The sequence below is a fragment of the Sphingomonas sp. PvP018 genome (assembly GCF_017876865.1).
Lineage (GTDB): Bacteria > Pseudomonadota > Alphaproteobacteria > Sphingomonadales > Sphingomonadaceae > Sphingomonas > Sphingomonas aerolata.
Window position 1 is genome coordinate 920,431 of sequence record NZ_JAGIOU010000001.1, and the last position, 115,343, is coordinate 1,035,773.

The window sequence follows — 115,343 nt, forward strand, 5'->3', positions numbered from 1 at the left end:
CCGTTCTTATACAGCATCGGCTGCGCCTTGTACGCGCGCTGGTAGTAATTGTGGCCGAGCTCGTGGTGGATCGTGACGAAGTCGTCCGCATTCACCTTGGTGCACATCTTGATCCGGATATCGTCCTGGTTGTCGATATCCCAGGCCGAGGCATGGCAGATCACGTCGCGGTCCGCAGGCTTGGTGATCTGCGAACGCTTCCAGAAGGTCTCGGGCAGCGGCGCAAAGCCCAGCGATGAGTAGAACCCCTCGCCTTGCTTCACCATCTTCACCGCGTCATAGCCCTTGGCCTTCAACAGCTCGCCGGTGTCGAAGCCGAGATCGCCAGATCCCTTGGGGGCGACGATGTCGTAAATGTTGCCCCATTCCTGCGCCCACATATTGCCAAGCAGGTCGCTGCGGATCGGCCCGGTCTTCGCCTGGATCGCATCGCCATATTTCTCGTTGAGCTTCCACCGCGTATAGGTGTGCAGCGCCATGTAGAGCGGCTCGACCTCTTTCCAGATCTTGTCGGTCAGCGCGGCGAACTGCTCGGGGCTCATGTCGTAGCCCGACCGCCATAGCGCACCGACATCCTTGTAGCCGAGCTCGCGTGCGCCCTCGTTCGAGATCGCGGTCATCTTGGCATAGTCGCCGCGCATCGGTGCGCCGACCGCGTCGTTCCAGCTCGTCCACATCTCCTGCAGCTTCGCGGGATCACGGCTCTCGCCCATCGCCGCCTCGATGTCCGAGCCGTTGATCGGCTTGCCGTCGAGCGTCCCCATGCCCTTGCCGTAGGAGGACGACATCTTCGTCGTCAGCATCGACAGCTCGTCCGATGCGCCCGGCCGCGTCGGCGCGGGCAGCGTCAGCCCCCCGCGGAGCAGGTCGAGCTTGCGCTTGGTGTCGACCGACAGGCCCGGGACATTGGCGTATTTCGCCGCGCCCAGCGCATATTTCACGCCGAGATCGGTCATCTCCGCGCCCGACTTCGCCGCCAGCGCATCGGTATCGTCGGTGATGTAGGTCGCGTTCACCCACGCCACGCGCGAGGCGTCGACCGACTTGGCGGAAAAGACCTTTTCCGCCTCGGCGACGAACGCATCTGCCTGCGCAGCGGTCGGGCTGGACGCGGCAGCGGTGGCCTGAGCACCGGCCACCGACGGCGCGGCGCACAGCGCGCCGGCGAGAGCAAACATCGAAACGCTGAACCGAACCATCATCATCCCCTTATCGTGAGGCCCTGATGGATGATCCGCCGCCGGGAGGTCAACCCGCGACCCGCCAACCCACTCGTCATCCTGACGAAAGTCAGGATCCAGGGTCGCGGGGGGCGGCGCTGCCTGGCTCCGGGTCCTGACGTTCGTCAGGATGACCGGGGGGCTATTCAGCAAGAAAGTCCGCAATCGCCTGGCCAAGCTCGGGCTTTACCACCGCGCTCATATGCCCGCCCGGCGTCGCGACATAACGACCGTGCGGCAGGACTGCGGCGAGGTCCGGTGCCGACCCGTTATCCTCGTCCTCCGCACCGCAGACGACAAGCGCCGGCTGCTCGATCGCCCTGACCGCCGCGATCGGCGTATCCGCAAATGTCTCGAGGATCCCGAGCAATGCGACCGGATCGCCGCCCGTGGTCTTCAGGAACGCCTCGGCGAGCCACTCGGGCGTGCCCTGAACATGCTTGCCCAGATTGGTGAGGATATTGCGGAAATGCCCCGCGCGCCGCGACGTCTCGGTCAGTCCGGCGAGGCCCATCCCGGAAAAGACCACGCGCCCGGGGGTCGCGCCTGTCGCCAGCATCCGCGACGTCGTCCGCGCGCCGAGCGAATAGCCGCCGAGATCATAATCGGTCAGCCCGAGATGATCGACCAGCGCATGGCCGTCGAGCGTCAGCGCATCCGCGGGGTAGAATTCCAGCCCATGCGGCTTGCCGCTCTCGCCGTGCGCGCGCAGGTCGGGCATGATCACGCGGAACCCCTTGGCCGCGATCTTGGCGGCATGGCCATAGCGGATCCAGTTGGTCTTCGCGTCGGAGAAATAGCCGTGGATCAGCACCACCGGCCGCCCCTCGCCGACCTCGCGCCACGCAATCCGCGTGCCGTCGAAGCTCTCGAAATACTGCGTCTCGGTCGGGGAATGTGCCACGGATCCAGATCCCTATAATCTTAGGATGTTGCTGCCCCCGTCCGACACACGACACCGTGCTGTCAACCGGCACGAAGAGACGCGCTCCGAGGAGTATCCGCGACCCACCGTTACGTCATCCTGACGAAAGTCAGGATCCAGAGCCACGGATGCGGCGCTTGGTATCCTGGATCCTGACTTTCGTCAGGATGACGAGCGCCCATCGTTATGGCCCCGCCGCACGACGCCATCACAAAAAGGGGTAGTGTGGCACGCAAACTCCTTTAGCTATGGCGCAAGGATCGCGTCGGACGATCCATTGAGGATGCGCGAAGGGCCCGACCAAGGACCCGCAATGCCGCCATCTGCCGACGCCACCTTCCCCTCAGCCACCCTTCCCCTGGGACGGCCGCACAGTATCGCGGAGGATTTCTACGCGCTCGTCATCGGCTGCATCCTGCTGGTGATCGGGCTGGTCTTCCTGAAGGCGGCAGGGCTCGTCACCGGCGGGATCGCCGGGATCGCGCTGCTCTTGTCCTATCTGGTGCCCTTGCCGACCGGCGTGCTGTTCACGCTGATCAACCTGCCCTTCTTCCTGTTCGCGCATTACGCGATGGGCCGCCGCTTCGCGATCAAGACGATGCTGGTGAATGCCGGGATTGCCGCCTTCTCGACCTTCGCGGGCGGATCGATGCACGTCGACCAGATGCACCCGTTCTTCGCCGCGATCGTCGGCGGCACGGTGATCGGGCTCGGCATCCTCGTCCTCGCGCGGCATCAGGCCGGGGTCGGCGGCACCGGGGTCGTGACGCTGTGGCTGCAGCGCACGCGTGGCTGGAATGCGGGCCGCACGCAAATCGCGCTCGACGTGGTAATCCTAGCCGCCGCGATCCCTGTCGTCAGCGCGGGTCAGTTCGGCTGGTCGGTCCTAAGCGCAGCCGCGATCAGCCTTATCCTGATCGCTTGGCACCGCCCGGGACGGTATATTGGGCACTGATCGCAGCCATAAGACGATCCAGCGAAGCAGGATCGCATAGGGCAAGATCGGCCGACGGCGCACTCAGCGCCGGTCGACGACACGGGCTTTGCCCGTGTCCGCCCACGCAGGATGACGCCCGCGATACGTCATCCCGCGCTCGACGTCGGATAAGCGGAAGGAGGCTCCCCCTCCCGCTCCCCCGCTTACGCGTCCTTCTTCAGATGCCGACGACCCAGAAGCTCGGCGATCTGCACCGCGTTCAGCGCCGCGCCCTTGCGCAGATTATCCGACACGCACCACAGGTTGATCCCGTTCTCGACGGTCGAATCTTCGCGCACGCGACTGATGAAGGTCGCGAACTCGCCGACGCATTCGATCGGCGTGATATAGCCGCCATCCTCGCGCTTATCGATCAGCATGACCCCGGGCGCCTCGCGCAGGATGTTCTGCGCCTCCTCGGCCGAAATCTCGTTCTCGAACTCGATGTTGATCGCTTCCGAATGGCCGACGAACACCGGCACGCGGACGCAGGTCGCGGTGACCTTGATCTTCGGGTCGAGGATCTTCTTGGTCTCGACCACCATCTTCCACTCTTCCTTGGTCGACCCGTCGTCGAGGAAGCTGTCGATGTGCGGGATCACGTTGAACGCGATCTGCTTGGTGAACTTCTTGGCCTCGGCCGGGTCGCCGACGAAGATGTTGCGGCTCTGCTCGAACAGCTCGTCCATGCCCTGCTTGCCCGCGCCCGACACCGACTGATAGGTCGCGACGACGACGCGCTTGATCTTGGCGGCGTCATGCAGCGGCTTGAGCGCGACGACCATCTGCGCGGTCGAGCAGTTCGGGTTGGCGATGATGTTGCGCACCTTGTACCCGTCGATCGCGTCGGCATTCACTTCGGGCACGATCAGCGGCACGTCCGGATCCATCCGGTACAGCGACGAATTGTCGATCACGGTGCAGCCCGCCGCGGCGAACTTCGGCGCATAGACCGCGGTCGCCTCCGACCCGATCGCGAACAGCGCCATGTCCCAGCCGGTGGGGTCGAAATTCTCGATATTCTGGCATTTGATCTGCTTGCCGGTGTCACCGAAATCGACCATCTCGCCCTGGCTGCGCGACGATGCGACGCAGGCGATCTCGTCCGCCGGAAATTCACGCTCCGCCAGGATGTTGAGCATTTCGCGCCCGACATTGCCGGTCGCCCCTGCAACCACGATCCGATAACCCATTGTGTCGTCCCTTGATGCCGCCGCGAAGCGATCGCGACATTGCTGATTTTCATCCGGGCGCGTCCGTATACGTCTCCGGCGCGCCCTGCCAGATAACTTTATTTCGTCGGGGGCAAGCTCGTCCCTTCGCCGGGAACCGGTTTGTCCTTCACCGTCCGGTCGAGGAAGTTCAGGATCGTCCCCCAGACATGCTCGCTGATCCCCGGCCCCGCGACGCGGTGCGTATAGCCCGGGTAGAACATCATCTCGAACGGCGTCGCAGTCGCCTGCATTTTGGCGGCCACCTTGGTCGAATTGTCGAGGAACACGTTATCGTCCGCCATGCCGTGGATCAGCAGAAGCGGATCCTTGATCAGCGCCGCATCCTCGACCGCGGCCGACGTCGCATAGCTCGCCGGATCGGTCTTCGGGTCGCCCAGATACCGCTCGGTATAATGCGTGTCATAGAGCTGCCAGTCGGTGACCGGCGCGCCCGACACCGCGGCAGCATAAACCCCCGGCGTCTTCTCCAGCATCTTCAGCGACATGTACCCGCCATAGGACCAGCCATAGGTCGCGATCTTGCTCGGCTCGACGAACGGCAGCGTCTTCAGATACTCCGCCCCGGCCAGCTGGTCCTCGACCTCGACCGTGCCCATCGCGTGATAGATCGCGTCCTCGAACTTCTTGCCGCGGTTGTAGGAGCCGCGATTGTCGATCTGGAAGAAGATCCAGCCCTGATCGACCAGATATTGCGGCAGCGGCCCCTGCCAGCCGCGCGTGACCTGCTGGCCGGTGCCCGGGCCGCCATAATGCTGGAAGAAGACGGGATATTTCTTGCCCGGCTCGATCGGCGGGGTGATCATCTCGTAATAGAGCGTCGTGCCGTCCTTGGCCTTCAGCGTGCCGAACTTGGTCTGCTGATGGCTGGCGGCATAGGGATGATAGGGATGCCCCTCCTTCACCGCATTCTCGTTGATCCACGAAATCCGCTTGCCGGTCGCATCCGCCAGATAGACCTGGGTCGGCTGTGACGGGTTCGAGCGCGAGACGATGAACCGCGTGCCGGCACCGTCCATCGACGCGCTGTTCCACCAGCCGCTCTCGGTCAGCTTGGTGATCGCGTTCGGCTTGGCGATATCGACCGAATAGAGCTGCTGCTCCAGCACGTCGTCCTTGTTGCCCGTGAAGAACAGCCGCCCCTTGGCCTGGTCGACGCCGACCAGCCCGGTCACGACCCAGTCGCCCTTGGTCAGCTGCGTCCAGCGGCCTGCCGCGAACCGGTAGAGATGGCCATAGCCGCTGCGCTCCGACCGCCAGATCAGGCTGCCGTCCTTCAGCACGCGGTAGGCGTCCGACAGGTTCAGCCAGCTCTTCACCCCCGACTTTTCGGTGAACAGGATCGTCGACTTGCCCGTTGCCGGATCAACGCGCAGCATCTCGAGCAGCTTCTGGTCGCGGCTCTGGCGCTGGACGAGCAGCATCGTCCCGTCGGGCGTCCAGTCGACCCGCGCGAGATAGATGTCGGGATTGGTGCCCAGATCCACCTTCACCTGGCCCGACCCGTCGGGCTTCATCACGTACAGGTCGACCAGCGCGTTGGGCGTGCCCGCGGCGGGATAGCGCTGATCATAGACCTTGGTCCCGGTCGCGCCGATCGAGGCACGCGTGAAGATGCGCACCGGTGCCTCGTCGAACCGCTCGACCGCGACATAGCGCTCGTCGGGCGACCACCAATAGCCCGTGCGGCGATCCATTTCCTCCTGCGCGACGAACTCCGCCTCGCCGAAATGGACGGTGCCGCCGCCGCCCTTGGTGACCGCGCGCGCCTCGCCGCCCGCGAGCGGCTGGACGACGAGATTCTGGTCGCGGACATAGGATACGAACCCGCCCTTCGGGCTGATCACGGGGTTCAGCTGGCCACCCGGTGTATCGGTCAGCCGACGGACCTTGCCGTCGAGCGTCGCGATGTAAAGGTCGCCGTCGAGCGGCACGAGGATCGACTTGCCATCGGGCGCCCAGTCATAGGCGACGATACCCTTCGACCCGGCGATCCGCGCGCGCTCGCGCTGCATCTTCTCGGCTTCGCTCAGCTCGGCGCCGCTGCCGACGCTCTTCGAATCGACGAGCATCCGCTCCTGGCCCGTGGCGGTGTCGACCGCCCACAGGTCGAACCGCTCCTTCTCGTCCGCCCGGTTACGCAGCGAGGTCAACAGCGCACCGTCGGGCGACAGCCGTACCGCGCGCGGCTGCGGGCCCGACAGGTCGGGATTGCCGAACACCCGCGCCAGCGTCAGATCGCCGGCCGGGGCTACAGCTGCCATGGGAGCCGCTGTCGGATCGCTCGGCTTGGCAACGCCGTCGGCGGCGCCTGCCGTTTGCGCGGACGCGCCGTCAGCAGCCATCGCGGCGGTTCCGACCGAAGCAAGTGCAAGCCCAAGCAACCATGTACGCATCCTATAGTCTCCGATGGACGGGCTCCAGCGCGGTGCCGGTGCCGCGCGCGTTATCGCGGCGCGTCCCGCCCCCGTAAAGCCGTAAACCCCGCGTGATGCGCTCGCCCGCGGCCAAGCCGTCAAGCCCAGGCCGACCGGACCCGCCGGCGGATGGTTAGCAGCCGGTTAACGTCATGTGCACGCGGTCTTTACACGTGACGTGCAAGGACCTGCGATCGGACGTCCGCACGCATATGGCGCGCGGGCATCCCAGACATGACCGGGGACTAATGGCTTCGACGACGGCATCCATTGACGAAACACGGCCCGGCGCCTGGGACGTCGTCGCGCGCCTTGGCGCCGTCGACGGTGCTGTCGCGCACCCTCACGCGACGCGACTGATCCAATCCGCCCCCGCCCAGCGCAACCTGTCGGATGCGGTGCACGCGTTCTGCGACGTCTATGGACGGCATCCCGGGATGATCGACGACGCCTTGCTGCGTGGCGCACAGTTGGGTTCGCTGCCCTGGCTCGAAACCGCAGCGACCGGGTTCGCGATCGAACGCGGCTATCTCGCCCAGCTGACCGCGGCCGTAGGGCCGTTGCCCTCGACACCGGGTCAGGCGGCGACCGAGGCCGCCCTCGCCGGCGTGCGCAACGCGCTGGAGATCCTGTCCGGTTCGGAGCGCGCCGGTTGCGCCACGGGGGCGGTGGCCGCGCTGCTCCACGACTGGGCGGTGACGCGCGATGTGCTCGACCTTGCCGCGACCCGCTTCGGCATCGTCGCGCCGCCGCGCGCGCTCCCGCCCGCTGACGTCAGCGCCAAGGCGCTGGCGACGCTGGGTGCGACGCCTGGTACACGGCGCGCCATCACCTTCGGGGCGCAGCAGCTCTACGCCCAGCATCGCGGCCTCTGGTCGCTGCTCGAAGCCCGCGCCAGCGCGCGCGGCGATCTCTGAACGGATTGCACTCGCAGCCTAGGCCAGTATCGTAGCAACTCCCCGGGCAACCTCTGAAAACAACGTCTTGAACTGCGCCTCGGTCGGCGTGCCGCCCCGCGTGTAGACACTGATCATAATCGGCGTGTCGGGATCGCGCCACAACAGCCCGATGTCGCCGGCCGCGTCCTTGCCGTTGTTCCCCGTCTTGTTGCCGATTGCCCATCCGCGCGGCAGACCGGCCCGCAACCGCGCGGCGCCGGTCCGGCATTGCCGGAGCCACAGCATGAGCAGCGCGCGTGACGAGGGCGACAATACCGGACCACGCGTCATCCGTCCGATCGTCGCCGCCATCGCCCTCGGCGTCGTCGTGTTGCGCAACCCACCCGGCGGCGTACGGTTCAGGAACGGCTCGATATCGTCGAGCCGGCTGACATCGTCGCCGAGACCCCGCCAATAGGCGGTGAGCGCGGCGGGTCCGCCGATCCGCTGCAACAAGATGTTGGCGCAGCTATTGTCGCTCTGCTCGACTGCCGCTTGGCACATCTCGCCAAGCGACATCTCGCCGCGCGCCAGATTCTGACGGGCAACGGGTGCGTGCCAGTCCTGCAGGTCTGCGGGCGATAGCGCGATCCTGTCCGCAAGCCGGGCCCGGCCGCGATCGACCCGGTTCAACACGCACGCGGCGAGCGACGCCTTGAACGTGCTGCACATGACGAACCGCTCATCGGCACGCCAGGCGATCGCCCTCCCCGTCGTCAGGTTGCGCGCGTAGAGCCCGACATGGCCGCCACTCGCGGTCTCATAGTCGGCGACGCCGGGCGGAGGAGCCTTGCTGCGTGCGAAGGCCGGACGCGTAACGAGCGTTGCGGAAACGCCTGACAGGAGAGCCCGCCTGTTCAGCATGATGATCGTGATGCCTCCTCCAGCCGCGTCGTTTCGCCGCGCGGATGCTCGGTACACCGTCCAGGCCTTGCAACGAAACCCGATCGCTGTCGGTGTCGCCATCGTCCGGGTTGCGTCGGATGCCCAACAGCTTCTATCCGTACCGGGAATTCGATTCTGACGGGAATGGGCATGAAGCGCTTCGAAGGCACGCAGAGCTATGTCGCGACCGACGACCTCAAGGTCGCGGTGAATGCCGCGGTGACGTTACGCCGCCCGCTGCTGATCAAGGGTGAACCCGGCACCGGCAAGACCGTGCTCGCCTATGAGATCGCCAAGGCACTCGGCGCGCCGCTGATCGAATGGAACATCAAGTCGACGACCAAGGCGCAGCAGGGGCTGTACGAATATGACGCGGTCGCCCGCCTGCGCGACGGCCAGCTCGGCGACGAGCGCGTCCACGACATCGGCAACTACATTCGCAAGGGCAAGCTCTGGGAGGCGTTCACCCAGCCCGCGCCGCCCGTCCTGCTGATCGACGAGATCGACAAGGCCGATATCGAATTCCCCAACGACCTGTTGCAGGAACTCGATCGGATGGAATTCCACGTCTACGAGACCAAGGAGACCGTTCGCGCGGTCGAGCGCCCGATCGTCATCATCACCAGCAACAACGAGAAGGAACTGCCCGACGCGTTCCTGCGCCGCTGCTTCTTCCACTATATCAAGTTTCCCGACCGCGACACGATGCAGGCGATCGTCGACGTCCATTTCCCCGGAATCCAGCGCATGCTCGTCTCGCGCGCGATGGACCTGTTCTACGACGTCCGCGACGTCCCCGGCCTCAAGAAAAAGCCCTCGACCTCCGAACTGCTCGACTGGCTCAAGCTGCTGCTGCACGAGGACATGCCGCTCGAGACGCTGCAGAACCGTGATCCGACCAAGGCGATCCCGCCGCTGCACGGCGCACTGCTCAAGAACGAACAGGACGTGATGCTGTTCGAACGCCTCGCCTTCATGGCGAAGCGGCAGAAGAACCAGGGGTAGCTTCGGGAGCGACGAGACAGCCGCGGCCGGAACGGTCCGCCTGAGCGACGCTGAAAACGCGGTTTTAATCAGTTGCGCGCTAATGCTCCGGGGGTGCGTCACAACCTGTCCCTCCCCGCGGCATACGCTCTGCTTGCGATCCTGGGCGTCGCGGTCTGGGTCCGGATCCTATCGGCCCATGGCGGGCTGTGGGTCGACGAGGCGTGGTCTGCGGTGCTGGTGGCGAGGGCGGACACACCCTGGGCCGTGTTCACCTCGATCAATCACGACAACAACCACCATCTGAACAGCCTGTGGATGCAGGCGGTCGGCTATGCCGCGCCGCCGCTGGCCCTGCGCGCGCTATCGATCGTCACCGGTGCCGCCACGGTGCTGGTCGTCGCCGCGATCGGTGCGCGGCGCTCCACGGCGCATGCGCTGGTCGGCGCAGCGCTGTTCGCGCTGTCGCCGATCCTGGTCAATTATGGCAGCGAAGCGCGCGGCTATGCGCCAATGCTGCTGTGCGCGGTGGGTGCGATCCTGGTCGCCGCACGCTGGCTCAACGCCCCTGGCCCTGCGCCCCGCCATGCGCCGGGGCTGCTTGCGCTGCTGACCATTCTCGGACTCCTGTCGCAATTGACGATGCTGTTCTTCCTGGTTGCGATCGCCGGCTGGGTCGCGCTGACGCTGCGCCAGAAATTTGCCACAGCGACGGCCGCCGCGATCACCGCGCGGCTGATGCTGCCGAGCGTCGTTGCCGTCATGCTTGTCTTCACCCTGGTCTTCGGCGCTGCCGCTGCAAGCCCTGGCGGCATGCAGGTCGGCGATTATGTGCCCTTCTCGTTCGCCAGCTTGGTCGATGCGCTGCAGGTCATGCTGGCGACGACGCTCGGCGCATCCGCCTTGCCCCGTTGCTGGATCGCGGTGCTCGCGCTCACACTATGCGTCGCGGCAATGGCCGCCGTGGCGCAACGACGACCCATGGCGTGGCTGGCAATGCTCTCCATCGCCGGACTGCCGATCGCCCTCGCCACGCTTCACATCGCCAATACGGGAATGCCGCGCTACTTCCTGCTCTCAAGCGTGGCTGTACTGCTGCTCCTGACCGACCTGATCGCCACCGCGCTGACGAAAGGCCCGCGGTCAAGGATGCTGGCCGCGCTCGCCCTCACCCTCCTCGCGATCGGCATGGTCCACGACATCGCGCAGGACATTAAGCGACGACGCGGCGATATCGATGCCGCCATCGCCAGCGTCCGCATCGAAGCACCGGGCGGCGCACGCGTTCATGTCGATCACCTCCAGCCCGTTGCCCCGCTTCGGGTCGCAGCCGCGACGGCGCGCTATCCGCTCGTGCTGACAAGCGACTGCCGACCTGTGCAATTCGTCTTTGTCGATCTCGACGACGGCGGCGCGGCGATGGCCACGACGCGACGCTGCGGACGCGTCTATACGCTTCGGACCATGCGCCGCCGGGGAATGCTGTCGGGAACCGACTGGGCACTTTACGGACTACCCCGCGCGCGCAACGCCTTGTCGTCTAATCCATATTGAGGCTGGCGCATCGTCATGCCATTAACCACAGGCGGCAACATGGCGGTCATGGGACGGCCTTTAGGATCACGGGATGAATCGCTTCAGTCGCGCCCTTCTCTCCGCTGTCCTCACGATCGGCGCGGGGTCCGCTGCACAGGCATCGCTGCTCGACTATGTCGGGCAGTGCGTTCCGTTTGCGCGAGCGGCCTCGGGGATCGAGATCTATGGCGATGCCTGGACCTGGTGGCGTCAGGCCGATGGCCGCTACGAGCGCACGCATCGGCCGAAGACGGGCTCGGTCATCGTCTTCGCCAAGACGGCCCGCCTGCCGATGGGGCATGTCGCGGTCATCAGCCGCGTCGTGGAGAAGCGCGTCGTGATGCTGACCCATGCCAATTGGTCGCGCCAGAACGGCGAACGCGGTCATGCCGAACAGGACGTCACGCTGTTCGACGTCTCGCCCGCCAATGACTGGAGCCGCGTGAAGGTCTGGTACAAGGATGTCGACGGCCTCGGCGGCGGCATCTACCCCGTCTACGGCTTCATCCACGGCGATGCGCGACCCGCGGCCGAGCTGACCAGTCGCAATCCCGATTATGTCGGTGCGCTGATCGACGCATACGTCCCGGGTAGCTGACCGCGCATACCCGATCCTCGACTCGCCCCTCGACTTCGCGGGGCTGGAGAGGCAGGATAGGGCGATGTTTCTCAATTTTCTCGACGAGCTGCGTAGCGCGGGCATCCCGGCCAGCCTCAAGGAGCATCTGCTCCTGCTCGAGGCGCTCGACGCCGAGGTGATCGAGCGCACACCCGAGGAATTCTATTACCTCTCCCGCGCGGTCTATGTGAAGGACGAGGGGCTGCTCGACCGCTTCGACCAGGTCTTCGCCAAGGTCTTCCGCGGGCTCGCCACAAGCTATGGCACGACGCCGACCGACATCCCCGAGGATTGGCTGAAGGCGGTCGCCGAGAAATTTCTCACCCCCGACGAGATGGCCGCGATCCAGTCACTGGGCTCGTGGGACGAGATCATGGAGACGCTCAAGAAGCGGCTCGAGGAACAGCAGGGACGCCATCAGGGCGGCAACAAATGGGTCGGTACCGGCGGCACCTCCCCGTACGGCAATGGCGGCTACAACCCCGAAGGCGTGCGCATTGGCGGCGAGAGCCGGCACAAGCGCGCGCTCAAGGTCTGGGACCAGCGCGAGTTCCGCAATCTCGACAACACCCGCGAACTCGGCACGCGCAACATCAAGATCGCGCTGCGACGCCTGCGCCGGTTCGCGCGCGACGGGGCCGCGGACGAACTCGACATCGACGGCACGATCGCCGGTACCGCACGTCAGGGCTATCTCGACATCGTCATGCGCGCCGAACGCCGCAATGCGATCAAGATGCTGCTGTTCCTCGATGTCGGGGGATCGATGGATCCCTTCGTCAAGCTTTGCGAAGAACTCTTCTCGGCCGCGACCACCGAGTTCAAAAATCTCGAATTCTATTATTTCCACAATTGCCCCTACGAGGGCGTGTGGAAGGACAACGCGCGCCGCTTCGCCGAGCGTACGCCCTTGTGGGACGTGCTCCACAAGTTCGGCCATGATTACAAACTCGTGCTGGTGGGTGACGCATCGATGAGCCCGTACGAGATCACCCATCCCGGCGGCTCGGTCGAGCATTTCAACGAGGAGCCGGGCGCGGTGTGGATGCAGCGCCTGACGACCACCTATCCGTCTGCGGCATGGCTCAACCCCGTGCCCGAGGCGCAATGGGGCTATTCGCAATCGGTCCGCATCATGCGCGAACTGATGACCGACCGCATGTACCCGCTGACACTCGCCGGTCTCGACGACGCGATGCGTGAACTGACCCGCAAGCGCTAAGGCCCCGCCTGCGCGATCCCGTAACGGAACCGTCATGGACCCGGTCGGTTTAGCGTGCATCATCCCTGTGCGAGGAATAGCTTATGTCGTCGATCCCGAATTCTGCCATGCCGCATGCCAAGGTCAAGCATGACGACGACGCCGCGCCGGCCCCCGCCGCGAAGGGCGACTGGATGGACGATGCGACGGATGCCGCCAAGGCCGGCATCGCCACCGCCACCGACGCGGTGAAATCGCACCCGAAGACCGCGATCGCGGTCGGCGCCACGCTGGTCGCCGGGATCGCTGCTGCGATTGCCGCACCTGCGCTCCGCGCAAAGGACGCACCGGAAAAGAAGACCCCGCCAAAGCCCGCGCCCAAGAAGCCCGGCAAGCCGAAGAAGACCCACTGATCGAAATGCATGGCCCGCCGACAAAGGCGGGCCATCACCTCTGGCATGTTCAGTGGCCTCAAACCGCGTGGACGACCCCGCCAGCCATCGCCGCCGGCACCCCCGTCGTCCCCGGAAAACTGATCGGTAGCCCGCGGAGCGTCCGCACCGCCATATAGGCGAAGCCTTCCGCCTCCAGCGCATCGCCGTTCCACCCGAGCGCGTCAGTCGCTTCAACGCCCAGCCCGGTCGCCGCGGCGATCATGGCCAGCATCGTCGGATTGTGACGTCCACCGCCCGCGACCAGCAGCCGCTTGGGTCGCGCGGGCAGATGCCGGACCGCATCCGCAACCGTCTGCGCGGTGAATGCGGTCAGCGTCGCCGCACCGTCCGCCGCCGACAGCCCGCGCGCCGGCTGTATGGTAAAATCATTGCGATCGAGCGACTTGGGCGGCGGTGCATCGAAGAACGGGTGATCGAGCATCGCCGTGAGCACCGTCTCGTCGACGCGCCCCGCCGCCGCCAGCGCGCCCCCCTTGTCGTAGCGCGCGCCCGTCTCCGCCTCGACCCAGCTGTCGATCAGGCCGTTCGCCGGCCCCGTATCGAACGCGACCAGCGAGTCGTTGCCATTTGTCGCGCCGGGAATGAAGGTGATGTTGCCGACCCCGCCCAGGTTCAACACCGCGACCGGCCCGTCGAGCGTGGACGCCAGCGCCGCATGATAGACCGGCAGCAGCGGCGCGCCCTGCCCCCCCGCCGCCACATCGGCCGACCGGAAATCGGATACCGTCGTGATCCCCGTCGCGCGCGCCATCGCCGCGCCGTCGCCGATCTGCCAGGTCCAGCCGCGATCGGGACGATGCGCGATCGTCTGGCCGTGAAACCCGATCACGTCGACATCCGCCGCGGCGGCACCGGCATCCGCCAGCAGCTTGTGTACCGCGAAGACATGCGTACGCGTGATGAGATCGCCCGCCGCGACGATCGGCGGACTGGCGCGCGGCCGATCGAACGTCAGCGCCATCCGTGTCGCGTCGGACAGTTCCGCGCGCGCCGCATCCGAATAGGGCTCCCCACGGAACGCGATGGGGCGGACCATCGCCTCGCCATCGGTCTCGATCAGCGCGGCGTCGATCCCGTCGAGCGACGTCCCCGACATCAATCCAATCGCCAGCATTTTGGGTCCCTTTCCCTGTCCTCAGACCCGGCCATGACGGATCGAATCTCGACCGCCTAGAAAAAACCGAACTTTGCGCCTATGTGCGCGGCTCCCATGGCAACCATACTCCCCACTCCGCCCAAGATCGGCATGGTCTCGCTCGGCTGTCCGAAGAACCTCGTCGACAGCGAGCGGATCCTCACGCAGCTGCGCGGCGACGGCTATCAGATGTCGCCCGACTATGCCGGTGCCGACGTTGTCCTCGTCAACACCTGCGGCTTTCTTGATTCGGCGAAGGAAGAAAGCCTCGAGGCGATCGGTGAAGCCATTGCCGAGAACGGCCGCGTCATCGTCACCGGCTGCATGGGCAAGGAAGCCGAGGCGATCCGCGCGCGCTTCCCGCAGGTGCTCGCGATCACCGGTGCGCATGAATATGAGCAGGTCGTCGGCGCGGTCCACGAAGCCGCCCCGATGCCGCCCTCCGCATTCCTCAACCTGATCCCCGACGCCGGACTCAAGCTGACGCCGCGCCACTACAGCTATCTGAAGATCTCGGAAGGCTGCAACCATCGCTGCTCCTTCTGCATCATTCCGAGCCTGCGCGGCGATCTCGTCAGCCGTCGTCCCGACGCGATCCTGCGCGAAGCCGAAAAGCTCGTCGCCGCGGGCACGAAGGAGTTGCTGGTCATCAGCCAGGACACGTCGGCCTACGGCGTCGACCTGCGCCACTCGGTCTGGCCGCTGAAGGGTGGTGGCGAGGTTCGTGCGCACATGACCGATCTCGCGCGCGAACTCGGCAAGATCGCGCCGTGGGTGCGGCTGCATTACGTTTACCCCTATCCGCACGTCGACCACGTCATCCCGCTGATGGCGGAGGGCCTGGTGCTGCCCTATCTCGACATCCCGTTCCAGCATGCCGCGCCAGCGGTGCTGCGCCGGATGAAACGCCCCGGCAACGACGCCAAGGTGCTCCAGCGCATTCACAAATGGCGTGAGATCGCGCCCGACATCACGATCCGCTCGACCTTCGTCGTCGGCTTCCCCGGCGAGACCGAGGAGGATTTCCAATATCTGCTCGACTGGCTCGACGAGGCGCAGCTCGACCGCGTCGGCGCGTTCCGGTTCGAACCGGTCGAGGGCGCGGCGGCCAACCTGCTGCCGGACCATGTGCCCGAGGAGCTCAAGGAAGAGCGCTACGCCCGGATCATGGAAAAGACCGCGGCGATTTCCGCGGCCAAGTTGCAGGCCAAGATCGGCCGGACCCTCGACGTGATCATCGACGTGGTCGACGACGAGGGGGCGACGGGTCGCTCACAGGCGGATGCGCCCGAGATCGACGGCGAGGTCTTCCTGCGCGACGCAGGTCACCTGACGGTCGGCGATATCGTACCCGTGACGATCGAAGATGCGGACGAACATGATCTGTACGGCGTGCCGGTCTGACGCGCCTGCGTCGGTCCTGACGCAACGATACTACCCCAAGGTGCAGGCGAAAATACCTGCACCTTGGGGCACACGCGTTCAGACGACGTTGCGACCGGTGAACAGCTTCACGAGCACCACGATCACTGCAATAACGAGCAGGATGTGGATCAACCCGCCCGCGACGTGAAAGGCGAAACCGGCAAGCCAGAGGACGAGCAAGATGACGGCGATGGTCCAGAGCATGGCAGTTCCCAATCTGTTGTGATGACGTGATCGATGCCGCTGAAACGTCCCCGCGCTCGAGCGTGTTCCGCCGTTTAACCTGATATGGGTTAAGCTCCTCAGCTGGCTCGACATTAAGTTGCGGCGTTGCACCGCCACCCGCCTTCTGCTTCGATGTCGCCATGCTGTTTCGCCTGTTCACGCTCGCCGCGCTCGCGCTTCCCCTCCCAGCCATCGCCCAGTCGCTCACGCCTGCGGAAACCTCGCAGATCGATACGCTCGTTGCCGGTTCGCTCCGCGATACGGGCGTCCCGTCCGCATCGATCGCGATCGTGCGCGGCGGGCGGATCATATTCGCCAAGGCCTATGGCAAGCCGTCGGAAACGATCGCCGTGGCGGATCCGGCGTTGCCCTACCAGATCGCGTCGATTTCGAAGCAATTCACCGCCGCCGCGATCCTGCTGCTCGAGGATGAGGGCCGGCTGAGCCTCGACGATACGGTGGCAAAATATGTCCCCGGCGTGACCGGCGGCGACCGCATCACGATCCGCCAGTTGCTCAGCCACACCTCGGGCCTGCAGGACTATTGGCCGCAGGATTACAGCTTTGCGGCAATGGCGACCCCCGTCACGCCGCAGCAGATCGTCGATCGCTGGGGGAAGAAGCCGCTCGATTTCGAGCCGGGCACGCAGTGGCAATATTCCAACACCGGCTATGTCGTCGCGGGCCTGATCGTCGAGAAGATCGCGAAACAACCGCTGCTCGACTTCCTGCAGCAGCGCATCTTTAAGCCGCTCGACATTCGCGCGCTCGATCAGGACAAGGCGATCGGCAAGGGCTTTCCGCAAGGCTATGGCCGTTTCGCGCTCGGGCCCGTCCGTCCCGAGACGCCGAGTGCGCCCGGCTGGCTCTACGCCGCGGGCGAGCTGTCGATGAGTGCGCGGGACCTCGCCAAATGGGACGTCGCGCGCCTTACCCGAACCACATTGCCCGCGGACGACTGGGCGGCGCAGGAGACCCCGGTCAGGCTCGTCGACGGATCGACCAATGGCTATGGCCTCGGCGTCTCGACCGGCACCGCCAACGGCCGCCGCTATGTCGAGCATAGCGGCGAGGCGGTCGGGTTCCTTTCCGAGAACATCGTGTATCCCGACGATCAGGCGGCGATCGTCGTGCTGACCAACAGCTGGTTCAGCGATGCGGTCGGGCGGATCTCGAGCGGGATCGCGAACATCGTCCTGCCACCCCCCGCGGCGAGCGCAGAGGATGCCGCCGCCCTGCCCAGGGCACGCGCGGTCTATGATCAGCTCCGCACCGGAACGCTCGACCGCAGCCGGCTGACCGAGGACGCCAATTTCTATTTCAAGCCGGTCGCGCTCGCGGACTATAAGTCGAGCCTCGGCGCGCTTGGCGAACCGACCGGTTTTGCGCAAACCGGCCGCGCCCGCTTGCGCGGCGGCTTCGTCAACCGCACCTATCGCATCACCTATCCCGACCGCACGCTGTCGCTCAGCACCTATGCCGAACCCGGCGCGAACGGCCGGTACGAACAATTCCTCGTGGCTCCCTCTCAGTAACTGGCACGCAATGACCGATTTCGCTTCCCTGCTTCAGCCCGACCGCGGCCAGCCCGCCACGCCGATCCACGTCGTCCGTCCGGAGGAGTTTGCGAGCTGGCTCGGTGCTCAGCCGCCGCGCATTCGCACCGCGGTCGCGGCGCATGGCCTGACCGGCAAGCCCGGCGACCGCGCCGTGCTGCCCGGCGACACCCCTGACACATGGTCGATGCTGCTCGTCTGTGACGAGGCGATGTCGTCGCCGTGGCGGATCGCTTCGCTCGGCGCCTCGCTCCCCGCTGGCACCTACCGCCTTGCGCAGGGTGACGTCGGGGGTGCGGGCCTTGGCTGGATGCTCGCACAGCATCAGTTCGATCGCTATCGCAAACCCGCCGGCAAGCCCGCGCGCGTATTGCTGACGAGCGATGCCGCGTCGATCGAGCCGACGATCCGTCTTGCCGAGGCGACCGCTATGGTCCGCGACCTCGTCAACACCGGCGCATCGGATCTCGGCCCCGCCGAGCTCGAGGCGGCGGTCGAGACGCTCGCCGCCCGGCATGGCGCAACCGTGACGACGACGCGCGGCGACGCGCTCGCCAGCGGCTATCCGATGATCCACGCGGTCGGCCAGGCGGCGTCGGAGGCACGCGCGCCCCGGCTGATCGAGCTCGAATGGGGCGACCCCACGCACCCGCGCGTCGCGCTGGTCGGCAAGGGGGTCTGCTTCGACTCGGGCGGCCTCGACATCAAGCCGTCGGCCGGCATGCGACTGATGAAGAAGGACATGGGCGGCGCAGCGCACACGCTTGCACTGGCCGGGCTGGTAATGGGGGCGAAGCTCCCCGTCCGCCTCCACCTGCTCATTCCTGCGGTCGAGAACGCGATAGCCGGCAATGCCTTCCGCCCGGGCGACGTGCTCGACACGCGACAGGGCATGACGGTCGAAAATACCAATACCGATGCCGAGGGGCGGCTCGTCCTCGGCGACGCGCTAACCCGCGCGGTCGAGCATCGGCCCGCGCTGATCCTCGACTTCGCGACGCTGACGGGCGCGGCGCGGGTCGCGCTCGGCCCTGATCTTCCGCCGTTGTTCACCGACGACGAAGCGCTCGCGGCCGAGCTGGTCGCCGCCAGCCACGCACAAGCCGACCCGCTCTGGCGGATGCCGTTGTGGAACGGGTATGACGACATGCTCAAGTCGGACATCGCCGATCTGGTCAACGCGCCTGATGGCGGTTTTGCCGGCGCGATCACCGCGGCGCTGTTCCTGCGCCGCTTCGTGCGGCCCGGCATCGCCTGGGCGCATCTCGACGTGTTCGCGTGGCGCCCGACTGCGAAGCCCGGCCGGCCCAAGGGGGGCGAGGCCTATGCGCTGCGCGCCGCCTTCGCGATGCTGAGCACGCGGTACGGCGCCCCCTGACCAAAGGCCTGACGCGGCACGCCCGACGATAAGGCGTGCCGCGCTCCCGACGGATCAGCCGACGCCGTCGATGCTCGCCGCGGCCTCGATGATCGGGACGAACTTGTCCGCAGTCAGGCTGGCGCCACCGACCAGCGCACCGTCGACATTCGCGGTCGCCAGGATGGCGGCTGCGTTGCTGCCGGTCACCGACCCGCCATAGAGGATCCGCACCCCCGCTGCCGCATCGCCGATCAGCATGCGCAGCTTCGCCCGCGCGATCGCATGGATCGCGGCGATCTCGTCGAGCGTCGGGGTGCGCCCGGTACCGATCGCCCAGCGCGGCTCATAGGCCAAGGTGAACCAGCTCCCGTCCGCATTGTCGGGCACCGACTTCTCGATCTGCGCCTGCACGACCCGTTCGGCCCGGTCGGCATCGCGTTCCGCCTCGGTCTCGCCGCAGCACAGGATGACGCGCAGCCCCTGCCGCCGCGCCGCCGCCGCCTTCGCCCAGGCGTCGTGGCTGGTTTCGTGCTGGTCAGCACGGCGTTCCGAATGACCGACGATCGTGAAGCGCGCACCCGCTTCCTTCACCATCCCCGCTGACACGCAACCCGTGTGCGCGCCCGAATCGGCCTCATGCACATCCTCGGCACCGATCGCGAGCGCCGGCGCGCGATCGGCCGCTGCGGCGATCAGCGTGAAGGGCACCGCAATCTCCACATCGACGTCCGGCGCGGCCGCCGCCGCCGCCGCAATCGCGTCGAGTTCGGCCAGCGCCGCGCGCGACCCGTTCATCTTCCAGTTTCCCGCTACCAACTTGCGCCGCATCGCACTCTCCCGATCATCATCGGTCCCGGATAGCGCCGACACCGAACGGCACAAGCTTGAAGCGCGCCGATGCGCACCGTAAAGCGGAAGGAACTCAGTCCCTGTCGATCGGCCATTCATGCTCAGTTTCTTCCGCCGCCTCACCCAGTCGAGGTTCGGCGTGATCATCACCTTCGGCATCCTCGGCGTCATCGCACTCGCCTTCGCGGCGGGTGACATGACCGGGTTGGGCGGCGGAGCAAGCGGCATCGCTGCGGACGACGTTGCCACGGTCGGCAAGGCGGACGTGACGGCGAACGAGCTTCGCACGCGTGTCCAGACCGAGATGGAAGGTTTCCGCCAGCAGCAGCCGACGCTCGACATGGCAAGCTATGTCCAGCAGGGCGGCTTCGACGGTACGCTGGACCGCATCACGGCGAGCCTCGCGCTCGAGCAGTTCGGCCGGCAGCAGGGCATGGTCGTCAGCAAGCGCGCGGTCGACGGGCAGATTGCCAGCATCCCCGCACTGCAGGGCCCGACCGGCAAATTTGATCCGTCCCTGTATCAGCGCGTGCTGGTCGAACGAAAGCTGACCGACGCGCAGATTCGCGCCGATATCGTCCGCGACACCTATGCGCAGCAGCTGATCCTGCCGACGCGCGGCGCGTCGCAGGTCCCGAGCCAGCTCGCCCTCCCCTTCGCCTCGTTGCTGCTCGAGAAGCGCAGCGGTCTGGTCGGCTTCATCCCGACCGCGGCGGTGCCCACCGGCCCAGCGCCGACCGACGCCGAACTGAACGCCTTCTATCGTCGCAACGTCGCGCGCTACACGATCCCCGAACGCCGCGTCATCCGCTACGCCGTCGTCGACGCGGCGCAGGTGAAGGCGCAGGCCGTCCCGACCGACGCCGAAATCGCCGCGCAATATAAGCAGGATCGCGCCCGCTATGCCCCGACGGAGAAGCGTACGATCACGCAGGTCGTCGTCGCCGATCAGGCGGGTGCAGCCGCGATCGCTGCCAAGGTGAAGGCCGGAACCGCGATCGCCGACGCCGCCCGCGCCGCCGGTCTCGAAGCATCGACCCAGACGGCTGTCGAAAAGGCCGCCTATGCCGGCACGACCAGCCCGCAGGTCGCGGATGCCGTGTTCGCGGCAGCGAATGCCGCGGTCGTCGGCCCTGTCCGTACGCCGCTCGGCTGGACGATCGCTCGCATCGATTCGATCCAGAACGTCCCCGCCAAGACCCTCGACCAGGCACGCGGCGAGATCGCCACAGCGCTCAGCGCGCAAAAGGCGCAGGCAGCGCTCGGCAAGATCCATGACGCGATCGACGACGGCCTGTCGGACAATGCGACGTTCGACGAGATCATCGCGGACCGCAAGCTGACCGCCACCACCACGCCCGGCCTCGTCGCCAACGGCACCAACCCCGACGCGCCCGGCACCCAGCCCGACGCCGCGCTCGCGCCGATCGTGAGCGCCGCGTTCCAAGCCGCGGAAGGCGATGCACCGCAGATGGTCCAGACCGGGTCGGACGGCAGCTTTGCGGTCGTCGCGCTCGGCCGCGTCGTTCGTGCCGCACCCCGTCCACTCGCACAGGTCCGTCCTGCCGTGATGCGCGACCTGATGGCCGACCGCGCCAGTCAGGCTGCCCGCAAATATGCCAATGCCGCGCTTGCACGGATCAACAAGGGTATGCCGCTGCAGCAGGCGCTCGGGCAGTCGGGCTTCCCGGTCCCGCCCGCGCGTCCCGTCACGGCGTCGCGCGCGCAGATCATGCAGAACCCCGAAAACACCCCACCCGTGCTGCGCCTGATGTTCAGCATGGCGCAGGGTACCGCCAAGACGATCGCCGGCCCCGATGGCTGGTTCGTGGTCAAGCTCGACAAGATCGATCGCGGCAATGCGACCGGCAACCAGGCGGCGATCCAGGCCGCTCGCGGTTCGATCGCGCGCAGCGTCGGCCGCGAATATGTCGACCAGTTCGTCAAGGCCGTCCGCGCGCAGGTCGGCGTGAAGACCGATCCGAAGGCCGTCGCCCGCGTCCGGGCCGAACTGCTGGCACAGGGTGGTTCCAATAACTGAGCTCGCACGCGCGGCGCTCGCCGCCGGACGCCCCGCCCTCGTCTGGCGGCGGCAGGTCGCCGACACGGAGACGCCGGTCGCCGCCGCCCTCAAGCTCATCGAGCCGGGGCGTGGCGACTTCCTGCTCGAGTCGGTCGAGGGCGGCGCAACACGCGGACGGCACAGTCTGATCGGCCTTGCGCCCGACCTGCTGTTCCGTGCCGCGGGTCATCGTGCCGAGATCAACCGTCACTGGTCGACGGATCGCGAGGCGTTCGAGCCCTGTGCGCTGCCCACACTCGATGCCCTGCGCGCTCTGGTCGCCGAATGCCGCAGCGACGTCCCGGAGGAGCTGCCACGCGCGCTCGCCAGTCTGGTCGGCTATTTCGGCTATGAGACGGTCGGTCTGGTCGAGACCCTGCCGCAACCCGACAGCGATCCGCTCGGCCTGCCCGACATGATCTTCGTGCGTCCCTCGGTGGTTCTCGTCTTCGACCGGCTCGCCGACGCGCTATTTCTCGTCGCCCCCGCCTGGCCGGATCCCGCGATGGATCCCGACACGATCGTCGCGCGTGCCGAAGAAAGGCTCGACGCCGTCGCCGCGAAGCTCATGACCACGCCGGTACCGGCGCCGGTCCGGGCGGTCTCACCCGAGCCGTCCTACACGCCGGCGCTGTCGCCGGATCGCTACGGCGCGATGGTCGCGCGTGCGAAGGACTATATCGTGGCCGGGGACATCTTCCAGGTCGTCCTGGCCCAGCGCTTCAGCACGCCGTTCACGCTCCCGCCGTTCGAGCTCTATCGTTCGCTCCGGCGGATTAATCCGTCGCCTTTCCTCTATCACCTCGATCTTCCCGGCTTCGCGCTGATCGGATCCTCACCCGAGATCCTCGTCCGCGTGCGCGACGACGAGGTGACGATCCGCCCGATCGCCGGGACCCGCCCGCGGGGCCGCAGTGCTGCGGAAGACGAGGCGAACCGGACCAGCCTGCTGGCCGATCCGAAGGAACGCGCGGAGCATCTGATGCTGCTCGATCTCGGCCGCAACGATGTCGGGCGGGCATCGGCGCCGGGATCGGTCCGCGTCACGGCGAGCTACGGCGTCGAATTCTACAGTCATGTCATGCACATTGTCTCGAACGTCGTCGGGTCGCTCGCGCCCGGCAGCGACGCGCTCGACGCGCTGTTCGCGGGGTTCCCCGCCGGCACGGTCAGCGGCGCACCCAAAGTCCGGGCGTGCCAGATCATTGCCGAACTCGAACCCGAACGGCGGGGCGCCTATGCCGGCGGCGTCGGCTATTTCTCCCCCGACGGATCGATGGACTCGTGCATCGTGTTGCGGACCGCCGTCGTGAAGGACGGGATGATCCATGCACAGGCCGGGGCGGGAATCGTCGCCGACAGCGATCCCGTGTCCGAACAGCGCGAATGCGAGGCCAAGGCCGGGGCGATCCTCGCCGCCGCCCGCGAAGCGGTCGCGCGCGCCGGCGGGACGTCCTACGGGCAGTAATCCCGCCATCGTACACCAAACACAGTAAAAGGCCGCGGGCGTCAGGTGACGACCGCGGCCTAGGATCCGGATAACGCTCGCTGTGGCGTCAGGGATCGATAGCCTGCCCGGCAGCCTGCGCACGACGCTCGGCCGAATAGGCGCGGGCACGCGCGAGCGCACATCCCGACTGTCCGCCTGTACCGACCGGCGAACAGGTATCCGGCAACCCGCCCGCGACGCGGCCAACCTGGTCGACGGTCGCAGCCCGGTTGACCCAGCTCTGGTTCTGCGCGGCGATCGGTGCGGTATCGCGCAGTTCCTTGGGGATACGATAGGGTTGGTCGAGTGTCGAGCAGACGACGATCTCGCCATTGGTCGATGTCGGGCACTTCTGCCCAGCCCCGAGCGTGACGCTGCGGATCCGCTGCGGGGGCTGGCCTTGTTCGGCCGTCTGCTCCTGCGCCGAAGCGAGGGCGGGAAGCGCGATCAGCGCGGCGAGGACGGTGAGACGGAACATTGGTGGAAAACTCCTTGCATACGCACAACGTCTGCCGCCGCAGGTTGCTCCGTGCTGAATAGCATGCCCCGCGCTTTGCCCTGCACCGATTATGGCCGACATAATGTGCAGCGTCGCCCGATGCGCATCCCCGTTGCACCGGCTTCGACTTCGTCTATGGCGAACGCATGATCCTGGTCGTCGACAATTACGACAGCTTCACCTGGAACCTCGTCCATTATCTGATGGAACTGGGTGTCGAGGTGGAGGTCGTCCGCAACGATGCGATCTCCGCTGGACAGGCCCTGTCGTCCGGCGCGGAGGCGTTTCTCATTTCCCCCGGCCCCTGCACGCCGACCGAAGCGGGCGTCAGCCTCGACCTCGTCGCCGCCTGCGCAGATGCCGGCAGGCCGCTGCTCGGCGTCTGCCTCGGCCATCAGGCGATCGGGCAGCATTTCGGCGGCAAGGTCGAACGTGGCGGGCTGATGCACGGCAAGACGTCGCCGGTCGTCCATGACGACACCGGCCTCTACGCCGGCCTCCCTTCGCCGTTTATCGCGACGCGCTATCATTCGCTGATCGTCAACGCGGTTCCCGACACGCTGGTCGTCAACGCGACCGCGCAGGATGGCAGCGTGATGGGGTTCCGCCACGCGACGCTGCCGATCCACGGGGTGCAGTTCCACCCCGAGAGCATCGCGACCGAACACGGCCACGCGATGCTTGCCAATTTCCTGACGCTGGCGGGGATTGCGCATCAGCTGCCCGACCGCCTGCGCGAGGGGCTCGATCAATGACGACCACCGTGCTCCTGCCAGATCCGACGACGCCGCTGTCGCGCGAGACCGCGCGTGCGGCGTTTGCCGACATCCTCGACGCGCGCGCCAGCGAAGACGCGATCGCCGCATTCCTGATCGCCATGTCCGAGCGTGGCGAGACCAGTATCGAGATCGCCGAGGCCGCGCGTGCGCTGCGTGAGCGGATGATCCCGATCGATGCGCCGCCGGGCGCGATCGACGTCTGCGGCACCGGCGGCGATGGCCACCATACGCTCAACGTCTCGACCGCGGTCGCGCTCGTCGTCGCGGCCTGCGGCGTGCCGGTTGCCAAGCATGGCAACCGCGCCGCCTCGAGCAAGGCCGGCGCCGCCGACACGCTCGAAGTCCTCGGCCTCGACATGGACCGGGCGGGCGCGACGGCCGAGGCCAGCCTGCGCGACATCGGCATCGCCTTCCTGTTCGCCGCCAATCACCATCCGGCGATGAAGCGGATCACCCCGATCCGTCAGCGTATCGCCAGGCGGACGATCTTCAACCTGATGGGACCGCTCGCCAATCCCGCGCGAACGACGCGTCAGCTGATCGGCATCGCGCGGCCCGATTATGTCCCGCTCTACGCCGATGCACTCGGCCAGCTCGGTACCCAGGCCGCACTCGTCGTCTCCGGCGAGGAAGGGCTCGACGAACTGTCCGGCGCGGGCCCCAGCGTCGTTGCGTCCATCGGCAACGTCGTGCTTCCCGCGCGCGTCACGCCCGACGATGCAGCGTTGCCGCGGCATGCGATCACGGCAATTCGCGGCGGTGATGCCGCCTATAATGCAGGGGCGCTCCGCCGCCTGCTGAAGGGCGAGGCGGGTGCCTATCGTGACGCCGTCCTGCTCAACGCCGCCGCGGCCTTGATGGTCGCCGGGACAGTCCCCACCCTTGTCGCTGGCGCGGCGTTCGCCGCCACCGCCCTGGACACCGGCAGCGCCGACGCGCTGCTCGACCGCTGGATCGCCTACTGACATGACCATGCTCGACCGTATTCTCGAGACCAAGCGCGCCGAAGTCGCCGCGCGCAAGGCCACCACCTCGCTGTCGGACATCGATGCCGGCATCGCCCGCATGTCCGCGCCACGCGGCTTCCGCGCCGCGCTCGATGCGAAGTCCGGCTATGCGCTGGTCGCCGAGGTCAAGAAGGCCAGCCCGTCCAAGGGGCTGATCCGCGCCGATTTCGATCCCCCCGCGCATGCACGCGCCTATGAGGCGGGCGGTGCCGCCTGCCTCTCGGTGCTGACCGACGAGAAATGGTTCCAGGGCGCGGACGCGTATCTGTCCGCCGCGCGTGACGCCGTGTCGATCCCGGTCCTGCGCAAGGACTTCATGGTCGACCCGTGGCAGGCGACCGAGGCGCGCGCGATCGGCGCCGATGCTATCCTGATCATCGTCGCCGCACTCGACGATATCCAGATGGCGGAGATCGAGGCCTCAGCGCTCGAATGCGGCATGGACGTACTCGTCGAGATCCACGACGCGCACGAACTCGATCGCGCGCTCAAGCTCAAATCGCGGCTGATCGGGGTCAACAACCGCGACCTGCGCGACTTCACGGTCGATTTCCAACGGACCTACGATCTGGTCGACAAGGCCCCGCGCGACTGTACCTTTGTTGCCGAAAGCGGGCTGACGACGCGCGCCGACCTCGACGCGATGGCCGAGCGCGGGATCCGGTGCTTCCTGATCGGGGAAGCGCTGATGCGCCAGGACGATGTCGAGGCCGCGACCCGGGCACTGGTCGGATGAGCCAGCTGACGCATGTCGATGCGGCGGGTGCCGCGCGGATGGTCGATGTCGGCGGCAAGACGCCGACCGCACGCGAGGCGGTCGCGACCGGCCGGATCACCATGTCGGCCGAGGCCGCGCGCGCGATCGCCGAGGGATCGGCAAAGAAGGGCGACGTCATCGCGGTCGCGCGCGTCGCGGGGATCATGGCCGCCAAGCGCACCAGCGACCTGATTCCGCTCTGCCATCCATTGCCGCTGACCAAGATCACGCTCGACCTCGACGTCGACGACAGCGGCGTCACCGCGACCGCGACCGTCGCGACCGACGGCAAGACCGGCGTCGAGATGGAGGCGCTCACCGCGGTCGGTGTTGCACTGCTGACGGTCTACGACATGGCCAAGGCGATCGACAAAGCGATGGAAATCGACGGGATCCGCCTGCTCGAAAAGCGCGGCGGCAAGTCCGGGGACTGGTCCGCACCGCGCTGACGCGGGCAGACCAGTCTTCCGTCGTTACAACCCGATCTGCAGGCTTGCGCGTAGCGACAATGCGGCACGTCCCTGCTGCTCCTCGGCGTTGAATTCGCCGCCGAAGCGGAACGCCGCATTGCCGCCGACCGCGCGCAGCTTGCCAACCCAGCCGCTTGTGCGCTCCTCGGGTGTCAGCGTGAACGCGGTCCCGCCGGCAAAGGCCGCGGTCGTCGCACCCAGCCCCCCGCCAACGAGCTCGCGTCGTCCGCCCTCAAGCTCGAAGCGGAACCAGCCTGCGTCCTGGTTCTGCCCCCCGAGATCGAGACCCAGCGCCGCGCTGCCGGTGACCGCCAGTTCGTCGCTGCTGCGTGACTGGACGACCAGATCGATCGCGGTGCCGCCCCCGGTTTCGCTATAGCCGTCCTCCTTCAGCTTGTAATAATCGACCGCGATGATCGGCCGGAACGAGATATTGCCCAGATCGGCATCATAGGACAGGCCGCCCGACGCCGAGTAGAGCGTGCCGTTCCAGTCCGCGCTCGAGACGCGTTGCACCGCCTCGGTCCCCGCGGTGCCGGCGAAGCGCCGCACGCCGTCGAACCCGATCCGTGCGCCCGAGGCGCGGGCATTGGCGTTCAGCCCACCCCAGTGCCCACGCCAATAGGCCGCGAGCTCATACTGGTTGGAGCTGACTTCATTGCTGGTCCCCTCATCGGCATCGCGGCCGCTGAGATAGGCGAGCGACGCACCGATATTGCCCAGCCCGGTCTTGTATTCGGCCCCGCCGGAGACGCCCCAGCCGGTCACGTCATAGCCGCCGGTATTGCCGATGCTCTTCGACGTGCCCCAGCCGACCTGGCTGACCCAATAGCCCCACTGCCCCTCGTCCTTGAACGGGCCGTGCGGGTCGGCGATCACCCGGGCGGTCGCACGCGAGCCCATCGTCACGGTCTCGAACGTCCCGCCGGCATGATCCGGAAGCATCTGGCGCAGCGATCCGCGAAATGCGTCGCCGTCATTGATGTTCAGGAACGCCTGGCCGACCTTGGCGTCGGTGCCGAGCGCCGCATAGACTGCGTTGTAGGCGGAGGTCTGCGAGCGGTTGAGGCCGAGTTCGACCGTGGTCTTGCGGACGATGTCGATCGCAACGTCGTTGCCCGTGCCCGTCGCGACGTTCCCCTTATACAGGAACGGCAACAGCGTGGTCGAGGCGGTCAGGTTTGCAGCACCGGTCAGGCTCCCCGCGCGCAGGACGGTGTACCGTCCTTCCGCACCGGTGATGCTGGCCAGCTTGAGCGCGAGCTTGGTGTCCTTCTCGAACGACGCTACCCCGGCGACGGTGATCGACGTCCCCGTCCCCCCGGTCTTGTCCAGCGTCACCGCCAGCACGCTGCCCGAGCCCATCGCCAGCGACGCGATCGTTGCCGCCTTGGTCAGGTCGAGCGTACCGCCCGCGACCGTCACCGCCAGCCCGCCGCTGTTTGCGAGCGTGCCCGAAAAGCGCGAGGTCCCGCCGATGGTCAGCGTGTCTGCCCCGCCACCGAAATCCGCCGCGCCGCTGAACACCGCCGTCCCGGCAAGTGCCATCGTGTCGTTGCCGGTGCCGAAGAGCGCCGTCCCCGCATAGGCTGCGTCGCCCGACAGCGCGAGACGGTTCGCGCCGCCGCCGAACCGGGTCGTCCCCGACGCGGTGCCATCGGCGATCTCGAAAACGTCGTTCCCCGTACCGAAGCGGACGTCACCGACGATGCTCGGCGCCGTGACGCCCGCCGCGACCGCGGTCTGGCGGACGGTGGCGCCCGCCGTCGCTGCGGACAGGTCGATCGCGACGTTGCGCTCCGACGTTGCCAGTGCGCCGCTGGCGGTGATCGCCCCGCTATTCTCCACCAGCGTGACCCGGCCGGACCGGTCGAGGATCGCGGTGGCGCTGCCATCGGCTGCCTGTGCGCTCGCCTTGATCGTCCCGCTGTTGCGGATCGTGCCGACCGTCGCGCCCGCCTCGACGAGGACCGCGCTCGACAGCGACGCGGTCGTGCCGCCGCCCGCCGCCGCGATCGTCCCGGCATTGCGCAGTTCGGGGGTCGTCGTGCCGCTGCCGATCCGGATCGCGGTCGCACTCGCCCCATTGGCCTGCGCCTGGACCGTGCCGTTGACCGCGATCCCGTTGGCGATCGACACGGCGCCACCCAGGCCGCCGATCGACAGCCCGGTCGCGGTGACACCCGCATAGACACCGCTGCCACCGATGCCGCCATCGACGATCAGCCCGAAATTCGTGCCGCTACCCGCGACTGCGCCGATCGCGACCGCATTGGTCGCCGACCCGATCTGGACCGCTGGTGCCGCACCATAGGCGGTGACCATGGCCGATCCCTCCTTGCTGTCGTCGATCCCGTCCTTGTCCTCGTCATTGTCGGTCGTGCTGGCATCCTTTGGCGGCACCGCGAAGATGATCCCGCCAGATACGTTGCCCGCGACGACCAGCGCCGAGCCGACCTGCAACAGGTCGTCGGCATCGAGCTTCGACGGATCCGCCGGCGCGGTCGTGGTACGGTAGCCAGTCGCGCCGAGCGAACCCTGCACCACCAGCGCACCGGTGATCGCGCCATCGAGCCGGACCGCCACGGCCCCCTGCCCGATCGCCGCGACCGTTCCGGCGAGCCGGACGTTGCCGGTAATGTCGCCCGCCCGTACGCCGACGACGTTCGTCCCCGTCACCGCAATCGTGCCCTCGGTCTTGAGCGCACCGGACAGCGGGCCGCCGAGCCAGATCCCTGCGGACTCGTTCCCTTCGACCGTGATCGCGCCCGTATTGGCGATGGCGCCGCTATAGGCGCCCGCGGTGCGGATGCCGGTACGGCCGCTGCCCGCAGCGAAGGGGCCGTCGAGATCGCCATCCTTGTCGACATCGGTCGCTTCATAGGTCTCGTCGACGATGATCTTGCCGCTGTTCGTGATACCGCCGCCGGTCCCCGCAACCGCAAGAATGCCCGTCGCATTGTCCGCGTTGGTGATCTGGACGGTGCCTTCGTTGGTGACGGCATGCACGCTGTCGATCGTCACCGCCGTGCCGCCGGCAGGGGTCACCGATCCCGCGGCCGTGATCCGGATCGCATCCGGCGCCCCGGCCTTCACGGTCGAGGTCCGCACCGCATCGGTGCGCTTGGTCTCGATCGTGGTCTGCGCATGGGCCGGAACGACCGCCATCAGGCAGGTAGAGGCAAGCAGGATACGACGCATGAACCAGGTCCCTTTTCGAATATGTTTCGAACACAGGACGGAACCATTGCCGCGCAGCCTTGCTGGCCTGCGCAGCTTTTCAGAATGCCGCGTCTATCCCCAGGCGCAAGGTGCGGGGCCGCAATGGCGTGATCTGGCCGCTGCCGATCTGGAACGGCGTGCCAAGCGCGAAGCGATTGCCGGTGCCATCCGTCAGATTGGTTACGCCGAGCGTCAGACCCAGTGTCGGCCGGCCGACCCGCATTGTCAGCGCGGTGTCGAGATAATCGCCCTGCTCCTCCCCGAGCACCGGGCCGATACCGAGCCGGGAGCGGCCGACATAGCGCGCCCAGCCATAGACCCGCAGATCGAGTTCACCGTGGAGCGGCCGGCTATAGTCGAGCCCCAGCCGCCCTGCGAACCGGGCAATATTGGGAACCTGGCTCATCCGCGCGAACGCCAGTGCATAGGCCTGGCTGGGTTCGGTCACCCGGCTGTCGTTATAGGTCAGCCCGGCGTCGATCGTGAGCCCGGCGACCGGTCGCCAGGCGGCTGCCGCGCTTGCCGACCAGATCCGGCCGTTGCCGATATTGGCAGTGCTCGGCAGCCCCGACCCGTCGATGAAGTCCGCCTGGATATCGTCCCACAGCGTATGTGACAGCCCGGCCGACACGGATACCGGATCAATCCCGCTCTGCCCGAACCGTATGCCGCTTTCGATCGTGCGGACCCGGTCGTTGCGGAACCGCCGGACGAAGTCGCTCTCGATCGCGAGCCCGCCGGGCCGGAACCCCTGCTGGTACCGGGCATAGAGCGACAGCCGCGGCAGCACGGTTGCGATCAGCGATCCGGACGGCAACAGGCTCGTTTCACGACGACTGGCGGTCACCTGCGCACGCGCGAGCGCGACCGGAGCGAGGGCCTCCGCCAGATCCTGGCCCGTTCCCGACAGCGCGGCCCGTGTCACGCGCGCGCCGCCGGTCGCGATCAATCCGGGGAACAGCGCGACGCTGGCCTCGCCATAGAGCGTCGCCTCGTCGATCCGGTTGGTAACGCCCGTCACGGGCACCGGTGCCTCGACTGCGCCGAGTGCGCGCGACAGCCGCGTCCGGTTGTGCGTGAAGCTGCCGCCCACCACCCAGCCGAAGCCGGCGCGCATCGGCCGCCACAGCCGGGTCTCGTTGGTCAGCATCGCGGTCGCGTTGCGCTGCACGAACAGCCGCGGATCGCCGTTCACCATGGTGGCGTCATAGCGTTCCGTCAGCGTCTGCCCGACGATCGCCGTCGACGATCGCAGCATCAGGCCGCCAAGCGTGCCCGACACGACCAGATCGCCCATCCGGTAGTCCGCACCGAAGCCCTGTACGACGGCACTGTTCCGCGTGCGGGGCGGCGCGTCGCGATCGGTATATTGGCTGTCGTCGCCGCGGGTCCGCTGGTACACGCCGCCCAGATCGAGCGTCCAGTTGCGCCCCAGATCGACACGCAGCGTACCCCGCCCTCCGGCGATGCTGGTGCGGTTCACGTCGCTCTGCCCAAGTGTCGGGTTGTCGATATACCCGCCCTCCGTCACCGCATAGCCCACGATACGCAGCGCCATCCGGCCCTCCATCACAGGCAGGTTGAGCGTCGCGCCGATGTCGCCGCCGGGGTCGCCATGCGTCGTCGCGGACACGCCCGTCGCGATGGCGGCCGTCGTGTCGTCGATCACCGGCGCGTTGGGGACCGTGCGGATGATGCCGCCAAGCGACCCTGCGCCGTAGAGGGTGCCCTGTGGCCCCTCGAGCACCTCGACCGACGCGATATCGTAGAGCCGCAGGTCGGGATCGGGCGCGTTGTAGCTGAGCCGGATGTCGCCGAGATACTGGCCGACGGTCGTCTGCGTCGGGCCGGTGAAGCTCGAATCCGCAATGCCGCGAATGAACAGCTTGTTGCGCCCCGCACCGAGATGCGTCGACGACACGCTCGCCAGCCGCGCCAGCACCGCGTCGCTGCCCCCCGCGCCGCCAAGCGCCAGGTCGATTCCGTCGAGATGCGCGACCTGCCCGGCGAAATCGCGCAGCCGGGTGTCCCGCTTGCTGGCGGCGACGATGATATCGGCCCCTGCGATGGTCGGTACTGCCGGCGCGGCATTCGCGGTCGCCCCCGGCAGACGGCGCTGCGCCGCAGGTGGCGGCGCGGCACGCGCGACCAGACGCCACCCCCCGGCCCCTGCGGACCGTATCGTCGACCCCGTCGACCGTGCGAGCTTTGCGAGCGCCTGCCGCGCCGTGAAGCGTCCCCGGATCGCGGGGACGGGTCGTGCCCACAGGACCGGGTCGTCGACGGCGATGCTGACCCCCGCCTGCCGCCCCAGTGCCAGGACGGAGTCGCCCAGGCGGCCCGCGCGAAGGTCGAGCGACACCGGCCCCGCCGCCGCGGACGCAGCGGTCAGCCCGGCGATCGCCACCATAACGACAAAGACCCCGCCCCGCCGGATCACCGTGCCGACATCGTCCAACCCTGTGCGGACCGCCGCATCGTCACGTCGAGCAGTGCGGCGAGCGGCATGGGGTCCCGCGCGAGCCCTGCCGTGGCGATCGTCGCACGGACGCGGCGGTCTGCGATCTCCGGTTCCACCGCGATCGTGATGCCCAGCGTTCGCGACAGATCGTCCGCGACTTCGGTCATTGGCGCATTTTCGAACGCCAGCCGCCCCTCGCGCCACAATCCGACCGCCGTGGCATCGACCGTGATCCGCATCACACCGCCGCGCGTGGCCACGACGCCCTGCCCCGCCGTCATCCGGATCGCGTTCGGACCTGGATCATAGTCGACCGCACCTTCGGACACGGCGACCCGCATGCCATCGCTGGTCCGCTTGACGTCAAAGGCTGTGCCGACATCCACCAGCCGCGTCTCGCCGACCCGGACCTCGAACGGATCCGCCGCATCATGCGCGACGACGAACATCGCCTCGCCACGATCGAGCGTCGCGATGCGCGCATCACGTCGATCGATCGTCACACGCGAACCGCCCGCGAGCATGATCCGGCTTCCCTCAGCGAGGAGGATCGTCCGCGCGGCCCCCGGCGCCGCCTCGACGGCATAGGGTTGGGGGCGGCGCTCATAGACCGAAAGGCCGGCGACGACCGCCAGCGATGCGGCGATCGCCCCGCCGGCCCACCGTCCTATCCGTTGCGGCGCACGTCGTGACGGGCCGGCCATCGGCGGCGCCACCGCCCCCGCCTGCGGCGCGCGCAGCGATGCGACGCCATCATCGATCGCGGCGTTCAGCGCGTGATAGCGCGTGGCATGCGTCGGGTCCGCCTCCATCCACGCCATGAAGCCGGGCCAGTCGTCGAATGCGGGATCGCCCGTCCGCACGATCCAGTCGAGCGCCTGTGCGTCCAATGCGGTGTCGTCCTGCGCCATCATGGCCTCCTGACTGGCTTGACGGAGACGTTCGCCTCAAACCTCATCGAGCCGCCCTTTCAACGCGATCATCGCACGATAGGCCTGCCGCAGGTCGCTTTCGACGGTGCTGAGGCTCACGCCCATCTCGTCCGCGATCGCACGTTGCGCGACCCCGTCGATCCGGTGGCGGCGAAACACCGCCGCGGCGCGTTCGCCGACCGCCTCCAGCGCGCGCGCCGCCATCCGCGCCTCTTCGCGCGCGATCAGCACGCGCTCACCCGACGGCGCATCGGACTGGCCCGCGACCGTGGCGCCGACCGCGTCGCTCCAGTCATTGTCGCGTCGGGCGGCCTGCCGGACCGCGCGATGACGGTCGAGCATGAGATTGTGCGCCGCGCGGTACAGATAGGCCAGCGGCGCGGCGATCGGTCCGCCGCGCGGCGTCCGCACACGGATCCAGAGCTCGTGCAAAAGGTCTTCCGCCGCATCCCCCGCGCCATGCGCCGACAGAAAGCGGAGCAGCGTATCGCGGTTGGCGAGGAAGACGGCCTCCAGACCCTGCGTGTCCATCCGTCGCCTATACCGTAAGAGAAAACGTCACGACCATGGCGGTTGCTCGGCCGCAGACGGCGCGCGTCAGCCCCTCACGGATGCGCGCGCCCTTGCCGCGGTGCTGCCTCAGCCTGCAACGTCGACCGGATGCGTCGCGATGATCGTCGGTCGCGCAGCGGCGAGATCGCGCGAGGCCACGCCCAGCGCCTTGAAATGGTCGGACGCCATGTGCGCCTGAACCGCGGCATCGTCGACATACAGCTCGTTGAACACGAAACGCCGGTCGCCATCGGCCTCGCGCCACAGATCGTAGTGGAGCACCCCCGGTTCATTCCGCGACGCCGCGGCGCAGATGCGGGCGGCGTCGATGAACGCCTCCTCATGGCCGGGCTTGACGGAAACGAACGCAATGACCTTCACGGGCATATCGACCTCCTGGGCGTGATTTCGCCACAGCCTGTGCGCGCCCGGCGGATGGCGCGCAACCCCGCCAAAGGGTCAGACGCCCAGTTCCGCCATCGTCACGACCCGGTGCTCGCGCGCGCTGATCTCCGCCGCGGTACCGATCGCGACCGCGCGCAGGCCATCCTCCGCGGTGACCTGTACCGGTCCCTCGCCGCGCACCGTCGCGGCAAAAGCGGCGTGCTGATAATAGGTTGCGCCTTCGTGCGAGCCTGCGGCCCGGGCCGCCGGATCGACCGAGACATGACTGCGCTCGACCGCCTTGGGGTTGAGGAATCCGACCCGTGGCGAATAGACGAGTTCGCCTGCAGGAATCAGCACGTCGAGCCGCGCCGCATCGCCCGTCGCCGACATCTCCTCCTGATTCTCCGCACCATCGGCGAACATGCTGAGATCGAGCATCGCCCGCACGCCGTTCGCGAAGTCGACCGTCGTATAGCTGTTGTCGATGATGTCCGGGCGCTCGCCGTCATAAAGTTCGTCGAGATGGTTCACGTCCATCGCGCCCGAGCAATGGACGCGCACCGCTTCCGACCCGACGATCAGCCGCATCAGATCGAAGAAGTGACAGCATTTCTCCACCATCGTCCCGCCGGTGTTCCGGGCAAACCGGTTCCAGTCGCCGACCTTGGGCAGGAAGGGAAAGCGGTGCTCGCGGATCGACAGCATCTGCAACCGGCCGACCCGGCCCGCCTGGACCTGCTCGATAAAGGCGGCAGCAGGCGGCATGAAGCGATACTCCATCCCGGTCCAGAACGGCCTGGCGTGCGCGGCGGCACGCTCGACGATCCACCGCGCATCGTCGATCGTCGTCGCCAGCGGTTTCTCGCACAGGATCGCGGCGTCCATCGCGAACAGCTGCTCGAGCACATCGCGGTGGGTGTTGTTCGGCGACGCGATGACGATCGCATCGACATCGGCGTGGTTCGCAAACGCCTCGACCGAGTCGAACCGCGCGACGCCATCGGCCCGGTCGCCCAGCGCCTCGGTCGCCCAGTCGATCGACGTCGCGACCGGATCCGCGATCGCGACGATCTCCGCACCGGGCAGGATCGCCAGGTTGCGGATGTGTTCGACGCCCATCATGCCCGTTCCGACGACACCGTATCTGATCGTGGCTACCAAGCTGTCTATCCCTATGCCATGAGCCGTCGACATGACGACGATCCGCCTTTCCAACGACCTTCGCCCGCTCGGCAAGAGCGAAATCCTTGTTTCGCCGATAGCCTGGGGCATGTGGCGGCTGGCCGGAGAAACCGCGCCGGCCCGCGCGATGATCGACGCGGCGCTGGGTGCGGGAATCAACATCTTCGACACCGCCGACATCTATGGCTGCGACGTCCCGGCGGGTTTCGGCTCGGCAGAGGCGCTGTTCGGGCGCGCGCTGGCCGAGGACCGCAGCCTGCGCGCAAACATGGTGATCGCGACCAAGGCGGGCATCCGTCCCGGCATTCCGTATAATTCCAGTGCAGAGTATCTGGCCGACGCCCTCGACGCGTCGCTGACGCGCATGGCGATCGAACAGGTCGATCTGTACCAGATCCACCGCCGCGATTTCATGACCCATCCGCAGGAGGTCGCCGCGGCGCTGACGCGCATGGTCGACGCGGGCAAGGTGCGCAGCATCGGCGTCTCGAACTACAGCGTCCACGAATTCGCCGCGTTGCAGGCGTTTCTCGGCCAGCCGATCGTCAGCACCCAGCCCGAGTTTTCCCCGCTCCAGACCGCGCCCCTGTTCGATGGGACGCTCGATCAGGCGATGACGCACGACGTCGCGGTGATGGCGTGGTCGCCGCTTGGCGGCGGTCGGCTGGCGCAGGGCGATCATCCGGCGGCAACGCTGCTCGCCGAGCATGGCGCGCGCTACGGCGTCGACGCCGCGACCGCGACGCTGGCGTGGATCATGGCGCATCCGGCGCGGATCATCCCGATCGTCGGCTCGCAGACCCCCGCGCGGATCGCAGCCTCGGCCGATGCGTACAAGGTCGAATGGACCCGCAGCGAATGGTATGCGGTGCTGCAGGCCGGCATGGGTGTTTCGCTGCCATGATCGATCCTTCGGCAAGCCTTCCACCCTGCGAGATCAGCTGGTTTTCGGCGCTGTGCGATGACGATTACGAGTTTCTCGGCGTCCCCGACCCCGCGCTGCAATCGAGCTGGGAGCATTGTCGCGACATCGTGATGCAGGCCGAGACGGCGGGATACGACAATATCCTGCTGCCCTCGGGCTATACGCTCGGCATCGACACGACCGCGTTCGCCGCGGGGATCGCACCGATGCTCAAGAGGTTGCGATTGCTTATGGCGGTACGGATCGGCGAAAGCTGGCCGCCGCAGCTCGCCCGGCAGATTGCGACGATCGACCAGATGCTCGGCGGTCGGCTGGCGATCAACATCATCTCCAGCGACCTGCCCGGCGAAACGCTCGCGAGTGCGCCACGCTATGCGCGCACGGTCGAGGCGATGCATATCCTGCGCACGCTGCTCGACGGCAAGCCGCTCGACCATGACGGCGACTTCTGGAAGCTGAAGCTCGACCCTCCGCGGACCACCACCGTGTCCGGGCGCTGTCCCGCGCTCTATTTCGGTGGCCTGTCCGAGGCCGCGCGGGAGGCTGCGGCGACCAATGCCGACGTCTATCTGATGTGGCCCGACACGATGGACGGCGTCCGTGCGATCATCGCCGACCTGCGCGCCCGCGCCGCACGTCACGGCCGCACGCTACGCTTCGGCTACCGGGTCCATGTCGTCGTCCGCGAGACCGAGGCGGAAGCCCGCGCCGCGGCCGATCGTCTGCTGTCAAAGCTCGACGATGCCGAAGGCCAGGCGATCCGCGCGCGTTCGCTCGATTCGCAGTCCGCCGGCGTCCGTCGCCAGGCCGAACTGCGCGAGGGATCCGACGATGGCTATGCCGAGGCCAATCTGTGGACCGGGATCGGCCGCGCACGGTCGGGATGCGGGGCTGCGATCGTCGGCGATCCGGACCAGGTGCTCGCCAAGCTCAACGCCTACCGGGCCGAAGGGATCGATGCGTTCATCCTGTCGGGCTATCCGCACGCCGCCGAGGCCGACCTGTTCGCCCGTCACGTGCTGCCGCGGATCGAGCATGCTCCCTTGGTCGTCTAGGACGCAGGCCTGCCCGCTGAGACCGCCTGAAATCAAATAACCGACGCGGACAAGAGAAACTGGCTCGCATCCATCGTCCTCTCGTCCATGCTGGCCCGCTATGACCTCGTCCATCAAGACCGTCGCACAACTCAGCGCCCGTGGTCGCACATTGCTGTTCGCGCTGGTCGTCACCGCCGGCATCCTCAACCTCGTCGACCGTCAGATCATCGCCGTGCTGAAGCCGACGATCGCCGCCGATCTCGGCTGGAGCGACGATGATTACGGGACGCTCGCCGCCTGGTTCCAGGGCGGCGCGGCGTTCGCGTTTCTGTTCACCGGCTGGATCGTCGACAAGCTCGGGGTGAAATGGGCGAACCCGATCGGCGTTGCGGCGTGGAGCATCGCCGCGATGGCGCATGGCTGGGCGCGATCGATGACCGAATTTGTGATGATCCGCGTCAGCCTGGGCGCGACCGAGGCGATGGGCACGCCGACCGGAATCAAGACGATCGCGTCGGTGCTGCCCAAGAACTGGCGATCGAGCGGGTTCGGCGCGACCAATGCGGCCAACAGCATCGGTGCGATCCTGGCGCCGCTGGCTATTCCGGGCGTCGCGCTGCTCGTCGGCTGGCGGGGGACGTTCGTCGTCGCAGGCGCGCTCGGGCTCGTCTGGGCAGCGGTCTGGCTGATCGCGACCCGTCGCCTGCGCTTCACCTCGCAGCCCGTGGGCGCCGTAGACGCCGCGGCACCGGTCGGCGACTATGGCCCGATCCTGCGCAATCGCCAGACCTGGGCGATCGCGGTCGCCAAGATCCTGTCCGATGCGACCTGGTGGCTGATGCTCTTCTGGTTGCCCGACTTCTTTCACCGCGAATATGGGCTGAGCGGGGTCGCGCTCGGCGTGCCGCTGGCCATCGCCTATGGCGGCGCGGCGGTCGGCTCGCTGCTCGGGGGCGGCGTGGCGACCCGGTTGCTGAGCCTCGGCTACAGCGTCAACGCCGTCCGCAAGGGCATATTGCTGGTTGCCGCGCTCTGCGTCCTGCCCGTGCCGCTCGTGCTTTACGTTGGCAGTTATCCCGTCACGATCGCGCTGATGGCGCTGACGCTCGCCGCGCACCAGGCGTTCTCGACCAACCTGTTCGCGCTGATCGCCGACGTCGTCCCGCAGGACAAGCTTGGCCGGGTCACCGCGTTCGGCTCGTTCAGCGGCAATGTCGGTGGTATGGTGATCGCCAAGGTCGCCGGGCTCGTCCTGACCGCCGGGCTCGGCTACCTGCCGCTGTTTCTGTTCGCCAGCGTCTCCTATCTGCTCGCGGTCGGCTGGATCCAGCTGCTGCTGCCGCGGTTGCGCCCGGTCGAGGGGCACTAAAGCTGATACGATGCGTCTGCATCCAGATCTATATACCCATCGGCTGAATGGGATTTAAAAGACGACATCATCTTCGGGAGGGATATCATGATCGATCCACGCCATGTGGCGCTGCTGGCCGGCACCGCGCTTGTGACCCTGGCCACGCCGGCATTCGCTCAGGACACGGCCCCGGTGCCGACAACCGCGACGCCCAGGGCGGCGACGCCTGCCGCCGACACCGGCGAAGACGTCGTCGTCACCGCGCGCTTTCGCAACGAAAGCCTTCAGTCCGTACCGATCGCGATCACCGCCGTCAGCGGACAGTCGCTTGCCGAACGCCAGTTGAACACCGTCGAGAACATCGCCGCGACGATCCCCGCGGTCGGCTTTCGAAGCGGTGCGTCGAACAAGGACCGGACGATCTTCATTCGCGGCGTCGGCACGATCACCACCTCGCCGGGCGTCGAGCCGTCGGTGTCGACCGTGCTCGACGGCGTCGTCCTCACCCGCCCCGGCCAGTCGACGCTCGATCTGGGCGAGGTCGAGCGGATCGAGGTCCTGCGTGGGCCACAGGGCACGTTGTTCGGCAAGAACGCGTCGGCGGGCGTCGTCAACATCGTCACGCGCAATCCGACCGACGAGTTCCGAATGTTCGGAGAAGCGGGCGTCACGTCGGACGAGGAATACCGGATCAAGGCCGGCATCTCGGGCGCGATCGTGCCCGGCAAGGTCCAGGCGCTGATCGGCGGCCTTTACGACGACTTCAAGGGCAATGTCCGCAACGTCACGCGCAACGACGACGTCAACGGCTATCGACGCTACGGTGCGCGCGGCAAGCTGGTGATCACGCCGTCGGACGCGCTCAAGTTCACGATTATCGGCGACTATCTCAATTCGCGCGATACCACCCCGACCAGCGTCTATGCCAGCACCAGCCGGACCGCCTACCCCACCGGCACCGTCACCAATTCGCCCGACCTGGCTGCCGCGCTTACGGCAAGTGGTATCGGTGCGAACGCCAGTAACCGCCGCACGAACAACGATACGATCACCGACGTGCGCGACGAAAATTACGGCGGCTCGTTCACGGGTGACCTGACGCTCGGCGACTATCACCTCACCTCGATCACCGGCTGGCGGCAGTGGTTGAACACGCAGCGTCAGGATTATGACAGCGTCGCCGCGCTATCGACCGCCTTCCCGTCCGGCCAGGACACGGGGCGGGTGAACACCAAGCAGTTCTCGGAGGAGCTGCGGCTCACATCGCCCAAGGGTGGGCTGATCGATTACGTGCTCGGCGCCTATTATCTCCACGCCACCACCGACGAGACCTATCAGCGGACGCTGACGTCGCTCGCCGCTGGTGGTGCACGCAGCACGACGACGGGCGTCGCGAACTACGGCATCACCAACGACAATTTCGCGCTGTTCGGCGAGGCCAACGTCAATTTCACCCCGCGCTTCCGCGGTATCGCGGGCTATCGTTCGACCTGGGACAGCCTGGATTTTTACCATGTCCGCACGTCGAGCGCGGATCCCCTCAATACCGGCGCAGCGGCGCTCGATCGACCCGGGGTGCGCGCCTATCACAATGCCAGCGACGGGCTCGATCGGCGTGGCGACAGCTACCGGCTGGGTCTCCAATATGACATCGGCGATCACGCGCAGACCTATTTCACCTATTCGCGCGGCTATAAGGGGCCGGCGTATAACGTGTATTTCAACATGCGGTCGCTCAACGCCACGACGCCGCTCGACGAGGTCCCGCTGAGCCCGGAGACGTCAAACTCCTATGAAGTCGGGTTGAAGGGCAGCACCGCGGACCGCGCGCTGAGCTACAGCCTGGCCGCATTCACGACGAACTTCGACGGGTATCAGGCAAGCTTCAACGACGTCGTCGCGGGCGCGCAGGTGAGCCGCCTGATCAACGCGGGCTCGGTGCGCTCGCGCGGGGCGGAGGCGGACGTGACGCTGCGCCCGACCAAGGGGCTGACGCTCGACATCTCGGCCGCCTATACCGACGCCACGGTGCGCAATTTCCTCTGCCCGCCCGGCGCGCCGACGAGCTGCAACATCGACGGCCAGCCGCTCCCCTATGCTCCCAAGATCAAGCTCTATGAGAATGCGGCCTATCGCTTCGCGCTCAGCGACACGCTAGCGCTCGAACTGCAGAGCGACGTGACGTTCAGCAGCAAGGTGCAATATGCGCTGGCGCAGACACCGAGCACGGTGCAACCCGCCTATGCGATCTGGAATGCGAGCGTCGCCCTGCTCAGCGACCAGTCGGGCTGGCAGTTGCGCGCCTATGTGAAGAACCTGACGAACACCTCCTATTCGTCGTTCCTCACCGCAGGGACGTTCGCCGGGACTGTCCGGTTCGTCCCGCGTGACGACCAGCGCTATGCCGGGCTGCTGCTGCGCAAGGACTTCTGACCGCCGCCGGGCGCGGCGGACCGGTTGGACGCGCGGTTCACCCGATCAGCCGCCCGGCGGCCTTGCGCGCGGTCGCACCATAGGGGGGCTTCAGGCCTGCCAGTTTGGCGACGTCGAACCGCCCCTGCCGGAAGACCGCACGGGCATGGCTGAAGGTACGGAACCCGTCTGCACCGTGATAGGCGCCCATGCCCGACGGGCCGATGCCGCCGAACGGTAGATCCTCCATCGACACGTGGAGGATCACGTCGTCTAGGCTGACGCCACCCGACACGGTTCGATCGAGCAACCGGCGACGCTCGTCCGCATCGCTGCCGAAATGATAAAGGGCCAGCGGCCGGTCGCGCCGGTTGATCTGGCCGATCGCGTCGTCGATATCGTCATAGCGACGGATCGGCAGGACCGGACCGAAGATCTCCTCCTGCATCACGATCATGTCGTCGGTCGCATCGCGGACGATGTGGAGCGGCATCTTGCGCGTGTTCGCACAGCTGAGGTCCTCGCCCGCCGGATTGACGATCTCGACCCGCGCGCCCTTGGCCCGGGCATCGTCGAGCCAGTCGTTCAGCCTCGCCATGTGACGATCGCTGACCAGCGACGTATAGTCCGCGTTGTCGAGCAATGTCGGATACATCGCGCTGGCCGCCGCGGTCAGCCCGGCCACCACCGCAGCCTCGTCGGCGTCGCGGACCAGCATGTAATCGGGCGCGAGACAGATCTGGCCGGCATTCAGCATCTTGCCGAGCGCCACCCGCTCGGTCGCGCGCGCGATATCTGCCCCCTCACCGATCACCACCGGCGACTTGCCGCCCAGCTCTAATGTCACGGGGACGAGATTGTCAGCGGCAGCGTGGAGGATATGGCGTCCGATCCCCGTCGCGCCGGTGAAGAGCAGATGGTCAAACGGCAGGCTGGCAAACGCCTTGCCGACCTCCGGCCCGCCCCGGACAAAGGCCAGTTCGTCCGACGCGAAATACCGCCAGACCAAGTCCTCGAACAGCGCACCCGTGACCGGGGTATATTCGCTGGTCTTGACGATCGCACGGTTGCCGGCCGCGAAGATGCCCGCAAGCGGCGCCATGATGAGGTTGACCGGGAAATTCCACGGCGCGATCACCCCGACCACGCCCTTGGGCTGATATTCGACCCAGGCCTTCGCGCCGAGCAGCCCGAGCGGAAACTGCACCGCGCGCCGCTCCGGTTTCGCCCAGCGGTCGAGATGCTTGATCGCATGGGTGATCGGCGCGATCGATCCGGCGATGTCGGTGATCATCGACTGCTCGCGGCTCCGGTGACCGAAATCCTCCGACAGTGCATCGCAAAACCGCGTGGCGGAGTCGCGGATCATCGCCGCGGCCCGTTTGAGCCGGTCCTTGCGGACCGACAGCGGCTCGGGCATCGCCGCCATCGATGCGGCGCGCTGCGCCGCCAGGATCGCCATCATCTCGGTCATCACCATCTCCCATCCGGCGCACCCGCCCGGCCCGGTTGCAATACCCGTGTCATGCCGCCTGCGCCTGCCGCTTCGCAAGCGGGTTGCATACCGGCCTCGCGGAGGCTTGGCGTGACCTGTCGGCGCGACCTATGCGTCGGCGGATGACGCATATGAAAGAGAACGACCATGCGGCCTCCACGCCGCCTTGCCATCCGGCCGCGCGTGCAGCCGGCCTCGCGCTCGGTGTGGTGGCCGGTCTTGCGCTGTTTGCCAGGCTCGCGGCGAACCGCGTGGAACGCCGCGTGCCCGCCGACGGCAGGTTCATCGAGATCGACGGGCGACGCGTGCATTATCTCGAACGTGGAACGGGCCCGGCGATTGTGATGATCCACGGGCTTGGCGGGCAGATGCGCAACTTCGGCTATGCGTTGCTCGACCGACTGAGTGCGGATCACCGCGTGATCCTGATCGACCGCCCCGGCTCGGGCTATTCGGCGCCGATCGCGCAGGCCAATATCCGTGCACAAGCCGCGCATGTCGCGGCGTTCATCACCGCGATGGGGCTCGACCGGCCGCTCGTCGTCGGCCACTCGCTGGGCGGCTCGATCGCGCTCGCGCTGGCGCTCGATCATCCGCGGCAGGTTGGCGGGCTCGCGCTGATCGCACCCCTGACCCAGCCACTCGCCACCGTGCCGCAGATCGTCGCAACGCGCGCCATCGCTACGCGAGCGATGCGCAGCGCGCTGGCATGGACGGTCGCCACGCCCGCGGCGTTGCTCGCGCGACCCAGCGGCGCGCGCATGGTCTTCGCACCCGATCCGGTACCCGACGATTTCGCGACACGCGGCGGCGGCGCGCTGATCGGTCGTCCATCGGCCTTTGCCGGAGCGGCGGCAGATCTCGCAGCGGCAAATGCCGATCTGCCCGCGATGGTCGACCGCTATCCTTCGCTGTCTGTCCCGACCGCGATCCTGTTCGGACGCGACGACGCTGTGCTCGATCCGCTGGCCCACGGCCAGGGTCTCGCCAACGCCTGTCCCGCCGCAGCGCTCACGCTGGTCGCAGGCGGCCACATGATCCCCGTGACACGACCCGATGACGTGGTCGCATGGCTTTCCACGCTGAGAAAGCCCGGCGCTCCCGTCTGAGGCCCTCGCAGACCGTCAGCTGCGATACCGGGCCTCTACGAGGTCGAGTTCACGGACCAGCTTGCGGATCGTCGCACTGCCGATCCGGCGATCGCGCGCGAGATCGACGATCGTGCTGCGTTCCGCCTGGAGCGCGACGAGCTTGAAGTCCCGCTCGATCCGGTCCTGCACACGCGCGGCCGCGGACGCCTTGGCAGAACCGCTGCGGCTGTCGATCCGGTCGCGATAGATGTCCATCACCCGGCCGCCCGCCGCCGCATAGAAATCGCCGTCGCCCATCCGTTCGGCCAGCTCATGCTGCGACCGCTCGACCGCGCGGATCGCCGCTTCCGCCGCCGCGACCCGCGCCGCGTCCTCTTCCGCGAGCAGCGACGGCTCGGGCGGCATCGTCAGGCCGTTGAGGAGGATCGGCAAGCCGACGCTCGCCAGCACCAGCGACACGATGATCACCCCAGCGGCCAGGAATATGGCGAGGTCGCGCGCCGGAAACGCGGTGCCGTCGTCGAGCACGAGCGGAATCGTCAGGACGCCCGCCAGCGTGATCGCCCCGCGGACACCCGCCAGCGACATCGCCGCGACCACCCGCCAGTCCGGGCTGTGGACCGTCACGCCGTCACGATAGCGTCGGCGCAGCAACGTCAGCCGCAGCGAGACCCAGACCCAGACGAACCGCAGGGCGGCGAGTCCGGCGACGATCGCGAGGACATAGGCAGCTAGCCAGACAGTGCTGTCATGCCCCGTCATCTTGACCGTCGTCCTGGCACCCGCAAGGATCGCCGGCAGCTGTTCGCCGAGCAGCACAAAGATGATGCCGTTGAGCGCAAACTGGATCGTGTCCCACACCGAGTTGCGCCGCATCCGCGTATTGGGCAGCGCCTGACGCGATATCTCGGCATAGGTCATCGTCACGCCCGCCGCGACGGCCGCGAGGATCCCCGACGCGTGAAGATGTTCGGCGAGCAGATAGGAACCGAACGGGATCAGCAGGCTGACAAGGATCTGCGACCCCGATTCCTCACCGAACCGCCGCGATACCCATGCTTTGGCGCGCGTGACCGCGAGCGTCAGGCCGACACCCACCACGATGCCTGCGCCGGCAACCCAGACGAAGTTGATCGCGGCGGAGGACGGTGAAAACGATCCGGTCAGCGCCGCGGCGATCGCGAAGCGCAGACAGACGAGGCCCGAGGCGTCGTTCAGCAGCGATTCCCCTTCGAGGATGTGCATCATCCGCTTCGGGATCGGGACGCGTGCGGCGATCGCCGAGACTGCGATAGGATCGGTCGGCGAGACGACTGCGGCAAGCGCGAACGCGACGGCAAGCGGCATGGCCGGGATCATCCAGTGGATGAACAGTCCCATGCCGATCACCGTGATCAGCACCAGCCCCAGCGCCAGTTCGACCACGGTCGAAATGTCCTTCAGCAGCTCGTCTTTGGGGATCCGCCAGCCATCGAGGAACAACAACGGTGGCAGGAACAGCAGCAGGAAGAGTTCGGGATCGAGCGCGACCCGGTACGACGTCGACAAACCGATGACCGCACCGAGCATGATCTGCACCAGAGGCGTCGGCACCGGCACGGGGAGCATTCGCGAAATGGACCCGCTCAGGACGACCGCGAGCAGGAGGAACAGAACGATCGATACAGCTTCCAAAAGATACTCCCGCTTGGCGTCAGGTCCTTCCTAACCGGCACACGCCACAAACGACACCCCCTTGGACCGAACGATCGTCAGTCGACCGTCACGAGGCCGGCGGCAAAGGCGATCCGAAGCGCCTCGGACAGGCTGCGCACGCCGAGCTTGTCCATCAGATTGGCGCGGTAGATCTCGACGGTCCGCGGGCTGAGGCTCAGCGCATGCGCGATCACCTTGTTCGGCTGGCCGTCGATCAGTCCCATCAGCACGTCGGTCTCGCGCATCGAGAGCCGCGCGATCCGCTGACGCGCCGCCTGGGTCCGGTCCGCCGCCGCGGTTTCGGTTTCGAGCCGCGCAAAACCTTCGTCGACCGTGCGCAGCAGGATGTGCGGATCGCACGGCTTCTCCAGAAACTCGAGCGCGCCCGCCTTCATCGCCTCGACGGCGAGCTGCACGTCGCCCTGCCCGGTCAGGATGATCGGCGCAAAATGCGGTGCGAACGGCACAAGCTTTCGCAACACCTCAAGCCCGGTGGTTCCGGGCATGTGATGGTCGAGCAGCACGATACCCGGGTCGAGGCTGCTGAGCTCGTCCAGAAACGCATCCCCGGAGCGAAAGCCGCGGATCAGCAGGTTCGGACGGGTCGACAGCAGCCCCTGCACCGATGCACGGACGGCGTCGTCATCGTCGACGACATAGACGGTACGCATCCAGACATCCTTTCACGGCTTATTCCAAACAGACATGCGGCACGGTGAAGCGAAAGCAGGCGCCACCGCCCGGGGCGTTGAAGCCGACCAGCTCCCCGCCATGCGCTTCGACGATGCGGCGGCAGATCGACAGGCCGAAGCCCATGCCCCCCTCCCCCTTCGATGACGTGAAGGGCGTGAACATCCGCGACAGGATCGCATCGGGCAAGCCGGGACCATTGTCGCAGATGCTGATCTCGACGAGCGCCGCTTTGTTCAACCGCGCCTCGATGAGGACGCCGCGCGCGCCGTCGGGCGATGTCGCCAACGCCTCGAACGCGTTGCGGAGCAGGTTGACGACCACCTGCTGCACCTGGATCCGATCCGCGAGCATGAAGTCGGCGTCGGGGGACAGCGCGAAGCTCAGCTCGATATCGGCATGCTGTCCGCCGGACGTCAGCAACGTGACGGCCTCACGCAGTGTCGCCTCCACGGGCTCGATCCGCATCTCGGACTCGCGCTTGGCGATGAACTCGCGAAGCCGGTGGATGATGTCGCCTGCCCGCAGGGCCTGCGCGTTCGCCGATATCAACGTGGCCTTGAGCCGGTCGCCATCCATGCCGGCGCCGCTGTCGAGGAGCAATTCGGCGGTCGTGACGAAGTTCGCGATCGCAGCGAGCGGCTGGTTGAGTTCATGCGCGAGCGCCGCAGCCATTTCGCCGACCGCGTTCAACCGGATGACCTGCATCAATTCCCGCCGGACGAGGCTCAGCCGCTCTTCCGCGGCGATCCGTTCCGAAATGTCACGGACGAACCCCGTCAGCACGCGTTCGCCGTCGACCAGTGCCTCGCCGACATGCAGTTCTACCGGGAAGCTGCTCCCGTCCGCGCGCCGCGCGGTGGTAAGCCGGCCATGACCAACGCCACGCCGATCGCCCGAGGCCGGATAACGCCGTAAATACCCCTGCTGCCACGCCTCGCGCTCGCCCGGGATCAGGGTCTGCACGTTCAATCCGATCGCCTCGGCAGCGCTATAGCCGAAGATGAGTTCGGCGGCGGCGCTGAAGGAGCGGATGGCGCCGGCCTCGTCGATCACGATCATCGCATCGGGCACGGTTTCAAGGATCGACCGCAATTGCGCCTCGCGCACGCGAAGCGCCGCCTCGCGCTCCTCGTGCCGCGTTATGTCCAGCGTGATCCCCGTCGTCCGGATCATGACGCCGGCCTGATCATAGAAGCACCGGGCAGAGCCCTCGAGAAAGCGCTGCGTGCCGTTGGGCAATCTGAGCCGATAGGTGAAGCTGATGCGGGGTGCGCGCTTGCCGACGGTTTCGGCGATCGTACGTTCGACCTCCGCCAGATCGTCCGGATCGATCAGCGCCGCCCAGCTCGGATAATCATGCAGGCTTCCCGCCGGCAGCCCCAGACGCTGCTCGGACCCTGCGGTCCAGGTCAGTGCCCCGGTCGCGACCTCCCATTCGAAGACCCCGACCTCGTGCGCGCTGCTGGCGAGCGCGAGACGCTCCTCGCTCTTGCGCAGCGCGGCCTCGATCTCGAGCCGCGTGCTGATATCGGTCATCGACAGGACAAGGGCCGGCGCACGGGCCAGCTTCTCGACCCTGCGCGCCTGCTCGATCACGTGCACTGCGCTGCCGTCGCGTCGGCGCTCAATCAGTTCGCGCTCGCCATCGGCATGCGGGCAGCCTGTCGCCAAGCTGCCGTCGGCGGTGCACGACGCGAGCAGTACATGCTTCTGCCTGCCCAGCGCCTCGTGCGCACGCCAACCGTATAATTCCTCGCACCCGCGCGACCAGTGGATGATCCGGTCATCGGTATCGACCAGCGCCATCGGTGCGGCGTTCAATGCCTGGGTCAGCTCGGACAAAGCGGCGCGGTGGCGCGCTGCGCTCCGCACCGTCCAGGTGACGAGCGCGCTGACCACCACGAAATTCAGCGTGACGGTCAGCAGTTCGCCCCAGACCGCAGACACCCCGGCAAGCTCGATGCTCGCCATTTCCACGAGCGGCGCTAGCACCGGTACGACCAGCAGCAGCGGCAGAACAAGTCGCAACATGTGCCATTCAGGCGACCAGGCACCGGGCTCGTCCAGAATATCACTTCGCCAGGCAAGTACCGCCAGGGCCAGCAGCATCGCGCCGATCGCGGATGGCAGGGACGTCGACGACAGATGCCACCCGGTCGCATGCAGGGCCGGGAGCATCGGGATCAGCAATAAGGCTGTGCTTGCAGTCACCAAACTGCCGCCTGCGAGTGCCGCCGCCAGCCGTCCATAGGAGCGGGTTTTTGCCGCGGCTGCGCCGATCGCGACGGGCAATGCGACGAGTATGAGATCGGCGACAATGCCCGGCCCCGTCATCGCGCGATCAAAGGCTGTCCGGACATCGTCCGCAAACAGCCACCCATCGATCCCATGGCTCCCGGCCGGCAGGACCAGTTGGACGAACAGGCGTTCGAGACCGATGGCGATCGGCACGGCGAGCAGCGGCATGGCCCGGCGACTGGAATGTCCGCGTGACAATATCAGGGTCGCCGCCGCCATGCAGGCAAAGGCAATGCAGCCGAACGGCGGCATTGGCTCGACCAAACCGAACGTCGTCAGCACGGGAATCCGCAGCATCCATCCGATCAACGGGATCGTCGCGCAGGCAAAGACAGCCGCTATGCACAACCCGGCCACAGTACGGCCCGGCTGGCTCATTGTCGAAACGGAATCGTCTTGTATTGAAGTCTCCATGCTATCCGGCAAATATATGCCAATACTGTATTATTACCTAGCTCGCTGGCAAATATATTGACCCATAATGACAGGCATTTTCACCATTATGGTCAGCTGTGAGAAGCCATCAATCCCGCGACTTCGGAACGACCCGGCGACCCGTCTCAGGATAGGCCGGCGCGCCTAAGCATCGGTAAACGTTACCAAATATCAGTCCGCGACATGGTGCCGCGGTCGCGTCAAACCGGCACCCTGCCCCTTTGACGACGATCAATGCCACGGTTCGCCATGACGGGCAGAGCGATGACCGGAGGAGCCGGCATGACGGACGGGCACGGCACAAAGCAGGACGGCGAGGCGCAGCGCGTCGATCGGGAATCGGGCGACGGCGAGTCGTCCCCGGTTCCAGCGTGTCGTCACTGGCATGTCATCCGCGACGACGATCTTGCGGACCTGTTGTCCGCGCATGCCGATCTGCGCAGCCTGTGCAGCATTCTCGAACATTGCGCAGACTGCTTGCCCGTCAGACCCTCGGCGCGTGATGCGGACTGGATCTGTGCGCGACTGGCCTTGGTGACCGAACAGCGCGACGATGGCCTCGAGCCGACGCTCGACACGCTGTTCCGACGAACCCCGTCACAGCCGCTGATCGGCGTGCTGCTCGATCATGTCGCCGCGCACCGCGTGACCGACGCCGTCTACGCGCAGGACCTCATCGTCGCGCTTGATCCGCGCTCGATCGAGGCCGATCGGTTCGCGCCCGACATGCTCGGCTATATGCTGCGATGCTTCTTCGACGGCTGCCGGCGTGCCACCGACTTCACCGAGCTGGCGATCCTGACCCTGGGGCATGCCCGCCTCACGCGCGCCGCCAGGATGCGGCTGACCGACAGTCTGGCGCGTAGCACTTCACCCTGAGCGCAGCCTGCTGTCGCTCCCGGCATCGCTATGCCGGATCGGCGCGCGCCGCGAGAGCGTCGCGGTCGACAATGGTGATGGCTCGTCCGCCGGGCAAGCCGATGACGCCGCGAGTCTTCAGCTGCGTCATCTGCCGGCTGACGGTTTCGATCGTCAAACCCAATATGTCGGCGATCTGACCCCGCGAAAGCGGGAGGTCGAACGTGACCGGCCCGCGGGGCGTTCCCCTGCAACCGGTCGCCGCGGCACGGGTCGCCATATCGACGAGAAACCCCGCGACCTTCTCGCTCGCCGACTTGCGCGCGAGCGTCAGCATGCGCGATCGTGCCTCGTCGAGCGCGGCAAGCGTGCGTTGTAGCAGCAACCGCTCCATTCGCGCATGATCGGTCAGGACGCGCTCGAACGACGCCCGCGGAAAGATGCACACTTCCGCGTCGGTCAGCGCCGACACGCTGAAATCCGCCTGCCCGGGATAGGGCTGCCCGACAAAATCGGCGGGGTATAGGAGCCCGACGATCTGCTCGCGGCCGTCACCGCTCGATGCAACGAGCTTGAGCACGCCCGACAGCAGATTGGCGCACAGGATATTGTCCTCGCCCGCCCAGATCAGCGTCTCGCCACGCCGCACGATCCGCCGCCGACCCAGGGTATTGAGCGCATGTAGTTCGCTATTGGTCAGGCTGCCGCACAGCGACTGATCGCGGACCGCACAGTCGACGCAGATGGTTGCAGCAAGCATGACGGGAGATATAGCGCCCGGTCGCCGAATTGACCGCATCAATTCGGCGCCGACTGGTCAATATCGCCGGACGGGCCGGTCAGGATATGTTGCGCGACACTGTATACGGCATGTCCGGTACGTCGATCTCGTCATCGGCCGGCAACGAGAATTCATGCCACATGCCGTTCAGCACTCCGAAGCCCAGCGCAAGGCCGAGGCCCAATACCCAACTGAAATACCACATTATCTATCGTCCTTGCCGCACGGAGTGATCAGTAGAAATCGGGATTGGTCGCGACCTCGTGCGCGGTGACGCGGCCCCACATCAGCTTGAAGGCCCATGCGGTGTAGGCGAGGACGATGGGCAGGAAGACGACGGTGACGAACAGCATGATCCCGAGTGTCTTTTCGGACGATGACGCATTCCAGACCGTCAGGCTCGAATGCGCATCGATGCTGGACGGCAGGATGTAGGGAAACATCGACAGCCCGACGGTCGCAATGATCCCCACCGCCGATGCCGAGGATCCCGCAAATGCCGCACTCTCGATCCGTCGGCGTATCCCGATCAGCGCGACCACCGCGCCGCCGAATCCCAGCAGCGGGGCAATCATCATCCAGGGATGGAGTGCATAGTTCGCCAGCCACGCGCCCGCAGCGATTTCGCTCGTCGTGCGCAGCGGATTGGACGGCCCCGCCGGATCGATGGTCCCGACGATGCGGAACCCGATATCGGTCCAGGCGACGAACGCCCAATCGGCCGCGAACAGGACCAGCGACAGGATCGCGGCCAATGTCCCGAACCGCGTCGCGCGGTCATGGACCGGGCCATGCTCGACCTTGATCGCCAGCCATGCGCTGCCGTGCAAAACCAGCATCGCGACCGACAACAGGCCGCAGATCAGCGTGAACGGCGTGAACAGCCCGAGGAAGCTGCCGTCGAAAAACGCCCGCAGATCGCTGTCCAGCCGGAACGGCACCCCCGACAGGACATTGCCGACCGCGACCCCGAAGACGAGCGCCGGCACGACACCGCCCACGAACAGCGCCCAGTCCCATCCGGACCGCCACCGCGGATCCGGCCGCTTCGACCGGTATTTGAACCCGACCGGTCGCAGGATCAGCGCCGCGAGCACGAGGAACATCGCGAGGTAAAAGCCCGAAAAGCTGACCGCATAGACGAACGGCCATGCGGCAAAGATCGCGCCGCCACCCAGGATGAACCAGACCTGGTTCCCCTCCCAGGTCGGACCGACCGAGTTGATCACCATCCGGCGCTCGGAATCGGTCCGTGCGACGAACGGCAGAAGCGTGGCGACCCCGAGGTCGAACCCGTCGGTTAGCGCAAAGGCGATGAGCAACACCCCCATCAGCCCCCACCACAATATGCGCAGCGTCTCATAGTCAAACATCGGATCGTGCCTTTCGGATCAGGCGAGAAGGGGTCAGGCGGGGATCGGATCAGCAGCAACGGGACGCGCGGCGCCGCGCCCTGCCGGTCCGGCATCGGGCACCGGATAGGCATCCTCGTCATGCTCGAACGGCCCCTTGCGGATCGTCGCGAGGATCAGGCGGACCTCGATGACCGCGAGCGTCCCGTAGATTGCGGTGAAACCGATGATCGTCGTCCACAGCACGCCGCGCGTCAGCGAGGATGCGGCGAGGAAGGTCGGCAGCACGCCCTCGATCGCCCAGGGCTGGCGGCCGATCTCGGCGAGCATCCAGCCCAGTTCGATCGCGATCCAAGGCAAGGGGATCGCGATCACCGCGAGTTTCAGGAACCACCGCGTCTGCGTGTGCAGGCGGAGCGACGTCAGGACGAACGCCGCACCGAACAGCGCGATCATCAGGACCCCGATCGCGGCCATGATCCGGAAGCTCCAGAACATCAGCGGCACGTTCGGCACCACGTCCCACGCCGTCGTGGCGATCAGCGCGGGGCTGGCAGTGCGCGGGTCCGCGACATGCCGCTTGAGCAACAGGGCGTAGCCGAGGTCACGCTTGTGCGCCTCGAACCGTGCACGTTGTACGACGTTGGCAGGGTCGGTCTTGAGCCGTTCGACCGCGTCATAGGCGACTACACCCGACGTGATCCGCTCCTGCGCCTTGAGCACCAGTTCGGACATGCCGGTGACGGTACCGTCGAGGCTGCGCGTCGCGATCAGCCCTAGGACCCAGGGGATCTGAACCTCGTACCGGGTTTCACGGGCGGCGACGTCGGGTACGCCGAACAGCGTCAGACCGGCCGGCGCTGGTGCCGTGTGCCAAGCCGCCTCGATCGCGGCGAGCTTCATCTTCTGGTTGTCGGTCAGGGCATAGCCGCTCTCGTCACCCAGCACGACGACCGACAGCGACGCGGCCAGGCCAAAGGCTGCCGCCACCGTCATCGATCGCCGTGCCACGCCCTTGTAGCGGTCGGTCAGCAACCAGAAGGCGCTGATCCCGAGCACGACCACCGCCGCGCAGACATAGCCCGCGCTGACCGTATGGACGAACTTGGCCTGCGCGATCGGGTTGAACAGGACGGCGCCAAAATCGGTCACCTCCATCCGCATCGTTTCCGGATTGAACTTTGCGCCAACCGGATTCTGCATCCAGCCGTTCGCGATCAGGATCCACAGCGCGGACAGGTTGGTGCCGAGCGCCACCATGGCCGTGACGAGCAGATGCCCGAGCTTCGACAGTCGCCCCCAGCCGAAGAACATGATGCCGACGAACGTCGCTTCGAGGAAGAACGCCATCAGCCCCTCGATCGCGAGCGGCGCGCCGAATATGTCCCCGACATAATGCGAGAAATACGACCAGTTCGTGCCGAACTGGAATTCCATCGTCAGCCCGGTGGCCACCCCCAGCACGAAGTTGATCGCAAAGATCCGCCCCCAGAAGCGTGTGATCACACGCCAGATCGGCCGGTTCGTCATGACATAGACCGATTCCATGATGACGAGCATCATCGACAGGCCCAGCGTCAGCGGCACGAAGAGAAAATGATAGAGCGCGGTGAGCGCAAACTGCAGCCGCGACAGGTCGATGACCCCGAGGTCCATGGAACGGTCTCCTCCCCGGCGAACATGCCGGTTTGGTCGGGGCGTAAGTGGCGCGGCCGACCAGAACATTGACCGCGGTCAAAGACCAGACGAACGGCAATACGCGACAAGCCTGTCCATGACGGCACTATCTTCGAGCGACCTCGCATCCTCCGACCGGACGCCCCGCGCGCGTCGCCAGTGGCTCAAGACCATCGCCCAGGGCGGTCGCCGCGGCGATGCGGCGGCGGCGTGGCTCATGCTCGACAGCGTTGCCGCAATCGGCTTTGCCGGCGGCCTGGCGGGGGCGATCGTCGCGGTTCCGGCCGGTGCCGCCGCGGTCCTGCCCTGGGCAATGCTCGTCGTCCTGTCCGGCGGCCTTCGCGGTCTTGTCGTCATGCTCGCGACGCGCACGGGCGCCCGCCAGGCCGAAGACGCCAAGGTGACGTTGCGTCGCCGGAGCGTCGCATCGGCGCTGCACCGCGACCCCGGTGCGCCGACGACCACGGGTGTCCTGATGGCCGCGGTGGTGGACGAGGTGGACGCGCTCGACGGTTATATCGCGCGCTTCCTGCCCGCGCGCAAAGCGGGCGCCATCGCACCCTTCCTGATCCTGCTCGCGACCGCGTTGGCCAGCCCCGTCGCCGCGGGCATCCTGGTCGTGACGCTCATACCATTCATCGTCGCGATGGCGCTTGCGGGGGGCGCGGCCGCGGACAAATCCCGGCGCCAGTTCACCGCGCTGGCTCGGCTGACCGGGCGGTTCGCGGATCGGGTGCGGGCGCTGCCGGTCGTCCTTGCGTTCGGCGCCGAGGACCGCGAGGCGCGCGCGCTCGGGGTCGCAGCGGACGAACTGGCGGCGCGGACGATGGGCGTGCTGCGCGTCGCCTTCCTGTCCTCGGGGGCGCTGGAGTTCTTCGCCGCGCTCTCGGTCGCGCTGGTCGCGGTCTATTGCGGGTTCAACCTGCTCCACCTCCTGCCCTTCCCGGTGCCCGAGCAGCTCGATCTCGGCCGCGCCTTCTTCGTCCTCGCGCTCGCGCCCGAATTCTACGCGCCGATGCGCCGTCTCGCCGCCGCCTATCACGACAAGCAGGCGGCCGAGACGGCGGCGGATCGCCTGATCGCCCTGCCCGCGCCCGCGTCTCCCATGCCGGCGTCGCTGCCATCGACGCCACACGCTCTGCGTCCCGATATACCCGCTCTTCCCGCACTGGCGTTCAGGTCGGTCGCGATCCGTTATCCCGACGCGGAACGGGACGCCGTATCCGACCTGTCGTTCGACGTTCCGTCCGGCCGCATCGTCGTGCTGACCGGACCATCGGGCAGCGGCAAGACCAGCGCGTTGCACCTGCTGCTCGGCCTCGCGCCGCTGGTCGCGGGCGATATCCTGATCGACGGCCAGCGACTCCCATCCGGCAGTTCGCTCGCACCGCGCGCATCCTGGGCCGGCCAGCATCCGTTGATCATCGCCGGAACGATCCGCGAAAACCTGCGGCTTGCCTGCCCCGACGCCTGCGACGATGCGATCGACCGCGCGGTGGTGCAGGCCGGTCTCCGGCCGATGCTGATGGCACGCGGCGGCGGTCGGATGGCGGCCGGTCTCGACACGCGGCTCGATGCGCGCGGCGGCGGGCTGTCCGGTGGCGAGCGGCGGCGGCTTGCCCTGGCGCGCGCCATGCTCAAGCCGGTACCGATCCTGCTGCTCGACGAGCCGACGGCGCATCTCGATTCACTGTCGGAGATCGCGCTGGTGACGACGATCGCGGCCGCCTGTCGCGGCCGGACGACGCTGATCGCGACTCATAGCGACCGCCTGGCCGGCATCGCCGATCATGTGGTTCGGCTTGGAGACCCCGCGTGACCGGTCCACTCGACAGGTTGCTCGCGCAGGAGCGACATGCGCAGCGCCCGCTTCTCGCACGCGCCGCGCTGCTCGCCGCAGTGGTCGCGGCAGCGTCGGTCCTGCTGCTCGGGCTGTCGGGCTGGTTCATCACCGCCGCCGCGATCGCCGGTCTGGCGGGCCCGGCCGCAGCGCTCGCGTTCAACTACATGCTGCCGAGCGCGGGGATCCGGCTTCTTGCCATCCTGCGGACCGGCGCACGTTACGGCGAGCGCCTCGCCAGCCATGAGGCGGCATTCGGCGCGCTCGCACGTATACGCCCGGCCATCTTCCGCGCGCTCGCAGCACAGCCCGCTGGTACCGCGCTCGCCTTCGGCACGGGCGAGGCGACCGCCCGGCTGATCGGCGACGTCGATGCGATGGAGATGCAGTACGTACGGCAGTCCGCGCCCTGGGGCGTCGCCGCGGCGCTGATCGCGGGGCTCGGGCTCGTATCGCTGGGCAGCGTCGCAGCGTCGATGGCCACCGCGTGCTGCATGGCGGTGCTCCTGATCATTGCCGACCGGCTTGCCCGTCGTAGCGCGCCGCTCGGCCAGGCGGTGCAATATGCTGCCGGGGCGCTTCGCGAGACGTTCGCAGGCCTTGCCGATGCCGCCCCGGAACTGCGATGCTTCGGACTCGAGCCCTGGGCCGCTGCGCAGGTCGACGATCGAAGTCGTGCGCTCGCCGCCGCGCAGCGTGCGCAGGCAGAAGCCGCCGGATGGCTGGACCTGCTGCATGCAACGGCCGTCGGTATCGCCGCCGCCATCGCCGCGATTCTGTCGGCAGGATCGGGGGCGCCACGGGCTGCACTGGCGGCGCTGGCAGCGGCGATGACGATCGATGCGGGCACGCCGGTGTTGCGCGCGATGATCGAGCGGGGCCGCATGCGCGCGGCACGCCACCGGCTCGACGATATCCTGGAAACGCACGAGAGCGCAGAGACTTACCCGGAGGATGCGTCTTCGCGCGCTTTGCCGAACACGACCGGTCCTAGCCGTAGCGCATTGCACTTCGTCCTGCCGGCGGGGACGTGTCACGTGCGGCGGGGCGATCGGGTCGCGCTGACCGGCCCCTCGGGGATCGGCAAGACGACGCTCGTCGAACGGCTGCTGTCGTTGCGACCGAGCACGCCTGGCGAGATCTGGCTGGACGGAGATGATATCGGCCTGATCCCGGCAGAGATATCGCGGCGCAGCTTCGCCTGGGCACCACAGGATGCCGCGCTGCTGTCGGGAACGGTGCGCGACAATCTGATGCTTGCCAACCCGGATGCCGACGATGCCACGCTGTGGCGGGCGCTGCACGACGCGGTGCTCGACGATCGGGTTCGCGCGCTCGATCACGGACTCGACGCGTGGGTCGGTGAAAACGGCGCACGCCTGTCGGGCGGAGAGCGACGCCGTCTCGCGGTCGCGCGCGCCTATTGCTCGCTCGCGCCGTGGCTCGTGCTCGACGAGCCGAGCGAGGGGCTGGACCGCACGACCGAAAAGCTGCTTGCGGTCCGACTGGCGCAGCGCCTCGACACGACCGGACAGGGGCTGATCCTTGTGAGCCACCGCCCGGCGCTCGTCGCCCTCTGTCCGCGGCGTTTCGACCTGACACAGGCGGGATCGGACCGGCGCAGCGCCGCCTAGCACCGGCTCCGGGCGCTGTCGCTCAGCCTGCCGCGGCCCGCGCGAGCTGTGCCCGATCGAGGATGATGACGCCGCGCCCGCCCGGCAGGGCGACGACCCCGCGGCGTTTCAGGGACGTCATCTGCCGGCTGACGGTCTCGATCGTCATCCCCAGCAGCGCACCGACCTCCGACCGGCTCATCGGCAGGTCGAAGCGGGCCGGGCCCGGCTGACCCATCCGCCGCGCCATTTCCAGCAGGAACGTGGCGATCCGCGCGCCTGCGGCCTTGCGTCCCAGCATCAGCATCCACATCCGCGCATCGTCGAGCGCACCGAGCGCGCGGTGCAGCAACAGGCGCTCCATCGCCGGATGCGCGTCAAGCATGCGTTGCAGCGCGGCGCGCGGGTACACGCACAGCTCCGCATCGGTGATCACCCGGATCGTCTCGTTCGCGGTGTCGGCAAACAGGTCGCCGACGAAATCTCCGGCAAAGGCGAGGCCGACAATGTGTTCGCGACCCTCCGGCCCCGCGCGCATCGCCTTGAGCACGCCCGACACGACGGTGGCGCAGATCGCGTTCGGATCCCCGCTCCAGACCAGCACCTGCCTTGCCGGCATCGTCCGCCGCCGGCCGATCCCGTGCAACGCGTTCAGGCCCGCGTCTTCGAGCGTCGCACACAGCGCATCGTCGCGTACGTTGCAGGCGGCACAGCGCGGCGGCAGCGTCACGACCGCCCCGCCCGCCGCGCTAGACCGCATGGCTGAACCGTGCCGACGCGGTGTGCCGGTAGGCGTCCAGGCTGCTCGCAATGACGCGCGCATAGGGAAGCGCGTCTTCGCTCAGGCGGAGCACGCTTCTCTCCCAGGCGATCAGCCCGTACCGTTCGAACGGCGTCAGCCGCCTGCGGATGTCCGCCCCGTCACTCAGTGCGGTCAGGTCGGCCGTGCCCCGGGTCAGGATCGTCTCGATCGCCCGGCCGCGCAGCCTGTCTTCGGGGCTGCGCCGCAGCCCGCGACCGGTTGCCAGGGCTCCGGCATCGATCCGCATGCCGTAGCGCCCCGTATTCTTCTCGGTCTGCAGGATGCGGTCGGGAAAGTCGCTGATCGCGCTGGCCCCCAGACCGATCAGGATCTCCGCCGGGTCTTCGGTGAATCCCTGGAAATTGCGGCGCAGGCCGCCGCTCGCCGCCGCCTGCGCGAGCGCATCGGCCGGTCGTGCAAAATGGTCGAACCCGACCGGGGCATAGCCGGCATCGACCAGCATGCGATGCGCCAGGGCAGCCTGCGCAAAGCGCTCCGCCGTCCCCGCCAGCCCGTCCGCGACGATGCGTCGCTGGCGCGGTACGAGGTGCGGAACGTGTGCATAGCCGAACACCGCGAGCCGGTCGGGGACCATCGCGATGCTCTCGGCGATACTGGCCCGCAGGCTCTGCTCGGACTGTTGCGGCAGGCCATACATGAGATCGAAATTGATCGACCCGACACCGGCATCGCGCAAGAGCGCGGTCGTGCGACGAATATCCTCCGACGGCTGCACACGCCCGATCGCCGCCTGGACCTGAGGATCGAGCGTCTGGACGCCGAGGCTGACCCGCGACACCCCTGCCCGCCCGATCGCCCCCGCCCAGTCGCGGTCGAAACCACGCGGATCGACCTCGACCGATAGAATGGCATCGGTGCAGTCGAATGCCGTCCTGACGCTTTCGACCAGCCGGAGAAACGCCGCCGGCGGAATCGCGTTCGGACTGCCGCCGCCGAATGCGATCCGTCCCACGCGGACGCCAGTCACCCGCTGCGCAACGAGTGCGATCTCGCGTTCGAGCCGTTCGACATAGGTGGCGAGCCGCGCGGCGCGGTTCGCCGCCCCCGTGTTGCATCCGCAATACCAGCATATGTCCCGGCAATAGGGGATGTGCAGATATAGCGAGACGACCGTCCCCGGCACCATGCCCCCCAGCGCCTCCTCCATGTCGGCCGGGCCGACATCGTCGCCGAATTCGGCAGCGGTCGGATAGCTGGTGTAGCGCGGCACGGGTGTCGCGAGCAGGTCGGGGTGATAGGTCCACATGCGATGATGGGTGCGATGTCCCCCTCGACTGGTCTTTGATCGGCATCAAATCCGCGTTTGGCCGTGATCAACGCCCCCGCCTCGCCGCACGCCTAGCCCGAACGCATCCCAATCAGGAGTCGGGCAATGAAGCATCTTTCCATCGGCGTAGTTCTAGCCGCCGCCGGCCTCGGCATCGCCACGCCGGCCATGGCGCAGGACCCGGCACCGCGCACCGGTATCAAGGCCGGCGACGTGCTCGTCCGCCTGCGCGCGATCCTCGTCGCCCCGAACGAACGCTCGGGCGGAATCCTCTCGACTTTCTCCGGCGAACGCGTCAGCGTCGACAACAGCGCGATGCCCGAGGTCGACGTCACCTATATGGCCACCGACCAGATCGGCTTCGAACTGATCGCCGCGACGACCAAGCACAGCGCCAGCGGGCGTAGCGGGACGACCGGATCGATCGGCAAGCTGGCCTCGACCTGGGTGCTGCCCCCGACGCTGATCGCGCAATATCACCTCAACCCGCGCGGCTCGATCCGTCCCTATGTCGGGGCCGGGCTGAACTACACGATGTTCTGGAACGAGGATGCCTCGGCGGGTCTCGAAAAGGCGGTCGGACGGACGCGGGTACGTATGAAGGACAGCTTCGGCTGGGCGGCACAGGCCGGGGTCGACGTCGACATCACGCCGAAGGTCTTTCTCAACCTCGACGTCAAATATATCGACATCGACACGAGCGCCCGACTGCGCACGACGGCAATCGGTACGCAGACCGTGAAGATCAATCTCGATCCGCTCGTTTTCGGCGTCGGTCTCGGCCTGAGGCTTTAACCCCACGGCCGAGCAGGACCGCGGGCCATCGCGCCTGCGGTCCTAGTCGTCGAACGCCGCGACCGAGACGCGGGTGCCGCGCAGGAATGCGTCGGCGACGAGCGTGAAGGGGGTCGTGTCGACCTCGCTGCGCCCGTTGCGGACCAGGGCGGCGAAACGCGCGTAGAGCCCGGCATATTCGGCATCGTCATGCTCGCTGCTGCCCTCGGGCAGGGTCAGCACCGCGCCGCCTTTGGCAAGACGGAGCGTGCCGGCGTCGGTGTCGACGACGATGTCCCAGCTTTGCGGGCCGGTCTGACGCCAGTCGAGATCCATCGTTATCGGCGTGCCCGACGCACTGCGGAAGGCGAGATCGGCGGCGATCGGCGCGGCACGATTGGCCGGTGTCGACAGCGTCGCGGACGCGAGGAAGAACGGTTCGGGCAGGATCTCAGTCGCTATCGACAGGGCATTGATGCCAGGATCGAACACGCCAAGCCCGCCCGGCTCCCAGATCCACGCCTGGCCGGGATGCCAGACGCGGACGTCCTCGCGCCAGACGATCGACACGCGGTCGATGCGACGGTCAGCAAGCCAGGCCTTGGCGGGCGCGACACCCGCCGCGAACCGCGAATGCCAGCCGGCAAAGAGCGTCGCGCCAGTCCGTGCGGCCTGAGCCTCGAGCGCATCGACCTCGGCGAGTGTCGCGCCCGGCGGCTTTTCGAGGAACACGTGCAGGCGCTTTTCGAGCGCCATCGTGGCGAGCGAATAGCGCACCTGCGGCGGCGTGCAGAGCGCGATCGCGTCGATCGCCGGGCCGTCGGCGAGCAACGCCTCCAGTGACCTGAAGTTGGCGACGCCCTCTACGCCCGGATCCCGCGGGCTGACGCTGGCGACGAGCTCGAATTCGGCGTTGCCCGCGATCGACGGGAGATGCTGGTCGCGCGCGATCTTGCCCATGCCGACGACGGCGATGCGAATGGCTGCCACGCTCAGAGCGCCTTTACCGAGACCGACCGCGGCGCGGCCCTGGTCAGCGTGTTGCGCAGCGGCAGCGTGAAGGGCGCAGCCTCGATCTCGAACACGTCGCCTTCACGCGTCGTCACGCCCTCGGCGAACGACAGCGTCGCGGTCCCGAAGAAATGGACATGGATGTCGCCCGGGCGGCGGAACAGGTCATATTTGAAATGATGCGCCTCGAGATTGGCGATGCTGTGCGACATGTTCGCCTCGCCCGACAGGAACGGCTTCTCCCACAGGACAGCGCCGTCGCGGTGGATCCGGCTCATCCCCTCGACATGCTCGGGCGGTGGGCCGACGAGCAGCTCCGGGCCGAGCGACGCCTGGCGCAGCTTGGAATGCGCGAGCCAGAGGTAATTATGCCGCTCGGTCACGTGATCGCTGAACTCGTTGGCCAGACACAGGCCGAGCCGGAACGGCGTGCCGTCAGCCCCGATCAGGTAGATCCCGGCAAGCTCGGGCTCCTCGCCGCCATCCTCTGCAAAGTCGGGCATCTCGAGCGCCGCACCCGGCGCGACGAGCCCCGAACCGTCACCCTTGTAGAACCATTCGGGCTGCTGGCCGCGCTCGCCCGGCCCGGGCTTGCCGCGCTCGACGCCCTCCAGGAACATCCGCATCGAATCGGTCTGCTTTTCCGCATCCGCCGCGGCACGGTGCATCTTGTCGCGTCCCTCGGCCGAGCCGAGATGCGTCAGCCCGGTACCCGTCATGACGACGTGCGCCGGGTCGACATGATCGATCGGCGACATCAAACGACCGGCCGCCAGTTCGGCCGCGATGTCGACGCTGGCGCCCGTCCCATACGCCGCAACCGCGCCGGCGAGATCGGTGCCATCGGCAATCGCGCGCTCGGCAAGCGCACGGACGCTATCTACTCCGGGAACGAAAGCCGCCCCAGCGCTGGTGGCCGCGATCACCGATCGCGTGCCGTCGACGCCAACATGCTGCAACAGGCGCAAGCTCATCATCCTCTCCTTTCCGGGTGCCGCTGTTACGGTTCGCCCGGACGTCATCATGCAGGGAATTGGCGGGTCAGCCGGCGACGACGCCGTCGATCAGCCGCGGCGCGTCCGTGTCGTCACGCACGCAGGCGGGGAGCAATTCCGGCAGCAGGTTCTGATAAGATACCGGCCGCAGGAAGCGGTCGATCGCCAGGCTGCCGACCGAGGTGGTGCGACCGTCCGACGTCGCCGGGAACGGTCCGCCATGGACCATCGCATGCGCGACTTCGACGCCCGTCGGCCAACCATTGGCCAGGATCCGCCCGGCCTTGCGCTCGAGCAGCGGGATCAGGCGCGACGCCATCCCGGCATCGCCCGCGTCCATCTGGATCGTCGCGGTCAGCTGACCTTCCGCGGCGCGCAGCACGGCGTGGAGCTCGTTCTCGTCGGCGCAGCGCACCAGCAGCGACGACGCCCCGAACACCTCATGCCCCAGCGCCGCATCGCTCAGGAACTGTGCAGCGGTGGTTTCGAAGAACGCCGCCTGCCCCTGTGCGACACCTTCGCCGACCTTGCCCTGTGCGATCGTCTTGACCGCGTCATGGCCCGCGAGCGCCTCAACGCCCTTCTGGTACGCGGCATGGATGCCGCCGGTGAGCATGGTCGCAGCCGGTGCGTCGGGAAGCGCGGTCGCCGCTGCGGCGACAAACGCATCAAGCCCGTCGCCTTCGATCGCGAGGACCAGACCGGGATTGGTGCAGAACTGCCCCGCGCCCATCGTCAGCGACCCGACGAACGCCGTACCCAGCGCCGCGCCGCGCGCTTTCAGCGCCTCGGGCAGCAGCACGACGGGATTGATGCTCGACATCTCGGCATAGACGGGGATCGGCACGTCGCGCGCCTGCGCCAGCTTGACGAGTGCCAGGCCGCCAGCGCGCGACCCGGTGAAGCCGACCGCAGCGATCCGCGGATCCTGGACCAGCGTGCTGCCCAGATCATTGCCGGGGCCGACCAGATGCGAGAACACACCCTTTGGCAGGCCGCAGGCAGCAACCGCCGCCTCGATCGCGCCAGCGACCATCGCGCCGGTTGCGGGGTGCGCCGGATGACCCTTGACGACGACGGGGCAGCCCGCAGCGAGCGCGGAGGCGGTATCACCACCCGCGGTCGAGAAGGCGAGCGGGAAATTGCTGGCGCCGAACACCGCGACCGGGCCGAGCGGGATCATCCGCAGCCGCAGGTCGGGACGCGGCAAGGGCGCGCGGTCGGGCAGCGCCGGGTCGATCCGGACACCCATCCAGCCGCCGCGGCGCACGACGCCTGCGAACAGCTTCAGCTGCCCGACGGTACGACCCCGCTCGCCCTCAAGCCGCGCGCGCGGCAAGCCGCTCTCGCGCATCGCGGTGACGATCAGCGTGTCGCCGAGCGCGACGATCTCTTCGCCGATCCGTTCGAGAAAGTCCGCGCGGGCTGCATTGTCGGTCGCGCGATACGCATCGAATGCCGCGTCGGCGGCAGCACAGGCCGTCGCAACGTCATCAGCGCCGTGGACCGCAAAGGCCTCGCCGGTCGCGAGCCCCGTCGCCGCGTCGATCGAACGGAACGCGTCGTTGCCGGCCGTCTCGGCCGTCTGGATATCAGTCATGGATAGTAGCTCCCTTATACTCAGACTTATGCGCAATGGCCCGATTTAGCAATCTTTTGGCGTTCCTTGATGGCACGCGGACTGTTACGCCGTGATGATGGAGCAGGCGCTATGACGATCAACGACGACGATCCACAGGAGATTGTGACCGACGCCGGAACAGCACGCAGCCCCCGGGGGACCGGCCGCCGCCTTCACGGCGCGGTGGCGCACAAGCTGGGCACCGCAATCCTGTCCGGCGAATATGCGCCCGGCGACACGCTGGCCGGGGAAGTCGATTTTTCGAAGACGCTCGACGTGTCGCGAAGCGCGTACCGCGAGGCCGTGCAGGTGCTGACCGCCAAGGGGCTGGTCGAAAGCCGGCCCAAGATCGGCACACGCGTCCTGCCCCGCAGCCGGTGGAACCTGCTCGATCCCGACGTGCTCGCATGGGCATTCGCGGCCGAGCCCGACATCATGTTCGTGCGCGACCTGTTCGAACTGCGCGCGATCGTCGAACCGGCCGCCGCCGCGCTCGCGGCCGAGCGTCGCGACCGCGCCGATCTGAAGATCATGAAGGACGCGCTCACCGCGATGCGTCGCCACACGCTTGCGACCGAAGCGGGCCGCGCGGCGGATCGCGAATTCCACGACGCCGTGCTGACCGCGACCCGGAACGATGCGCTGATCGTGCTGAGCGCCAGCATCGGCGCGGCGGTCAACTGGACCACGCAGTACAAGCAACGCGCCCGCGCGCTGCCCCGCAACCCGATCCCCGATCATGTGCTCGTCTATGACGCGATCGCGGCTGGCGATGCCGCGGCGGCAAGTGCCGCGATGCGCACGCTGGTCGACCTGGCACTGGAAGATACGAAGGCGGCGATGCAGCGCTGAACGCGCCGCACCGCCGATATCCGGATCATCCCACCGCGACCGGCTCGGGCAGCGCATGCGTCACGCGCGATCCCCAGACCGCGTAGAACAGGATGTAGAGTTCGCACGCCGCGGTCAGCAGGAACGAGATCTGCAGGCCATAACGGTCCGCGAGCCAGCCCTGCACGATCACCAGCGCACCACCCGCGATCGCCATGATCAGCAGCCCCGACCCCTCTTCCGTCAGCGGTCCGAGCCCGCGGATGCCGAGCGTGAAGATCGTCGGGAACATGATCGAATGAAACAGCCCGACCGAGATCAGCGCCCACATCGCGACATGCCCGGTGGTGAAGGTGGCGACCAGCATCACGACGAACGCGCCGATGCTGGCCAGCGCCAGGACGTGCTCCGCCGGAACGCTGCGCATGATGACGCTGCCGACCAGCCGCCCGACCATCATGCCGCCCCACAGGATGAACAGATAGTGCGAGGCCTGCTCATGCGTCAGATTGCCGATCTGCGGCTGGCTGACGAAGTTGATGAACAGGTTGGCGACGCCGATCTCGGCGATCAGATAGATGAAGATTGCCGGGATGCCGAGGACGAGGTTGCGATGCGACCAGAGCGACAGGCCCTTGCGATCGGCCTTCGCCGAACGCTGCGTCGCTGCCCCCATCGCCGGCAGCGGGAAGCGCGCGATGACGACCGCGAGCACGACCAGCACGCCCGCGACGATGAGATAGGGCAGCACGACCGACTGCGCGTCGGCAAGCCGCTCGGCGGGGGTCAATACCGCGGTGGATCCGGCGACCGCCGTACCCGAGGTCGAGCGGCCGAGGATCAGATAGCCGCCGAACAAGGGCGCGAGCGTCGCACCCGCCGAATTGAATGCCTGGACCAGGTTGAGCCGTGACGAGGCGGTCTCGGGCGGGCCAACGACCGCGACATAGGGGTTCGCCGCGACCTGAAGCAGCGTGATGCCGCTGGCGATCACGAACAGTGCGAACAGCGTCACGCCATAAGACGGCAGCCGCGCGGCGGGCACCATCATCAATGCGCCCGCGGCCATCAAGCCGAGCCCGAACACCATCGCGCGCTGATAGCCGACGCGCTCGATCAGCTTGGCGGACGGGATCGACGCGAAGAAATAGGCGATGAACCAGACGCTCTCGATCAGCGTGGTCTGTGTGTAGCTGAGGTCGAACACACTGCGCAGATGCGGCAGCAGCGTGTTGTTGATGACCGTGATGAAGCCCCACATGAAGAACAGGCTGGCCAGCAAGGTCAGCGCGGATCGGTAACTCGGCCCCTCCGCGCTGCCCCCTGCCCCCGGTGCAGCGCCTGCGATCGTCCCGTGCGTCTGTATCGGCATCGCCATAGTCATCATCCTCCGTGCCATGTCGGCGACTGAGCATCAGTCTTTTCCCGCATGGCTTGCTCAGAAATATATTGTCCGACTATATACCCCCATAAGGCGCGTCAACGGCGTCAGAGGATCAGGATAGGAACCGGAATGAGCGGAATCGGAAAAACGGGGATCGTCTTGGCAACTCTTTTAGCCGCTCTGGCAGCGCCAGCGGCGAACGCGGCCGATGCCAAGCGCACCCCCGCGGGTACGCTGCGCGACGGCACGGCGATTGAGGCGATCACGCTCAGCAACGCGCACGGCGTCTCCGCGCGCATCCTGTCCTACGGCGCGACGCTGCAATCGCTGATGGCGCCCGACCGGGCCGGCAAGGTCGCCGACGTCGTGCTCGGCTATGACGACCTCGCCTCCTATGTCGACCATCCCAATTTCTTCGGCGTGACGGTCGGGCGCTTCGCCAACCGCATCGCCGGCGGCCGCTTCACGCTCGACGGCAAAGCCTATCAGCTGCCGCTCAACGACAAGGTCAATTCGCTGCACGGTGGCGGCAAGGGCTTCGACAAGGTCGCGTGGAAAGTCCTGTCGATCAAGGACGGCCCGACCGCGACGCTCGTGCTCGGCCACCGCAGCGCGGATGGCGAATCCGGCTATCCGGGCAACCTCGACGTCACGGTCACCTACACGCTCGACGAAGCGGGCAATCTGGGCATCGCCTATGATGCCAGGACCGACAAGCCGACGATCGTGAACATGACCAATCACGCGATCTTCGACCTTGGTGGCGAGGGATCGGCGATGGGCGCGAACGGTCACCGACTGACGATCCCCGCCAAGGCGATCACGCCGGTCGACGACAAGCTGATCCCGACCGGTGCGTTGCAGCCCGTCCAGGGGACCGTGTTCGACTTCCGCAACGGCCGGATCGTCGGCGAAGGGCTTCGCGACGGTCGTGACCAGCAAATCCGCTACGGCCACGGCTACGATCACAATTTCGCGCTCGACAAGGGCGTTACCGCCAAGCCCGAGCTCGCCGCGCGGCTCGAGGATCCTGCGTCGGGCCGCGTGCTCGAAGTCCTGTCGACCGAGCCCGGCGTGCAATTCTACACGGGCAATTTTCTTGACGGGACGTTCATCGGCAAGCACGGCCATCTCTACCGGATGGGCGACGGTATCGCGCTGGAACCGCAGAAATTTCCGGACGCACCGAACAAGCCGAATTTCGTCTCCGCGCGCGTCGATCCGGGCAAGCCCTATCATCACGCCATGATCTACCGCGTCTCCGTCGCTCGCTGATATTCGACCTGCTTACCCCGGAAAGCCTCTCATGACCGACTTGCCCAAACTCCGCAGCCGCGCGTGGTTCGACAATCCCGAGAATATCGACATGACCGCGCTCTATCTGGAGCGCTATCTAAACTTCGGGTTGAGCCTGGAAGAACTGCGTTCGGGCAAGCCGATCATCGGGATCGCGCAGACCGGCAGCGACCTCAGCCCCTGCAATCGCCATCACCTCGTGCTCGCCGAACGCCTGCGTGAAGGCATCCGCGAGGCAGGCGGGATAGCGCTCGAATTCCCGGTCCACCCGATCCAGGAAACCGGCAAGCGCCCGACCGCCGGGCTCGACCGCAACCTCGCCTATCTGGCGCTGGTCGAGGTGCTCTACGGCTATCCACTCGACGGCGTCGTGCTGACGATCGGCTGCGACAAGACGACGCCCGCCTGCCTGATGGCGGCAGCCACGGTCAACATTCCCGCGGTCGCGCTGTCGGTCGGGCCGATGCTCAACGGCTGGCACAAGGGCGAGCGGACCGGGTCGGGGACGATCGTGTGGAAGGCGCGCGAGCTGCTCGCGACCGGAGCGATCGATGACGAAGGCTTCATCAAGCTCGTCGCCTCGTCGGCGCCCTCGACCGGCTATTGCAACACGATGGGCACCGCGACGACGATGAATTCGCTCGCCGAGGCGCTCGGCATGCAGCTGCCCGGCTCGGCTGCGATCCCCGCGCCGTACCGCGACCGCCAGGAGGTCGCGTACAAGACCGGCAAGCGCATCGTCGACATGGTCGCCGAGGATCTGAAGCCCAGCGACATCCTGACCAGGGAGGCGTTCCACAACGCGATCGTCGTCAATTCGGCGATCGGCGGGTCGACCAACGCGCCGATCCACCTCGCCGCGATCGCGCGCCACATCGGCGTTGAGCTGCCGATCGACGACTGGCAGACGCACGGCCACAAGGTCCCGCTGATGGTCAACCTTCAGCCCGCCGGCGAGTATCTCGGCGAGGATTATTATCATGCCGGAGGCGTGCCCGCCGTCGTCGCCGAGCTGATGAAGCAGGGCCTCATCCACGAAGGCGCGATGACCGCCAACGGCAAGAGCATCGGCGACAATTGCCGCACCGCGACGATCGAGGACGAGCGCGTCATCCGCCCGTTCGCGACCCCGCTGCTGCAAGATGCCGGCTTCATCGTCCTGCGTGGCAATTTGTTCGACAGCGCGATCATGAAGACGAGCGTCATCTCGCCGGAATTCCGCGAACGCTATCTGAGCAATCCTGACGATCCCGAAGCGTTCGAAGGCCCCGCGGTCGTGTTCGACGGCCCCGAGGATTACCACCACCGGATCGACGATCCGTCGCTCGGCATCACCACCGATACGCTGCTCTTCATGCGTGGCGCCGGGCCGATCGGCTATCCCGGTGCCGCCGAAGTCGTCAACATGCGTCCGCCCGCCTATCTGATCCGCGAGGGCGTCCATGCGCTTCCCTGCATCGGCGACGGTCGCCAGTCGGGCACGTCTGGCTCGCCGTCGATCCTCAATGCCAGCCCCGAGGCGGCGGCAATGGGCGGCCTCGCGCTGATCCGCACCGGCGACCGGGTTCGCATCGATCTCGGCAAGGGCAGCGCCGATGTCCTGATCTCCGATGAGGAACTCGCCGAGCGGCGCCGCACGCTGACTGCGGCGGGCGGCTATGCCTTCCCGCGCTCGCAGACGCCGTGGCAGGAAATTCAGCGCGCCACGGTCGGCCAGATGGAAACCGGTGCCATCCTCGAAGGTGCGGAGAAATACCAGCGCATCGCCCAGACGATGGGCCTGCCGCGCGACAACCACTAGGTCTGAGCCGCCGGGTCGCGCACGCCGCGCGGCCCGGCGGGCGCGAACAAATTCCTTGCATGGCTCGCTATTTTGCATTGCAGCATGGGCTGACATGATTACTTAGCACGCTAATGACCTCCCCCCGCGCCGTGCTCGAATCCTCCTATGCCCGAACCCTCCTGCCGCTCGCGCGCAGCTGGCGGCAGGCGGCCGACCACGCGCTCCGCGACATGGGGGTGTCGGCATCGACCGGCTGGGCGCTCGTTCAGGTCGGGCGGCTGGGCGACGATGTACGGCAGATCGATCTCGCCTGTGAGCTCGACGTAACACAGGCATCGCTGGTGCGCTCGATCGACCAGATGACCGCCGCCGGGCTTGTCGAGCGCCACCGCGATCCCGCCGATGCGCGGGTCAGCCGGATCCGCCTGACGCCGCACGGACGAAAGCTTGTCACCACGATCGAGGCCAAGTTCGCGACGCTACGCCATGCGATGCTCGAGGGTGTGCCGGACGACGATCTCGCCACCGCGCTACGCGTTGCGGAACGGCTTGGCGCGCGGTTTGTGGCAGATCGTGGACGATGACGCTGTCCCGGTTCGGGGGGAAGGAGGCGCTCTTCTCGGTCAAATGCTTCGTCGCCGCGATCCTCGCTTATTACATCGCGCTACGGATCGGTCTGACCCGGCCCTATTGGGCGGTGACGACGTCCTATATCGTCGCGCAGCCGCTGGCCGGCGCGGTGTTGTCGAAGGCAGTGTTCCGGGTCGCGGGCACCGTGCTCGGCGCGATTGCCGCGGTCGTGCTCGTGCCGAACCTCGTCAACGCGCCCGAACTCCTGTCGCTAGGCCTCGCGCTGTGGCTCGGGCTGTGCCTCTACATCTCGCTGCTCGACCGGACGCCGCGGGCCTATGTGTTCCTGCTCGCGGGCTATACCGCCAGCATCATCGGGTTTCCGTCGGTTGCGGCGCCGGGCGCGGTCTTCACCATCGCTGCGCTGCGGGTGCAGGAGATCACGATCGGTATCCTGTGCGGCAGTCTGATCCACGGCCTCGTCTTCCCGCAGACCGTCACCGCCGTGCTGCTCGGCCGGATCGACGCGATCCTTGCCGATGCGGAACGCTGGTCGCGCGATTCGCTTGCGGGGGAAAGCGATGCCGCGCTCGACCGCGACCGGCGGCGGCTGGCACTCGATATCAACGAGTTGCACCAGCTTTCCATTCACTTGCCATTCGACACCGCCCGGTTGCTCCCGCGCGTCCGGACGTTGCGCGGACTCCAGGCGGAGCTGTCGATGCTGTTGCCGCTCGCGAGCGCGATCGACGACCGGATTGTCGAACTCAAGCGGGGCGCCGACGTGCCGCGCCCCGAGGCGCTTGCGCTGATCGAGGACGTTCGCGAATGGCTGCGTGATCCCTCTTCGGCATTGGAGCGCGGCGCGCACGCCGATGAGCTGATCGCCCGGGCCCGCGCGCTCGAACCCGCGCCCGGCAGCGCCCTGATCTGGCGTGACGCGTTGCGGCTGAGCCTGGTGGCGCGGCTCGGGGAGCTGGTCGACGCGCATCGCAATGTACGCGACCTGCGCGATCAGATGCGATCGCCGTCGCGCGCGCCGGTCACCCCCGCCGTTGCGCGACTGCTCGCACGCTCCGCCCGCAGACCGCTCCACCGCGATCGCGGCATCGCACTGCGGGCGGCCGCGGGCACGGTGATGACGATCCTGCTGGGCTGCGCCTTCTGGATCGGAACCGCATGGACCGACGGTGCGGGCGCGGTGCTGATCGCGGGGGTGTGCTGCGCCCTGTTCGGCAACAGCGACAACCCGGCGCCGGCGATCAAGGCGTTCTTCTATGGCACGATTCTCGGCCTAGTCGTGTCGGCCGTCTATGCGTTTGCGATCCTGCCGCGCGTGACCGACTTCGTGACGCTGGCCGCGGTGCTCGCGCCACCGATGCTGATCGGGGGGATGTTCCTCGCGCGGCCGGCAACCTTGCTCGTCACGCTCGGTGCACTGCTTGGCGGACTCAACACGGTCGGGCTGAACGACCGGTTCGGCGGCGGCTTCGATCAGTTTATGAACGGCGCGATCGCGCAGTTGATCGGGACGTTGTTCGCGGTCGTCACGGTCGGCCTGTTCCAGACGATCGGGGCGCAGACCAGCGCGCGGCGGTTGCTCCGTGCCGGCTGGCGCGAACTGGCGACGCGCGCGGATTCGACCGGCCGGCCCGATACGGCAGGCTGGATCGCGCGGATGCTCGACCGGATCGGACTGCTCGCACCGCGGCTTGCACTGCAGGGCGAGGATCCCGGCAAGCCGCTGCTCGATGCGCTGACCGACCTGCGCGTCGGTGTGGCGGTCGGCGAACTCTGCCAGCTCCGCATCGACGGTCCGGTTGACGAGGCGGCGATGATCACGCCGGTGCTGCGCGGGGTCGGCACGCATTACCGCGCACTACGCCCCAACCAGCCGGCGCCCCCCGAACCCGATCTGCTCGCGGGGATCGACCGGGCGCTGGCCGGCTTCGCGTCGAGCATGCCCGAGCGACACCGCACGAGCGTGCTCGCGCTCACCTCGCTGCGCCGCAACCTCTTTCCCTCGGCCCCCGCCTATGCGGGCTCACCGGAGATGCCCGCATGACCGGCGAGATCTCGATCGGCGGTGTCTATCTGCCGACCCTCCTCCTGCTTGCGGTCGCCGCGGTCGTGCTCACGGGCGTCGCCACCCGCCTGCTCGCCTTTGCCGGGGTATACCGCGCAGTGACCTATCGTCCGCTGGTCGACCTGGCGCTGTTCATCCTCATCCTCGGGCTGCTTGCCCTGCTCACCGGACCCTCCGCATGACCTCGCCCCGTCTCAAGTCCCTGCTGGCCCCGCTCGGCCGTTCCGCCGTCACCTTGGTCATCGTCGCGCTCGCGGTGGTCGTCGCGCTGTGGCTGTGGAAGCGCTATGAGAGCGATCCGTGGACGCGCGACGGGCATATCCGGGCCGACATCGTTCGCGTCACCCCCGATGTCGCGGGTCTCGTCACGCGCGTCGCGGTGCGGGACAACCAGACGGTCAAACCCGGCGACGTGCTGTTCGTGGTCGATCGTCCCCGTTTTGAACTGACGCTTGCGCAATCTGACGCCTCGATCGCGAGCGCGCGCGCGACGCTGCTGCAGGCGCGGCGCGAGGCACAGCGCGACCTCGCACTGGGCGACCTGGTCGCCAAGGAAACGCACGAGCAGAACGTCGCGCGCGTCGCCACCGCCTCGGCAACGCTCGCGCAGGCCCGGAGCGCGCGATCGACCGCGGCGCTGAACCTCGCGCGGACGACGGTGCGGGCGACCGTCCACGGCATCGTCACCAATCTCGACCTGCACCCCGGCGACTATATTGCCGCGGGCGCGCAGGCGATGGCGCTGATCGACACGGACTCGCTTCGGGTCGAGGGGTATTTCGAGGAAACCAAGCTCGGTAGCATCCATCTCGGCGACCCGGTGACCGTGCATCTGATGGGCGAAGCGCAGGCGCTGCACGGCCGAGTCGACAGCATCGCGGCGGGCATCAACGACAGCGAACGGACGAACACGACCAACCTGCTGCCCAATGTGAACCCGACCTTCAACTGGGTCCGCCTCGCACAGCGCATCCCGGTGCGCGTGAAGCTAGTGCAGGTGCCGAAGGGTGTCCCGCTTATCGTCGGGCGGACGGCGACGGTGACGGTGGAGCCCAAAATTCAGTCGGGAGCGCCGGCGTGATGCGCACGCGTCTCTCGCCGATCAGCCGTTCCCCCACGCACCGCGGTCTCGCCACGAGTATCCTCGCGCTGGGCCTCGCCGCCTGCACCACCGCCGGCCCGGACTATGCGCGCCCCGACCACGCCGTCGCCGCGATGCCCGCCGCGCAGGGCACGTTCGACAGCGGTCACGAGGCCGCGTTCGTCGATGCCCCCCTCCCCGATCGCTGGTGGCAGCTCTATGGCGATCCCCGGCTCGACGCGTTCGTCGCCGAGGCGCTGGCGGCGAACACCGATCTGCGCGCGGCCGATGCCAATCTCCGCCGCGCCGACGCGGTCGTTGCGGAGGTTGCCGCCGGGCGGACGCTGTCGACCACGATCGGCGGCGGTACGTCGATCGACCGGCCCTATGCGAGCCGCGGCAACCTGCCCGGAACGCTTGCCGCCAATCTCGGCATCACCCTCGCCTACCCGCTCGACCTGTCGGGGCGCATCCGGCGCGCGATCGAAGCCGCGCAGGGCGATGCGCAGGCGGTCGCCGCGGCGCGCGACGACGTCCGTGTGACCGTCGCTGCCGAAACCGCGCGCAGCTATGCCGCGGTGTGCACGGCGAACATGGTACTCGCTGCGAACAGCCGCGTCCTGGCCCTGCAGCGCCAGACGCTCGACGTCACGCGGCGCCTGCAGCGTGGCGGGCGCGGCACGGCGTTCGACGTCACGCGCGCAAGGACCGCGGTCGACCAGAGCGAGGCGTTGATCCCGTCACAGGTCGCGACGCGCACCGCCGCGCTCTACCGGCTGGCGACGCTGATGGGTCGCGCACCCGCGGCCTATCCCGCCGAGGTCGCGACCTGCGCGAAGCCCCCCGCGCTGACCCGGCCACTGCCGATCGGCGACGGCGCCGCGCTGATCCGCCGCCGGCCCGATATCCGTCAGGCCGAACGCGCACTGGCCGCAGCGACCGCGCGGATCGGCGTCGCCACCGCCGACCTGTATCCGCAGGTCAGCCTGGGGGGATCCGCCGGGTTCACAGGGCCGGTCTCGACGCTCGGATCCACCAGCGCGTTCCACCTGGGGCTCGGCCCGCTCATCAGCTGGAGCTTTCCGAACCGCCCGGTCGTCCGTGCACGGATAGCGCAGGCCGGCGCTTCGGCGGATCAGGCGCTGGCGCAGTTCGATTCGACGACGCTGGAGGCGTTGCGCGAGACCGAGACCGCGCTGTCCGCCTATGCGCGCGAAGGCGACCGCAACGCCGCGCTGTCGCGGGCGCAGGCGAGCGCCGCGACCGCCGCCGGCCAGGCGGGCACGCTCTATCGCTTTGGCCGAACCGATTTCCTGTCGCTGCTGACCGCCCAGGCGGCGCTGACCACGGCCCAGGCAAACCTCGCCGCGTCCGACGCGTTCTTGATCGATCGTCAGGTCGATGTCTTCAGGGCCTTGGGCGGCGGGTGGCAGGCATGAGGCTTCGCCGGCGGGGGCTCGCCGCGATCAACAGCGAAGTGCGCGACGGCATCGTCCCGGCCGCCGACACGATCGCCCGGGTCCCGCGCAACGCCGGAGCGCTCCCGCACACGCCGAGCAACTACCGCGTCACCGCGCTGATCATCGCCTGCGCGCTGTTCATGGAGCAGATGGATTCCACCGTGCTCGCGACGGCGTTGCCAACCATGGCGCGCGATTTCGGCGTGCCCGCGACGAGCATGGGATCGGCACTCACCTCCTATCTGCTGGCGCTGGCGATCTTCATCCCGGCGAGCGGGCGGCTCGCCGACCGGTTCGGATCGCGCACCGTGTTCCGGGCCGCGATCCTGATCTTCGTCGGCGGTTCGATCCTGTGCGGTCAGGCGACCAGCCTGTCGTTCATGATGGGCGCGCGGTTCCTGCAGGGTCTGGGCGGTGCGATGATGATCCCGATCGGGCGTCTCGTCCTGCTCCGCAGCGTGGCCAAGGAAGACATGGTGCAGGCCATGTCGTGGCTGATCATGCCCGCGCTGATCGGTCCGATCCTGGGGCCGCCGGTCGGGGGCGCGATCGTCACCTATCTGGACTGGCGCTGGATCTTCTACCTCAACATCCCGATCGGCATGCTCGGCGTGGTGCTCGTCACCCGCTATATCGGTGATGTTCGCGAGGATCGCCCGGCACGCTTCGACGTCCCCGGCTTCATCCTGTCAGGCGTGTCGCTCGGCTGCCTGTTGTTCGGGTTCGAGATGACCAGCCGCACGGGCGAATTGGCGCAGGCCATCGGGCTCATCGCGGTCGGCCTGGTCGCGGGCGTCGCCTATATCCGCCACGCCAGACGCCGCAGCGATCCGATCCTGGACCTGTCGCTGATGCGGATCCCGACCTTCCGCTTGTCGGTGATCGGCGGATCGCTGACGCGGATCACGCAAGGCGCGCAACCGTTCCTGTTGCCGATGATGCTCCAGCTCGGGTTCGGCATGACCGCGGCGGCGAGCGGTGCGATCACGATTGCCGGAGCGATCGGTTCGCTGATGATGAAGAGCCTCGCCCCCCGCGTGCTGCGACGGTTCGGATTCCGCAACAGCCTGATCGTCGGCGGCCTGTGTTCGAGCGGCGGCTACGCGGTGTGCGGCCTGTTCCGCCCCGACTGGCCCATCCCCGTCATCTTCGGCGTCCTGATGCTCTCGGGCTTCTTCATGTCGTTCCAGTTCTCCGCCTACAACACGATCGCCTATGACGAGATTCCATCGTCACGGATGAGCAGCGCGACCAGTTTCTACGCGACGTTCCAGCAGCTCATGCTCTCGCTCGGCATCTGCGTCGGCGCGGCCGCGTTGCATGTCGGCATGCTCGGATCGGGCACGACACGTCCGGTGCTCGCCGATTTCACCCTCGCCTTCCTCGTCGTGACGGCGGTGTCGGCGGCCGCGACGATCTGGAACCGCCGCTTTGCCGTCGATGCCGGATCCGATCTCAGCGGACACCGCCAAGTGCCTGCGCGACCCGGGATGGCCGCGGGTCGATAACCCCTCCCGGCACACCGGCGCGGCGATCAGCCCCGGAGGCGTTCCGCGAGAAAGTCGACGAACACCCGGACACGCGCCGGCGTGTTGCTACCGCCGACGAAGAGCGCGTGGATGTGTTCGACGTCGCCCGGATTATACGCCTCGAAGAGCGGGACGAGACGGCCCGCGGCGATATCGTCGACGACGCTGAACGCACCGACGCGCGCGATCCCGACGCCCGCGGCGGCCAGCTGCCCCAATGTTTCGCCGTTATTGGCTTCGATATTGCCGGTCACGACGAGCGCCATGTCTACCCCATCGACACGGAACGGCCAGACGGGTTCGACCCGACGAAAGTTGAAGTTTAGGCAGTTGTGCCGGTGCAAGTCCTCGGGCTTGGTCGGGGTACCACGCCGCGCCAGATAGTCGGGTGCCGCGACGATCACCCGCCGGCTCTCGCCGAGCTTCCGGGCGGTCAACAGGCTGTCGACCAGCGGACCGAAGCGGATCGCGACGTCCGCCTGCCCCGCCGCAACGTCAACGATCGTGTCGGTCAATGCGATATCGACGAGGATATGCGGATAGGCCTCGGCAAAATCGCCGAGCAGCGGAACGACGCACAACCGCCCGTGCGACAGAGCGGCACTGATCCGCAGCCGTCCCCGGGGCGCGCCCTGATCAGCGATCTGCTGTTCGGCATCGTCGAGGTCGGCCAGGATCCGGCGCGCCGTCTGGAGATAGGCCTGCCCTTCGGCCGTCGGGGTCAGCGCACGGGTCGACCGCAGGAGCAGCCGGACGCCGAGCCGAGCCTCGATCCGGTCGATCGCCCGCGCCACCGCAGACGGCGTCAGTCCGAGCACGCGTCCCGCCCCCGAGAAGCTTCCCTCGCGCATGACCACGGCGAAGATCTCGAGCGCACGGGCCCGATCCGCCCCCATTCCCGTCTTTGTGTTCAAGTCAAAGGTCCTTCGTCACATCGCCCCCTAATAACGTTGAGCGCGTTGCCTTATTTATGCCTCGAAATCGAAGCCGGGTTAACTCGCGATCGGGATCATCGGGGCTGCAGTTCCAGCCACACCTACCGTCCTATCGTCAACGAGAGGGTTTCGCCTGGCCAAGTCCGTCGACGGTCCGAACCGCCCAAATCATTAGGAACATAGCGATGAAATTGAACCCCGGGCTTCTGGCCCTGTCCGTCGGCGCGTTCGGCATCGGCGTGACCGAATTCGCCCCCATGGGGCTGCTCCCCGTCATCGCCGGCGATCTCGGCGTTTCGATCCCGACCGCGGGCCTGCTCATCAGTGCCTATGCGCTCGGCGTGGTCATCGGCGCGCCGCTGATGACGCTGACGACCGGGCGCGTGCCGCGCCGCACGCTGCTGATCCTGCTGGCGGGCATCTTCACGATCGGCAACCTGCTCGCCGCGATGTCGACGGGGTACGGCATGCTGATGGCCGCGCGGATCCTGACGTCGTTCAACCACGGCGCGTTCTTCGGGGTCGGGGCGATCGTCGCCGCCAGTCTTGTGCCGCCCGAACGCCAGGCCGGTGCGGTCGCAGCGATGTTCATGGGGCTGACCATCGCCAACGTCGTCGGCGTCCCGCTCGCGACATGGGCGGGCGATCACCTCGGCTGGCGCGCATCGTTCTGGGGCATTTCGGTGCTCGGCTTCGCGACGATGGCGGCGCTTCGGCTGACGCTTCCCGTGCTGCCCGCGCCGACCGGCACCGACCCGAAGGCCGAACTGCGCGTCCTCACGCGCGGGCCGGTGCTGGGTGCGCTCGGCCTGACGGTCGTCGGCGCCAGCGCGATGTTCACCGTCTTCACCTATATCACGCCGATCCTGCGCGAGGTGACGCACGCGTCGCTTGGCTATGTCACCGCGATGCTGGTGACCTACGGCGTGGGGCTGACGGTCGGCAACTGGCTCGGCGGGCGGTTCGCCGATCGCTCGGTCGACCGGACGCTGGTCGTGACGCTTGCGCTGCTGACCGCGATCCTGGTCGCCTTCGCCGTGCTGATGCCGTTCAAGGTGCCGACCGCGATCCTCATCTTCCTGTGGGGTGTCGCCAGCTTCGCGCTCGTCCCCCCGCTTCAGGTCCGCGTCATGCACGCCGCCGCCGACGCGCCGAACCTCGCCTCGGCGATGAACATCGGTGCGTTCAACCTGGGCAACGCGATCGGCGCAGCGCTTGGCGGCGGCGTCATCGCGGCAGGCCTCGGCTATCCGATGGTCGCGCTTGCGGGTGCCGGGGCGTCGGCGCTGGGACTGGTCGCGGTCGTGGTCAGCGTCCGCCGCCGCGCGACACCCCCCGCGCCGTCGACTATTTCCCCCGGCTGTCGAGCGTCTGCGCCGGCAGATGCACGGTGACCGTCTGCGCGATGCTCGCCGCCGAGTCGGCCAGCATGACCTGATAGTCGCCCTCCGCGATCTTCCACGTCGCGGTCGCCGTGTCGAAGGTCGCGAGCAGCCGCGGGTCGATCAACGTCGCCACCGACTGGCTCGCCCCCGCTGCCAGAGCGACCTTCTGGAACGCGCCGAGCCGCTTGGGCGCTTCCCAGCCCGGCGCCGCGACATAGACCTGCGCGACGGTCTTGCCCGCGACCGGCCCGGTATTGCGGACCGCGAACGTCGCGGCGATGCCCTTGCCCTTCGCTTCAGCCTTCAGACCGTCGAGCGCGAACCGGGTATAGGACAGGCCGTAGCCGAACGGGAACAACGGCTTGCGGCCGGTCTTGTCGAACCACTTGTAGCCGATGGCGGCGCCTTCGATGTCGTAATTGCCCATCGGATGCGCGTCACGGTCGAGCTTAGGGTCGCCTTCCAGCACCGGGCGCGGCAGCTGCGACAGCGACGCGGGGAAGGTCGCGGGAAGGCGACCCGACGGATTGACCTCGCCGGTGAGGATGCGCGCAATCGCCTCGCCGCCTGCCGTGCCCGGATACCAGGCCTCGATCACCGCGCCGACCTTCGACAGCCACGGCATGACGACCGGCCCGCCCGTCTCGAGCACCACGACGGTCTTGCGGTTGGCACGGGCGACCGCGTCGATCAGCGCATTCTGCGCATCGGGCAACGCCAGGTCGGGGACGTCGATCGACTCGCCCGTCCACTGTTCGCCAAAGACGATCACGATATCGGCCTTGCGCGCCGCAGCCGCAGCCGCGCGCGGATCCTTGCCGTCGAGATAGGTTACGCGGGCACCGGTGCGGGCTTGCAGCGCGGTCATGGGCGACGATGCGTGATAGGTCTTGGGGCCGGGAAAGCCCTTGTTGAACTCGTCCGGCACGATCAGGCCGCTGGTCGGCGCGTTGTGAGAATAGACCTGTGACGATCCGCCGCCCGACAACACGCCGACATCGGCATGCGCACCAATGAGCAGGATCGACTTCGCCGTTTTCGCCAGGGGCAGCAGATTGGCGTCGTTCTTCAGCAGGACGATGCCCTCCTCGGCATCGCTGCGCGTGACCGCCGCGTGCGCGGCATAGTCGATCGTCGCCGCACGATCGCCGCGGACCGGCGTGTCGAATGCGCCCACCGAGAACATCCCCCACAGCACGCGCCGGGCCATGTCGTTCGCGCGCGCCGTGCTGACATGGCCGTTATTGACCGCCTCGCGCAGCGCTTCGGAGAAATAGGGCGACCGATCGAACGCCCAGCCCGACTGCTGGTCGAGCCCGGCATTGGCGGCTTCCGTCGTCGAATGGGCAGCCCCCCAGTCCGACATCACATAGCCCTTGAACCCCCAGTCCTTCTTCAGGACCGTGTTCAGCAGCCAGTCGTTCTCGCACGCATAGTGGCCGTTGACGCGGTTGTACGAGCACATCACCGAACCCGGCTGGCCGATCTCGTTGGCGATCTGGAACGCCAGCAGATCCGACTGGCGCGCCGCCTGTTCGCCGATGCGGTGATCGATCGTGAAGCGGTTGGTTTCCTGCCCGTTGAACGCGTAGTGCTTCATCGTCGAGACGACATGCTCCGACTGGATTCCCTTGATCGCATGCCCCGTCATGACGCCCGCGAGCAGCGGATCCTCGCCGCCATATTCGAAATTCCGGCCGTTACGGGGTTCGCGCAGCAGGTTCATGCCGCCCGCCAGCTGCACGTTGAAGCCCGACAGGAACGCCTCGTTGCCGATCATCGCGCCACCGGCTTCGGCGAGCGCCGGGTTCCACGTCGCCGCGGTCAATATTCCCGATGGCAACGACGTCCGCAGCCGCGGGGTTGCGCTGCGCTGGCTGGCGACACCGACCCCCGCATCGGTCTGCCACTGGCTCGGGATACCCAGCCGCGCGATGCCCGGAACGATCCCCGCGGATCCCGGCAAGCCGTCCTTCGGAAACTCCCAGTTCTTGGTCGGCGTCTTGAGCCAGGCGGCATCGGTCGAGAAATAGCCGAAGGTCAGCTGCAGCTTCTCGTCGAGCGTCATTTCCTTGAGGACGAGATCGGCGCGGACGGACGGATCGAGACTCGTATCCATCCACGGCCGCGCGACCGGCGCATCGGTCTTCGCCGCCGCCGCCGTGGGCGCGTTGTTCGTCGTTTGCGCCAGCGCGGGTGAAACCCCGATTACACCGACCAGCACCGCGCTGCGCAGCAAGACGTTCAGGAGCGATCGGGTACCGCGCGTCATCATCACATTTCTCTCTCTACATGCCGTCTCTAGACGGGCGGCGCATGCCGTCCCGCCTAGTCTCGTTTCGCCCGATCTAGCCCGGCATTCGTCGCGGCGTCCAGATGTCCGCCGCGACTGCATAGGCCCGAAGGGATTTCGCGTCCGTGCCCCCTCGGGCGGCCATCAACGCGGGCCCTGCACCGTGATCGCCTTGCCCGCATAGGTCACCGTCGCATCGGCGGTATCGGCGTCGGTCACCGGCTTGCCGGGCGTGATCCAGCGCACATTGATCGTGCGGGACGTCGCCATGCCCTTGAAGCCCTTGCCCTCGCGCGCACCGAGCGACAGCGTGCCGGTTGCATCGTCATACCGCATCGGAATACGCGCAAACGCACCGCCGCGATATTGCTCGCTGCGACCGTCATCCTCGTACAGGCTGAACTGCCCGTTGGCGCCGGTATAGACGGTCACCGTCACGGGTGCGTCGGGCAGGTCATCGACATGCTGGCGGACAGGCCCCATCGGCACGATCGCCCCCGCCTTCACGAACAGCGGCATGCGCGTATAGAGCGCGGGCGCGTCAATCGTCTGGCCGCCGCGATACGTCTGGCCGGACTGGAAATCATACCAGAGCGTCGCGGCGCCGGGCAGATACACTGACCGCGAGCGTGCCTTGTAGTCGGTGACCGGCGCGACCAGGAACGCATGGCCGAACATATACTGGTCGTTGATCCGGCGCGCCTGAACGTCCTCCGGATAATCCATCACCATGCCCCGCATGATGCTGCCGTCCTTGAACCACGTCTCCGCGGCCAGCGTGTAGATATAGGGCATCAGCCGATAGCGCAGCTCATCATACCAGAGCATCGAGGCACGCATCGGGGTGCCTTCGGGCGCGATTTCGTAGATCTCGCGATACGGGCTCTCGCCATGGCTGCGGAACAACGGGCTGAACGCACCGAACTGGAACCAGCGCAGGTTGAGCTCGCGCCATTCGTCGAGATCGGCCGGCTTGGGTGTCTTGCTCGCATAGCGGTCCTCGAGCGCGAAGCCGCCGATATCGTGCGTCCAGTTCGGGATGCCGGACATCGACGCGTTGACGCCCGCGGACACCTGCGCGCGCAGGTCATACCAGCGGCTGGCGACATCGCCCGACCAGATCGCGGCCCCCTCGCGCTGCAATCCGCCAAAGCCCGAACGGGTCAGGATGAACGGCCGGACATCGGGCTTGTACTGGCGCCAGCCGTCATAGACCGCGCCGGCATGGACCAGCGGGAAGCTGTTGAAGTATTCCTCCGCCGGCCCGCGCGCGGTCGGGCCCATCGCCGCGATCCGCTCAGGGATCGACAGGTTCGAGTGGATGTCCGGCTCCGACGCATCGAGCCACCAGGCGTCGATGCCGAACTTTGCCAGGCTGTCGCGCATCTGCCGCCAGAAGATCGTCCGCGCCTCGGGCGCATAGGGATCATAGTCGGTATTGGCGTAGCCGGGCCCGACCCAGTCCTTGTTCGCCATCTTCAGATTGCCGTCATAGGTGAAACCCTTGGCCGCCAGCTCCTTGTAATTGTCGGTGGTCGGGTAGAATTTCGGCCAGACGGAGATCATGAAGTTCGCGTTCAGATCGTGGAGCTGGTCGACCATCTTCTGCGGCTCCGGAAAGCGCGTCTTGTCGAACTGATGGCTGCCCCAGGCGTTTTCGGGCCAATAGAACCAGTCCTGGACGATGTTGTCGAGCGGGATGCGGAGGTCGCGATACTTGCGGACCACGTCCACGACCTCGTCCTGCGTGTTGTAGCGCTGGCGCGACTGCCAGAATCCATAGGCCCATTTGGGCATCATGACGGCCTTGCCGGTCAGCTTGCGATAGCCCGCAATCACGTCGTCCATGTCGCTGCCGGGCACGTACCAGTAATTGACCGACCGCGCGACGTCGCTGGTGAACCAGGCCGAGTGGCGATCGGCCTGGGGCAGCGGATCATTGTGGAGCAGCGCGATATATCCGGCGTTCGGATCCCATTCGATGCGGATCTCCGCCGCCTTGCCCCTGGTCATCGGCAGGTCGAAATTGGCGTACCAGGGATTCCAGTTCTGACGCCAGCGGTTGAGCACCTCGCGCCCGTCGACGAACACCTTGAAATAGCTCGAGCCATAGAGCTGGAATTTGTGATCGCCCGTCTGGTCGGGCGTCACGCGGCCGGTCCATACGACCCGCTGCGTCTGGGCCGCATTGCCCGCCGTATTCTGGCCGCCGGTCGCCGCCACCGTGCGGGCTTTGGCCGCCTCGGGCCAGTTCGCCTGGTCCTTGATATACTGATAGTTGATCGTGGCTTCCTGGCGCGTGACCGCCAGCTTGCCGTCGAGATAATAGTTGGCGGTGAAGCCCGGCTTGCCGTTGCTCGTCACGCGCAGGCCCGTGTCGGTTCCCGCGCCGACCAGGTCATACGGCTTGGGATTGCCGAACCGGGTGATCCCGTCATTGTCCCACAGGATGCCGTACTTGCCGGTCGAAACCAGGAAGGGCACGGCGATGTCCATGTTGTGCTGCGCGAGTTCGACGTCCTCGCCGTTGTAATCCATCTGCGCGTTCTGATGCTGGCCGAGCCCATAAAAGGCCTCGCTGGTACCGCGGTTGAACTGCTGCGACGCCGTGACATATTGCCGCCCGTCGACCGTCTTCGGCAGGAAGCGGCGCGTATTGGCCTCGTCGAGCACCGTCTTGCCGGTGGCGTCGAGGAACCGGACATGCCCGGTCGCGAGGTCGACGTCCGCCGTATCCCGCGCCGTCTTGATGAGGACATGCCCTGCCCGCTCCGTCACCGTATACGCCCCCGCCTTTGGGGGGCTCGGCACCATCAGGCTCGTGATGCGGATCGCGCCGAGCGAACTCGCCGGGGCTGCGACGACGTGGATGATCCCGTCGCCGTGCACCGTGACCTCTACGCGCGCGGTCGCGCCGCCTGCGGGGGTCACGGCAACGCCGCCGTCGATCTTCTCGTACCCGCCGGGTGCAGCGGCGTGCGCGGAGGCGATCGCGCTGCTCGCCAGCAACAGGGTCAGGAATGGCTTGGTCATCTTACTCTCCAACAGTGCCGACGCAGCCCGCGGCGCGTCGATCGGTAATGTTTCAGCGATATGCGCCCATCGTGACGCGAAGCAGCACGGGCTCGATCAGGTTGATTCCGTAGTCAGTCTGGTCGCCGTTCCAGATCCGGTCGCGCACCCAGACACCGCCCCGAAAATGCCCCTCCTCCACGCGCAGGATGAGGCCGTTTGCGGGGCCCCCCGATCGCGCGCCGAAGTTGAGACGGACATGGTCCCCAGCAACCAGGAAGACATCGGCGGACAAGTGCGCGATCGCCGCGCCGCCAACGGGCTCGTTGCCCCATGGCGCGGGCTCGGTCTTGATCCAGGTCCAGTCCTTCTGACCGAACTGCCATTCGCCCCAGGTCGCCTTGATCGTCCAGTCGCCCATCACGGTCGACCGGGGCGTATTGTCGTCGGGTTTGAAAACGCCCCAGGTCGGACGCTCGAACGCGATCTTCGCCCACTCGCGCGCCATGCCGGCGAACAGGGCATAGGGTTTGGCGATCGCATCGAGCGTCGCATCGTCCAAAGACCGCGCGCCGAGCGGATAGTTGACGTAGCCGGTATCATCCATCCCAAACGGCGCGTAGCCGATCGCGCCACGACCCAGCGCACCGTAGAAATAGCGCGCGAATTCGCGGGCATTGCCGATTTCAGGAACCATCAGTGCATTGTCGGGCCGCGCATATTTATCGAGATATTGCGCGACGTTCTCGCTCGCACGGTCATAAATGTCTGGCGCGGCGAAATCGATCGACGGCGCTGCCGCCTTCCAGATATCGAGCACGTCCTGCTGCGGCCCGCCACTGGCGACACCGGTCGGATCGGGCACATTGGATGGTCCGGCCAGCGACGCGTTGACGTACATCGGGATCGGCTTGACCGCCTTGCCCGCGGCAGCGATCTCGTCGACATATCGTGCCGTGTGCCAGGTGTTGAACGCGCGGTCGGCCTGCGCGCCGAACAGCGCGGTCCAGCTGCCGGCGGGCTTGCCGAGCTTGCGCGTCAGCGCCGCGGGCACGGGCTTCGCGAACAGCGCGTTCGCCGCCGGGCTGTAGTCGCGCGGGACGAGGTAGCTGCCGACCTCGTTTTCGGGCTGGACGAGGATGACCGTATTCTGCGGATCATGCTCCTTGAGATAGCCGATCAGGCGTACAAAGGCGCGCTTGTCGGCCTCGAGCGTCGACCGGGCGAGCGGCGTATGGACGGAATGATCCTGCCCCGCCTTGTCCTTCATCCGGGGAAAGCGGCGATTGTCGAGCTTGACCCAGTCGGGCGTGTACCCCGGCGCGGTATTTTTCCACGTTCCGAACCAGAGCAGGACGACGCGCTTGTCATGCGTGCGCGCTTCGTCGAGCAGCGTCTGGACGAACGAGAAATCGAACTGCCCCTCGATCGGTTCGATCTGTTGCCAGGCAACGGGGACCTCGACAGTGTTCGCATGGATCTGTTCGAGCATCGGCCAGACCTTCGGCAGCGCGGAGGGATAGTTGCTCGAATTATTGACCTGCGCTCCAAGCATCAGGAAGGGCGCGCCGTCGACGATCAGCGCATGACGGCCGTTCTTCGTCTCGACATGCGGCACCGGCGTCGCTTGTTGCGCATGTGCGGCGGTCGCCAGCGCGGACAGCGTCCACGCAAGCAGCAGAGCCTGTCGTTTCATCTTCATCCCCCTCAGCTCTTCGTGTTCCGGGTGACCGGGTCGCCATAGACGACGCCGCGGCCGTCGGTGCCGATATAGACGCGGCCAAAAATCCGCGGATCGCCGCTGATCACGCGGAAGCGCAGTCCCCATTGATGCCGGTCGTCGTTGATCCGATGCCACGTCGTCGCGCCGTCGATCGATCGCCACACCGCATCCTGTCCGGCCTGCTGGCCGATCACGTAGAGTGCCGGCCAGCGGGCGCCGGCTGCCGCCTTGCCCAGACCGAATTGCGCAACGTGCAACCCTGCCCCGACCCGCGCCCATCGCTCACCGCCATCGATCGAGCGGTACAGGTCCCCGCCGAGGTTGAGCCACAGCAGGCCCGGCGTGCCCGGCGTCGCAAGCAGCGGGCTCTGCGCCTCCCGGTTGCGGGCCTGTGCCGTCGAAAGGTCAGCGGGGAGGCCCTGTGCAGCGACGGGCATGAAATGCGCGCCGCCGTCCGTGCTGCGCAGGACGCGGTTGTTCAGCGTGTCGACGACGTAGAAGCGGGATGGGTCGGCCTTGTCGGCGACCGGCCGCAGCCCAGCCGGAAGACCCTGGATCCGGACCCAGGTCCGCCCGCGATCGCGGGTCAGGACGGGCTGTTCCGTCTCGACGATAAACGCCGCACCGTCTGCCGAGACGATGATCGGCGCATCGCCGGTCCGTTCGGACGCGCCCCTGCCGGGCGTGACGAGGGGCTGCCAGCTCCGGGCCCCATCCTGCGACCAGGCCAGGCTCGCGCCCGCAACCTCGCGACTATGGCTGCTGCCACTGCGGACGACCACCGCCGGCGCCAGTCCCGCATAATCGAGCGTGTTCGTGTTGGTCAGATAGGGGTTACGGTGGCTGTTGGGCGGTGAAACCGTCAGATCGTCGTGGCGAAACCCGGCAATATCGCCGAACCCCGAGATCAACGGTGCGCCCCCCGTCGGGCTGATCAGCGTGATGATCGCGGTCTGTTCGATACCCCGTGTCCAGGGCTTCCACGGCATCGTTCCACGTCGGTCGAAATCGCGCGTCTCGTACAGCGTCGCGCCGGTCACATAGGCGGCGTGGCCCGGGTCGAACGGATCGATCGCAAGCCCCGCGATCCAGTGCCCGAAATCCGCCGGGCCGTCGAACGCGAGGAACGGGGTCTGCGTGACGTCGCGGGTGCTGCGCTGGTAGAGCTGGTCCCAATGTGCGCCAGCGTCGCTCGATCGCCACACGGTGTCGACGGGGCGATAGCGATTGACGGTACTGACGGCGATGACGCGCGGATCCTGCGCCGATACCGCTACGCCCATATAGCCTCCCGCCGGCGCATCCGGTCGCCTGTCGGGGGTCACGTCGGTCCAGACATTGGTCGCTGGATCGTACCGCCAGACGCCGCCCCGAGTGATTCCATTTGGCCCGATTCCGTTCGAACAGGTCATTGTCACGACACCGTCCGTACCGAGTACGGCCTTCACGGCATGCATGCTTTCGTCGGGCCCGCCGGATACCTGGCGCCACGACCCACCACCGTCATCGGAACGGAAGAGATGCGCGCCCGGGTCCGCCTGGCCGACGAAGATCCGCCCGCGATGCGCGCGATCGAACAGGACGAAACTCAGCCCGCCATGCGTTGCGCGGGGCTGTACCGGTTTGCCGAGCCCCCCAACCGGAAAGCTGTCGACCTTTCGCCAATGCGCACCCGAATCGTCGCTGCGCCACAGGCCGTCATGGCGTGACCCGAACATCAGCGTCGCCGGGCGATGCGGGTCGATCGCAAGCCGTTCGCCAAGGCCGCGGCCATCCTCGTTGCCGCCCATCGCAAACGGTACCGGCGTAATCCGCCACCGCGCGCCACGGTCGTCCGATCGCCAGATCCCCGCTTCGCCCCGCGCCGACATGCCCGCCGCGAGATAGACGACATCCGCATCGACCGGATCCGCGGCAATGCTTTCGATCCCCATATAGCTGCTGACGGCATTGCCATCCTGCAACGGCAGCCAGGCACGCGCGGCCGCGTCCCAGCGATAGGCTCCGCCCATGTCGGTACGCAGATAGGCGAGCCCACGCTCGACGGTACTGAAGATGATGCCGGGCGCGAAGCCGCCGCCACCGACCCGGACGTTGCGCCACGCATAGGGCGCACGAGCCGGAGAAACCTCGGCGTGCGACGCGGCGGGACGGGAAGGCGCCGACAGGGCGAGCAACGCGATCGCGCTCGTCAAGACCACCCTCTTCCCCACCAGTCCCGTCCCCTCTAGCCTCGCAACCGATAAGCTCCGGTCGCGTAGCGCCGCTGTATTGCCTGATCCGATAGCGGTAACAAGGTTTGTATGATAAATTGCGGTAATTATATAATCGCGCCGGTCGAGGGCGACGTAGGACACAGGAAAGGATCCACCGCATGGCGATGAAACACCGGCTCTTGCCAATGATACTTGGTGTGTTGCCAATCTCCGTCGTCGCGCAGACGAGTGACGCAGACACGCCCTATGCCAGCGATCCGGTGGGTATCGTCGCCGACCCCTGCCCGCAGCATCCGGCACCGGCCGATGCAGCCGGCTGGGCAGCGTGGAAACGGCATATGCTGACCCGCGACTTTGGCCAGTTGTGCCGTTACGCTGCGGATAATCGCGGACTCGCCGGCAAGACGGTCCGCGTCGTGTTCATGGGCGATTCGATCACCGACAACTGGATCCATGCCGACGCCGCATTGTTCTCGAACGGCGTGGTCGATCGCGGGATCAGCGGGCAGACGACCCCGCAGATGCTCGTCCGGTTTCGCAGCGATGTCATCGCGCTCAAACCGCGGGCAGTCCACATCATGGCCGGCACCAACGACATCGCCGGCAACACCGGCGCAGCGACGATCGAGACGGTCGAAGGCAATATCCGGACCATGGCCGAACTCGCGCGCGCGCACGGGATCAAGGTGATCCTCGCCTCGGTTCCCCCCGCCGCCGCCTTTCCCTGGAGCCGCGACAAACGCCCGGTCCCGCAGATCGCCGCGCTCAACGACTGGCTGCGCGGCTATGCCAAAGCCAATGGCTTCACCTATGTCGATTATCACGCCGCACTTTCGACGCCGGCGGGGGCGATGAAGCCCGGCTACGCAACCGACGGCGTCCACCCGACCCCGCAGGGCTATGCCGCCATGCGCCCCCTCGCGACCGCGGCGATCGCCCAAGCGCTCGGCAGGTGACATTCCGAATTTCCGGTCCCAGCGAACACGACCCGGTCTAAGGTTCCCAGTGGCGAACCTTAGACCGGTGGCGCCAAGTGCGCGCGTCATGATCAAGCAATGATGGGATGCAAAGATTTTCCATACTCAGCGCCACTACAGTGCTGGCACCAAATCAGGCGTCCGGGCTTTGGAACTGCTTACATCGGAATGACGCGCTGAGCCGTCGTGCTCGCGGTTTCGAGCAGCACTTCCACCGCTGCATCGCTAATACGCCTAGCCGTTTCGAGCGCGGCGGCCGGGGTAAGCACAAAGTCCACGTCTGCAGGACCGCGTACATGGACGACGGACCCTTCTGGGCTAGCATCGCTCGGCTCGTTGCCGCACGTCATACCTAGGCTTTCCGCGGGGTTGTTCGTCACCCAGTCCCTTGCCTGAACGATCGACGTAAAGATCCGTGTATTTGGGTCTGAAATGCGCCCGGCTTGCAGATCTGCAAATCCCAACGACGACACCACGGCGGTTCTGTCCGCGTTGAGAAGTCCAAGTCGCGCAACCATTGCGCGCAGCGCCTCGGTGACAAGAAGATCCCTGGGCACCGGGGCTCTGATTTCGATAATCAGCGATGTCGGCCGCCCCGAGACCAGAAGCCGTTTAAGCTCTTGCCGAAAAGCCGGCTCAAACGTCGCCACCGTCGCGGCTGTCCAAACGCCTTTCTGGATGACCGTCAGAAGCGGTATCGCAGGCTCCAGATCGAAACGGAACATTGGTCACTCCCCCAGATAAGCGGGAGCACTCCAGCGTCTCTCAGCCAACGGGACGCCGTTGATGGTAGCTTTCGTAGACTTAAGTCAGGAAGTTCGCACCAACAATCTATATCCTTTGAGTCAGTTGCCCCCCAGCCGCCCCCGTTCCGCCTCATACGGCGGGAGAGCTTCCCGACTGGTCCGGTAATTCGAAGCGCACCCGGAAGGCCCGTAGTGGAAAGCCTAGATGCCCAGAGCCGCAATATTTCAAGGGAACAATGTCCACATGGCTAGAATCTATCTCGCGTTTCTTGCGTCGGCAATGCCCGGTTTAAATGAGCTCGTCTGACGGCGGCAAAAGCAAAAATTGGTCACTTTTTAGGCCTTCTACTTTTCTGACTACCTTACGGACTAAGGACGCTAAACCGGGATATCGTTGATTGAAAAACATCAGCCCATAGATACTTATCGAACTCGCAGCTTAGATAACTCGCAAGGATATTTTATAGATCGGATTTAGCGCCTCGTTGATCAATTCCGATCAGGCGTGTCTGTTGTCGGGTCCATAAGCCGCGCCCTCGCTGGACCGGTACGCATCGGATGCATATATTCACCATGCGCCAGCTTCTGATCGGATGAAGGCATGGTCTTGCTGACCCTATCTCATCTCGTGAATGTTATCGTTGTGACGGTCATTCCAGCGTTGATCGCGCGCGACGTGCCGGCGATGACGGCGTGCTACGGCGCCGACAGTGCTGCACGGCGTATCCTTGCATGCCTTTACGCGACCATCGCAATGGCCAGCGCCGTCGCGCTGATTGGTCAGGCTTCGGGCAATACGACGCTGTCGATCGCCATCGCCGGCGTCTTGTTTCCGGTACAGATTACCTACAAGCTGATGACCATACCGGCGGTCGGTTGGCGCAATCCGGTGGTAAAGAGCAACCTCGCCATCGCGCTGCTGCACACGGCAACCTTAGCTGTGATTTGGCACGAGCGCCTCTTTTACGCGTTTTACGCGCAAGGAGAGTAGCATTTCAAACGGCAGCTACCAGCATCGTCGCCGGGCGCCTGACCGCAAACATTTCAGGCGATCAGCAGCTTCGCCTTTCTCCACGTTAGTCTGATGTTCGCCGAGGGAGGAAAGTGGAACGGCGGCTTTCGGGACGGCGGCCGGCAATAGCCGACATCGCGGCGATGCCTCTTCAAAAAAGAGAAAACATTGGGAAAGCCTTAGCAACGAGGCGCAGTTAGCGGCTCTCTAGATCGCCCTCGAAGTCATGATGGCCGAAGCGCGGGTGCGGTTCCTTACGCCCCACTCGCACAGGGGCAGCAGAGCCTCGATCAGCGTCATGCCGAACGGCGTGACGGTGTAATCGACCTTGGGCGGCACTTCGCCATAATCGTGACGAACCACTACGCCTGCCGAAGCGAGTTCACGCAATTGCTGGATCAGCACCTTTTCGCTGATGCCGGCAACCGCCCGCTTGAGATCGCCGAACCGCCTCGGACCCGAGCGGAGATGATACAGGATCAGCGGCTTCCATTTGCCGCCCATGATGGCCAGCGCGACATCGAGGCCACAGTCACTTGCAGGGTCAGATCGGGGAACGTTCATCAAGCCTCTTTGACACTTACCTTTAGGTAGGTTCTACCCGCAGTACCAGTTCCGGTCCATATCCCGGAACCGTGCGCGACGGGATCGATCGTCTTTTCCGTCGCCACGATGGAGCTTGGACATGACCGACACCCCGACCATCCTGATCTATGCAACATATCGCATCCAGCTCAGAGAGGTGGAGGCGTTCCGGGATATCGCTTCGCGCATGTCGAGCGCAGCCAAGCTACGGGACGGCTGTATATTTCTCGACGTTACGGAGGAAGTAGGTGCCGCCGGCACGTTCCGCCTGATTGAAGCCTGGCGAGATCAGGCGGCGTTGAACGCGCACCTCTCCACGCCCGATTTTCAAGCGGTATTCGAAGAAGCCGGGAAACTCGGCATCATCGACCGTCAGGCGGACGCCTATTCGATTTCGGGCAGAGCGGCGCTTGATATGCCGTCCTGACCGGAAAGAACGCGGCATCCGCGTGAACGTCGTCTCGTCCGGGAGGCACTGAAACACGTCTTATTCGGTACAATTTTGGCGCAACGCCGGGAGCTGACGAAGAGCTGATCACAGGCGTTCCACTCCGGCGCCTGGGGCGGCTTGAACTTGTCGCGAGTGCCGTCCTGTTGCTGGCGTCGAGCGAGAGCGGCAAGGGCGCTACGCGAGACTTGGGGATGCTCCGCAACGAGATTACGCGGCAGGCCCCGCCCCCACGGCGAGGCCTGCCGGGGATCAGAACTGCCCGCGGATACCCAGACTGATGCGGCTGCCCGAGGATTCGTATATCGCCGGGAAGGAGGGATCCATCGTATAGCCGGTGGTCTTCGCATTGCCGACGTTGATGCCCTGCAGCTCGACACGGACGTTGCGCGTCACTTGATAGCTGGCGGCGACGTCGAACTGGCCATAGGCATCGCGGTAGACCGGATACATGTTGCGCTCGATCCGCTCCACATAAGCACCCTTGCGGTTGTACGAGACGCGCAGCGACACCGGCCCCTTGTCGTAGAAGACCGTGGCATTGTAGGTCTTGTCAGCAAGGCCGATCGGCGAAGTATCGATGCCGAGGTCGGACTGACCCGTCAGCGAACTGTCGAGGAAGGTGGCGTTGGCGTTGACGCCGAAGCCGTCCGCCCAGTCCGCAATCATGCCGAACGGGATCACTGCGTTCACCTCGACGCCGCTGACCTTGTACGCGCCCTTGGCGTTGACGGGCTGGTAGACGTCGAAGTCATAGACGCCGTTGACCGTGCCGTTGGCGTTGTAGACCGTCACGCCGGGTACCTCACCGGTCAGCTGGCTCTGCACCACACCCTTGATCTTCTTCCAGAAATAGGACGCTGCCAGAATACCGCCGCGCGGGAGATATTGCTCGAGGCCGACTTCCCACTGATCGGCAAGCGTAGGCTTCAGGCCGGGATTGCCATCGGTGTACCGGAAATTGCCGATGCTCGCGATCCGCTTGTACGCCAGGTCGGTCAACGCCGGGCGGATCAGCGTCTTTGACGCAGCAGCGCGCAGAAACAGGCTGTCGGTCAGCTCGGCATGCGCGTTGAACGAGGGCAGGAATTTCTCATATTTGCCGTCGCTTGACACCGGCGCGGGGGTCAGGCCGATCGAGCCGCTCGGGTTCTGGACCTGCTGGAACCCTTCCGAATTGATCGTGGTGCGCAGATAGCGGCCACCCAGATTGACGAACAGCGGCACGGCCACGTCGAATTCGAAATCGACCATCGCATAGCCGGCGATCGTCTCTTCCTTGACCTTGTAATAGTTCGCATCGCTGAACGGCGTGACGAAACCGTCGGGCCGGAAGAAGGCGCGCGCATAGGCGTTCGAGACCTGCGCCCAGCTCAGGTCGCGTGCCTGGTAGTTCTTCCCTCCGACGATGTCGGTGACGGTCTCGAGCGGGCTGTCGCCCAGCTTGCGGGTGTTGACATAGGCGGTGCTGCCGCGGGTCGGACCCTGGATCTTCTCCTCGCCATATTGACGCTCGTTGGTCTTGTCGGTGTAGCGACCACCGAAATTGAAGCGCTTGAGCACCGACGAGTCAAACTGGTAGCTCAGATCGATCTGAGCGGCATATTTGTCGTCCTTGATCTGTTCGCGCGTGGTCTCATAGGCTTCGAACAGATACGAATTCGGCGCATCGTACATGTCGATCGTCTTCGGATTGCCGCTCTGAATCGTTTCGCCGCCATTCTCGGTATAGCGCGTGCGCGAGGGCGCGTAGGCGACGTGCTTCAGATTCGCATAGTCCAGCGTCTTCCTGGCGCCGGAATAGCCACCCAGCGCATTGATCTTCCAATTGCCTGTCGTCCAGTTCATCTCCCCACCGAACTGACGATAGTCGGTCTCGTTGATATATTCCTTGCTCAGGAATTCGTGCTGCGTGTTGGTGTAGGAGACGTCGCGCAGCACGACGATGCCGCTATCGGCGAGCGTCTTGGCATCAAATTCGTGGATCGTCTCGAGCGTCGAATTGCTCGATGCCGAATAGCCGGCAGCGTCATATTCGTCCTCGGTCGTGTCGTATGATCCGAGAAAGGCATCGAACGCGAGGCTGAAATCGTCACTCGGCTTGTACTGCACCGAGCCCGACAGCCCGAGGCGGTTCTGATCGTTCTGATAGACGCGGTCGCCGACCTTATCGAGGAAGACGATTCTGTTCTTGTTGGCTTCGGTGAACGTCACGCCAGCGTCGCGCTGCAATACAGCGATCGCCTGGTTGCGATAGACGGTGTTGGCGCGATCGGTCCAGCGCGCGATCGGGCGGAAGTTGATACCCGAGTTGGAATCGGTGCGATTGGTGCGCTGCTGCTTGGCGACCGAAACCAGCAAGCCAAAATCGCCAAAGGTCTTGCTGGTGAGAAACGAGAAGTTAGGATCGATCTTTTCGGAGATCGAATTATACGCGCCATCAACGCTGCCGACCACGCGAAGCCCGGGGTTGTCGAACGGCCGCGCGGTACGGATCAGCACGGAGCCGGCGATGCCGCCCTCCTCGTCCGCCGCCACCGGCGACTTCTGCACGGTGACCGACTGGATCAGTTCGGACGCGAAGATGTCGAACTCGACGTCGCGGCCGCCCGAGCCCGAGGCCGTCGCCAGCTTGTTGATGGACACGAAGGTGAATTCGCTCGGCAGGCCGCGGACGTTGACGCGCGTGCCGAGGCCGCGTTCGCGTTCGATCGTCACGCCGGGCACGCGCTGCAGCGCTTCGGAGAGATTCTGCTCGGGGAAGTCGGCGATATCGGTGGCGATGATCGAGTCCGAAAAGCCGATCGTGTTGCGCTTCATGTCGATCGCTTCTTCGAGGCTGCGGCGATACCCGGAGACCAGGATCTCGTCGCCCGTATCGGCCTCCTGACTGACGGGCGCCGCTACGGTTTGGGCAGCGGCCGGTGCCACGGACAGTGCTGCGGTCGCGGCTCCCAAGAGCAGGGACGTCATGCGGTCGACATGCTTCAAACTACGGATCATTGTTCGGCTTCCCCCGGTGCTGATATGCCAGTGACACCCCGCGAGGTGATCGCTGGACGTGCGACTTCGCGCCCCGAACGTGTGCGTTCGAGATCATGATAGATTTCATCTAATGGAACGGCAGTCCGCCGGCGGTGATACGTTGGCTTTAGCGCACGCGACGACTATTGATCTGGAAAACCAGACAATTCTTCATGCCGTCGCGTTGCAGCAGCAAGCGTATGCGTCGCTTGATTTTGTCGCTTACATCGGCTTGTCAAAATGACGAACGCCAGCAACGAGCCAAGATCTAAAACATCGCGCCCCCAATTACCGCATCCCGCTCGAGGCTGAATGCGGTAAACTTGTGACGTGCATGTTACGATGCGGCATGACTTGATCGTCACGTCGATGGCTGTGGCATATATTCGGATCAGCACGGCCTATGGCTGGACGTGGTTTTCGCGTCAGGGCCCGAAGCTCCGGAAAGCATTTCCATACCGCTAGGTGTTTGAAAACACCGCGCCTGTCATTCTGGTGCCATCAAACGCAGCTAGGGACAGCGCTTGCAGTAGAGGGTATTCCCGATGTCCAGCGCTACCTCGCTCGTTCCCCATCAAATCGTCGATTGCATGTCGACGGGCCGGTCCCCGACCGCAGCGGACCTGGACAATGTCGCTGCGCGGATGTGGCGCGAAGGCGCGCGTGACCGTTCGGCATTTTCCTGGGGCGAGCTTTCGCCCACGGCGGCCGATCGCATCGTAGCGATGCGGGCCGCGGTTCTCGCGCTGGAGGGTAGCGGTCTACGCTGAGCCGTACCTATCCGGTATTGCGGATCGACGGCGCGTCGCCTCAATTTGCGTGCAACGTCTCGAAGAAGCGCAACAGGGCGGCATCGATTGACGATGCCCCGTCTTCGACCAGCCGTGAGTCCATGCGGACCTTGGCTGCCATTCCCGTCGTGCTTTGCGTCGCGACGGATACCTGTGTCACCAGGCGCCCGATCAGGTCGAGGTCTGTAGCAGTTCCATCCACGTTCCGGCTGATGACCTGGCCGCTCTGCGCCTGTTCGCCAATGCTCGACGCGAGATCATCGGTGCCGCGAGCCATGTCCTCGACCATCGCGCGAATATGCAACAGACCGGCATAGGCTGCGCCGGTGCCGCGTTGCATGCCAGCTATCTGCTCCGCAATCTCACCCGTCGCTTCCGCGGTCTGCGCGGCCAGAGATTTCACGGCGTCGGCAACGACGGCAAACCCCTTTCCTGCCTCGCCGACACGGGCCGCCTCCATGGCGGCGTTCAACGCGAGGAGCTTGGTTCGTGCGGCAATGGTCCTGATGACTCCGACGATCGCACCAATTGCGCGGGCCTCATTCTGGACGTCGGTCATATCCTGTGCGAGCCGGGCTGCGCAGTCCGCGGCCTCTGCGCTGAGATCGGCAGACAGACGTGTACTCTGACTGGACAGACTTATCGCGCCCATAAACTGGGTCGTTGCCGCGGCAATATCCGTCGCTCCGTCGATCGCTCGCCTGACGGCTACGCCGACACTACCAAGCTCGCGCGTCGCGTCGGTCGAATGATCCTCGAGTTCGCCCGATGTCGTGGACAATTGCCCGGCTGCTCCGCGAAGTTCGGCAAGCACGTTCGCTATCTCGCCTTCCAACGTGGTTGCGGCCTGTCGGACGATACGGTCACGTTCCGCCTCGGCGGTCTGTGCCGTGCGCCGCGCATCTTCGATCTGACGTTCGCGCTGAACCTCTGCCAACCGCTGCCGGCTATTATCGGCTTCCAAACGTCCACGCTCCACGACCGAGGCCCGAAAGACTTCGATCGCGCGTGACATCCGACCGATCTCATCGGTTCGTTCTGCGTGCGGCGTGCGACCTTCTGCATTCCCTCCGGCGATCACCGCCAATGTATGTTCGATGTCCAGCAACGGGCGGACAATGGTCCGTTGGACGATCACCACCGTGCCGTATGCGGAAAGTGCGAACAGGATGATGCCTGCCGCGACACTGATCGCGACTTCTTGCCTTTCCATATCATGGGCGGTGCGGAACAGACGCTCGACCTCGACTTCCTGAGACGCGATGAGGGTATCAGCGATCTTGGATGCCATCCGCTCGTTGGGACGGACGTCATCGCGAAAGACCTTCCACGCCCGATCCTGGCGACTCTTCGTGGCGTCATCGGCCATGATCGCCAACTGACGTAATACGATGATCTGACTGGCGATATATGAGCTCCGTGCGCTTAACCCCGCGATCGGATTCCGAACCAGCTGGGCAAGCTGCGTCCGCATCTGGATTGACCGTTTCGCGAATTTCCCATGGATAATCGCAAGTGCGCGAGGATCGCGTTCGAGCAGCAGGTTCAGCGCGTCACGCTGCAACGAGCGGCTGATCGACCGCACCTCGATCAGGTTGATCCGAACGGTCTGGCCGGCATTCGCCGCATCGCGCGCCGTCTGAACACGGTCTCTGGTACCGTGCCCGATCAGGCCCAGCAGGCACACCAGCCCCAGCATGATGGCGACGGGTACCATCAGCCGTGCGACCATGCTCCGCGACCAAAGTCTTAACGTTCGATTTGTCATAGGCGGCCGCTACGGCGCGCATCTTAACTCTGTGTGACAGATGCTGAACAACGCAGGTCTGAAAGACCTGTTGTCAAAAAAAGCGATGACGCCTGCCGTGAAGCAGCAAGCAGTCGCGCATCTCCGGACGGTGCTGAGGATGAGCGAGCGGCGGGCGTATGCTGTCGTCGAAGCGGATCGCACGAGAATGCGCTATCGCTCGTGCCGGGGGATGAAGGCGACCGGCGGTCGCGTCCCAAGCGCGCGCTCGCGGCCGCTACGCTTGCGCACCGTCACCCGCTCCTCGCGATACAACCGATACACCTTCTTCAGGTTCATGCCTGTCCTCTCGCGCCTGAGTAGGATCGCCAGCCGCCGGTAGCCGAACCGACGACGCTCGTTCGCGATCTCGCGCATCCGGACGCGGGCAGCATCGTCCTGCCCGCGAAGCGGCTCATAATGCCATGCCGACCGATTGACCCCGATCAGCCCGCAGGCACGCCCCTCGGAGAAACCGTGGTCAGCCATCAGCTTCTCCACTGAAGCGTAGCGCTCCGCAGACCGGATCGGTTTTTTCCCAGCAGATCCTTCAGCCGGCGGTTCTTGTCCTCAAGCGCCCGCAACCGCGCCGTCTCCGACACGGTCATCCCGCCGTATTTCGCCTTCCAGTTGTAGAACGTCGCGTCACTAATCCCGTGCTTCCGGCACAACTCGGCGGTCTTCACGCCGGCCTCATACTCGCGCAGCACGCCAATGATCCAATCCCCGGCAAATCGGCCTCGCCGCATCACTCGTCTCCATCTGACGAGCAAATTTCCCAATGGCATGATTTTGGGGAGCAGATCCGACCTCGTCGCATTTTCCTAGAAACGGGGACAGCCGCGACGCTTTCCCGCGGTGTCGAGGATGCCGAGGTAGCGCTGGATGCTGGCATCGACCTGCTCTATCCGGCGCCGGATCGTGACCGGCGTGAAATTACGGTCGCGCGCATTCACCCCGCGAAAGCGGCTCCCGTTCACCGCGACCGTGCCGCCCGCAATGAGGCCGAGCTGCCGACACAGGCCGCCTGGATCGCAGCTCATGTTCGCGTCGAAAGTCGGCGACGGTCTTGATATCCGGTGCGAGCTTGCCCGTCACCCACATCAGCTCGACGTTGCGGCCCGCCTCGCGCTCCAGGCGTCGGCTCGACGGAATCTGATTTAGATAGCCGTAGACGTAGAGCTTGAGCAACGTCGCCGGATGATAGCCTGGCCGACCCGTCGCAGCGGCGCCGGCAAACCCCAGCGTCGCCAGATCCAGTTCGTCGACGAACACATCGACGATGCGCACGGTGCTGTCTTCCGTAACTAATCGTGCACGCAGGGCGGCAGAAAAAGCTGCTCCCGGCGGTCACACCCCTCGATGAAACGACCCATCCGACGTCTCCAGATGACGCAGCCAAGTATAGCCTAACAAGACGTTTTCACACTGCCTCGGTGGTAAGCGTGCGGTCGCTTTTGAGTGACTATCGTCGCAAGTGGACCTTCGTTCAGGCGGTCGGGTAAGGGGCCAACCGGCGGGTTTCTGGTCGGACGCGGACCGTCCTGTTCCGGCACGAAGAGCAACGTTTCTGCCGCGTGTTCATGCTCGCGAGCGCGAGTTAAATTGGCTTATCGTCTCGCGCCTATTGCTGGCAAGGTGAACGGGGCGTCAGCCCGTGTGACCGCTGAGCACTGCTCATCCAGGACTGGATCGTATCGCCGTGCGAAGTTGCGATTGAACCATTTCCGGCCGGGCAGACACTAAGGGGCGAACAGGAGGACCGGAGTGACAGGGGTCGGGTCTGCGGCGCCGCGCGCCAAGGACGGACACGGTATCGGCGAGGCCGCGCTGATCGATCGTATCCGTGCGCGCGATCGGCGGGCGTTCGAGATGCTCTATCGCGCGTGGGACGCCCGATTGTCACGCTTCCTCCTCAATTTGTTACGCCGCCCGCATCTCGTGGAGGAGGTGCGGAACGATACCATGATGGTCGTGTGGAACCGGATCGGAGGCTTTAATGGCGAGAGCCGGCTGTCGACGTGGATGTTCGGAATTGCCTATCGCCAGGGCCTCGCGGCGCTGCGCAAGCTGGACGAGGCGGTCGATGACGACCGCTCGGAAGCACTCGCCAGCGACGCGGCGACACCCGAGGAGAACAGCCAGGCGGTCCGCGTGAAGCTGGCGCTGGCCGAAGCCATCGAAGGCTTGTCCGTGTCGCACCGTGCCGTCGTCAACCTGACCTATTACCAGGACTTCAGCTACCGCGAGATTGCCGAAATCATGGAGTGCCCCGTCGATACCGTGAAGACGCGGATGTTCCACGCCCGCCGCCACCTCAAGCAAAGCCTTCCCGGCGATCTGTCGGACTGGCTCTAGAACAGGACGATGACCCAGATCCTTCCCTTCCCCACCGACCGGCATGCCGAGGTGCACCTGCTGCTGCCCTGGTACGTCACCGGGCAGCTGGATGCCGTGGAGAATGCGTTCGTCGCTGAGCATCTTGCCGGGTGCGGTGCGTGCCGCGCGGATCTGGTGCAGGAGCGGCATCTGGCGGATGCGGTGGCGCGGGATACGGGTGAAACCGGCGATAGCTGGGCGGCGATGGCGGCGCGGCTCGACGCGACGAGCAGCGTGTCGGTCGCGACGGCCGCGCCGCGACGCCGCACACGCGATCCGTTGCGTGCGGCACGTCGCGCCGTCATGCGCCCCCGGACGCTACGCTGGGTGGTCGCAGCGCAATTCGTCGCCGTACTCGCGCTCGGCGCGCAGACGCTGACGCAGCGATCCGATGGGCGGCCGGGCGCGTATCATGTGCTGGGCGACGCGGGTGCAACACGCAGCGGCAATGTGCTGGCGATGTTTCGGCCCGAGGCCAGCGAGGCGGCGTTCCGTCGGGCACTCCAGGCAAGCGGCGCGAGACTGGTCGACGGGCCGACCGCGTCCGGCGCCTATGTCCTCGCGGTACCGGGCGGCGCGGGCGGCGCGGCGCTTGCACGGCTGCGGCGCGACGCGGACGTGACGATGGCGGAACCGATCGAACAGGCGCCCGCGAAATGAACCGCGCGCTTCTGCTCCTCGCGCTCGCGATCACGGCCACCCCGTCGATGGCGACCGCGCAACGCCCGGCAGGCGCGGCGGCCGCACCATCGGAAAGCCCCGACGCGATGGTGGATCGCCGCATCCTGGTAATGCTCAGGCTCGCCCCGGAGCACTATCGCCCGGGCACCGACTATGGCGGCGGCTACGGTGATCCGACGAGCGCACAGGCGCGACGACGGCTGGCGGCGCGGATCGCGCGCAAGGAAGGGTTGCGGCTGGAGACCGGCTGGCCGATGCCGATCCTTGGAATCGACTGCATGGTGATGATCGTCCCCGAAGGCCGATCACTCGAGGGAACCGCCGAGCGGATTTCGCACCTGTCAGGCGTCGCCTGGTCACAGCCGCTCCACCGCTACGCGACGCAGGGCCAGGCGCCGGCCTTTTACAATGATCGCCTGTTCCGTGCCCAGCCGGCGACGCGCGGCTGGCAGCTCGCGGCGCTCCACCGGATGGCGACCGGCAACGGCATCACGGTGGCGATCATCGACAGCGGGATCGATGCCGGCCACCCCGATCTTCGTGGGCAATTGATGATCAATCGCGATTTTGTCGCCGATGCCGCAACCGTGGGGGCGGAAACCCATGGGACCGGCGTCGCAGGGATCATCGGGGCGCGGGCGAACAACGCGGTCGGGATCGCGGGTGTTGCGCCTGGTGCGCGCCTCATGGGGCTGCGCGCATGCTGGCAACCCGGCGGCACCGCAGGAACGATCTGCGACACGCTGAGCCTCGCCAAGGCGCTGACCTTCGCGATCGAGCGCAAGGCGCGTGTCGTCAATCTCAGCCTGACAGGGCCGTTCGATCAGCTGCTCGCCCGGCTCGTCCAGGTCGGCATCGCGCGCGGCGTCGCGTTCGTCGCGGCGGTCGATCCCGAGACGGGCTCGGGCTTCCCGGCGGCGCTGCCCGGCGTTGTCGCGGTCGCGGACGATGGAGTGGCGGGAACGCGAACCGGGGTTTACATTGCCCCCGGGCGGGACGTGCCGACCACGGAGCCGGGCGGTCGATGGTATCTGGTCAGTGGAAATTCTTATGCGGCCGCGCATGTCAGCGGGCTGATGGCGCTCATGCAGGAATTGCGCCCCGGCAAGACGGGCCAGTCTTTCGTGTCCGCGCGCAGCGGCGGCGGCGTCATTGATGCGTGCGACACGCTCCAACACCTGGCGCGGTCCGGCAGCGCGCGCTGTTCCGTGCCGAATTAGGCGGCGGCGCGCGCGCGGTCTGCACGGTCTTGCAATATGCTCGATTGGCCTCGGCCCCGTGCCTGCGATGGCGCAAACCGGGTTCGAGATTTCGGTCGCATCGGATGACCGCTTTCGCGGACAGACGGTCAGCGGCGACCGACCGATCGGCACCGCGACGCTGGCCTATGACGATATCCGTGGGCTTTATGCGGGTATTTCGGCGACGGTCGTTGCGACGCGAGACAGCGGCGTCCGGCCGCACCGTTCGGTACAGTATGTCGGTTACGCCAGACGTCTCAACGGCGCGCTGACCTTCGATATCGGCATCACCAATCGGGTCTATAGCCGGTTCTTTACCGGCGACTATGCACGCCGTTTGACCGAAGCCTATGTCGGACTGATCGGGCGGCGCGTGCAGTCGCATCTCTACCTGACGCCCGATTATGACGGCCGCGGCGGCGAAGCGGCCTATGTCGACGTCAACGCGACGCTGGTCGAGCACGGCCCCTGGTCCCTGGCGGGCCATGGCGGGGTCCTGACGCCACCACGCGATCCCGGCAGGCCGCGATTCATCGAGCTCGACTGGCGACTGGGTGTCGCGCGCCGGTTCGATAGACTCGCCATCACCGTGCAATGGGCAGGCAATGGCCCAAACCATGACAACGGACGCTGGCAGAGCGGTCTCATCCTTGGTGCGCGACGCAGTTTCTAAAAAGGTTCCAATGATTTGAACCGTTTTTCGCGCGCGCGACACTAACGCATGTCACCGCCTGCAGCGGTGATGGGATGCGGTCGGAAAGACCTTCGAGCGACGCAAGAACGCCCAATTTCGACAGGATCCGACCCACCGAAACCCGCCGCGGAGTCTAGCTGCGCGGCATGTCAGGAGAAGAAGCATGAAGATCCAGACCGATCTGCACGCCGGCAAACGCGGCGCCGATGATCCCGCCGGCCACATCCGTCGCGGTCGTGGCAGGGACGATCCCAAGCCGCACGCCTGAACCGCTGCGGTTGCGATCTCAGATGATCGTTTCCAGACGAGATGGCCGGACTTGTTCCGGCCATCTCCGCGTCCGGCACGCAATCCCCCTCCTCGTCGCCAGCGTGTTCGGCATCGCGGCGGCCGCTGACGCCGCGGACGTGCCCGCGGCCTATGTCGAGGCACAGTGCGTCGCGAGCCCGCTGCCCTGGCGCGCGGACTGGTGGACGATCTTCGGCTCCCCAGAGCTCGACGCGCTTGTCACGCGGGGCAATACCGATAACGCGGACATCGCGATCATCGCGGCGCGGCTTTCGATCGCACGGGCCGCCGTCCGCACGGCCTCCGCCGAACGGCTGCCGCGGGTTTCCGCGATTGCCGGCGTCGCCGACCAGTCAGGCAATCTTGCCACCGCCAGCGGCGAAAACGGCCGTCTGTTCGAGCTTGGCCTCCGTGCGGCGTGGGAGCCCGACCTATTTGGCGGCCTTGGCAAGGCCGCGCGCGCGGCGCGGCTGGATGCGCGCGCCGCAGAGGCGACGTTGGCCGGTGCGCGGCTCGCGGTGCAGGCGGAGATTGCGCAGACCTATTTCGCGTTGCGCGCGCTCGAGGGCGAGCGCGACGTCCTGGCCAGCGCGATCGGCCGGGCGGCGCGGGCGCTGGCGATCGTTGCGGCACAGGCCGCGCGCGGCAATGCCGCGGCGCGCGACGTCAATCGGCGACAGGTGGAACTTGCCATGCTGCGCGCCGACCTGCTCGCGCGCGACCGCGACCGCGCACTGACCCGGCATGCGCTGGCGTTGCTGGTCGGAGCCGCAGCAATCCCCGACCGTCGCGCCGCACCGGGACTCCTCACGGTTCCCACGATCCCGGCCGGACTGCCGAGCGAGATGCTGCTGCGACGGCCGGACGTCGCGGCGGTCGCGGATGCGGTGGAGGCGGCGCGGTTGCGGCATCGGGCCGCGAAGACCGCATGGTTTCCGGGCTTTGCGCTCACGGGCAATGGCGGGCAGGCCTCGCCGACGCTCGGCGAGCTCCTGTCCCAGACCGCGCAGACGTTCGGTTTCAACCTGATCCTTTCGCTGCCGATCTTCGACGGCGGCCGTACCGCCGCGCGTGTCCGCAGGGCGGCTGCCGAGGAGGAGCTCGCCCAGGCGCAGCAGCGCGACACGATCCTGCGTGCGTTTCGCGACGTGGAGGACCAGCTCGCAGCCACGCGCCTGCTTGCGGCGGAGGAGGCGGTGGCGCGCGAAGCGGCAGATGCGAGCCTTCGCGGCGAACAGCTGGCTGCCCGACGCCTCGCCCGCGGCTCGATCAGCCTGCTCGAGTCGCTCGACACGGCACGCGCGGATCTTGGCGCGCAAACCCGGCTGGTCCGGCTTCGTCATGCGCGGGCGATCGCCACCGTCGGCCTTGTCCGCGCGCTCGGCGGTGGATGGCGGACGACGTCTTCGCCGCCATCCACCCTCACTCCGGCGGGGCAGTGATCGCGGCATGGCCACGCCATTCGCCCGGACGCATAACGCGCTGGCTCGCGAGACGCCGCGCCTGGCACTATTCGCGCTTGCCGTCGCAGCAGCCCTGCTCGCGATCTGGCTGCTGTGGTTCACGCTGGCGTCGGTGACGCTGTACGAGGTGTCGACCAGTGCGCGGCTCGAGGTCGGCAGTGCCCCGAGAGCCGTGTCACCCGCGCAATCTGGGCGGATGATCGCGACGCGGCTCGCGATCGGGCGCCGTGTGACGGCCGGGGACGTGCTGGTCGCGCTTGATGCCGGAACCCAGCGGCTCCGGCTCGCTGAGGCGGAGCGGCGATTGCGCGACTATCCGCGACGTCTGGCGTCGTTCGACCGTGAGATGGCGCTGCTTGAGGATGCCGACGGCGCGGATCGATCGAGCGCGGCGGCGGCAACACGCGCGGCGCACGCGCGCGCGACCGAAGCCGATGCAGCTTGGCGTCTTGCCACGGACATCGCGCGACGCCACTTCGAGGATAGCGAGGCGGGTGGCGTGTCGCAGGCGGACGCCATCCGCGCCCGCGCCGATGCGCGCCGTGCCGCTGCTGCGCGCGATGCACTCGCCGAGGATGCACGTCGCATCGCAACCGAGGCCCAGTCCCGCGGCGGCCGGAACAGTGCGCGCCGCGAGGAGCTCGAACGCATGCGCCTCGCCCTGGCCGACGACCAGGCATCGACCGCGGCGCTTGCCACGCAACTGCGTATCGACATTGCCGGTCGCGTGGTTCGCGCGCCGGTGTCGGGGATCGTCGCGGATGTCCAGGCGGTCGCCCCAGGCGCGATCATCATGGCAGGTCAGCGACTCGCGACGATCCTCCCTGCGGGCGACCTGATCGTTGTTGCGGCGTTCGATCCGGCAAACGGACTGGGTCGGATCCGTCCGGGTCAGCGCGCGACGCTTCGCCTCGCGGGGTATCCCTGGACCGAATATGGCGTCGTGCCGGCACGGGTCGAGCGTGTGGCCGGCGAGTTGCGCGACGGCCGGATGCGGGTCGAGCTGTCCGCGGCACGCGGCGCCATCCGCGGCGTCGCGCTGGCGCACGGACTTGCGGGGTCGGTCGAGGTCGCGGTCGAGCATGTCTCGCCCGCGCGGTTGCTGATGCGGACCGCAGGCGGGGCGCTGCGATGAGCAGTCCGCGGCGATGGCTCGCCCCCGAAGTCGTCCAGACATCGAGCATGGATTGCGGCCCGGCGGCACTCAAGTGCCTGCTCGAGGGGCATGGTATCCCGGTCAGCTACGGACGGCTGCGCGAGGCATGCCAGACCAGCGTCGACGGCACGTCGATCGACACGATCGAAGCCGTCGCCAATCATCTCGGCCTGGCGGCGGAGCAGGTGCTGGTTCCCGCCGACCATGTGATGCTCGCCAGCACAACGCTGCCCGCGATCGTCGTGGTCCGCCATGCCGATGAGGCGACGCATTTCGTCGTGCTGTGGCGGCGCGTTCGCGGCTGGGTGCAGGTGATGGACCCGGCAATCGGACGACGCTGGCTGCGCGAGGCGACGTTCCGCGCCACGATCTACCGGCATGGCACGCGCGTCCCCGCGGCGGCCTGGCACGGATGGGCACGCTCGGCGGAGGCAGCGACGGCGTGGCGCGAACGCCTTGCCGCGATCGGCGTCGCGGGCGGAACGGCGGATCGGCTGCTCGCTACCGTCACTGCTGCGGACTGGCAGCACGCCGCCGCGCTGGATGCAGCAATACGGCTGGTGACGGCGCTGGTCGACGCGCGCGCGCTGCCGCCCGGATCGGATGCCGCACGACTGATCGGGGCGCTCGCCGATCGCGCTGCGGCCGATCCGTTCACGGCGATCCCCGAAACCTATTGGAGCGCGGTCCCCGCCGGGGACGACGCGGTGGTGCGCGGGGCGGTGCTGGTGACCATCGCCGGCAGGCACACCGCCGCCGCGCCCGTCGCCGATCTTCCGCCCGAACTCGCCGCCGCGCTCGCCGAGCCGCCCGCCACGCCGCTCCGGACCCTGGTTGCGATGCTGCGCGCCGACGGCCTGGTCGCGCCGGTAGCACTGATGTTCGCCACGGCGCTCGCGGCGGGCGCGCTGATGCTCGAGGCGCTGCTGTTCCGCGGCCTGATCGACGTCGCGCAGCGGCTGCCGATGGGGCTGGACCGGCTGACCGCTGGAGTCGCGCTGCTCGTGTTCATCGCGGTGTTGATCACGATCGAACTGGCGACGGGATCTGCGGCGCTGCGGATGGGACGGATGCTGGAAGTGCGGCTGCGGATAGCGCTACTCGCAAAGCTGCCGCGGCTGGCCGATCGCTATTTCCAAAGCCGACCGATCAGCGACATGGCGGACCGGAGCCACAATATCAATGGGATCCGCAGTGTCCCCGGCATCGGTCTGCGCTTCGTCGAGACCGTGTTCGAACTCGCCCTGACCGCGCTCGCGATTGCGCTGATCGCCCCGGACAGCGGCCTTGCCGCAATTGGCGTCGCGCTGCTGACGATCGCGATGCCGCTCGTGATCCAGCCGGTACTCAACGAACGCGACTTACGTGTCCGCAATCACGCAGGCGCGCTCCACGGCTTTTATCTGGACGCGATCCTCGGCCTCGCTCCGATCCGCGCGCACGGCGCGCAGCGCGCGGTGGCGCGCCAGCACGAGGGGCTGCTGGTCGAATGGGCGCATGCGATGCGCAGTCTCGCGCGCACCGCGGTTACGGCGGACGGCGCTCAGGCTTTGATCGGCACTTTGGCGGCGGCGGCGCTGGTCGCGAGCCATCTGTCGCGCGGGCGCGGTGTCGGCGGTGCGGACCTGTTGCTGGTGTTCTGGGCGCTGAAGCTTCCGGGCCTGGGATCGCGGCTTGCCGGGCTCGCACAAAGCTATCCGGGCCAGCGCAACGTCCTGCTCCGCCTCGTCGAGCCGCTCGATGCCCGGGAAGAGCCGATCGCCGGCCCGGCGCCGACCGGCGAGGGTCCTGCCGCGATCGCGTTCGATGCGGTCGATGTCGTCGCGGGCGGGCATCCGATCCTGACCGGGCTCAGCGTCCGCATCGCGCCAGGCGAGCATGTCGCGATCGTCGGCACGTCGGGGGCGGGCAAGTCGACGCTGCTGGGCGTCCTGCTCGGCTGGCATGTGCCTGCGGCAGGAACTGTCACGATCGATGGGGCACCGCTCTGCGCGGTGGCGTTGCGCGCGACGACGGCCTGGGTCGATCCGGCGATCCAGCTGTGGAACTGCTCGCTGCTCGACAACCTGCTCTACGCCGCGACCGACGACGCGATCGGTCAGGTCGGGCCCGTGATGGCGGCGGCGCGGCTGCGCGGGATCGCGCGCGCCCTGCCCGAAGGACTGCAGACGATGCTCGGCGAAGGCGGCGGACTGCTGTCGGGCGGCGAGGGACAGCGCGTCCGGTTGGGGCGAGCGCTGATGGTCGCCGATCCCAGGCTGGTGCTGCTCGACGAGCCATTTCGCGGGCTCGATCGTGGTCAGCGTGAGACGCTGCTCGCCGAAGCACGCGTATGGTGGGCCGAGACGACGCTGCTGTGCGTCACCCATGATCTCGCGGAAACGCAGGCGTTCGATCGGGTCCTCGTGATCGAGGACGGGCGGCTAGTCGAGGACGGTGCACCGGCGGTGCTTGCCGCGGCCCCGTCGCGCTACCGCGACCTGCTCGACGCGGAAACAGCGGTGCAGGATGCGCTGCGCGAGGGCGCGGCGTGGCGGCAACTGACGATGGTCGATGGCCTGGTCGTGGAACCCGCATCATGACCGATCTCGCCCCCCATTGGTGGCCGCTTGCCCGGCTCGGCGAGGCGATCGAGGCGCTGGCGCTAGATGCCGGGCTGATCCGCGACCCGCCGACCGATCCGCTGGTCGTTCCCGCCGCCTTCGCGCTCGAGGACGTGCCAAGGTGGACAGAATGGGCGGCGGCGCGGCTGGGAGTGGAGGTGGTCGAAGTCGAGACACCGGCCTCCGCGATCGACGCCGTGCTGGCAAGCGGCGGGCCCGCGATCCTGCTGGATGACACGGCGGAAAGCCCGGGTTTCTTTGCGCTCGCCGGCCGGCGACGCGGCGGCGTGCTGCTGCTCGATCGGCATGCGCACCGTCGCCGCGTACCGATCGCGACGCTGCGCGATCGCCTCGTCGAGCCGGTCGCCGCAGAACACCGCGCGGCGGTCGATGAACTGCTCGATCGCGCCATGATCCAGCCACAGCGTCGTCCGCGCGCCGCGGCCGCGCTGCTCCACGAACGGCTGCAGGCCGAACGGATCGGCGGAATCAGCCTGCTCCGCGCGCCGGCCTCCGCACCGGTCTGGCGGCAGATGCGGCTGGACGGCAGCCTGCGCACGCTCGCGCTGATCGTTGCGGCGTTCGTCGCACTCTACGTGCTGGAGATCGCAGGGTGGCGGGTGATCGGCGAAGGCGTTCTGGCGGGCAAGGTCGATTCCGGCTGGCTGCTCGGCTGGATGGTGATCCTGCTCACCGCCGTCGTTGCGCAGACCGCGAGCGCGTGGTGCGAGGCGAGCCTCGCGGTCGACCTCGGACGGATCATGAAGGCGCGGCTGCTCGCCGGCGCGCTCGCGTTGCGACCCGACGCGATCAAGCGCAGCGGTGTCGGCCAGATGATCGGTCGCGTGATCGAGGCGCAGGCGCTCGAGGCGCTCACCTTCAACGGTGGTATCGGGGTGCTGCTCGCGGGGATCGAACTCGTCTTCACTGCATGGGTCCTCGCCCATGGCGCAGCGCCGGCCGCGCATCTGACCCTGCTGGTCGGCTGGGTCGTGCTGACCGGGTTGCTTGGCTGGCGGTATTTCGTGCGGATGCGTCAGTGGTCGGGGGAGCGTCTGGACATGACCAACGCGCTTATCGAGGCGATGGTCGGACATCGGACCCGGTTGGCCCAGGACCGCGCTGCGCGCCGGGACGCGCAGGACGACGCGGTGGTGCAGCGCTATCTCACGACATCGGCGGCGATGGATGGCGCGAGCATTGTCGGCATCACCGCGCTGCCATCGATCTGGCTGCTGGCGGGCATCGCCGCCCTCGTCCCGGCCTTCGCGGGACAACCGGTGCCGTCGCCCGTGACGCTGGCAATAAGCCTCGGCGGGCTGCTTCTCGGCCAGCGCGCTTTCGGCGGGATCGCCGGCGGTTCGGCTGGGCTCGCACGCGCTGCGATCGCCTGGTGGCGGGTGCGCGATCTCTTTGCCGCGGCGCGCGGCGGAGAGGTCACCGTGACCCGGCGAACCGACGGTATTGCAGACGAGGACCGCCCGGTGATCGAGGCCGAGGGACTTATGTTTCGCTATCCCGGTGCCGATCGCCGAGTCGTCGATCGCGCGAACCTGACGATCAGGCACGGTGAGAAGATCCTGCTCGACGGCGCATCGGGCGGCGGAAAGTCCACGCTGGCAGCATTGCTGACCGGACTGGAGACGCCGACATCGGGCCTGCTGCTGCTCGACGGGCTCGACAAGGCGACGCGGGGCGACGCCTGGCACCGTCTGGCCGCCGCCGCGCCGCAGTTTCACGACAACCACATCCTGTCGGGATCGCTCGCCTTTAACCTGCTGATGGCGCGCAGCTGGCCACCCACGTCCGCCGATCTCGCCGATGCGACGGAACTATGCGAGGAGCTTGGTCTGGGGGATCTGCTGTCGCGGATGCCGGGCGGGATCGAGCAACAGGTGGGCGAGACCGGCTGGCAGTTGTCGCATGGCGAGCGGAGCCGCATCTTTCTCGCGCGTGCGTTGCTGCAGCGCGCATCGCTCACGATTCTCGACGAGAGCTTCGCGTCGCTGGATCCACAGCGTCTTGGTCAATGCCTCGCCGCGGCGATCGGCCGGTCGCAGGCCCTGGTCGTCATCACGCATCGATGACCGCGCATATTCGACTATGTCAGCGTCGCGCTCAGCGCGTCGATTGGAGCCTCAGGGTATCGTCAGATCTCGGACAGAATTCTGTGGAAGCCAGACTTTTACAAGCCGCTTGGGAGTAACCTGTCTGTGGTTCTAGGCACCTGATGCCTTAGATGCCATTCGAAATATTTGTATCCAGGTCGTTGGTACACATATCGGTCAATGCTCGCTTACTTCGTCCAGTAGACTGGCCAACGCGCGCGACCGCTCTTTTCCGACGAGAGCGGCCTCTACGCCGAAGCGCGTGAGGCGTGACTGGCCGAGAAGATCGCAAAGCGTCGCGGCTTGCCTCTGCGTAAACTACGTAAATCTAGCCCATGATCCTTGACCTAAACTGGCCCGATCCAACGAGGTGGCCATGATCAAGACAATTCTCGCAATCGTGGAGGGCCCCGTCCGCGGTAGCAGCTTTATCGACGCGGTCCTTGGCTTAGCCGACCAGCGGCAGGCGCATATGATCTTCGATGTCCTAACCGCGGCACCCATGCTGTCGCCTAATCTTGCCCCGTTCGGCACGGTGTACACATTGTCCAGCGAACTTCGGCAACTGGTCCGCGACCATGCCAGCAGCCTGCGCGCGCTCCTGCCGCCCGACAGCCAAGCGGAGATCGTGTCGCAATGCGACGATGTCGGGTGGATCCCCGGCGACGTCCGCGCCAGCGCGCCTCTCGCGGATCTCGTCATGATCGGTCCGCACGAGTCCTGGTCGATCGATTGGCTCCGCCGCCGGACAATCGAGACCGTATTAATGGCCTCGGGCACGCCCTTGTTGCTGCTGCCGCCGGGCCGCTCGATCCGCAACGTCGGTCACGCCGTGCTCGGCTGGAAGCCCGGGCCGACTGCGATGCGCGCCTTGCAGAATCTCGTCCGGCTCGCCGCGCCCGGTGCGCGGATCGATGTCGTTGCGATTAAACACGGTCTGGCCGATCAGCCGGAAACCGCGCTCGAACCGGTCCTCGCGCTGTTGCATCGCCACGGTTTCGACGTCGAGGGGCATGCGCTCGACCGGAGCGGGAAAGCGCAGGATCGGCTGACCAGCTTCGCGCTCGATCGCGGTGCCGACCTTCTCGTTGTCGGCGGCTTTGCGCATTCACGGATGCGCGAGATCGTGCTCAGCGGCGTCACGCGCAGTCTGATCGACGATCCGCGTTTGCCCGTTCTCATGGCGCACTGAATGCCCGGCACGGCCACGCTGTCCGTCGATGCCGATCGCAGCGGACTGTCCAGCGCGGTCGCCGCCGAACGGCTTTTACGCGACGGCCCCAACGAATTGCCGCGCGCCGACCGGCGGTCAGTCTTGCGGCTCGCGCTGGACGTGCTGCGCGAGCCGATGCTGGCGCTGCTGCTCGCCGGCGGTGTCGCCTATATGCTGCTCGGCGATCTTGCCGAAGCGCTGATCCTGCTGGCCTTCGCGACGTTTTCGATCGTTGTGACGGTGGTCCAGGAAAGCCGCACCGAACATGTGCTCGATGCGCTACGCGATCTCTCCGCACCGCGTGCGCAGGTCGTCCGCGATGGTGCGCGGCAGCACATCGCCGCGCGCGAGGTGGTGTGTGGCGATATCCTCGTGCTCGAACAGGGGGACCGGATCGCCGCCGATGCGCTGCTGTTCGACGCCGACGATCTCCAGACCGACGAGTCGCTCCTCACAGGCGAATCGCTGCCCGTGGGCAAGCTCCCGGCCGCGGGTGCCGCCGTCGCGGAGCCCCGCCGTCCCGGTGGCGAAGGCCAGCCCTTCGTCTATTCGGGCTCGCTCGTCACACGCGGCAATGGGCTTGCACGCGTTCTCGCGATCGGGCCACGCACCGAGGTGGGATGGATCGGCCAGTCGCTGGCGAGGCTGGAGACCGAGGCACCGCGTTTGCGCCGCGAGACGACCCGGATCGTGACCTGGTGCGGGATCGGCGGCGGCGCTGTCGCGCTACTGGTCGTTTTGTTGTTCGGGCTGCTGCGCGGCGGCTGGATCGAGGCGCTGCTGGCCGGGATAGCGATCGGCATGGCGATGCTGCCGGAGGAGTTTCCCGTCGTCCTGACGGTGTTTCTGGCGATGGGAGCGTGGCGGATCGGCAAGCTCGGCGTGCTCACCCGCCGCGCGGCCGCGATCGAGACGCTGGGATCGGCCACGGTCCTGTGCACCGACAAGACGGGCACGCTGACCGAAAACCGCATGTCGGTCGCCGAGCTTTGGTTGCCCTCTACAGCCACGCTCGTGCTCGCGGGGGACACGCAGGTGACGCCCGCCTATCACGCGCTGCTCGCTACCGCCGCGCACGCCAGCGCAATGGAGCCGAGTGATCCGATGGAAATTGCGCTGCAGGACGCGTGGTCTACGGTGGCAGCGTCGTCGTCGCCTCATGGGACGATAGTGCACACTTACGCGCTGCGGCCTGAATTGCTGGCGATGTCAAACGTGTGGGACGACGGCGATGCGCCGTGCATTGCGGCAAAGGGCGCGCCCGAAGCAATCGCCAGCCTGTGCGATCTCTCTCCCGATCAGCACGCAGCGATGACCGCCGCGGTCGACGCCATGGCGGTGCGCGGCATTCGCGTCCTCGCTGTCGCGAGCGCGGCACCGCCGGATCGCGACTGGGCGCAAACGCAGCACGGCTATCGCTATCAATTGGTCGGGCTGGTCGGACTGGCCGATCCGATCCGCGCCAGTGTTCCGGGTGCGGTCGCCGAGTGTCGTCGCGCAGGAATTCGTGTCGTGATGATCACCGGCGATTATGCCGCGACCGCGCGCTCGATCGCGCGGCAGGCGGGAATCGCCGAGGGCGAGGTCCTGACCGGCGCGGACCTCACGACGCTCGACGATGCCCAGCTCGCGTCACAGCTGCCAGCTGTGACGGTGTTCGCGCGGATAATGCCCGAGCAGAAGCTGCGCATCGTCGACGCATTCAGGGCCGCGGGCGAGATCGTCGCCATGACGGGTGACGGCGTCAACGACGCGCCCTCGCTCAAGGCGGCGCATATCGGTGTGGCGATGGGCAAGCGCGGGACGGACGTAGCGCGCGAAGCCGCCGCGATCATACTGATCAATGACGACTTCGGCGCGATCGTCCAATCGGTGCGGCTGGGCCGACGGATCTACGACAATATCCGCAAGGCGATGGCGTTCATCTTTGCGGTGCACGTGCCGATCGCCGGGCTCGCGCTGCTGCCGCTGTTCTTCGGCATGCCGATCCTGTTCGGGCCGATCCATATCGCCCTGCTCGAAATGGTGATCGATCCGGTCTGCACCCTCGTGTTCGAAGCCGAGCGGGACGAGGAAGACGTCATGCGCCGCCCGCCACGCGCGCCGTCCGAGGCGCTGTTCTCCATGCCGATGATTGTCTGGAGCGTGTTCCAGGGCGGGCTTGCCTTCGCCATGCTGGCGACAGTGTTTCTAGTCGAGCAAGCGGCCGGGATGCCGGAGCGCGAGCTTCGCGCATTAATTTTCTTTGCGCTGATCGCCGAAATCCTCGCGCTGATCCTGGTCAACCGGTCGTTCAGCGCGTCGATGCGCGATGCGCTGGTCCGCCACAATGCAGCACTCCGCTATTTCGTCGCAGCGATTGCCTGCGTGACAGGTCTGATCCTGTTTCTGCCCCGTGCGCAGATGCTGCTGAAGTTCGGCTTGATCGCCTGGAGCGATATGACGCTGGCGCTCGGCATGGGCATCGGGCTGCTCGCCATACTCGAAGCGTGCAAGCCGCTGATCCGCAAGGCGACGCCGCGCAGGCGGAGCGATCCAGCCAGTCGAGCCCTTGTCGTGCAATGATCGACGCTTTTTCAGGCACAACCCCTCGCCGGCCTGCCCGTTTACCTTTGCTCTGTTGGGCAGACGAACCATCGGGGTTTTTTGGTCGATCGCTTTGCTTAGTGGCGCGCCTCTAAGCTGCAATCGCTAGGAGTTTCTGGAGTCGACCATGCTTGGCTGCTTGGGCCGGCGGTCAAACGCCGTGTACGCAGTTGTGACCACGGGGCGTTTGGATGCGATCAGATCTAGCGATGGGAGGCAGGATTGTCGGCTGACGGCAGCAGATCATTCGCGTCTGCGCTTCGCGAAAACGCCGGATGTCGTCGTTTCCTTCCCAGTCACCATACTCATGAGGACGTGGTGATCAGGGAGATGAGCGATTGTGCAAGGTCGGGTAGCGGGGGAGGATGCGCGAATGTCCAGGTTTGGGTCGTTCTCGCCGGTGCATATTCTGACACCACAGCTACGCGAAGAACGCGGCGACGTCGGTGGCACCGAAGACCGTTGGTTAACGGATTGCGACGTGTTCGATCGGGGGAACAGAGCAAGATCAAGCGGCATGGATCGTAATTCTGTGGGGAGGTTGGAGACGTGTTGACGGCGGTTCCCGGTCGGGGAGGATACCGTCCTAGCCGCCCTCTCCGCTCCAAGATCTCGCGCTGGAGCCTGCACGCCTGCCGGTACGCGAACTCGCGCGCTTGCATAATGCGGAACGCAAGGCAGTCGCGACCAGCACGCGGCCGCGACCGTGAAGGCGCTGGTGGCAGCGGTGGCGGCAAGCGGTATCGACATCGTCTATGCCGACACCTTTATCGCGAGAGGGTCTAACAGCTTACCGCAGTGTTCCCGGACGATTCGCTGAAGGCACAGGCGTTCGAGCGCATCCGTTCGCTGATCGACACCGTGGTGTCAAAACCGGAAAACGGCGTACTTACGATCCATCTTCGCGGCGAGTTTGCGTCAATGCTAGAGCTAAGCGCTGGAGCGGAAACGCAAAAAGCCTCCGCGGGGATTCCCTCAAAGGCGTTGCAAATGAAGATGGTTGCGGGGACAGGATTTGAACCTGTGACCTTCAGGTTATGAGCCTGACGAGCTACCGGGCTGCTCCACCCCGCGACGGTCCGGTTAGGGACGTAAGGGTAGATGAGATTGTGAATGGGTTTTGATATCGTGTGATGCATGTCGCACGGGCTTCAATGCCTGGCGACGACCTACTCTTCCATCGCTTGAGCGATAGTACCATTGGCGCAGGCGGGTTTCACGGCCGAGTTCGGAATGGGATCGGGTGGGACACCGACGCTATAGCCACCAGGCAATGGAGCCGGTGCGACATGCGTCACTGTGATATCTGGGTCCCTCACCTTAGGCTTTGCAGCTTGGGTGAGGGTTTTAAAATCGATACCGTGCAAGGTTTGTAGTGTGGTGACCAATCCCTCGACGGCGAGGGGATTGGCGATCTGGCGTCGTCTTAATCATCCGCACCGTCTCTGACGCTGGGTTACCCCAGTGTTGTCATTGATGGTGTGAGACTCTCAAGCGCGAATAGAGCAATTAGTATCGGTTAGCTCCATGCGTTACCGCACTTCTACATCCGATCTATCAACGTCGTGGTCTCCGACGGCTCTATGAAATCTTATCTCGAGGGAGGCTTCCCGCTTAGATGCTTTCAGCGGTTATCCCGTCCATACATAGCTACCCAGCTGCGCTCTTGGCAGAACGACTGGTACACCAGAGGTATGTTCAACCCGGTCCTCTCGTACTAGGGTCAACTCCTCTCAAATTTCGACGCCCACGGCAGATAGGGACCAAACTGTCTCGCGACGTTCTGAACCCAGCTCACGTACCACTTTAATTGGCGAACAGCCAAACCCTTGGGACCTGCTCCAGCCCCAGGATGTGATGAGCCGACATCGAGGTGCCAAACAACCCCGTCGATATGAGCTCTTGGGGGTTATCAGCCTGTTATCCCCGGCGTACCTTTTATCCGTTGAGCGATGGCCCTTCCACGAGGGACCACCGGATCACTATGACCGACTTTCGTCTCTGCTCGACTTGTCAGTCTCGCAGTCAGGCGGGCTTATGCCATTGCACTCTAACAGACGGTTTCCGACCGTCCTGAGCCCACCATTGCGCGCCTCCGTTACTCTTTAGGAGGCGACCGCCCCAGTCAAACTACCCGCCACAGAGGGTCCCTGTTCCG

Annotated in this window: 90 protein-coding genes, 1 tRNA gene, 2 rRNA genes and 2 pseudogenes (2 of these 95 only partly in view); 51 read left to right on the forward strand and 44 right to left on the reverse strand. The window is 66.6% G+C overall.

What is annotated here, in order from left to right:
- Window positions 1-1,199 carry the 5' portion of a M2 family metallopeptidase gene (locus J3A66_RS03845; protein ID WP_209567262.1) on the reverse strand. 634 nt of this gene lie to the left of the window's left edge, so the window shows 1,199 of its 1,833 coding nt (coding positions 1-1,199); it begins with the start codon at window positions 1,197-1,199; its stop codon lies off the left edge, out of view.
- A gap of 163 nt (window positions 1,200-1,362) precedes the next feature.
- A complete protein-coding gene (locus tag J3A66_RS03850; RefSeq protein ID WP_209567265.1) occupies window positions 1,363-2,124 on the reverse strand; it encodes an alpha/beta fold hydrolase in 762 nt (253 codons plus the stop codon).
- A gap of 334 nt (window positions 2,125-2,458) precedes the next feature.
- Here J3A66_RS03850 and J3A66_RS03855 point away from each other — a divergent pair, with 334 nt between their 5' ends.
- A complete protein-coding gene (locus J3A66_RS03855) occupies window positions 2,459-3,100 on the forward strand; it encodes a YitT family protein (RefSeq protein WP_031439891.1) in 642 nt (213 codons plus the stop codon).
- A 185-nt stretch (window positions 3,101-3,285) separates the two neighbouring features.
- Here J3A66_RS03855 and J3A66_RS03860 read toward each other — a convergent pair whose 3' ends face one another.
- Both J3A66_RS03860 and J3A66_RS03865 read right to left on the reverse strand, forming a co-directional pair.
- Window positions 3,286-4,314 carry an aspartate-semialdehyde dehydrogenase gene (locus tag J3A66_RS03860; RefSeq protein ID WP_031439890.1) on the reverse strand — a complete coding sequence of 343 codons (1,029 nt, stop codon included), beginning with the start codon at window positions 4,312-4,314 and terminating at the stop codon, window positions 3,286-3,288.
- A 98-nt stretch (window positions 4,315-4,412) separates the two neighbouring features.
- Entirely contained in the window at window positions 4,413-6,617 is a 2,205-nt protein-coding gene (locus tag J3A66_RS03865; RefSeq protein ID WP_245336698.1) for a DPP IV N-terminal domain-containing protein, read from the reverse strand.
- Window positions 6,618-7,018: 401 nt separating this feature from the next.
- Between J3A66_RS03865 and J3A66_RS03870 the strand changes: the two genes are divergently transcribed.
- Complete coding sequence (locus J3A66_RS03870) at window positions 7,019-7,687, forward strand: hypothetical protein (RefSeq protein WP_192008601.1); 669 nt, start codon at window positions 7,019-7,021, stop codon at window positions 7,685-7,687.
- A gap of 18 nt (window positions 7,688-7,705) precedes the next feature.
- On the opposite strand, the gene bla is transcribed toward J3A66_RS03870, so the two are convergent.
- Window positions 7,706-8,572 (reverse strand): class A beta-lactamase, encoded by an 867-nt coding sequence (bla, locus tag J3A66_RS03875; RefSeq protein ID WP_209567269.1) that lies wholly within the window; start codon window positions 8,570-8,572, stop codon window positions 7,706-7,708.
- Between the two features lie 171 nt (window positions 8,573-8,743).
- Between bla and J3A66_RS03880 the strand changes: the two genes are divergently transcribed.
- From J3A66_RS03880 to J3A66_RS03900, 5 genes are all read left to right on the forward strand, one after another.
- Entirely contained in the window at window positions 8,744-9,598 is an 855-nt protein-coding gene (locus J3A66_RS03880; protein ID WP_031394950.1) for a MoxR family ATPase, read from the forward strand.
- Window positions 9,599-9,691: 93 nt separating this feature from the next.
- Window positions 9,692-11,131, forward strand: a complete 1,440-nt coding sequence (locus tag J3A66_RS03885; protein WP_209567270.1) for a hypothetical protein — start codon at window positions 9,692-9,694, stop codon at window positions 11,129-11,131.
- A gap of 73 nt (window positions 11,132-11,204) precedes the next feature.
- On the forward strand, window positions 11,205-11,750 hold the full coding sequence (locus J3A66_RS03890) for a CHAP domain-containing protein (protein ID WP_031394952.1): 546 nt from the start codon (window positions 11,205-11,207) through the stop codon (window positions 11,748-11,750).
- 64 nt (window positions 11,751-11,814) lie between these two features.
- On the forward strand, window positions 11,815-12,993 hold the full coding sequence (locus tag J3A66_RS03895; protein ID WP_209567280.1) for a VWA domain-containing protein: 1,179 nt from the start codon (window positions 11,815-11,817) through the stop codon (window positions 12,991-12,993).
- 83 nt (window positions 12,994-13,076) lie between these two features.
- Window positions 13,077-13,385, forward strand: a complete 309-nt coding sequence (locus tag J3A66_RS03900) for a hypothetical protein (protein ID WP_209567282.1) — start codon at window positions 13,077-13,079, stop codon at window positions 13,383-13,385.
- A 58-nt stretch (window positions 13,386-13,443) separates the two neighbouring features.
- Here J3A66_RS03900 and J3A66_RS03905 read toward each other — a convergent pair whose 3' ends face one another.
- Entirely contained in the window at window positions 13,444-14,541 is a 1,098-nt protein-coding gene (locus tag J3A66_RS03905) for an anhydro-N-acetylmuramic acid kinase (protein ID WP_209567284.1), read from the reverse strand.
- A gap of 96 nt (window positions 14,542-14,637) precedes the next feature.
- Between J3A66_RS03905 and rimO the strand changes: the two genes are divergently transcribed.
- Entirely contained in the window at window positions 14,638-15,966 is a 1,329-nt protein-coding gene (rimO, locus tag J3A66_RS03910; protein ID WP_209567286.1) for a 30S ribosomal protein S12 methylthiotransferase RimO, read from the forward strand.
- A gap of 78 nt (window positions 15,967-16,044) precedes the next feature.
- On the opposite strand, the gene J3A66_RS03915 is transcribed toward rimO, so the two are convergent.
- A complete protein-coding gene (locus J3A66_RS03915) occupies window positions 16,045-16,191 on the reverse strand; it encodes a lmo0937 family membrane protein (RefSeq protein ID WP_107045915.1) in 147 nt (48 codons plus the stop codon).
- Between the two features lie 161 nt (window positions 16,192-16,352).
- Here J3A66_RS03915 and J3A66_RS03920 point away from each other — a divergent pair, with 161 nt between their 5' ends.
- The gene (locus J3A66_RS03920; protein WP_209567288.1) at window positions 16,353-17,747 is read left to right on the forward strand and encodes a serine hydrolase domain-containing protein; all 1,395 of its coding nucleotides are present in this window, start codon (window positions 16,353-16,355) and stop codon (window positions 17,745-17,747) included.
- A 10-nt stretch (window positions 17,748-17,757) separates the two neighbouring features.
- The gene (locus J3A66_RS03925; protein ID WP_209567290.1) at window positions 17,758-19,146 is read left to right on the forward strand and encodes a leucyl aminopeptidase family protein; all 1,389 of its coding nucleotides are present in this window, start codon (window positions 17,758-17,760) and stop codon (window positions 19,144-19,146) included.
- 54 nt (window positions 19,147-19,200) lie between these two features.
- Here J3A66_RS03925 and tpiA read toward each other — a convergent pair whose 3' ends face one another.
- Complete coding sequence (gene tpiA, locus J3A66_RS03930) at window positions 19,201-19,956, reverse strand: triose-phosphate isomerase (RefSeq protein WP_209567292.1); 756 nt, start codon at window positions 19,954-19,956, stop codon at window positions 19,201-19,203.
- A gap of 118 nt (window positions 19,957-20,074) precedes the next feature.
- Between tpiA and J3A66_RS03935 the strand changes: the two genes are divergently transcribed.
- Window positions 20,075-22,018, forward strand: coding sequence for a peptidylprolyl isomerase (locus J3A66_RS03935; RefSeq protein ID WP_209567294.1), 1,944 nt, complete (start codon window positions 20,075-20,077; stop codon window positions 22,016-22,018).
- A complete protein-coding gene (trpE, locus tag J3A66_RS03940) occupies window positions 22,002-23,507 on the forward strand; it encodes an anthranilate synthase component I (RefSeq protein WP_107933013.1) in 1,506 nt (501 codons plus the stop codon). The genes J3A66_RS03935 and trpE overlap by 17 nt, the downstream gene beginning before the upstream one ends.
- Window positions 23,508-23,595: 88 nt before the next feature.
- Here the strand turns inward: trpE and J3A66_RS03945 are convergent, their stop codons facing one another.
- A complete protein-coding gene (locus J3A66_RS03945) occupies window positions 23,596-24,006 on the reverse strand; it encodes a hypothetical protein (RefSeq protein WP_031440380.1) in 411 nt (136 codons plus the stop codon).
- Window positions 24,007-24,173: 167 nt separating this feature from the next.
- Between J3A66_RS03945 and J3A66_RS03950 the strand changes: the two genes are divergently transcribed.
- From J3A66_RS03950 to moaC, 4 genes are read left to right on the forward strand one after another with little or no spacing between them, the layout of a single operon-like run.
- Entirely contained in the window at window positions 24,174-24,782 is a 609-nt protein-coding gene (locus J3A66_RS03950; protein WP_166747863.1) for an aminodeoxychorismate/anthranilate synthase component II, read from the forward strand.
- On the forward strand, window positions 24,779-25,771 hold the full coding sequence (gene trpD, locus J3A66_RS03955; RefSeq protein ID WP_209567296.1) for an anthranilate phosphoribosyltransferase: 993 nt from the start codon (window positions 24,779-24,781) through the stop codon (window positions 25,769-25,771). Before J3A66_RS03950 ends, trpD begins: the two co-directional genes overlap by 4 nt.
- A 1-nt stretch (window position 25,772) precedes the next feature.
- Window positions 25,773-26,549, forward strand: coding sequence for an indole-3-glycerol phosphate synthase TrpC (gene trpC / locus J3A66_RS03960; protein ID WP_031440383.1), 777 nt, complete (start codon window positions 25,773-25,775; stop codon window positions 26,547-26,549).
- The gene (gene moaC / locus J3A66_RS03965; RefSeq protein ID WP_031396379.1) at window positions 26,546-27,019 is read left to right on the forward strand and encodes a cyclic pyranopterin monophosphate synthase MoaC; all 474 of its coding nucleotides are present in this window, start codon (window positions 26,546-26,548) and stop codon (window positions 27,017-27,019) included. Before trpC ends, moaC begins: the two co-directional genes overlap by 4 nt.
- 24 nt (window positions 27,020-27,043) lie before the next feature.
- Here the strand turns inward: moaC and J3A66_RS03970 are convergent, their stop codons facing one another.
- From J3A66_RS03970 to J3A66_RS03995, 6 genes are all read right to left on the reverse strand, one after another.
- A complete protein-coding gene (locus tag J3A66_RS03970; protein ID WP_209567298.1) occupies window positions 27,044-30,241 on the reverse strand; it encodes an autotransporter outer membrane beta-barrel domain-containing protein in 3,198 nt (1,065 codons plus the stop codon).
- Window positions 30,242-30,320: 79 nt separating this feature from the next.
- A complete protein-coding gene (locus J3A66_RS03975; RefSeq protein WP_348633984.1) occupies window positions 30,321-32,702 on the reverse strand; it encodes a TonB-dependent receptor in 2,382 nt (793 codons plus the stop codon).
- On the reverse strand, window positions 32,699-33,634 hold the full coding sequence (locus J3A66_RS03980) for a FecR domain-containing protein (RefSeq protein ID WP_209567301.1): 936 nt from the start codon (window positions 33,632-33,634) through the stop codon (window positions 32,699-32,701). Before J3A66_RS03980 ends, J3A66_RS03975 begins: the two co-directional genes overlap by 4 nt.
- Before the next feature lie 36 nt (window positions 33,635-33,670).
- Window positions 33,671-34,186 (reverse strand): RNA polymerase sigma factor, encoded by a 516-nt coding sequence (locus tag J3A66_RS03985; RefSeq protein WP_209567303.1) that lies wholly within the window; start codon window positions 34,184-34,186, stop codon window positions 33,671-33,673.
- Window positions 34,187-34,294: 108 nt separating this feature from the next.
- A complete protein-coding gene (locus J3A66_RS03990; protein WP_031394383.1) occupies window positions 34,295-34,594 on the reverse strand; it encodes a putative quinol monooxygenase in 300 nt (99 codons plus the stop codon).
- Window positions 34,595-34,666: 72 nt separating this feature from the next.
- Window positions 34,667-35,755, reverse strand: coding sequence for a Gfo/Idh/MocA family oxidoreductase (locus tag J3A66_RS03995; protein ID WP_281064159.1), 1,089 nt, complete (start codon window positions 35,753-35,755; stop codon window positions 34,667-34,669).
- Window positions 35,756-35,786: 31 nt separating this feature from the next.
- Here J3A66_RS03995 and J3A66_RS04000 point away from each other — a divergent pair, with 31 nt between their 5' ends.
- The 4 genes from J3A66_RS04000 to J3A66_RS04015 all read left to right on the forward strand — a co-directional run bounded on the left by J3A66_RS04000 (window position 35,787) and on the right by J3A66_RS04015 (window position 41,522).
- Complete coding sequence (locus J3A66_RS04000; protein ID WP_209567305.1) at window positions 35,787-36,680, forward strand: aldo/keto reductase; 894 nt, start codon at window positions 35,787-35,789, stop codon at window positions 36,678-36,680.
- Entirely contained in the window at window positions 36,677-37,756 is a 1,080-nt protein-coding gene (locus tag J3A66_RS04005) for an LLM class flavin-dependent oxidoreductase (RefSeq protein ID WP_209567307.1), read from the forward strand. The genes J3A66_RS04000 and J3A66_RS04005 overlap by 4 nt, the downstream gene beginning before the upstream one ends.
- Window positions 37,757-37,856: 100 nt before the next feature.
- Window positions 37,857-39,107, forward strand: a complete 1,251-nt coding sequence (locus tag J3A66_RS04010; protein ID WP_209567309.1) for an MFS transporter — start codon at window positions 37,857-37,859, stop codon at window positions 39,105-39,107.
- 87 nt (window positions 39,108-39,194) lie between these two features.
- Window positions 39,195-41,522, forward strand: a complete 2,328-nt coding sequence (locus J3A66_RS04015; RefSeq protein ID WP_209567311.1) for a TonB-dependent receptor — start codon at window positions 39,195-39,197, stop codon at window positions 41,520-41,522.
- A 37-nt stretch (window positions 41,523-41,559) separates the two neighbouring features.
- Here the strand turns inward: J3A66_RS04015 and J3A66_RS04020 are convergent, their stop codons facing one another.
- Window positions 41,560-42,975 (reverse strand): coniferyl aldehyde dehydrogenase, encoded by a 1,416-nt coding sequence (locus J3A66_RS04020; protein WP_209567313.1) that lies wholly within the window; start codon window positions 42,973-42,975, stop codon window positions 41,560-41,562.
- A 143-nt stretch (window positions 42,976-43,118) separates the two neighbouring features.
- Between J3A66_RS04020 and J3A66_RS04025 the strand changes: the two genes are divergently transcribed.
- Complete coding sequence (locus J3A66_RS04025) at window positions 43,119-44,105, forward strand: alpha/beta fold hydrolase (protein WP_245336699.1); 987 nt, start codon at window positions 43,119-43,121, stop codon at window positions 44,103-44,105.
- Between the two features lie 15 nt (window positions 44,106-44,120).
- On the opposite strand, the gene J3A66_RS04030 is transcribed toward J3A66_RS04025, so the two are convergent.
- The 3 genes from J3A66_RS04030 to J3A66_RS04040 form a co-directional block, all read right to left on the reverse strand.
- Entirely contained in the window at window positions 44,121-45,761 is a 1,641-nt protein-coding gene (locus tag J3A66_RS04030; protein ID WP_209567315.1) for a Na+/H+ antiporter, read from the reverse strand.
- 77 nt (window positions 45,762-45,838) lie between these two features.
- Window positions 45,839-46,453 (reverse strand): response regulator, encoded by a 615-nt coding sequence (locus J3A66_RS04035; RefSeq protein WP_031394397.1) that lies wholly within the window; start codon window positions 46,451-46,453, stop codon window positions 45,839-45,841.
- A gap of 19 nt (window positions 46,454-46,472) precedes the next feature.
- Window positions 46,473-48,941 carry a PAS domain S-box protein gene (locus J3A66_RS04040; protein WP_209567317.1) on the reverse strand — a complete coding sequence of 823 codons (2,469 nt, stop codon included), beginning with the start codon at window positions 48,939-48,941 and terminating at the stop codon, window positions 46,473-46,475.
- On the opposite strand from J3A66_RS04040, the gene J3A66_RS04045 reads away from it, so the two are divergent.
- Window positions 48,913-49,248 (forward strand): hypothetical protein, encoded by a 336-nt coding sequence (locus J3A66_RS04045; RefSeq protein ID WP_209567319.1) that lies wholly within the window; start codon window positions 48,913-48,915, stop codon window positions 49,246-49,248. The two genes, J3A66_RS04040 and J3A66_RS04045, sit on opposite strands and share 29 nt — an antisense overlap.
- Before the next feature lie 242 nt (window positions 49,249-49,490).
- On the forward strand, window positions 49,491-50,087 hold the full coding sequence (locus tag J3A66_RS04050; protein ID WP_209567320.1) for a hypothetical protein: 597 nt from the start codon (window positions 49,491-49,493) through the stop codon (window positions 50,085-50,087).
- Window positions 50,088-50,115: 28 nt separating this feature from the next.
- On the opposite strand, the gene J3A66_RS04055 is transcribed toward J3A66_RS04050, so the two are convergent.
- The 4 genes from J3A66_RS04055 to J3A66_RS04070 all read right to left on the reverse strand — a co-directional run bounded on the left by J3A66_RS04055 (window position 50,116) and on the right by J3A66_RS04070 (window position 53,855).
- Window positions 50,116-50,826 (reverse strand): Crp/Fnr family transcriptional regulator, encoded by a 711-nt coding sequence (locus tag J3A66_RS04055; RefSeq protein ID WP_056407603.1) that lies wholly within the window; start codon window positions 50,824-50,826, stop codon window positions 50,116-50,118.
- 79 nt (window positions 50,827-50,905) lie between these two features.
- Window positions 50,906-51,052: a cytochrome bd-I oxidase subunit CydX gene (gene cydX, locus J3A66_RS04060; RefSeq protein ID WP_209567322.1), complete on the reverse strand. Its 147-nt coding sequence runs from the start codon at window positions 51,050-51,052 to the stop codon at window positions 50,906-50,908.
- Between the two features lie 28 nt (window positions 51,053-51,080).
- Complete coding sequence (gene cydB, locus J3A66_RS04065; protein WP_209567324.1) at window positions 51,081-52,220, reverse strand: cytochrome d ubiquinol oxidase subunit II; 1,140 nt, start codon at window positions 52,218-52,220, stop codon at window positions 51,081-51,083.
- A 33-nt stretch (window positions 52,221-52,253) separates the two neighbouring features.
- On the reverse strand, window positions 52,254-53,855 hold the full coding sequence (locus J3A66_RS04070) for a cytochrome ubiquinol oxidase subunit I (RefSeq protein WP_209567326.1): 1,602 nt from the start codon (window positions 53,853-53,855) through the stop codon (window positions 52,254-52,256).
- 118 nt (window positions 53,856-53,973) lie between these two features.
- On the opposite strand from J3A66_RS04070, the gene cydD reads away from it, so the two are divergent.
- Window positions 53,974-55,695: a thiol reductant ABC exporter subunit CydD gene (gene cydD, locus J3A66_RS04075; protein WP_209567328.1), complete on the forward strand. Its 1,722-nt coding sequence runs from the start codon at window positions 53,974-53,976 to the stop codon at window positions 55,693-55,695.
- The gene (locus J3A66_RS04080) at window positions 55,692-57,350 is read left to right on the forward strand and encodes an ATP-binding cassette domain-containing protein (RefSeq protein WP_348633985.1); all 1,659 of its coding nucleotides are present in this window, start codon (window positions 55,692-55,694) and stop codon (window positions 57,348-57,350) included. Before cydD ends, J3A66_RS04080 begins: the two co-directional genes overlap by 4 nt.
- Window positions 57,351-57,372: 22 nt before the next feature.
- Here J3A66_RS04080 and J3A66_RS04085 read toward each other — a convergent pair whose 3' ends face one another.
- Together J3A66_RS04085 and J3A66_RS04090 are read right to left on the reverse strand one after the other, a co-directional pair.
- Window positions 57,373-58,089, reverse strand: coding sequence for a Crp/Fnr family transcriptional regulator (locus J3A66_RS04085; RefSeq protein ID WP_209567330.1), 717 nt, complete (start codon window positions 58,087-58,089; stop codon window positions 57,373-57,375).
- Window positions 58,079-59,398, reverse strand: a complete 1,320-nt coding sequence (locus tag J3A66_RS04090) for a radical SAM protein (RefSeq protein WP_209567332.1) — start codon at window positions 59,396-59,398, stop codon at window positions 58,079-58,081. The genes J3A66_RS04085 and J3A66_RS04090 overlap by 11 nt, the downstream gene beginning before the upstream one ends.
- Window positions 59,399-59,587: 189 nt before the next feature.
- Between J3A66_RS04090 and J3A66_RS04095 the strand changes: the two genes are divergently transcribed.
- The gene (locus tag J3A66_RS04095) at window positions 59,588-60,214 is read left to right on the forward strand and encodes an OmpW family outer membrane protein (protein WP_245336946.1); all 627 of its coding nucleotides are present in this window, start codon (window positions 59,588-59,590) and stop codon (window positions 60,212-60,214) included.
- A 42-nt stretch (window positions 60,215-60,256) separates the two neighbouring features.
- Here the strand turns inward: J3A66_RS04095 and J3A66_RS04100 are convergent, their stop codons facing one another.
- The 3 genes from J3A66_RS04100 to J3A66_RS04110 form a co-directional block, all read right to left on the reverse strand.
- On the reverse strand, window positions 60,257-61,183 hold the full coding sequence (locus J3A66_RS04100) for a Gfo/Idh/MocA family oxidoreductase (protein WP_209567336.1): 927 nt from the start codon (window positions 61,181-61,183) through the stop codon (window positions 60,257-60,259).
- Between the two features lie 2 nt (window positions 61,184-61,185).
- Window positions 61,186-62,178, reverse strand: a complete 993-nt coding sequence (gene araD1, locus J3A66_RS04105; protein WP_209567338.1) for an AraD1 family protein — start codon at window positions 62,176-62,178, stop codon at window positions 61,186-61,188.
- A gap of 67 nt (window positions 62,179-62,245) precedes the next feature.
- A complete protein-coding gene (locus J3A66_RS04110) occupies window positions 62,246-63,799 on the reverse strand; it encodes an aldehyde dehydrogenase (NADP(+)) (protein ID WP_209567340.1) in 1,554 nt (517 codons plus the stop codon).
- Between the two features lie 111 nt (window positions 63,800-63,910).
- Between J3A66_RS04110 and J3A66_RS04115 the strand changes: the two genes are divergently transcribed.
- Window positions 63,911-64,672, forward strand: coding sequence for an FCD domain-containing protein (locus J3A66_RS04115; RefSeq protein WP_056407587.1), 762 nt, complete (start codon window positions 63,911-63,913; stop codon window positions 64,670-64,672).
- A 25-nt stretch (window positions 64,673-64,697) separates the two neighbouring features.
- Here the strand turns inward: J3A66_RS04115 and J3A66_RS04120 are convergent, their stop codons facing one another.
- Entirely contained in the window at window positions 64,698-66,029 is a 1,332-nt protein-coding gene (locus J3A66_RS04120; RefSeq protein ID WP_209567343.1) for a sugar MFS transporter, read from the reverse strand.
- Between the two features lie 135 nt (window positions 66,030-66,164).
- On the opposite strand from J3A66_RS04120, the gene J3A66_RS04125 reads away from it, so the two are divergent.
- From J3A66_RS04125 to J3A66_RS04160, 8 genes are all read left to right on the forward strand, one after another.
- On the forward strand, window positions 66,165-67,310 hold the full coding sequence (locus tag J3A66_RS04125) for an aldose epimerase family protein (protein ID WP_209567345.1): 1,146 nt from the start codon (window positions 66,165-66,167) through the stop codon (window positions 67,308-67,310).
- 31 nt (window positions 67,311-67,341) lie between these two features.
- Window positions 67,342-69,132, forward strand: a complete 1,791-nt coding sequence (locus tag J3A66_RS04130) for an IlvD/Edd family dehydratase (RefSeq protein ID WP_209567347.1) — start codon at window positions 67,342-67,344, stop codon at window positions 69,130-69,132.
- Between the two features lie 113 nt (window positions 69,133-69,245).
- Window positions 69,246-69,698 (forward strand): MarR family transcriptional regulator, encoded by a 453-nt coding sequence (locus J3A66_RS04135; RefSeq protein ID WP_192139180.1) that lies wholly within the window; start codon window positions 69,246-69,248, stop codon window positions 69,696-69,698.
- On the forward strand, window positions 69,695-71,749 hold the full coding sequence (locus tag J3A66_RS04140; RefSeq protein ID WP_209567348.1) for an FUSC family protein: 2,055 nt from the start codon (window positions 69,695-69,697) through the stop codon (window positions 71,747-71,749). Before J3A66_RS04135 ends, J3A66_RS04140 begins: the two co-directional genes overlap by 4 nt.
- Entirely contained in the window at window positions 71,746-71,952 is a 207-nt protein-coding gene (locus J3A66_RS04145) for a DUF1656 domain-containing protein (RefSeq protein WP_031394920.1), read from the forward strand. The genes J3A66_RS04140 and J3A66_RS04145 overlap by 4 nt, the downstream gene beginning before the upstream one ends.
- Window positions 71,949-72,851: an efflux RND transporter periplasmic adaptor subunit gene (locus tag J3A66_RS04150; RefSeq protein ID WP_209567358.1), complete on the forward strand. Its 903-nt coding sequence runs from the start codon at window positions 71,949-71,951 to the stop codon at window positions 72,849-72,851. Before J3A66_RS04145 ends, J3A66_RS04150 begins: the two co-directional genes overlap by 4 nt.
- The gene (locus tag J3A66_RS04155) at window positions 72,851-74,290 is read left to right on the forward strand and encodes a TolC family protein (protein WP_209570387.1); all 1,440 of its coding nucleotides are present in this window, start codon (window positions 72,851-72,853) and stop codon (window positions 74,288-74,290) included. The genes J3A66_RS04150 and J3A66_RS04155 overlap by 1 nt, the downstream gene beginning before the upstream one ends.
- Window positions 74,287-75,819 carry an MFS transporter gene (locus J3A66_RS04160; RefSeq protein WP_209567360.1) on the forward strand — a complete coding sequence of 511 codons (1,533 nt, stop codon included), beginning with the start codon at window positions 74,287-74,289 and terminating at the stop codon, window positions 75,817-75,819. The genes J3A66_RS04155 and J3A66_RS04160 overlap by 4 nt, the downstream gene beginning before the upstream one ends.
- Window positions 75,820-75,845: 26 nt before the next feature.
- Here J3A66_RS04160 and J3A66_RS04165 read toward each other — a convergent pair whose 3' ends face one another.
- A complete protein-coding gene (locus J3A66_RS04165) occupies window positions 75,846-76,736 on the reverse strand; it encodes a LysR family transcriptional regulator (protein ID WP_209570388.1) in 891 nt (296 codons plus the stop codon).
- A 224-nt stretch (window positions 76,737-76,960) separates the two neighbouring features.
- Between J3A66_RS04165 and J3A66_RS04170 the strand changes: the two genes are divergently transcribed.
- Window positions 76,961-78,169: an MFS transporter gene (locus tag J3A66_RS04170; RefSeq protein ID WP_209567362.1), complete on the forward strand. Its 1,209-nt coding sequence runs from the start codon at window positions 76,961-76,963 to the stop codon at window positions 78,167-78,169.
- On the opposite strand, the gene J3A66_RS04175 is transcribed toward J3A66_RS04170, so the two are convergent.
- The 4 genes from J3A66_RS04175 to J3A66_RS04190 form a co-directional block, all read right to left on the reverse strand.
- Window positions 78,123-80,435 carry a glycoside hydrolase family 3 C-terminal domain-containing protein gene (locus J3A66_RS04175; RefSeq protein WP_348633986.1) on the reverse strand — a complete coding sequence of 771 codons (2,313 nt, stop codon included), beginning with the start codon at window positions 80,433-80,435 and terminating at the stop codon, window positions 78,123-78,125. The two genes, J3A66_RS04170 and J3A66_RS04175, sit on opposite strands and share 47 nt — an antisense overlap.
- A 162-nt stretch (window positions 80,436-80,597) precedes the next feature.
- The gene (locus J3A66_RS04180; RefSeq protein ID WP_209567364.1) at window positions 80,598-83,486 is read right to left on the reverse strand and encodes a TIM-barrel domain-containing protein; all 2,889 of its coding nucleotides are present in this window, start codon (window positions 83,484-83,486) and stop codon (window positions 80,598-80,600) included.
- Window positions 83,487-83,538: 52 nt separating this feature from the next.
- On the reverse strand, window positions 83,539-85,161 hold the full coding sequence (locus J3A66_RS04185; RefSeq protein WP_209567366.1) for a DUF5597 domain-containing protein: 1,623 nt from the start codon (window positions 85,159-85,161) through the stop codon (window positions 83,539-83,541).
- Window positions 85,162-85,172: 11 nt separating this feature from the next.
- A complete protein-coding gene (locus J3A66_RS04190) occupies window positions 85,173-87,383 on the reverse strand; it encodes a hypothetical protein (RefSeq protein ID WP_209567368.1) in 2,211 nt (736 codons plus the stop codon).
- A gap of 206 nt (window positions 87,384-87,589) precedes the next feature.
- On the opposite strand from J3A66_RS04190, the gene J3A66_RS04195 reads away from it, so the two are divergent.
- A complete protein-coding gene (locus tag J3A66_RS04195; RefSeq protein WP_245336948.1) occupies window positions 87,590-88,360 on the forward strand; it encodes an SGNH/GDSL hydrolase family protein in 771 nt (256 codons plus the stop codon).
- A 179-nt stretch (window positions 88,361-88,539) separates the two neighbouring features.
- Here the strand turns inward: J3A66_RS04195 and J3A66_RS04200 are convergent, their stop codons facing one another.
- Complete coding sequence (locus J3A66_RS04200; RefSeq protein WP_209567372.1) at window positions 88,540-89,106, reverse strand: hypothetical protein; 567 nt, start codon at window positions 89,104-89,106, stop codon at window positions 88,540-88,542.
- Window positions 89,107-89,728: 622 nt separating this feature from the next.
- On the opposite strand from J3A66_RS04200, the gene J3A66_RS04205 reads away from it, so the two are divergent.
- On the forward strand, window positions 89,729-90,118 hold the full coding sequence (locus tag J3A66_RS04205; protein ID WP_209567374.1) for a hypothetical protein: 390 nt from the start codon (window positions 89,729-89,731) through the stop codon (window positions 90,116-90,118).
- A 228-nt stretch (window positions 90,119-90,346) separates the two neighbouring features.
- On the opposite strand, the gene J3A66_RS04210 is transcribed toward J3A66_RS04205, so the two are convergent.
- The gene (locus J3A66_RS04210; protein WP_209567376.1) at window positions 90,347-90,703 is read right to left on the reverse strand and encodes a helix-turn-helix domain-containing protein; all 357 of its coding nucleotides are present in this window, start codon (window positions 90,701-90,703) and stop codon (window positions 90,347-90,349) included.
- A gap of 121 nt (window positions 90,704-90,824) precedes the next feature.
- Between J3A66_RS04210 and J3A66_RS04215 the strand changes: the two genes are divergently transcribed.
- Window positions 90,825-91,151, forward strand: coding sequence for a putative quinol monooxygenase (locus tag J3A66_RS04215; RefSeq protein ID WP_209567378.1), 327 nt, complete (start codon window positions 90,825-90,827; stop codon window positions 91,149-91,151).
- Window positions 91,152-91,424: 273 nt separating this feature from the next.
- On the opposite strand, the gene J3A66_RS04220 is transcribed toward J3A66_RS04215, so the two are convergent.
- On the reverse strand, window positions 91,425-94,175 hold the full coding sequence (locus J3A66_RS04220; protein ID WP_209567380.1) for a TonB-dependent receptor: 2,751 nt from the start codon (window positions 94,173-94,175) through the stop codon (window positions 91,425-91,427).
- Window positions 94,176-94,287: 112 nt separating this feature from the next.
- Here J3A66_RS04220 and J3A66_RS04225 point away from each other — a divergent pair, with 112 nt between their 5' ends.
- On the forward strand, window positions 94,288-94,440 hold the full coding sequence (locus J3A66_RS04225; protein ID WP_209567382.1) for a hypothetical protein: 153 nt from the start codon (window positions 94,288-94,290) through the stop codon (window positions 94,438-94,440).
- Between the two features lie 566 nt (window positions 94,441-95,006).
- Here J3A66_RS04225 and J3A66_RS19405 read toward each other — a convergent pair.
- Window positions 95,007-96,719 carry a methyl-accepting chemotaxis protein gene (locus J3A66_RS19405; protein WP_209567383.1) on the reverse strand — a complete coding sequence of 571 codons (1,713 nt, stop codon included), beginning with the start codon at window positions 96,717-96,719 and terminating at the stop codon, window positions 95,007-95,009.
- A 76-nt stretch (window positions 96,720-96,795) separates the two neighbouring features.
- Here J3A66_RS19405 and J3A66_RS19200 point away from each other — a divergent pair.
- A pseudogene (locus tag J3A66_RS19200) lies at window positions 96,796-96,957 on the forward strand (IS3 family transposase); the annotation flags it as partial.
- Here the strand turns inward: J3A66_RS19200 and J3A66_RS19410 are convergent.
- From J3A66_RS19410 to J3A66_RS04245, 3 genes and pseudogenes are all read right to left on the reverse strand, one after another.
- Window positions 96,948-97,262 (reverse strand): IS3 family transposase, encoded by a 315-nt coding sequence (locus J3A66_RS19410; protein WP_159043664.1) that lies wholly within the window; start codon window positions 97,260-97,262, stop codon window positions 96,948-96,950. The pseudogene J3A66_RS19200 and the gene J3A66_RS19410 overlap by 10 nt on opposite strands.
- Window positions 97,262-97,561, reverse strand: a complete 300-nt coding sequence (locus J3A66_RS04240) for a transposase (RefSeq protein ID WP_348633987.1) — start codon at window positions 97,559-97,561, stop codon at window positions 97,262-97,264. The genes J3A66_RS19410 and J3A66_RS04240 overlap by 1 nt, the downstream gene beginning before the upstream one ends.
- A 57-nt stretch (window positions 97,562-97,618) precedes the next feature.
- A pseudogene (locus J3A66_RS04245) lies at window positions 97,619-98,149 on the reverse strand (transposase); the annotation flags it as partial.
- 391 nt (window positions 98,150-98,540) lie between these two features.
- On the opposite strand from J3A66_RS04245, the gene J3A66_RS04250 reads away from it, so the two are divergent.
- The 10 genes from J3A66_RS04250 to J3A66_RS04295 all read left to right on the forward strand — a co-directional run bounded on the left by J3A66_RS04250 (window position 98,541) and on the right by J3A66_RS04295 (window position 113,164).
- Window positions 98,541-99,131 (forward strand): sigma-70 family RNA polymerase sigma factor, encoded by a 591-nt coding sequence (locus J3A66_RS04250; protein ID WP_348633988.1) that lies wholly within the window; start codon window positions 98,541-98,543, stop codon window positions 99,129-99,131.
- Between the two features lie 9 nt (window positions 99,132-99,140).
- Entirely contained in the window at window positions 99,141-99,812 is a 672-nt protein-coding gene (locus J3A66_RS04255; protein ID WP_209567387.1) for a zf-HC2 domain-containing protein, read from the forward strand.
- A complete protein-coding gene (locus J3A66_RS04260) occupies window positions 99,809-101,053 on the forward strand; it encodes a S8 family serine peptidase (protein ID WP_209567389.1) in 1,245 nt (414 codons plus the stop codon). The genes J3A66_RS04255 and J3A66_RS04260 overlap by 4 nt, the downstream gene beginning before the upstream one ends.
- A gap of 67 nt (window positions 101,054-101,120) precedes the next feature.
- Window positions 101,121-101,747, forward strand: coding sequence for a TorF family putative porin (locus tag J3A66_RS04265; protein ID WP_209567392.1), 627 nt, complete (start codon window positions 101,121-101,123; stop codon window positions 101,745-101,747).
- 311 nt (window positions 101,748-102,058) lie between these two features.
- A complete protein-coding gene (locus J3A66_RS04270; protein WP_209567394.1) occupies window positions 102,059-103,498 on the forward strand; it encodes an efflux transporter outer membrane subunit in 1,440 nt (479 codons plus the stop codon).
- Between the two features lie 7 nt (window positions 103,499-103,505).
- Window positions 103,506-104,654, forward strand: coding sequence for an HlyD family efflux transporter periplasmic adaptor subunit (locus J3A66_RS04275; RefSeq protein ID WP_209567395.1), 1,149 nt, complete (start codon window positions 103,506-103,508; stop codon window positions 104,652-104,654).
- Window positions 104,651-107,257 (forward strand): cysteine peptidase family C39 domain-containing protein, encoded by a 2,607-nt coding sequence (locus J3A66_RS04280; RefSeq protein ID WP_209567397.1) that lies wholly within the window; start codon window positions 104,651-104,653, stop codon window positions 107,255-107,257. The genes J3A66_RS04275 and J3A66_RS04280 overlap by 4 nt, the downstream gene beginning before the upstream one ends.
- Window positions 107,254-109,365: an ABC transporter ATP-binding protein gene (locus J3A66_RS04285; RefSeq protein ID WP_209567399.1), complete on the forward strand. Its 2,112-nt coding sequence runs from the start codon at window positions 107,254-107,256 to the stop codon at window positions 109,363-109,365. The genes J3A66_RS04280 and J3A66_RS04285 overlap by 4 nt, the downstream gene beginning before the upstream one ends.
- Before the next feature lie 397 nt (window positions 109,366-109,762).
- A complete protein-coding gene (locus J3A66_RS04290; RefSeq protein ID WP_209567401.1) occupies window positions 109,763-110,578 on the forward strand; it encodes a universal stress protein in 816 nt (271 codons plus the stop codon).
- Window positions 110,579-113,164 (forward strand): cation-translocating P-type ATPase, encoded by a 2,586-nt coding sequence (locus tag J3A66_RS04295; protein ID WP_209567403.1) that lies wholly within the window; start codon window positions 110,579-110,581, stop codon window positions 113,162-113,164. It begins immediately after the preceding gene.
- Between the two features lie 1,018 nt (window positions 113,165-114,182).
- On the opposite strand, the gene J3A66_RS04300 is transcribed toward J3A66_RS04295, so the two are convergent.
- The 3 genes from J3A66_RS04300 to J3A66_RS04310 form a co-directional block, all read right to left on the reverse strand.
- Window positions 114,183-114,259, reverse strand: a tRNA-Met gene (locus J3A66_RS04300).
- A gap of 82 nt (window positions 114,260-114,341) precedes the next feature.
- Window positions 114,342-114,456 (reverse strand): 5S ribosomal RNA (gene rrf, locus J3A66_RS04305).
- 218 nt (window positions 114,457-114,674) lie between these two features.
- Window positions 114,675-115,343: ribosomal RNA gene (locus tag J3A66_RS04310) — 23S ribosomal RNA — on the reverse strand (it continues 2,128 nt past the right edge of the window).

Coding starts and splice junctions, on each gene's coding strand:
- J3A66_RS04175 (WP_348633986.1), bottom strand. CDS start 80,435: ATGATGACGCGCGGTACCCGATCGCTCCTGAACGTCTTGCTGCGCAGC.
- J3A66_RS03890 (WP_031394952.1), top strand. CDS start 11,205: ATGAATCGCTTCAGTCGCGCCCTTCTCTCCGCTGTCCTCACGATCGGC.
- J3A66_RS04215 (WP_209567378.1), top strand. CDS start 90,825: ATGACCGACACCCCGACCATCCTGATCTATGCAACATATCGCATCCAG.
- J3A66_RS04120 (WP_209567343.1), bottom strand. CDS start 66,029: ATGGCGATGCCGATACAGACGCACGGGACGATCGCAGGCGCTGCACCG.
- J3A66_RS04125 (WP_209567345.1), top strand. CDS start 66,165: ATGAGCGGAATCGGAAAAACGGGGATCGTCTTGGCAACTCTTTTAGCC.
- J3A66_RS03865 (WP_245336698.1), bottom strand. CDS start 6,617: ATGGCAGCTGTAGCCCCGGCCGGCGATCTGACGCTGGCGCGGGTGTTC.
- J3A66_RS04170 (WP_209567362.1), top strand. CDS start 76,961: ATGAAATTGAACCCCGGGCTTCTGGCCCTGTCCGTCGGCGCGTTCGGC.
- J3A66_RS03860 (WP_031439890.1), bottom strand. CDS start 4,314: ATGGGTTATCGGATCGTGGTTGCAGGGGCGACCGGCAATGTCGGGCGC.
- J3A66_RS04055 (WP_056407603.1), bottom strand. CDS start 50,826: ATGCTTGCTGCAACCATCTGCGTCGACTGTGCGGTCCGCGATCAGTCG.
- J3A66_RS04090 (WP_209567332.1), bottom strand. CDS start 59,398: ATGTGGACCTATCACCCCGACCTGCTCGCGACACCCGTGCCGCGCTAC.
- J3A66_RS03855 (WP_031439891.1), top strand. CDS start 2,459: ATGCCGCCATCTGCCGACGCCACCTTCCCCTCAGCCACCCTTCCCCTG.
- J3A66_RS04225 (WP_209567382.1), top strand. CDS start 94,288: ATGGAACGGCAGTCCGCCGGCGGTGATACGTTGGCTTTAGCGCACGCG.
- J3A66_RS04110 (WP_209567340.1), bottom strand. CDS start 63,799: ATGACTGATATCCAGACGGCCGAGACGGCCGGCAACGACGCGTTCCGT.
- J3A66_RS04155 (WP_209570387.1), top strand. CDS start 72,851: ATGCGCACGCGTCTCTCGCCGATCAGCCGTTCCCCCACGCACCGCGGT.
- J3A66_RS04160 (WP_209567360.1), top strand. CDS start 74,287: ATGAGGCTTCGCCGGCGGGGGCTCGCCGCGATCAACAGCGAAGTGCGC.
- J3A66_RS04220 (WP_209567380.1), bottom strand. CDS start 94,175: ATGATCCGTAGTTTGAAGCATGTCGACCGCATGACGTCCCTGCTCTTG.
- J3A66_RS04020 (WP_209567313.1), bottom strand. CDS start 42,975: ATGACCGAGATGATGGCGATCCTGGCGGCGCAGCGCGCCGCATCGATG.
- J3A66_RS04185 (WP_209567366.1), bottom strand. CDS start 85,161: ATGAAACGACAGGCTCTGCTGCTTGCGTGGACGCTGTCCGCGCTGGCG.
- J3A66_RS04210 (WP_209567376.1), bottom strand. CDS start 90,703: ATGAACGTTCCCCGATCTGACCCTGCAAGTGACTGTGGCCTCGATGTC.
- J3A66_RS04240 (WP_348633987.1), bottom strand. CDS start 97,561: ATGCCATTGGGAAATTTGCTCGTCAGATGGAGACGAGTGATGCGGCGA.
- J3A66_RS04005 (WP_209567307.1), top strand. CDS start 36,677: ATGATCGATCCTTCGGCAAGCCTTCCACCCTGCGAGATCAGCTGGTTT.
- trpC (WP_031440383.1), top strand. CDS start 25,773: ATGACCATGCTCGACCGTATTCTCGAGACCAAGCGCGCCGAAGTCGCC.
- J3A66_RS04035 (WP_031394397.1), bottom strand. CDS start 46,453: ATGCGTACCGTCTATGTCGTCGACGATGACGACGCCGTCCGTGCATCG.
- J3A66_RS04115 (WP_056407587.1), top strand. CDS start 63,911: ATGACGATCAACGACGACGATCCACAGGAGATTGTGACCGACGCCGGA.
- J3A66_RS03905 (WP_209567284.1), bottom strand. CDS start 14,541: ATGCTGGCGATTGGATTGATGTCGGGGACGTCGCTCGACGGGATCGAC.
- J3A66_RS04145 (WP_031394920.1), top strand. CDS start 71,746: ATGACCGGCGAGATCTCGATCGGCGGTGTCTATCTGCCGACCCTCCTC.
- moaC (WP_031396379.1), top strand. CDS start 26,546: ATGAGCCAGCTGACGCATGTCGATGCGGCGGGTGCCGCGCGGATGGTC.
- J3A66_RS04275 (WP_209567395.1), top strand. CDS start 103,506: ATGGCCACGCCATTCGCCCGGACGCATAACGCGCTGGCTCGCGAGACG.
- J3A66_RS03985 (WP_209567303.1), bottom strand. CDS start 34,186: ATGGACACGCAGGGTCTGGAGGCCGTCTTCCTCGCCAACCGCGATACG.
- J3A66_RS19410 (WP_159043664.1), bottom strand. CDS start 97,262: ATGGCTGACCACGGTTTCTCCGAGGGGCGTGCCTGCGGGCTGATCGGG.
- araD1 (WP_209567338.1), bottom strand. CDS start 62,178: ATGAGCTTGCGCCTGTTGCAGCATGTTGGCGTCGACGGCACGCGATCG.
- J3A66_RS03935 (WP_209567294.1), top strand. CDS start 20,075: ATGCTCAGTTTCTTCCGCCGCCTCACCCAGTCGAGGTTCGGCGTGATC.
- J3A66_RS04280 (WP_209567397.1), top strand. CDS start 104,651: ATGAGCAGTCCGCGGCGATGGCTCGCCCCCGAAGTCGTCCAGACATCG.
- J3A66_RS03895 (WP_209567280.1), top strand. CDS start 11,815: ATGTTTCTCAATTTTCTCGACGAGCTGCGTAGCGCGGGCATCCCGGCC.
- J3A66_RS04265 (WP_209567392.1), top strand. CDS start 101,121: ATGGCGCAAACCGGGTTCGAGATTTCGGTCGCATCGGATGACCGCTTT.
- J3A66_RS04010 (WP_209567309.1), top strand. CDS start 37,857: ATGACCTCGTCCATCAAGACCGTCGCACAACTCAGCGCCCGTGGTCGC.
- J3A66_RS03950 (WP_166747863.1), top strand. CDS start 24,174: ATGATCCTGGTCGTCGACAATTACGACAGCTTCACCTGGAACCTCGTC.
- J3A66_RS03915 (WP_107045915.1), bottom strand. CDS start 16,191: ATGCTCTGGACCATCGCCGTCATCTTGCTCGTCCTCTGGCTTGCCGGT.
- trpD (WP_209567296.1), top strand. CDS start 24,779: ATGACGACCACCGTGCTCCTGCCAGATCCGACGACGCCGCTGTCGCGC.
- cydX (WP_209567322.1), bottom strand. CDS start 51,052: ATGTGGTATTTCAGTTGGGTATTGGGCCTCGGCCTTGCGCTGGGCTTC.
- J3A66_RS04205 (WP_209567374.1), top strand. CDS start 89,729: ATGGTCTTGCTGACCCTATCTCATCTCGTGAATGTTATCGTTGTGACG.
- J3A66_RS03900 (WP_209567282.1), top strand. CDS start 13,077: ATGTCGTCGATCCCGAATTCTGCCATGCCGCATGCCAAGGTCAAGCAT.
- J3A66_RS19405 (WP_209567383.1), bottom strand. CDS start 96,719: ATGGTCGCACGGCTGATGGTACCCGTCGCCATCATGCTGGGGCTGGTG.
- cydD (WP_209567328.1), top strand. CDS start 53,974: ATGACGGCACTATCTTCGAGCGACCTCGCATCCTCCGACCGGACGCCC.
- J3A66_RS04270 (WP_209567394.1), top strand. CDS start 102,059: ATGATCGTTTCCAGACGAGATGGCCGGACTTGTTCCGGCCATCTCCGC.
- J3A66_RS04195 (WP_245336948.1), top strand. CDS start 87,590: ATGATACTTGGTGTGTTGCCAATCTCCGTCGTCGCGCAGACGAGTGAC.
- J3A66_RS04045 (WP_209567319.1), top strand. CDS start 48,913: ATGGCGATCGGCACGGCGAGCAGCGGCATGGCCCGGCGACTGGAATGT.
- J3A66_RS04130 (WP_209567347.1), top strand. CDS start 67,342: ATGACCGACTTGCCCAAACTCCGCAGCCGCGCGTGGTTCGACAATCCC.
- J3A66_RS04025 (WP_245336699.1), top strand. CDS start 43,119: ATGACGCATATGAAAGAGAACGACCATGCGGCCTCCACGCCGCCTTGC.
- J3A66_RS04140 (WP_209567348.1), top strand. CDS start 69,695: ATGACGCTGTCCCGGTTCGGGGGGAAGGAGGCGCTCTTCTCGGTCAAA.
- J3A66_RS04040 (WP_209567317.1), bottom strand. CDS start 48,941: ATGCCGCTGCTCGCCGTGCCGATCGCCATCGGTCTCGAACGCCTGTTC.
- bla (WP_209567269.1), bottom strand. CDS start 8,572: ATGCTGAACAGGCGGGCTCTCCTGTCAGGCGTTTCCGCAACGCTCGTT.
- J3A66_RS04085 (WP_209567330.1), bottom strand. CDS start 58,089: ATGCGGTCTAGCGCGGCGGGCGGGGCGGTCGTGACGCTGCCGCCGCGC.
- J3A66_RS03980 (WP_209567301.1), bottom strand. CDS start 33,634: ATGGCGCAGGACGACACCGCATTGGACGCACAGGCGCTCGACTGGATC.
- J3A66_RS04135 (WP_192139180.1), top strand. CDS start 69,246: ATGACCTCCCCCCGCGCCGTGCTCGAATCCTCCTATGCCCGAACCCTC.
- J3A66_RS04285 (WP_209567399.1), top strand. CDS start 107,254: ATGACCGATCTCGCCCCCCATTGGTGGCCGCTTGCCCGGCTCGGCGAG.
- J3A66_RS03970 (WP_209567298.1), bottom strand. CDS start 30,241: ATGCGTCGTATCCTGCTTGCCTCTACCTGCCTGATGGCGGTCGTTCCG.
- J3A66_RS04295 (WP_209567403.1), top strand. CDS start 110,579: ATGCCCGGCACGGCCACGCTGTCCGTCGATGCCGATCGCAGCGGACTG.
- J3A66_RS03920 (WP_209567288.1), top strand. CDS start 16,353: ATGCTGTTTCGCCTGTTCACGCTCGCCGCGCTCGCGCTTCCCCTCCCA.
- J3A66_RS03990 (WP_031394383.1), bottom strand. CDS start 34,594: ATGCCCGTGAAGGTCATTGCGTTCGTTTCCGTCAAGCCCGGCCATGAG.
- J3A66_RS04000 (WP_209567305.1), top strand. CDS start 35,787: ATGACGACGATCCGCCTTTCCAACGACCTTCGCCCGCTCGGCAAGAGC.
- J3A66_RS03925 (WP_209567290.1), top strand. CDS start 17,758: ATGACCGATTTCGCTTCCCTGCTTCAGCCCGACCGCGGCCAGCCCGCC.
- J3A66_RS03870 (WP_192008601.1), top strand. CDS start 7,019: ATGGCTTCGACGACGGCATCCATTGACGAAACACGGCCCGGCGCCTGG.
- J3A66_RS04150 (WP_209567358.1), top strand. CDS start 71,949: ATGACCTCGCCCCGTCTCAAGTCCCTGCTGGCCCCGCTCGGCCGTTCC.
- J3A66_RS04200 (WP_209567372.1), bottom strand. CDS start 89,106: ATGTTCCGTTTCGATCTGGAGCCTGCGATACCGCTTCTGACGGTCATC.
- J3A66_RS04165 (WP_209570388.1), bottom strand. CDS start 76,736: ATGGGGGCGGATCGGGCCCGTGCGCTCGAGATCTTCGCCGTGGTCATG.
- J3A66_RS04015 (WP_209567311.1), top strand. CDS start 39,195: ATGATCGATCCACGCCATGTGGCGCTGCTGGCCGGCACCGCGCTTGTG.
- J3A66_RS04070 (WP_209567326.1), bottom strand. CDS start 53,855: ATGGACCTCGGGGTCATCGACCTGTCGCGGCTGCAGTTTGCGCTCACC.
- J3A66_RS04095 (WP_245336946.1), top strand. CDS start 59,588: ATGGCGCAGGACCCGGCACCGCGCACCGGTATCAAGGCCGGCGACGTG.
- J3A66_RS03880 (WP_031394950.1), top strand. CDS start 8,744: ATGAAGCGCTTCGAAGGCACGCAGAGCTATGTCGCGACCGACGACCTC.
- J3A66_RS04255 (WP_209567387.1), top strand. CDS start 99,141: ATGACCCAGATCCTTCCCTTCCCCACCGACCGGCATGCCGAGGTGCAC.
- J3A66_RS04260 (WP_209567389.1), top strand. CDS start 99,809: ATGAACCGCGCGCTTCTGCTCCTCGCGCTCGCGATCACGGCCACCCCG.
- rimO (WP_209567286.1), top strand. CDS start 14,638: ATGGCAACCATACTCCCCACTCCGCCCAAGATCGGCATGGTCTCGCTC.
- J3A66_RS04180 (WP_209567364.1), bottom strand. CDS start 83,486: ATGACCAAGCCATTCCTGACCCTGTTGCTGGCGAGCAGCGCGATCGCC.
- tpiA (WP_209567292.1), bottom strand. CDS start 19,956: ATGCGGCGCAAGTTGGTAGCGGGAAACTGGAAGATGAACGGGTCGCGC.
- J3A66_RS04290 (WP_209567401.1), top strand. CDS start 109,763: ATGATCAAGACAATTCTCGCAATCGTGGAGGGCCCCGTCCGCGGTAGC.
- J3A66_RS04050 (WP_209567320.1), top strand. CDS start 49,491: ATGACGGACGGGCACGGCACAAAGCAGGACGGCGAGGCGCAGCGCGTC.
- cydB (WP_209567324.1), bottom strand. CDS start 52,220: ATGTTTGACTATGAGACGCTGCGCATATTGTGGTGGGGGCTGATGGGG.
- J3A66_RS03945 (WP_031440380.1), bottom strand. CDS start 24,006: ATGTTCCGTCTCACCGTCCTCGCCGCGCTGATCGCGCTTCCCGCCCTC.